This is a genomic window from Pseudomonas silensiensis, from assembly GCF_050434865.1.
GTDB classification, from domain to species: domain Bacteria; phylum Pseudomonadota; class Gammaproteobacteria; order Pseudomonadales; family Pseudomonadaceae; genus Aquipseudomonas; species Aquipseudomonas fluorescens_W.
Genome location: NZ_JBNDJH010000011.1, coordinates 114,807 through 216,604, shown reverse-complemented (window position 1 = coordinate 216,604; position 101,798 = coordinate 114,807). Strand labels below are relative to the sequence as shown.

The 101,798-nt window shown below is 59.9% G+C and carries 90 protein-coding genes and 1 pseudogene (1 of these 91 only partly in view); 48 read left to right on the top strand and 43 right to left on the bottom strand.

Annotated elements, in window-relative coordinates; genetic code table 11:
• Window positions 1–351 precede the first annotated feature (351 nt).
• Window positions 352–1,806, top strand: coding sequence for a TrkH family potassium uptake protein (locus QF010_RS17875; protein WP_429512299.1), 1,455 nt, complete (start codon window positions 352–354; stop codon window positions 1,804–1,806).
• Here QF010_RS17875 and QF010_RS17870 read toward each other — a convergent pair.
• The gene (locus QF010_RS17870; RefSeq protein WP_429533632.1) at window positions 1,763–2,824 is read right to left on the bottom strand and encodes an AraC family transcriptional regulator; all 1,062 of its coding nucleotides are present in this window, start codon (window positions 2,822–2,824) and stop codon (window positions 1,763–1,765) included. The two genes, QF010_RS17875 and QF010_RS17870, sit on opposite strands and share 44 nt — an antisense overlap.
• Before the next feature lie 160 nt (window positions 2,825–2,984).
• Between QF010_RS17870 and QF010_RS17865 the strand changes: the two genes are divergently transcribed.
• Both QF010_RS17865 and QF010_RS17860 read left to right on the top strand, forming a co-directional pair.
• Window positions 2,985–3,296, top strand: a complete 312-nt coding sequence (locus tag QF010_RS17865) for an Mpo1-like protein (protein ID WP_008156143.1) — start codon at window positions 2,985–2,987, stop codon at window positions 3,294–3,296.
• A gap of 99 nt (window positions 3,297–3,395) precedes the next feature.
• Window positions 3,396–3,986 (top strand): HD domain-containing protein, encoded by a 591-nt coding sequence (locus tag QF010_RS17860; protein ID WP_033055921.1) that lies wholly within the window; start codon window positions 3,396–3,398, stop codon window positions 3,984–3,986.
• A gap of 51 nt (window positions 3,987–4,037) precedes the next feature.
• Here the strand turns inward: QF010_RS17860 and QF010_RS17855 are convergent, their stop codons facing one another.
• Window positions 4,038–4,853, bottom strand: a complete 816-nt coding sequence (locus tag QF010_RS17855) for a UDP-2,3-diacylglucosamine diphosphatase (protein WP_033055919.1) — start codon at window positions 4,851–4,853, stop codon at window positions 4,038–4,040.
• A gap of 136 nt (window positions 4,854–4,989) precedes the next feature.
• On the opposite strand from QF010_RS17855, the gene QF010_RS17850 reads away from it, so the two are divergent.
• Window positions 4,990–5,754 carry a helix-turn-helix transcriptional regulator gene (locus tag QF010_RS17850; RefSeq protein ID WP_033055917.1) on the top strand — a complete coding sequence of 255 codons (765 nt, stop codon included), beginning with the start codon at window positions 4,990–4,992 and terminating at the stop codon, window positions 5,752–5,754.
• Between the two features lie 220 nt (window positions 5,755–5,974).
• Window positions 5,975–6,868, top strand: coding sequence for a DMT family transporter (locus QF010_RS17845; protein WP_033055916.1), 894 nt, complete (start codon window positions 5,975–5,977; stop codon window positions 6,866–6,868).
• Here the strand turns inward: QF010_RS17845 and QF010_RS17840 are convergent.
• From QF010_RS17840 to recQ, 4 genes are all read right to left on the bottom strand, one after another.
• Window positions 6,862–7,149 carry an Rdx family protein gene (locus tag QF010_RS17840; RefSeq protein WP_033055915.1) on the bottom strand — a complete coding sequence of 96 codons (288 nt, stop codon included), beginning with the start codon at window positions 7,147–7,149 and terminating at the stop codon, window positions 6,862–6,864. The genes QF010_RS17845 and QF010_RS17840 overlap by 7 nt on opposite strands.
• Before the next feature lie 32 nt (window positions 7,150–7,181).
• On the bottom strand, window positions 7,182–8,972 hold the full coding sequence (locus tag QF010_RS17835; protein ID WP_429533631.1) for a motility hub landmark protein FimV: 1,791 nt from the start codon (window positions 8,970–8,972) through the stop codon (window positions 7,182–7,184).
• Between the two features lie 128 nt (window positions 8,973–9,100).
• Complete coding sequence (locus QF010_RS17830; RefSeq protein ID WP_033055913.1) at window positions 9,101–9,535, bottom strand: MarR family transcriptional regulator; 435 nt, start codon at window positions 9,533–9,535, stop codon at window positions 9,101–9,103.
• Between the two features lie 119 nt (window positions 9,536–9,654).
• The gene (recQ, locus tag QF010_RS17825) at window positions 9,655–11,781 is read right to left on the bottom strand and encodes a DNA helicase RecQ (protein ID WP_046055971.1); all 2,127 of its coding nucleotides are present in this window, start codon (window positions 11,779–11,781) and stop codon (window positions 9,655–9,657) included.
• A gap of 415 nt (window positions 11,782–12,196) precedes the next feature.
• Here recQ and QF010_RS17820 point away from each other — a divergent pair, with 415 nt between their 5' ends.
• From QF010_RS17820 to QF010_RS17800, 5 genes are all read left to right on the top strand, one after another.
• Window positions 12,197–12,784: a UPF0149 family protein gene (locus tag QF010_RS17820; protein ID WP_008156162.1), complete on the top strand. Its 588-nt coding sequence runs from the start codon at window positions 12,197–12,199 to the stop codon at window positions 12,782–12,784.
• Between the two features lie 10 nt (window positions 12,785–12,794).
• Window positions 12,795–13,190 carry a YbaN family protein gene (locus QF010_RS17815; protein WP_282380752.1) on the top strand — a complete coding sequence of 132 codons (396 nt, stop codon included), beginning with the start codon at window positions 12,795–12,797 and terminating at the stop codon, window positions 13,188–13,190.
• A gap of 227 nt (window positions 13,191–13,417) precedes the next feature.
• Window positions 13,418–14,125 (top strand): cysteine protease LapG, encoded by a 708-nt coding sequence (gene lapG / locus QF010_RS17810; RefSeq protein ID WP_429533630.1) that lies wholly within the window; start codon window positions 13,418–13,420, stop codon window positions 14,123–14,125.
• Window positions 14,126–14,147: 22 nt separating this feature from the next.
• Entirely contained in the window at window positions 14,148–16,088 is a 1,941-nt protein-coding gene (gene lapD, locus QF010_RS17805; RefSeq protein ID WP_429533629.1) for a cyclic di-GMP receptor LapD, read from the top strand.
• Between the two features lie 731 nt (window positions 16,089–16,819).
• A complete protein-coding gene (locus QF010_RS17800; RefSeq protein WP_429533628.1) occupies window positions 16,820–17,179 on the top strand; it encodes a DUF6124 family protein in 360 nt (119 codons plus the stop codon).
• Window positions 17,180–17,420: 241 nt separating this feature from the next.
• Here QF010_RS17800 and QF010_RS17795 read toward each other — a convergent pair whose 3' ends face one another.
• On the bottom strand, window positions 17,421–24,050 hold the full coding sequence (locus tag QF010_RS17795) for a retention module-containing protein (RefSeq protein WP_429533627.1): 6,630 nt from the start codon (window positions 24,048–24,050) through the stop codon (window positions 17,421–17,423).
• 592 nt (window positions 24,051–24,642) lie between these two features.
• Between QF010_RS17795 and QF010_RS17790 the strand changes: the two genes are divergently transcribed.
• The 3 genes from QF010_RS17790 to QF010_RS17780 are packed head-to-tail and all read left to right on the top strand — an operon-like array spanning window position 24,643 to window position 29,568.
• The gene (locus tag QF010_RS17790) at window positions 24,643–26,001 is read left to right on the top strand and encodes a TolC family outer membrane protein (RefSeq protein ID WP_429533626.1); all 1,359 of its coding nucleotides are present in this window, start codon (window positions 24,643–24,645) and stop codon (window positions 25,999–26,001) included.
• An 18-nt stretch (window positions 26,002–26,019) separates the two neighbouring features.
• Window positions 26,020–28,179: a type I secretion system permease/ATPase gene (locus tag QF010_RS17785; RefSeq protein WP_033056100.1), complete on the top strand. Its 2,160-nt coding sequence runs from the start codon at window positions 26,020–26,022 to the stop codon at window positions 28,177–28,179.
• A gap of 9 nt (window positions 28,180–28,188) precedes the next feature.
• Entirely contained in the window at window positions 28,189–29,568 is a 1,380-nt protein-coding gene (locus QF010_RS17780) for an HlyD family type I secretion periplasmic adaptor subunit (RefSeq protein WP_033056102.1), read from the top strand.
• A gap of 139 nt (window positions 29,569–29,707) precedes the next feature.
• Here QF010_RS17780 and QF010_RS17775 read toward each other — a convergent pair whose 3' ends face one another.
• Together QF010_RS17775 and QF010_RS17770 are read right to left on the bottom strand one after the other, a co-directional pair.
• Window positions 29,708–30,304 (bottom strand): tRNA-uridine aminocarboxypropyltransferase, encoded by a 597-nt coding sequence (locus QF010_RS17775; protein ID WP_429512283.1) that lies wholly within the window; start codon window positions 30,302–30,304, stop codon window positions 29,708–29,710.
• A 4-nt stretch (window positions 30,305–30,308) separates the two neighbouring features.
• On the bottom strand, window positions 30,309–31,202 hold the full coding sequence (locus tag QF010_RS17770; RefSeq protein WP_007945995.1) for a LysR family transcriptional regulator: 894 nt from the start codon (window positions 31,200–31,202) through the stop codon (window positions 30,309–30,311).
• Window positions 31,203–31,606: 404 nt separating this feature from the next.
• Between QF010_RS17770 and speB the strand changes: the two genes are divergently transcribed.
• The 6 genes from speB to QF010_RS17740 all read left to right on the top strand — a co-directional run bounded on the left by speB (window position 31,607) and on the right by QF010_RS17740 (window position 37,166).
• Window positions 31,607–32,557 carry an agmatinase gene (gene speB, locus QF010_RS17765; protein ID WP_008153224.1) on the top strand — a complete coding sequence of 317 codons (951 nt, stop codon included), beginning with the start codon at window positions 31,607–31,609 and terminating at the stop codon, window positions 32,555–32,557.
• Between the two features lie 9 nt (window positions 32,558–32,566).
• Window positions 32,567–32,974 carry a YybH family protein gene (locus QF010_RS17760; protein ID WP_150655039.1) on the top strand — a complete coding sequence of 136 codons (408 nt, stop codon included), beginning with the start codon at window positions 32,567–32,569 and terminating at the stop codon, window positions 32,972–32,974.
• 54 nt (window positions 32,975–33,028) lie between these two features.
• Window positions 33,029–34,531, top strand: a complete 1,503-nt coding sequence (locus QF010_RS17755; protein ID WP_429512280.1) for a purine-cytosine permease family protein — start codon at window positions 33,029–33,031, stop codon at window positions 34,529–34,531.
• A gap of 138 nt (window positions 34,532–34,669) precedes the next feature.
• A complete protein-coding gene (locus QF010_RS17750; protein WP_429512279.1) occupies window positions 34,670–36,049 on the top strand; it encodes a sodium:solute symporter family protein in 1,380 nt (459 codons plus the stop codon).
• 84 nt (window positions 36,050–36,133) lie between these two features.
• Window positions 36,134–36,859 (top strand): MBL fold metallo-hydrolase, encoded by a 726-nt coding sequence (locus tag QF010_RS17745; RefSeq protein ID WP_429533625.1) that lies wholly within the window; start codon window positions 36,134–36,136, stop codon window positions 36,857–36,859.
• Between the two features lie 55 nt (window positions 36,860–36,914).
• Complete coding sequence (locus tag QF010_RS17740; protein ID WP_429533624.1) at window positions 36,915–37,166, top strand: acyl carrier protein; 252 nt, start codon at window positions 36,915–36,917, stop codon at window positions 37,164–37,166.
• Between the two features lie 104 nt (window positions 37,167–37,270).
• On the opposite strand, the gene QF010_RS17735 is transcribed toward QF010_RS17740, so the two are convergent.
• Together QF010_RS17735 and ptrR are read right to left on the bottom strand one after the other, a co-directional pair.
• Window positions 37,271–37,399 (bottom strand): PA1414 family protein, encoded by a 129-nt coding sequence (locus QF010_RS17735; RefSeq protein WP_007914492.1) that lies wholly within the window; start codon window positions 37,397–37,399, stop codon window positions 37,271–37,273.
• A 139-nt stretch (window positions 37,400–37,538) separates the two neighbouring features.
• Complete coding sequence (gene ptrR / locus QF010_RS17730; RefSeq protein WP_429533623.1) at window positions 37,539–38,432, bottom strand: putrescine utilization regulator PtrR; 894 nt, start codon at window positions 38,430–38,432, stop codon at window positions 37,539–37,541.
• Window positions 38,433–38,535: 103 nt separating this feature from the next.
• Between ptrR and QF010_RS17725 the strand changes: the two genes are divergently transcribed.
• Window positions 38,536–39,717 (top strand): MFS transporter, encoded by a 1,182-nt coding sequence (locus QF010_RS17725; protein ID WP_429512274.1) that lies wholly within the window; start codon window positions 38,536–38,538, stop codon window positions 39,715–39,717.
• Here the strand turns inward: QF010_RS17725 and QF010_RS17720 are convergent.
• Together QF010_RS17720 and QF010_RS17715 are read right to left on the bottom strand one after the other, a co-directional pair.
• Entirely contained in the window at window positions 39,662–40,594 is a 933-nt protein-coding gene (locus tag QF010_RS17720; RefSeq protein ID WP_033056114.1) for a DMT family transporter, read from the bottom strand. The genes QF010_RS17725 and QF010_RS17720 overlap by 56 nt on opposite strands.
• Window positions 40,595–40,723: 129 nt before the next feature.
• Window positions 40,724–41,560: a CvfB family protein gene (locus QF010_RS17715; protein WP_033056115.1), complete on the bottom strand. Its 837-nt coding sequence runs from the start codon at window positions 41,558–41,560 to the stop codon at window positions 40,724–40,726.
• A 351-nt stretch (window positions 41,561–41,911) separates the two neighbouring features.
• Between QF010_RS17715 and QF010_RS17710 the strand changes: the two genes are divergently transcribed.
• From QF010_RS17710 to QF010_RS17700, 3 genes are all read left to right on the top strand, one after another.
• Complete coding sequence (locus tag QF010_RS17710) at window positions 41,912–42,100, top strand: hypothetical protein (RefSeq protein ID WP_017337097.1); 189 nt, start codon at window positions 41,912–41,914, stop codon at window positions 42,098–42,100.
• Between the two features lie 218 nt (window positions 42,101–42,318).
• Complete coding sequence (locus tag QF010_RS17705; RefSeq protein ID WP_429533622.1) at window positions 42,319–43,035, top strand: TorF family putative porin; 717 nt, start codon at window positions 42,319–42,321, stop codon at window positions 43,033–43,035.
• An 80-nt stretch (window positions 43,036–43,115) separates the two neighbouring features.
• Entirely contained in the window at window positions 43,116–43,985 is an 870-nt protein-coding gene (locus QF010_RS17700; protein WP_429512270.1) for a DUF6279 family lipoprotein, read from the top strand.
• Window positions 43,986–44,048: 63 nt separating this feature from the next.
• Here QF010_RS17700 and QF010_RS17695 read toward each other — a convergent pair whose 3' ends face one another.
• Window positions 44,049–44,441 (bottom strand): hypothetical protein, encoded by a 393-nt coding sequence (locus QF010_RS17695; RefSeq protein WP_033056119.1) that lies wholly within the window; start codon window positions 44,439–44,441, stop codon window positions 44,049–44,051.
• 176 nt (window positions 44,442–44,617) lie between these two features.
• Here QF010_RS17695 and QF010_RS17690 point away from each other — a divergent pair, with 176 nt between their 5' ends.
• Window positions 44,618–45,352, top strand: coding sequence for a DUF899 domain-containing protein (locus QF010_RS17690; RefSeq protein ID WP_429533621.1), 735 nt, complete (start codon window positions 44,618–44,620; stop codon window positions 45,350–45,352).
• A gap of 352 nt (window positions 45,353–45,704) precedes the next feature.
• Window positions 45,705–45,980 carry a hypothetical protein gene (locus QF010_RS17685; protein ID WP_033056121.1) on the top strand — a complete coding sequence of 92 codons (276 nt, stop codon included), beginning with the start codon at window positions 45,705–45,707 and terminating at the stop codon, window positions 45,978–45,980.
• A 70-nt stretch (window positions 45,981–46,050) separates the two neighbouring features.
• Here QF010_RS17685 and QF010_RS17680 read toward each other — a convergent pair whose 3' ends face one another.
• Window positions 46,051–47,397, bottom strand: coding sequence for a DEAD/DEAH box helicase (locus QF010_RS17680; RefSeq protein WP_008153197.1), 1,347 nt, complete (start codon window positions 47,395–47,397; stop codon window positions 46,051–46,053).
• Between the two features lie 193 nt (window positions 47,398–47,590).
• Here QF010_RS17680 and QF010_RS17675 point away from each other — a divergent pair, with 193 nt between their 5' ends.
• Window positions 47,591–48,889, top strand: coding sequence for a mechanosensitive ion channel family protein (locus QF010_RS17675; protein ID WP_033056123.1), 1,299 nt, complete (start codon window positions 47,591–47,593; stop codon window positions 48,887–48,889).
• A 108-nt stretch (window positions 48,890–48,997) separates the two neighbouring features.
• Here QF010_RS17675 and QF010_RS17670 read toward each other — a convergent pair whose 3' ends face one another.
• The 3 genes from QF010_RS17670 to QF010_RS17660 all read right to left on the bottom strand — a co-directional run bounded on the left by QF010_RS17670 (window position 48,998) and on the right by QF010_RS17660 (window position 51,140).
• Window positions 48,998–49,864: a carboxylate/amino acid/amine transporter gene (locus tag QF010_RS17670; RefSeq protein ID WP_429533620.1), complete on the bottom strand. Its 867-nt coding sequence runs from the start codon at window positions 49,862–49,864 to the stop codon at window positions 48,998–49,000.
• A 211-nt stretch (window positions 49,865–50,075) separates the two neighbouring features.
• Window positions 50,076–50,675 carry an FMN-dependent NADH-azoreductase gene (locus tag QF010_RS17665; RefSeq protein WP_033056125.1) on the bottom strand — a complete coding sequence of 200 codons (600 nt, stop codon included), beginning with the start codon at window positions 50,673–50,675 and terminating at the stop codon, window positions 50,076–50,078.
• Window positions 50,676–50,825: 150 nt separating this feature from the next.
• Complete coding sequence (locus tag QF010_RS17660; protein WP_033056126.1) at window positions 50,826–51,140, bottom strand: hypothetical protein; 315 nt, start codon at window positions 51,138–51,140, stop codon at window positions 50,826–50,828.
• Between the two features lie 49 nt (window positions 51,141–51,189).
• Here QF010_RS17660 and QF010_RS17655 point away from each other — a divergent pair, with 49 nt between their 5' ends.
• The 5 genes and pseudogenes from QF010_RS17655 to aqpZ all read left to right on the top strand — a co-directional run bounded on the left by QF010_RS17655 (window position 51,190) and on the right by aqpZ (window position 56,392).
• Window positions 51,190–52,113, top strand: a complete 924-nt coding sequence (locus QF010_RS17655) for a PA3225 family LysR-type transcriptional regulator (RefSeq protein ID WP_429533619.1) — start codon at window positions 51,190–51,192, stop codon at window positions 52,111–52,113.
• 14 nt (window positions 52,114–52,127) lie between these two features.
• A pseudogene (locus tag QF010_RS17650) lies at window positions 52,128–52,933 on the top strand (alpha/beta fold hydrolase).
• A gap of 3 nt (window positions 52,934–52,936) precedes the next feature.
• Window positions 52,937–53,494 carry a peptidylprolyl isomerase A gene (locus QF010_RS17645; protein ID WP_008153188.1) on the top strand — a complete coding sequence of 186 codons (558 nt, stop codon included), beginning with the start codon at window positions 52,937–52,939 and terminating at the stop codon, window positions 53,492–53,494.
• 82 nt (window positions 53,495–53,576) lie between these two features.
• Window positions 53,577–55,409 carry an ABC transporter ATP-binding protein gene (locus tag QF010_RS17640; RefSeq protein ID WP_429533618.1) on the top strand — a complete coding sequence of 611 codons (1,833 nt, stop codon included), beginning with the start codon at window positions 53,577–53,579 and terminating at the stop codon, window positions 55,407–55,409.
• 287 nt (window positions 55,410–55,696) lie between these two features.
• Window positions 55,697–56,392 (top strand): aquaporin Z, encoded by a 696-nt coding sequence (gene aqpZ, locus QF010_RS17635; protein ID WP_033056131.1) that lies wholly within the window; start codon window positions 55,697–55,699, stop codon window positions 56,390–56,392.
• Window positions 56,393–56,407: 15 nt separating this feature from the next.
• Here the strand turns inward: aqpZ and QF010_RS17630 are convergent, their stop codons facing one another.
• Window positions 56,408–57,532, bottom strand: coding sequence for a GNAT family N-acetyltransferase (locus QF010_RS17630; protein ID WP_429533617.1), 1,125 nt, complete (start codon window positions 57,530–57,532; stop codon window positions 56,408–56,410).
• A gap of 283 nt (window positions 57,533–57,815) precedes the next feature.
• Between QF010_RS17630 and QF010_RS17625 the strand changes: the two genes are divergently transcribed.
• Window positions 57,816–59,147 (top strand): putative porin, encoded by a 1,332-nt coding sequence (locus QF010_RS17625; RefSeq protein WP_429533616.1) that lies wholly within the window; start codon window positions 57,816–57,818, stop codon window positions 59,145–59,147.
• Between the two features lie 219 nt (window positions 59,148–59,366).
• Here the strand turns inward: QF010_RS17625 and QF010_RS17620 are convergent, their stop codons facing one another.
• The 3 genes from QF010_RS17620 to aceK form a co-directional block, all read right to left on the bottom strand.
• On the bottom strand, window positions 59,367–60,488 hold the full coding sequence (locus QF010_RS17620) for a beta-ketoacyl-ACP synthase III (RefSeq protein WP_033056133.1): 1,122 nt from the start codon (window positions 60,486–60,488) through the stop codon (window positions 59,367–59,369).
• Between the two features lie 208 nt (window positions 60,489–60,696).
• Window positions 60,697–64,608, bottom strand: coding sequence for an ATP-dependent RNA helicase HrpA (gene hrpA, locus QF010_RS17615; RefSeq protein WP_429533615.1), 3,912 nt, complete (start codon window positions 64,606–64,608; stop codon window positions 60,697–60,699).
• Window positions 64,609–64,799: 191 nt separating this feature from the next.
• Complete coding sequence (gene aceK, locus QF010_RS17610) at window positions 64,800–66,518, bottom strand: bifunctional isocitrate dehydrogenase kinase/phosphatase (RefSeq protein WP_033056136.1); 1,719 nt, start codon at window positions 66,516–66,518, stop codon at window positions 64,800–64,802.
• A 129-nt stretch (window positions 66,519–66,647) separates the two neighbouring features.
• Between aceK and QF010_RS17605 the strand changes: the two genes are divergently transcribed.
• Entirely contained in the window at window positions 66,648–67,556 is a 909-nt protein-coding gene (locus QF010_RS17605) for a DMT family transporter (RefSeq protein WP_429512249.1), read from the top strand.
• A 131-nt stretch (window positions 67,557–67,687) separates the two neighbouring features.
• On the opposite strand, the gene QF010_RS17600 is transcribed toward QF010_RS17605, so the two are convergent.
• From QF010_RS17600 to QF010_RS17575, 6 genes are all read right to left on the bottom strand, one after another.
• The gene (locus tag QF010_RS17600) at window positions 67,688–69,274 is read right to left on the bottom strand and encodes an aldehyde dehydrogenase (NADP(+)) (RefSeq protein ID WP_429533614.1); all 1,587 of its coding nucleotides are present in this window, start codon (window positions 69,272–69,274) and stop codon (window positions 67,688–67,690) included.
• A 42-nt stretch (window positions 69,275–69,316) separates the two neighbouring features.
• Window positions 69,317–70,312, bottom strand: coding sequence for an AraD1 family protein (araD1, locus tag QF010_RS17595; protein WP_429533613.1), 996 nt, complete (start codon window positions 70,310–70,312; stop codon window positions 69,317–69,319).
• A gap of 41 nt (window positions 70,313–70,353) precedes the next feature.
• On the bottom strand, window positions 70,354–71,529 hold the full coding sequence (locus QF010_RS17590) for an L-rhamnonate dehydratase (RefSeq protein ID WP_140677315.1): 1,176 nt from the start codon (window positions 71,527–71,529) through the stop codon (window positions 70,354–70,356).
• Between the two features lie 313 nt (window positions 71,530–71,842).
• Window positions 71,843–72,847, bottom strand: coding sequence for a 4-hydroxythreonine-4-phosphate dehydrogenase PdxA (locus QF010_RS17585; protein ID WP_429533612.1), 1,005 nt, complete (start codon window positions 72,845–72,847; stop codon window positions 71,843–71,845).
• Window positions 72,844–73,800, bottom strand: a complete 957-nt coding sequence (locus tag QF010_RS17580) for an amidohydrolase family protein (protein ID WP_429533611.1) — start codon at window positions 73,798–73,800, stop codon at window positions 72,844–72,846. The genes QF010_RS17585 and QF010_RS17580 overlap by 4 nt, the downstream gene beginning before the upstream one ends.
• Window positions 73,793–75,127, bottom strand: coding sequence for an MFS transporter (locus tag QF010_RS17575; RefSeq protein ID WP_429533610.1), 1,335 nt, complete (start codon window positions 75,125–75,127; stop codon window positions 73,793–73,795). Before QF010_RS17575 ends, QF010_RS17580 begins: the two co-directional genes overlap by 8 nt.
• A 371-nt stretch (window positions 75,128–75,498) precedes the next feature.
• On the opposite strand from QF010_RS17575, the gene QF010_RS17570 reads away from it, so the two are divergent.
• The 4 genes from QF010_RS17570 (at window position 75,499) to QF010_RS17555 (ending at window position 79,639) form a co-directional block, all read left to right on the top strand.
• Window positions 75,499–76,515, top strand: a complete 1,017-nt coding sequence (locus tag QF010_RS17570; protein WP_429533609.1) for a Bug family tripartite tricarboxylate transporter substrate binding protein — start codon at window positions 75,499–75,501, stop codon at window positions 76,513–76,515.
• 53 nt (window positions 76,516–76,568) lie between these two features.
• Window positions 76,569–77,102: a tripartite tricarboxylate transporter TctB family protein gene (locus QF010_RS17565; protein ID WP_429533608.1), complete on the top strand. Its 534-nt coding sequence runs from the start codon at window positions 76,569–76,571 to the stop codon at window positions 77,100–77,102.
• Window positions 77,099–78,628, top strand: a complete 1,530-nt coding sequence (locus QF010_RS17560) for a tripartite tricarboxylate transporter permease (protein ID WP_033056148.1) — start codon at window positions 77,099–77,101, stop codon at window positions 78,626–78,628. The genes QF010_RS17565 and QF010_RS17560 overlap by 4 nt, the downstream gene beginning before the upstream one ends.
• A 69-nt stretch (window positions 78,629–78,697) precedes the next feature.
• Window positions 78,698–79,639 (top strand): LysR family transcriptional regulator, encoded by a 942-nt coding sequence (locus QF010_RS17555; RefSeq protein WP_033056149.1) that lies wholly within the window; start codon window positions 78,698–78,700, stop codon window positions 79,637–79,639.
• A 33-nt stretch (window positions 79,640–79,672) separates the two neighbouring features.
• On the opposite strand, the gene QF010_RS17550 is transcribed toward QF010_RS17555, so the two are convergent.
• Window positions 79,673–80,536 (bottom strand): DMT family transporter, encoded by an 864-nt coding sequence (locus tag QF010_RS17550; RefSeq protein WP_429533607.1) that lies wholly within the window; start codon window positions 80,534–80,536, stop codon window positions 79,673–79,675.
• Between the two features lie 112 nt (window positions 80,537–80,648).
• On the bottom strand, window positions 80,649–80,813 hold the full coding sequence (locus QF010_RS17545; protein ID WP_165353262.1) for a hypothetical protein: 165 nt from the start codon (window positions 80,811–80,813) through the stop codon (window positions 80,649–80,651).
• Between the two features lie 448 nt (window positions 80,814–81,261).
• On the opposite strand from QF010_RS17545, the gene QF010_RS17540 reads away from it, so the two are divergent.
• The gene (locus QF010_RS17540; protein ID WP_156363910.1) at window positions 81,262–81,459 is read left to right on the top strand and encodes a hypothetical protein; all 198 of its coding nucleotides are present in this window, start codon (window positions 81,262–81,264) and stop codon (window positions 81,457–81,459) included.
• Between the two features lie 53 nt (window positions 81,460–81,512).
• Here the strand turns inward: QF010_RS17540 and QF010_RS17535 are convergent, their stop codons facing one another.
• Window positions 81,513–82,451 (bottom strand): aspartyl/asparaginyl beta-hydroxylase domain-containing protein, encoded by a 939-nt coding sequence (locus QF010_RS17535; protein WP_429533606.1) that lies wholly within the window; start codon window positions 82,449–82,451, stop codon window positions 81,513–81,515.
• 209 nt (window positions 82,452–82,660) lie between these two features.
• Complete coding sequence (cysK, locus tag QF010_RS17530) at window positions 82,661–83,635, bottom strand: cysteine synthase A (RefSeq protein ID WP_033056153.1); 975 nt, start codon at window positions 83,633–83,635, stop codon at window positions 82,661–82,663.
• Between the two features lie 96 nt (window positions 83,636–83,731).
• On the opposite strand from cysK, the gene QF010_RS17525 reads away from it, so the two are divergent.
• Complete coding sequence (locus QF010_RS17525) at window positions 83,732–84,838, top strand: DUF748 domain-containing protein (RefSeq protein WP_488169046.1); 1,107 nt, start codon at window positions 83,732–83,734, stop codon at window positions 84,836–84,838.
• Here the strand turns inward: QF010_RS17525 and QF010_RS17520 are convergent.
• Window positions 84,835–85,338: a DUF2442 domain-containing protein gene (locus QF010_RS17520; RefSeq protein WP_429533604.1), complete on the bottom strand. Its 504-nt coding sequence runs from the start codon at window positions 85,336–85,338 to the stop codon at window positions 84,835–84,837. The genes QF010_RS17525 and QF010_RS17520 overlap by 4 nt on opposite strands.
• Window positions 85,339–85,568: 230 nt before the next feature.
• On the opposite strand from QF010_RS17520, the gene QF010_RS17515 reads away from it, so the two are divergent.
• Window positions 85,569–86,414, top strand: coding sequence for an AAA family ATPase (locus QF010_RS17515; RefSeq protein ID WP_008153159.1), 846 nt, complete (start codon window positions 85,569–85,571; stop codon window positions 86,412–86,414).
• A gap of 33 nt (window positions 86,415–86,447) precedes the next feature.
• A complete protein-coding gene (locus tag QF010_RS17510; protein WP_429533603.1) occupies window positions 86,448–87,626 on the top strand; it encodes a vWA domain-containing protein in 1,179 nt (392 codons plus the stop codon).
• A 112-nt stretch (window positions 87,627–87,738) separates the two neighbouring features.
• On the opposite strand, the gene QF010_RS17505 is transcribed toward QF010_RS17510, so the two are convergent.
• The 4 genes from QF010_RS17505 to QF010_RS17490 all read right to left on the bottom strand — a co-directional run bounded on the left by QF010_RS17505 (window position 87,739) and on the right by QF010_RS17490 (window position 91,465).
• Window positions 87,739–88,665: a 5-oxoprolinase subunit C family protein gene (locus QF010_RS17505; protein WP_429533602.1), complete on the bottom strand. Its 927-nt coding sequence runs from the start codon at window positions 88,663–88,665 to the stop codon at window positions 87,739–87,741.
• Window positions 88,662–89,366, bottom strand: a complete 705-nt coding sequence (locus tag QF010_RS17500) for a 5-oxoprolinase subunit B family protein (protein WP_429512226.1) — start codon at window positions 89,364–89,366, stop codon at window positions 88,662–88,664. Before QF010_RS17500 ends, QF010_RS17505 begins: the two co-directional genes overlap by 4 nt.
• Window positions 89,363–90,115, bottom strand: a complete 753-nt coding sequence (locus QF010_RS17495; protein ID WP_129442002.1) for a 5-oxoprolinase subunit PxpA — start codon at window positions 90,113–90,115, stop codon at window positions 89,363–89,365. Before QF010_RS17495 ends, QF010_RS17500 begins: the two co-directional genes overlap by 4 nt.
• A gap of 63 nt (window positions 90,116–90,178) precedes the next feature.
• Window positions 90,179–91,465, bottom strand: a complete 1,287-nt coding sequence (locus QF010_RS17490; RefSeq protein WP_033056162.1) for an MFS transporter — start codon at window positions 91,463–91,465, stop codon at window positions 90,179–90,181.
• Between the two features lie 172 nt (window positions 91,466–91,637).
• Between QF010_RS17490 and QF010_RS17485 the strand changes: the two genes are divergently transcribed.
• Entirely contained in the window at window positions 91,638–92,552 is a 915-nt protein-coding gene (locus QF010_RS17485; RefSeq protein WP_429533601.1) for a LysR family transcriptional regulator, read from the top strand.
• A 154-nt stretch (window positions 92,553–92,706) separates the two neighbouring features.
• Here QF010_RS17485 and QF010_RS17480 read toward each other — a convergent pair whose 3' ends face one another.
• Genes QF010_RS17480 through QF010_RS17470 form a run of 3 tightly spaced genes read right to left on the bottom strand, consistent with a single transcriptional unit; the run spans window position 92,707 to window position 94,568 of the window.
• Window positions 92,707–93,249: a DUF2937 family protein gene (locus QF010_RS17480; RefSeq protein ID WP_033054031.1), complete on the bottom strand. Its 543-nt coding sequence runs from the start codon at window positions 93,247–93,249 to the stop codon at window positions 92,707–92,709.
• 12 nt (window positions 93,250–93,261) lie between these two features.
• Window positions 93,262–94,038, bottom strand: a complete 777-nt coding sequence (locus tag QF010_RS17475; protein WP_033054032.1) for a class II glutamine amidotransferase — start codon at window positions 94,036–94,038, stop codon at window positions 93,262–93,264.
• A 32-nt stretch (window positions 94,039–94,070) separates the two neighbouring features.
• Window positions 94,071–94,568 (bottom strand): hypothetical protein, encoded by a 498-nt coding sequence (locus QF010_RS17470; RefSeq protein ID WP_033053470.1) that lies wholly within the window; start codon window positions 94,566–94,568, stop codon window positions 94,071–94,073.
• Window positions 94,569–94,668: 100 nt separating this feature from the next.
• Here QF010_RS17470 and QF010_RS17465 point away from each other — a divergent pair, with 100 nt between their 5' ends.
• Together QF010_RS17465 and QF010_RS17460 are read left to right on the top strand one after the other, a co-directional pair.
• The gene (locus QF010_RS17465) at window positions 94,669–96,723 is read left to right on the top strand and encodes a S9 family peptidase (protein ID WP_429533600.1); all 2,055 of its coding nucleotides are present in this window, start codon (window positions 94,669–94,671) and stop codon (window positions 96,721–96,723) included.
• Window positions 96,724–96,931: 208 nt separating this feature from the next.
• Window positions 96,932–97,405, top strand: coding sequence for a cyclic nucleotide-binding domain-containing protein (locus QF010_RS17460; protein ID WP_123366765.1), 474 nt, complete (start codon window positions 96,932–96,934; stop codon window positions 97,403–97,405).
• Here the strand turns inward: QF010_RS17460 and QF010_RS17455 are convergent.
• Window positions 97,402–97,692, bottom strand: coding sequence for a hypothetical protein (locus QF010_RS17455; protein WP_429512219.1), 291 nt, complete (start codon window positions 97,690–97,692; stop codon window positions 97,402–97,404). The genes QF010_RS17460 and QF010_RS17455 overlap by 4 nt on opposite strands.
• A 98-nt stretch (window positions 97,693–97,790) precedes the next feature.
• Here QF010_RS17455 and QF010_RS17450 point away from each other — a divergent pair, with 98 nt between their 5' ends.
• The 4 genes from QF010_RS17450 to QF010_RS17435 all read left to right on the top strand — a co-directional run bounded on the left by QF010_RS17450 (window position 97,791) and on the right by QF010_RS17435 (window position 100,051).
• Window positions 97,791–98,477 carry a spermidine synthase gene (locus tag QF010_RS17450; protein WP_046046099.1) on the top strand — a complete coding sequence of 229 codons (687 nt, stop codon included), beginning with the start codon at window positions 97,791–97,793 and terminating at the stop codon, window positions 98,475–98,477.
• Between the two features lie 48 nt (window positions 98,478–98,525).
• A complete protein-coding gene (locus QF010_RS17445; RefSeq protein WP_007942195.1) occupies window positions 98,526–98,900 on the top strand; it encodes a YajD family HNH nuclease in 375 nt (124 codons plus the stop codon).
• A gap of 210 nt (window positions 98,901–99,110) precedes the next feature.
• Window positions 99,111–99,581, top strand: coding sequence for an RNA methyltransferase (locus tag QF010_RS17440; RefSeq protein WP_007944014.1), 471 nt, complete (start codon window positions 99,111–99,113; stop codon window positions 99,579–99,581).
• 92 nt (window positions 99,582–99,673) lie between these two features.
• Entirely contained in the window at window positions 99,674–100,051 is a 378-nt protein-coding gene (locus tag QF010_RS17435) for a YgaP family membrane protein (RefSeq protein WP_429512218.1), read from the top strand.
• A gap of 101 nt (window positions 100,052–100,152) precedes the next feature.
• Here the strand turns inward: QF010_RS17435 and QF010_RS17430 are convergent, their stop codons facing one another.
• Window positions 100,153–101,382 (bottom strand): hypothetical protein, encoded by a 1,230-nt coding sequence (locus tag QF010_RS17430; protein ID WP_429533599.1) that lies wholly within the window; start codon window positions 101,380–101,382, stop codon window positions 100,153–100,155.
• 90 nt (window positions 101,383–101,472) lie between these two features.
• Window positions 101,473–101,798, bottom strand: partial view of a YcgN family cysteine cluster protein gene (locus tag QF010_RS17425; protein WP_033054039.1) — the 3' portion only. 124 nt of this gene lie beyond the right edge of the window; 326 of the gene's 450 nt are visible here — the last part of the coding sequence; its start codon lies beyond the right edge, outside the window; it ends in the stop codon at window positions 101,473–101,475.

Here is a 101,798-nt window from a genome sequence, read left to right as displayed (position 1 = left end):
GCTTTGATTTTCTTTTTGGCCGGGGCGGTTGTTGTTGGTTGCGCGGGCGTCCCTCTGTCGCGGGCGGGGGGTTTGTTTTTCCCCCCCCCCCCCCCCCCCCCCCCCCCCCGCCCCCGCCCCCCGCCACAACCCGAAGGGCCGGGCCTGCTGTTGTGCAGGGCTGCGTTGCTCGGAGCTTATTTGGAATGACCAAACTACGCTCCTCGCGCCTTGCCCTGCACAACAGCAGACCCGGCGCGGCACAGGCAATAATTGATGGCAGGCCCGGCAACCACCTCGGGAGTGCCGGTTTACATAGCAGGCCCCACAGGTAGAATGGCGCCCTTCCCTATTTCAGCCCGAGCGGACTTCATGGCGTTGCCGACCTTACGGACTATTGGTTTCATCATCGGCATCTTCCTGATCACACTGGCCATCTCCATGGTCGTGCCCATGGCCACGCTGGTGATTTTCGACCGCACCAGCGACCTGCCGTCGTTCCTCTGGGCGAGCATGATTACCTTTGTCGCCGGCCTCGCGCTGGTTATCCCCGGTCGCCCGGAACATGTACACCTGCGTCCGCGAGACATGTACCTGCTGACCGTCAGCAGCTGGCTGGTGGTGTGCATCTTCGCCGCGCTGCCGTTCCTGCTGACCCAGCACATCAGCTACACCGATTCGTTCTTCGAAAGCATGTCCGGCATCACCGCCACCGGTGCGACGGTGCTCACGGGCCTGGATAACATGTCTCCCGGCATCCTGATGTGGCGCTCATTGCTGCACTGGATCGGTGGCATCGGCTTTATCGGCATGGCGGTAGCGATTCTGCCACTGCTGCGCATCGGTGGCATGCGGCTGTTTCAGACCGAGTCGTCGGACCGTTCCGAAAAAGTCATGCCCCGTTCGCACATGGTGGCGCGTTTGATCGTTGCGGCCTACGTCGGCATCACCATTTTCGGCAGCCTGGCGTTCTGGTGGGCCGGGATGAGCCCGTTCGATGCGATCAACCACGCGATGTCAGCGATTTCCACCGGCGGTTTCTCAACGTCCGACCAGTCTCTGGCCAAGTGGCCGGAGCCTGCTGTGCATTGGGTCGCGGTCGTTATCATGATTCTTGGTGCCCTGCCGTTCACCCTGTATGTAGCGACCTTGCGCGGTAACCGCAAAGCACTGATCAAGGATGAACAGGTTCAGGGGCTGCTCGGCATGTTGCTGGTGACCTGGCTGGTGCTCGGCACCTGGTATTGGTGGACCACCCAGCTGCATTGGCTGGAAGCCCTGCGGCATGTGGCGCTGAACGTGACCTCGGTGGTCACGACCACAGGATTTGCGCTGGGGGACTACAGCCTCTGGGGCAATTTCTCGCTGATGCTGTTCTTCTATCTGGGCTTTATCGGCGGCTGTTCGGGCTCGACCGCTGGCGGGATCAAAATTTTCCGCTTCCAGGTCGCGTACATCCTGCTCAAGGCCAACCTTAACCAGTTGATTCACCCGCGCGCGGTGATCAAGCAGAAGTACAACGGTCACCGTCTCGACGAAGAAATCGTGCGTTCGATTCTGACCTTTTCGTTCTTCTTCGCCATCACCATCTGCGTCATCGCGCTGCTGTTGTCGCTGCTCGGTGTGGACTGGATGACCGCCCTCACCGGCGCGGCCGCCACGGTGTCTGGCGTCGGTCCGGGGCTGGGCGAGACGATTGGCCCGGCGGGCAACTTTGCCACTCTGCCGGACGCCGCCAAGTGGATTCTCTCGTTCGGCATGCTGCTGGGCCGACTCGAGATCATTACGGTGTTTGTTCTATGTATTCCGGCATTCTGGCGTCACTGACAGGCGCAGACACGCCCATCAGCCGCGACCGGTACTCGCCGGGGGTGGCGTCGAACCAGCGGCGGAAAGCGCGGAAGAAGTTGCTCGGATCGGCGAACCCCAGCAGGTAGGCAATTTCCAGCAGGGTCATGGTCGGCTGCGCCAGGTACTGCTCTGCCAATTCACGTCGGGTGTCGTCCAATAACGTCTGAAAACTCGTACCCTCTTCCTGCAAGCGTCGCTGCAAGGTGCGTTGCGACAAGTGCAACGTCTGCGCCACGGTATCGCGCTTGGGTTCGCCCTGGGGCAGCAAACGGCACAGCACCTGCCGCGCCTTGTGGGTCACGCGACTCTCGGAAAACCGCGCCAGGTATTCACCGGCAAACCGGTCATGCAACAGCGCCATCGCCTCATTCGCGGTCGGCAGCGGTGCCTCCATGTCCGCGCGTTCGAAGATCAAGGCGTCATACGGTGCGTTGAACACCAAAGGCGCATGGAAGGCTTGTTTATAGGGTTCGAGATCGACGGGCTGATCGCCCTGCACCAGCACCTTGCGCGGTTGCAGGGTGCGCCCGGTCAACCAGCCGCACAGCGCCAGGGCACAAGCCAGTGACGCTTCGGCGCTCTGCCGGGTTGGTGGCAGGTGGTCGCCGTGGACCGTCAGAATCAGCGCGTAGCCTTCTTCCAACAATCGGAAACTCAGGTCGGCACTTTCCGCAATGATCCGTTGATAGCGCACCAGCCGTTGAAAGCCTTCGGCCAAGGTCTGGCTGGACATCAAGGCGTAGCCCGCCACATGGAAGGAGGCTGGTCGCACCACCTTGCCCATGTTCAAGCCGATCGCCGGGTTGCCGGACAGCTCAACCGCGCGCTGCCACAGACGTGTCATGGAATCTTGCGGGAAGCGCGCGTCCGGATCATCCAGTGCCGCGTAGTCGAGCCCCAGCTGCTTGAACAGAACCCGGCAATCCAGGCCGTCCATCTCCAGTGCTTTGACAATCCCCATCGCCCAGCTTGCAGAAGTCGTTCGTTCGCTCATGTCGTCCACTTACATGATGAGCCGCATGCTACGGCCAATTTCCGAAGGATACTAAAGTGGCGCCTATTGTCACTGGCTGATACCAATGATCACTCTAGACTCAAATAAGCTACCCGCAGAACATCTTGCAGTCAGAACAATAACCACAGAGATCGCAGTCGTGGAAAACATCAAACGTTTCAACAGCTTCGCTGAGTTCTACCCGTATTACCTCAGCGAACACAGCAACAGCACCTGCCGACGACTGCACTTTATCGGCACAACGCTGGTTATTTTTATCCTGGCCCTGACCATCGGCAAAGGCGCCTGGCTGCTGTTATGGGCCCTTCCGCTGGCGGGTTACAGCTTCGCCTGGGCCGGGCATTTCTTCTTCGAGAAGAACCGTCCTGCGACCTTTCAACATCCGTTTTACAGCCTGCTCGGCGATTTCGTGATGTACCGAGACATGATTCTGGGTCGCGTGCCGTTCTAGGCCCGATGGGCCACAAAAGCGTCCTGCGCGGCCAGTGCGGCATTGGATCCAGGTTCTACACTCAAAAAATCCCTTTCGATAAGAACAAGAGGATAGCCGATGAATGCCAGCGCCCGTTTCACCCACATGCAGGACGGCACGCAGGAAGACTGGGCGATCATCGCCGCAGATTTCAGTGCCTATGCGAGGCAACTGCCGACACGGATTGTGGCGCACCTGAAATTACTGGAGGGTGATTTTGGCGGCTTCCCGGTGGATCGCCTGACCCATTCCCTGCAAACCGCCAGTCGTGCCTGGCGCGATGGCCGCGATGAAGAATACGTGGTCTGCGCGCTGCTTCACGACATCGGCGACACCTTGGGTTCCTACAACCATCCGGACATCGCTGCGGCAATCCTCAAGCCGTTCGTCAGCGCCGAGAACCTGTGGATGGTCGAGAAACACGGAATTTTCCAGGGGTATTACTTCTTCCATCATCTAGGGATGGACCGGCATCTGCGCGAGCAATTCAGCGGACATCCGCAGTATCAGGCGACCATTGAGTTTTGCGCCAAATACGATGCGGCGGCGTTTGATCCGGCGTATGACACCCTGCCGTTGAGCTTCTTTGAGCCGATGATGGAGCGGTTGTTTGCGCAGCCCAAGCATTCAATTTACAAGGCGGCGATGGAAGAACATTCGCCAGCCTGAAAACTGCCGGGGACTGCTGCTCGCGAAGAGACCCGCCCAAGCACCTTGTTCTTAAGCCGGTTCTGCGATTTTGACGGCCTTCAACTCGGCCTCCCGCGCCTGGGCATCCGCCAATCGATACAACTCGATCGAGCCATCCCAATGCTCGATCAGCGCAGTGCACGACTCCACCCAATCCCCGCAATTGAGGTAATCCACTCCGCCGACCTTGCGTATCTCGGCATGGTGAATGTGCCCGCACACCACGCCGTGCAACTCGCGTTTGACGCATTCGTGAGCGATGGCTTCTTCGAAATCGCTGATGAAGCTGACCGCGGTTTTGACCTTGTGCTTGAGGTACGCCGACAGCGACCAGTAACCGTAGCCATAGCGTGCGCGCCAATGGTTGAGCCAGCGGTTGAGGGTCAGGGTGAATTCGTAGGCCGAGTCGCCGAGAAAGGCCAGCCAGCGGTGATACCGGGTGATCACATCAAACTGATCGCCGTGGATCACCAACAGATGCCGGCCATCGGCGGTCACGTGCACCGCCTCGTCCACTAATTGGATATTGCCCAGAATCAGCTTCGAGTAGCGGCGCAGGAATTCGTCGTGGTTGCCGGTGACGTAGATCACCTCGGTGCCGCGCTTGCTCATGGTCAGCAAGCGGCGGATCACGTTCGTGTGCGCCTGAGGCCAGTACATGCCGCTGCGCAGCTTCCAGCCATCGATAATGTCGCCGACCAGGTAGACCTTGTCCGCGTGATAACCCTTGAGAAACTGCGACAGGTGTTCGGCCTGGCAATCCCGGGTGCCCAGATGCACGTCGGAAATCCACAAGGTCCGTACACGTTGCTTACGACTGGGTTTGGCGAGCTCGGCGCTGGTCATGGGCAACCCTCTGGATAAGTTTTTGCAAGCTTGCGCCGGTCGGGTTAATTGCCCATGACAGTGGCGAGTCAGTCCTGTGACAGCGCCCCACGATTGCCCACGGTGTAAACTGGCAACCTTGCCCGGGAGACCTGCGATGAGACCGATCCTCACGCTACGCCAATACACGCATGACCTGATCGTCCATAGCCACGACCACGCGCAGCTGGTGTTCGGGCTGTCGGGTGCGCTGGATTTCGAGGTCGACGGGCATGGCAGCCAGGTGGTCCAGCAGAGTTTCGTGGTGGTGCCGTCCGGTTTCCATCACGCCTGCGGTAGCGCCAATGGCAGCCGTTGCCTGGTGCTGGATGTGCCCAGCGACCAATGGGTTGCTCAGTCCCTGGGTGATCACGCCGAGGCCAGCCGTCGTTTGCTCGACAACGCCGGTCGCCTGCCGCTGGATGCCGGTCAAAGCCAATTGGTCAGTTGGTTGGCGGGCAGTCAGGTCAGCGATCCATTGATCGCGCAACAAGGCGCGGTGTTGCTGCTGGCCAGCCTCAACAACGCCAAACCCGAGATCGTCGGCGGTCGGCGCCTGCCTTATGCGGCGCTGAATGCGCACATCGATCAGTACGCAGCCTATCCACTTCAAGTCGCCGATCTGGCGCGCGTCGCTGGTCTGTCCAGCGCTCGGCTGCATGCACGGTTCGTTGCTGAATGCGGGCAGACGCCGATGGATTACATCCGCAGTCGACGGCTCCATATCGCTGTGGGACTGCTGCGGGATTCGCCATTGCCCATTGGCGAGGTAGCCAGTCGAGTGGGTTACAGTTCGCAGAGTGCATTTGCTGCAGCGGTGTTGCGGGAGTTTGGCGCATCGCCTGGCAAGTTGCGGCGCGAGGCTGGCGACAAAGAACGATAGTCTGGCGACAGACGTAGCTGGGCATTGCACGATTAAATGTAGCAGCTGGCGAAGCCTGCGTCCGGCTGCGAAGCAGCCGTAAAACTGCATGCACGGTGCATCAGAAAGACCGCGGTGCCCTGATATTACGACTGCTTCGCAGCCGGACGCAGGCTTCGCCAGCTGCTACAGGGGACGGCGTTGTCTCCGGCCTGGCTCTATACGTTTCTCAAGGATTGCAATGACTCCCCGTACCGCCCTTGGCGCTTTGCATATCGGCGCACTGATGTTCGGCCTGACCGGTGTGTTCGGCAAACTCGCTGCGGCTTCCCCCGCCATTATCGTTTTTGGTCGTGCCGCGTTCGCTGTGCTGGCGTTGGCCGTGTTTGCGCGGTTCGCCAGCACTACTCGCTGGCAGAAACTCGAGGCTGTGGACTGGCGCCGACTGTTGCTCAGCGGCTTGTTGCTGGCCGGACACTGGGTGAGTTTTTTCATTGCAGTGAAGGTCGCGGGCGTGGCAATCGCGACCCTGGGTTTCGCCAGCTTCCCGGCGTTTACCGTGATCCTTGAAGGGTTGATCTTCCGCGAGCGGATTCGCGCCAACGAAATCCTGCTGGTGGTGCTGGTCAGTGTCGGGCTGGTGCTGGTCACCCCTGACTTCGATCTGGCCAGCGGCGCCACCACTGGCCTGCTGTGGGCGGTGGGCTCAGGTTTGCTGTTCTCTCTGCTATCGCTGACCAACCGTGCCAGCTCCGGGCGAATCCCGGCGGTGCAGGCTGCGCTGTGTCAGAACGTGGTGGTCGCGTTGTGCCTGTTGCCGATTGCGGCACCGCAGTTGAGTGAAGTGCGCGCCATCGACTGGTTGTGGATCGGTCTACTCGGGGTGTTCTGCACCGGCGTCGCCCACAGTCTTTTTGTCGCCAGCCTGGCAGTGATCAAGGCGCGGACCGCGGCCGTGGTGTTCGCCCTTGAGCCGGTTTACGGCATCACCATGGCCTGGCTGCTGTTTGATGAAAATCCGACGCTGCGCATGCTGCTCGGTGGCGCGTTGATCATCGTGGCGATCGTGGTCTCCAGCCGACTCTCGGGCGGCTCAAGCAAGAAGACCGTTGCGGCAGAAGCCGCCTCTCACTGAGTGCGGTCGTTGTGCCCCAGGTCGCGGTCCGGATCAATTTGATCGCGGACCCGCTGCTTCAGCACTTTGGCCTCTGGGAAACCGCCATCCGCCTTGCGCTCCCAGATCTGAACGTCGTCACAGAAAATGTGAAACACCCCACCGGTGCCGGGCACCAGCGACACTTTGCCCAAGTCGTCACCGAAGGTGCTGAGCAGTTCCTGGGCCAGCCAGGCAGCACGCAACAGCCACTGGCATTGCGTGCAATACGTGATGATGATTTCCGGTTTGCGTGCAGTCATGATCGGCGAAACTCCTGAGCCAGAGGGCGCCGCTATGATAGCCCGGCGAGCAGGTTCCGGGCGGTCTGCTTCAGCGGCTCGTTACCTTCCTTGAGCAACTCGTTGAGCAGTTCGATGGCGCTGTCCACATCGCCATCATCAATGCAGGTCTGGGCTTGCTCCAGTTTGTCGGCGCTGCTCGGCTCGGCCGGTTCCAGGTTCAGCGGTTCCAGTTCCAGCGACTGGCCGGGATCGCTGAACTCGTTGAGAAAGGTGTCATCCAGAGACGGCGAATCAGGCTCGGCGACCCATTCAAGTTCGGGCTCATCCAGCGTCGAGTCGTCGGGCATCTCAAACACCTCAGGCAAGACGTGCAGGTTCGAGACAAACGGCGGCTCGACCGGCGCGGATTCGCTCGATGGCTTCGCGGCGGACGGCGAGTCCTCAAAAGGGCTGATCAAATCCCAACTCGAATCCATCGACAGGTCATCCAGGTTCAACTGGAATTCATCCTTGGGCGCTGCTTCGGGTATCGCAGCCTTGGGGGGAGTGATTGGCGCTGCGACGGTCAACGCTACCGCACTGCTCAATTTCGGGTGTCGGGCGCGAATATTCTTAAGTTCTTGCAGGTCGTATCCGGCGTCACGCAGGTTGTTTTCCTGTGTTTCATAGGCGGCTACGTCACCCTGTTTACCCAAGACTTCCAACAGCTGAACGGCCAGATCCGTACGCTGTGGCTCTTTGATCAGCGCCTCTCGCAACAAACCGGCCGCTTCGGAAAAACGGCCATAGGCCAGATAGATTCCAACCCCTTCGAGCACATCGCCGGCGGGCGTCTCACCACCCGATTCAGTTGCCGGTTGCAACGCTGACGATCGGGCAACCGGTTCTGCCGTGCGATTGAGCACCGGTTCATGCCGTGACGGCAAAACAGGTAAAGCGTCGGGCAAGGCCTGAACCTGTTGTCGTTGACGCCGAACGAACAACCCCAGCAACACCAGAGCCACCACCGCCAGCAGCCCCAGAATAAGCCCCCAGTGGGTGGCCTCAGGATCTTCAACAACAACCGGCGCGGGAGCCTCAACGGAGGGTGCAACCGGCTCCACCGCAGAGGTCTTGATTTCCGCCAATTGGGTTTGTAGTTCAGTCACCTGCTTTTTCTGACCGGCAACCTGCTCCTCCTGGGCCTGGAGCTTCGCAGTCAAATCATTGATGGTTGCTTGCAGCTGCTGGTTTTGCAGCACGCTGGCGGCCAGTTGCTCGGCAACGGGATCACTCTCAGGCGCGGCGGCAGGTTGATCAACGCGAGGAACAGAGGGCTTTTTGCCCTTCGCCGCAGGTGGCTTTGCAACGGCCGGCTCAACCGTCGGGAATCCGGAGGGCTGAACGTCGGTCACCGGTTCGTCAGTGACGGGAACGATCCCCGGCGAACCCGGCGGATCGATCAGCACCGTGTACTCGCGCAGAACGCGCCCGTTGGGCTGATTGAGCTGCACCAGGAAATTCAGGAAAGGTTCATTGACCGGTTTGCTGGAGCTCACCCGGATCAGGCTGCGGTTGCCGCGCAGGATCGGGGTGAATTTCAGATTATTGAGAAAGAACACCCGATCGACTCCAGCGCGGCTGAACTCGTCCGCTGTCGCCAGGCTGACCGAGAGCTCACCCTCCTCCAGACCTGCGGCATCTTCCAGTGCGATATCGGCGCGCAACGGCTGATTCAGCGCCGAATGCAGGGTGATATCACCCAGGCCCAACGCGGGCGCCAATGCCGAGTAAGTGACGGCACCACCGACCAGAAGCAGCCTGGCGCAACACCGTAAAGCCATGTGCCAACTCTCGAGCATGAGCATCCCTTAGATAACCAGAACCATCTTGTACGCGTTCGCACCTCCGGTACGAACACGATATTGCTAAGTAGTTCTTTATAGTCTGCCCAACGGGGTCTCTCAAAAATCCAGCGTGCGGTTTTACCTCAAGACTTTTCGAGGTTGGCCAGAATGTGCCCGTGGACACGCATGCAGATCTTCAAGTCCGCCTCATCGACGCCTTCGAACAACTCGTGGCGCAGTTGGGTGGCAATGGTTTCAATTTGTTCGATCAAGGGAAGGGCCGGGGCACAGAGGACGATTTTCTTCGCCCGGCGGTCTTCCAGCACCGATTGACGTTGCACCAGTCCCTGGCTTTCGAGGCTGTCGAGCAGTCGCGCCAGGGTCGGCCCTTCAACGCCGACGCTCTGCGCCAGTTCACGTTGGGTCGGGGCATCCTCAAAACGCGCCAGGTGCAGCAGCACCAGCCAGCGCGCCTGGGACAGCCCCAGGCCAGCCAGACGGCGGTCCAGTTCGGCACGCCAGCCGCGCGACATCTGGGCCAGTTGCATGCCAAAGCGGTGTTGGTCGGTTAACGGCATAAAACACTCATGATTAGACTGAAATAAAGAAAAACTAATTATTAGTCAGCTAAGCATGACCCTTCGCCAGAGGCAAGGCTTGCTCTGTACTGAATCGTTACATCTATGTGGCAGGTCACCTAAATCTCGAATTCGGATTGCAGCGCCGCCCGAACACAGTACAAAACCCCTTCCGGAACCTTCCCGGTGAACAGTGCGGCAATCTCCGACACGGGCGGTAATTCGCCCTCGCCGTCGAGGAACGCGTCCTGGATTTCGCCCATCAACTCTTCGGGCAGATCCAGTGCTTGCTCCAGCGACAACTGCTGCTTGCCAATCGCTTCGGCGAGCAGCGTGTAGACGTTCTTTTCCGAGCATTGCAGCTGACCGGCGATCTGCAACGGTGTCATGCCGGCGCGGGCCAGGGTGATCAGTTCGTGACGCAGGTCGGCCACCACTTTCGGCGCCTCGACTTGCCCGCCGAGGACTTCGAGGAAGGCCTCGCCGTAACGCTCCAGCTTGCGCGCGCCAACACCGCTGACCGTGGCCATTTCCGACAGCGAGGTCGGTTGGCTGCGGAGCATTTCCAGCAGTGTCGAGTCGGGGAAGATGACGTACGGCGGCACGCCATGCTCCTCGGCGAGCTTGCGGCGCAGGGCGCGCAGGGCTTCCCACTGTTCGCGTTCTTCGCCGCGAACCAGTTGGCTCGCCTGGCTCTTGCTGCTCTTGGCCGTGGTTTGCGGCTTGAGGTCGCGACGCAGCTCCAGGGTCACTTCGCCCTTGAGCAGTGGTCGACAGGTGTCACTCAGGCGCAGGCCGCCGTAGCCTTCGAGGTCGATGTCCGCCAGACCGCGGGCCACCAGTTGTCGGAACAAGGAGCGCCATTCGCTCTCGCCCATTGCTTTGCCAACGCCATACACCGACAGGTGTTGATGGCCGAAGCTGCGAACCTTTTCGTTGTCCTTGCCCAGCAATACATCGACCAAGTGCCCCACGCCGTAGCGCTGGCCAGTGCGATAGATCGCCGAAAGCGCCTGACGGGCCGGCTCGGTGGCGTCCCAGGTCTGCACGCCATCGACGCAGTTGTCGCAATGGCCGCACGGCTCGGGCATGTCTTCGTCGAAATAGGCCAGCAGCGTCTGGCGACGGCAGCGGGTTTCTTCGCAGAGCGAGAGCATGGCATCGAGCTTGTGCTGCTCCAGACGTTTGTGACGCTCGTCGCCCTCGGAGTTCTGCAGCATCTGCTTGAGCATCACCACGTCTTGCAGGCCGTAAGCCATCCAGGCGTCTGCCGGCAGACCGTCTCGACCGCCGCGACCGGTTTCCTGGTAGTAAGCCTCGAGGGATTTTGGCAAATCGAGGTGAGCGACAAAGCGCACGTTGGGCTTGTCGATGCCCATGCCGAACGCCACGGTGGCGACCATGATCAGGCCTTCCTCATTGAGGAAGCGCTTCTGGTGGTGAGCCCGGGTATCGTTGGGCAGACCGGCGTGGTACGGCAGCGCCGGGAAGCCTTGCTCGCTGAGGAACACCGCCACTTCGTCGACTTTCTTGCGCGACAGGCAATAGACGATGCCGGCATCGCTGCGCCGTTCGGCGAGGAACGCCAGCAGCTGCTTGCGCGGCTGCTCTTTGGGCACGATGCGATAGAAGATGTTGGGGCGGTCGAAACTCGACAGGAAACGCTCGGCATCCTGAAGATGAAGGCGGTCGACGATTTCTTCCCGGGTACGCTTGTCGGCGGTCGCGGTCAGGGCGATGCGCGGGACGTTGGGGAACAATTCCGCCAACTGGCCCAATTGCAGATATTCGCGGCGGAAGTCGTGGCCCCATTGGGACACGCAGTGGGCTTCGTCGATGGCGAACAGGGAAATCTCAAGACTTTGCAGGAACGCCAGCATCCGTGGCTGAACCAGACGCTCGGGCGCGAGATAAAGCATTTTCACTTCACCTCGCTTGATCCGTGCCGCCAGATCGCGCTGCTGCTCGGCGCTAAGCGTGGAGTTCAATGCCGCCGCGGCGACGCCCAGCTCTTCGAGGGTGGCGACCTGGTCGTCCATCAGGGCGATCAGCGGCGACACCACCACCGCCAGGCCTTCGCGCAACAGCGCCGGCACCTGGAAACACAAGGACTTGCCGCCACCGGTAGGCATCAGCACCAGGGCGTCGCCGCCACTGGCCACGCGCTCAATGATTGCACCCTGACGGCCACGGAAACTGTCGTAGCCGAAGATGTCCTTGAGGACGCGTTGAGCCTGTTCGAGCATAGAAACTCCAAAAATCACAAAAACATCCCTGCAAGGCTGGTTCAGAACCACGAAGGCTGCACCGACAAATCGTAAGTGCGCATTGCATGACGCTTCACATTTCAGCCGCGACGCCGGCAGGGCATCACAAAACGCGCGAGTATACCCGACCCCTCCGCTGCAAAGGGTGCCGCTGATAAGACACACGAATGCCAATGCAACAAAGAACCCTGTAGGAGTGAGCCTGCTCGCGATGGCGGCGTTACATTCAAAATCAGTGCTGACTGGCCCGCCGCTATCGCGAGCAGGCTCACTCCTACAGGGATTGCGGTGTTTCCTGTTCTTGCGAGGGCTGCAAAAATGCCGCGCGGCTGGCCCAAGCGCTCAAGAAGGCCTAGAATTCCCGCATCTGTTTAATTCCCAAGGTAGCCCTTTAATGTCCTTCGCTGAGCAACTAACCCGTTTGCAAGTCTTCCTCGACGCCGACGAACTGCATGACGAGGCGCTGGACTACGTGGCCGCCCACGGCTACCTCACTGCGCTGTCGATCTGTTCCGAAACCGTTCCCGACCGTGAATGGATCGACGCCCTCTTCGCCGAAGAACCGCATTACGCCGACGACACCGAGCGTGAAGCGATCGAATCCACCCTGCTGGCCCTCAAGGCTCACATCGCTCGCCAATTGGCATCCGATGAAGAGTTCGAGCTGCCTTGCGACCTGGACCTGGGCGAAGAGCCGGATGACTCCGACCTGCGCGGCTGGTGCATCGGCTTCATGGAAGGCGTGTTCCTGCGCGAAGCGGCCTGGTTCGAAACCGCCGAAGACGAAGTCAGCGAAATGCTGCTGCCGATCATGGTCGGTTCGGGTCTGTTCGACGAACAGCCTGAGTTCGAAGACATCGCCAAAGACGCCAACCTGATGGATGACATGATCGTACAGATCCCGGAAGCCCTGACCGCGCTGTACCTGCTGTGCCAGGCGCCAGACGAAAAACCGGCGATCCTCAAGCCTCGTCACCACTAAGGTTTTGCCTATGGACAACCCCATAGGCAACCGCTCCCTGATGTTGCGTTACGTGCTGCTGGCCATCGGCTGGCTGAGCGTAGCGCTGGGGGTGATCGGGATTTTCCTGCCGGTGTTGCCCACCACGCCCTTCCTGCTGCTGGCGGCCGCCTGCTTCGCCCGCAGTTCGCCGCGTTTCTATCATTGGCTGGTTGAACATCCGCGGCTTGGGCCGTGGGTTCGCGATTACCTGAGCGGCAACGGCATCCCGCTCAAGGGCAAGGTCTACGCCATCGGCCTGATGTGGGCGAGCATCCTGCTTTCCTGTTACCTGGTGCCCTTGCCGTGGGCGCGGGGGTTCATGCTGACCAGCGCCGTTCTGGTGACCGTCTACATCCTCAAACAGAAAACCCTGCAAAAGCCCTGAAAACACCCCCCCTGTAGCAGCTGGCGAAGCCTGCGTTCGGCTGCGAAGCAGTCGTGAAATCAGGCGGCGCGGTCTTCCAGTTAAATCCGGGATCCAGGGTTTACGACTGCTGCGCAGCCGAACGCAGGCTTCGCCAGCTGCTACACGTCAGCGTACCAACCCGACGATCAACCCTCCCTTTCAAAAAACCGCCTAGACTTCAGGCATCTGCACCCGAGCGGCCAGACATGTCCCGCAGTCCGCGTCGTCCAGGATGGTCAACGCTCCGACTTCGGCTCGGCGGATGGCTGTTGCTGATCACTTTTCTGTTGGCCGGGCTGGGCAGTGTCGGGGCCAACTGGAGTTTTACGCAGATTCTGCAAACCGCCGAAGATCGCTACGGCACCCTCGGCCCGGGACGGGGAAGGATCGAGGCCTGGGGGCAGATGCTGCAAAGCGAAGTCAATGCCCCCGAGCGCGAGCAACTGAACGCGGTCAATCGCTTCTTCAATCAGCAACTGAGCTTTCTGGACGACATCCGCATCTGGCACCAGACCGATTACTGGGCCACGCCCGTCGAATCCCTGATCAAGGGGTCCGCTGATTGCGAGGACTACGCACTGGCGAAATATTTCAGCCTGCGCTACCTGGGAATTCCCAGCGAAAAACTACGCATCACCTACGTGAAAGCCCTGACCCAGAACCAGGCGCACATGGTGCTGACGTACTACAACAGTCCCACGGCCGATCCGCTGGTGCTGGACAACTTGATCGGCGAGGTCCGCCCCGCCTCCCAACGCAAAGACTTGCTGCCGGTGTACGCCTTCAACGTAGAAGGTCTGTACTTGCCGGGCGCCAATGGCGGCAAACGCAGCAGCGACTCAAAAAAACTGTCGCGCTGGCAGGACGTACTGAAAAAGATGCAGGCCGAAGGGTTCGCCGTGGGCGACGGCTAGCCACCTGAGCAAGGAGCGATTTATGTCACTGCGTAAACAGTTGTTTCTCGCCATCTGCCTGTTCTTGCTGGTGGCGTTCAGCGGCAGTTTTTTTGTTAGCCTGGAAAGCTCTCGCGACCAGATGCTCGGCCAGTTGCGCTCCCACGCCCAGGACGCCGCCACCGCGTTGGGTTTGTCGTTGACGGCACAAATCGATGACCCGGCCATGATCGAATTGATGGTCAGCTCGATTTTCGACAGCGGTTACTTCAGCAGCATTCGAATCATTAACATCGAGGATGCGCAGGTGCTGGTGGAGCGCAGTGCGCCGGGGCAAATCGAGGGCGTTCCCACCTGGTTTGTGAACCTGGTCAACCTGCACCCGCCCGGTGGCGAAGCGCTGATCATGCGCGGCTGGGTCCAGGCGGCACGGGTCGAAGTGTTGAGCAATCCGCAGTTCGCCCTGGCCAAACTCTGGGACAGCACCCTCGGCAGCCTGATCTGGTTGCTGGTGTGCGGCCTGCTCAGTGCCGTGTTTGGTGGCTGGTTGCTGCGCCGGCAATTTCGTCCACTCGACACCATGGTCAGACAGGCCGAAGCCATCAGCAAACGCGAGTTCCTCAGCCTGCCGAAACTGCCGCGCACACCGGAGTTGAAACGCGTGGTATTGGCCATGAACCAGATGGTCGAGAAGCTCAAGACGCTGTTCGCCGAAGAGGTCGCGCGCAGTGAAAAACTGCGGGCCGAGTCCTATCAGGACAGCCTTACCGGCCTGGCCAATCGACGCTTGCTGGATGAAGAATTGGCCGACGAGTTGCTGGTCTCCGAGCAGAGCAGCGACGGCCATTTGCTGATGCTGCGAATCAACGATCTGGTCGGTCTCAACCAACGCTTGGGTGGCCAGCGCACCGATGCGCTGATCAGCGCCGTCGGTGAATTACTCAAGCGCCTGACCCAGCCACCGGAACGTCGCACCTGGCTAGCCGCGCGCAATCGCGGCGGTGAATTCAGCCTGCTGACGCCAGGCCTGGACAGCGCCGACGCCGCACGCCTGGCCAGCGAAATCAGCGCCACCCTGGAAAACCTGCGCCTGACCGGCGCCAGCGACTCCATGCCGGTGGCGCATTTGGGGATCGCCCCTTACCACCCCGGCGAGCCCGCCAGTGACGTGCTGATGCGACTGGATCAGGCGTTGACCGAAGCCCGGCAACATCCCGAGCGCCCGTGGGTCCACTTGGCCGATGCCATCACCGCGCCGACCCCATCCCAAAACGACTGGCAAACCTGGATCGACGACGCCTTGAACCAAGGCAAGATGCAGTTGTATTTCCAGCCAGTGGTGCAATGCGCCGACACCAGTCAGGTACTGCATCACAAAGTCCTCGCGCGCCTGCTCGACCCGCAGGGCGAGGCCATTGCGGCCGGGCACTTCCTGCCGTGGATCGAGCGACTCGGCTGGTCGGCGAGGTTCGACCTGGCCATGCTCGAAGCCACCCTCGACTACCTCATCATCAATCGTTGGCCGCTGGCGTTAAGCCTGTCCGGCAGCACCCTGCGCGATCCAGCGCAGCTGCAACACATCCTCGACATGCTCGAATCGCTGCCCGAACTCGCGCCGCTGCTGATTCTGGAAATCGACGAACGCCAACTGCCCCCTCAGGAAGAACTGCAACGCCTGAGCCACAGCCTGCTCAACACCGGTTACCGCATCGGCCTGCAGCATTTCGGCGGCAGCTTCGGCCAGATCGGCAACCTGGCTCAACTGGGGCTGGCTTACTTGAAAATCGATGGGGCGTACATCCGTCACATTGATGAGCAGAGTGATAAACGGCTATTTATCGAAGCGATATTTCGGGCGACCAACAGCATTGATTTGCCGTTGATTGCGGAGATGGTGGAGACCAAAGGGGAGCTGGAGGTGATCCGGGAGTTGGGATTGTTTGGGGTGATGGGGCGGTTGATTGGGCCGCCGGAGCCGATGTGAGGGGTTCGACCGTTCGTCGTAAACGTGGGTTTACCTGTCAGATATGACAGTAGGCAAACACTCACGCCGACTATCTAATTCATCCCTATCGGTGCCTCCCATTCGAGAAGCCGGGCGCCTCTATGGAAGGTACGTACTCATGAACAACCCTGTGACAAACGCTGCCACCGCGTCCAGTGGACAAGTCGTTGTATTTCCGCCCGATCGCGGCATCGGCGTTCTGGCAGTCGTCCCTCCCTACCAAAAGAATAAGGACAGGATAAGGGGACGGATCTATTTAATATTGAGCGTTTAAAAAGATCGCAGCCTGCGACAGTTCATACAGCGGATTGCATTTGATCCTGCTGGAGTTGCCGGGGGCTGTGATCTTTTGCTTTTAAACTATGGCGTTTAAAAACACTTCCGGACACGCCTCCCAGGCTACACATCCTTGCGCCATTGCCTACAGCTACGCCAGAATCCGCCGGCTTGTGCGCCTTGGGGGTGGGTTCTATTGTGGTCCGGTCGCTGACGAATCAGCGATCGGGTTTGGTAGCCCGGCTTAGACTTGGCGCATAGCGTCACCCGATACAGGCCCTTCCGGGGCTGTGTATTTATGGTGGTCATGCGCAGGGCGTCTTCGGGCGCGCCGGTTTTCCAAGTCACCGGTCTACCAACCTTCGTATGGCCACCACCCCTTCGTTTGGTAGCGAAAGATGATGGCTCCTTTTCTATGATTTGGAGATTCATCCATGTTCAAACCCACACCCAACCCGCCCGAAACCGCCCCCACCTCCCCCTACGAATCCCTCGATTCGAAAAAACTCCACGAAGCCGCTGACCGCGCGCTCGACCACTACCTCTGCCCGCCCGGCTCCACGCCGCCCCCACGTAAAACCCGCGGGATGTATGCCGTGACCGCGGACACAAAAAACGAGGAACTGTTGACCGATGCCTGCGAAACTCTCGCTTCGGCAAAGACCATCGCCCAGGACTTCGCCGGCCAGTTGCCGGGGCCGCAGCGCCGGACGGTGTTGGGGATTACGCAGTTGATCATGCTCGGGGAACTGGCGGTGAATCGGGTGCTGGATAATCTGGAGTTGCCGGGCTGACCGAGGCCTGAGGAACACTTACTGATTGATTCGGTGTCCATTCTGGCCCTTCGTGAGCAAGCCCGCCCACATTGGATCGTTGTCGAACACAAAATCTGTGATCCCTGAGGATCAACTGTGGGAGCGGGCTTGCTCGCAAAGGCTGACTCACCGACGACACATCTCTTCAGACAGAAAAAACCCGCCGCACCGTTTGATCGGGCGGCGGGTTTTGTCGTTTCAGGCTCGAATCAAAAGCCGATCACACCGTATCAACCTTCAACGAATGATCATTCAACATCCCGTTGATAATCGTCGCCGTATCGTGCCCCCCCGCAATCACCCCACCCGCCCCCGGCGTTACGCCGTAATGGCTGGCCAGGTTCACACCCGCCAGGTCGATGGTTTGGTTCGGCGCGGCGCCAGCCATGGCGGTGACGTCGATGCTGGTGACCAGTGAGTCGCCGCTGCCGGTGACTTTGAAGTGCAGGTAGTCATCCAGCGACGCCGCGGTGCTGTTTTCCCCTTGCAGCAGTTGCGACAGGTCGAGTTTGTCGATGCCCGGTGTGAAGTCGGTGACCACGTCGTGGCCGCTGTTGCCTTTGAGCCACTGGAAGGTGTCGGCACCGCTGCCGCCGGTGAGGCTGTTGTTGCCCAGGCCGCCAATGAGGAAGTCGTCGCCGCCCCCACCGTTGAGCATGTCGTTACCCAGGCCGCCGTTGATGATGTTGCTGTGGTTGTCGCCGGTGAGGCTGTCGTTGAAGTTCGAGCCGGTCAGGTTTTCGATCGCCGTCAGGGTGTCGGTCCCGGCGCCCGCCGTGTTCTGCGCACCGAGTACGCCCAGATTGACCGTGACGCCGGCCGTGGCGTGGGCATAACTCGCGGTGTCGACGCCGGTGCCGCCGTCGAGCAGGTCGTTGCCCGCGCCGCTGTAAAGCAAGTCATTGCCGGCGCCACCGTGCATTTCGTTGTTGCCGGAACCGGCGGTGAGCACGTCGTTGCCGTCGCCGGCATTGATCACGTTGTTACCGTCGCCCGCCACCAGTACATCATCGCCTGCCGTGCCGGTGAGGGTGTGGCCGTCCTGATAGGTGATGGTCACGGCGGCGTTGTCGCTGCCGCCATGGCTGTCGTTGGCGGCGTAGGTGCCGTGGGCGTCGGGCGTGATGTCGTGGGCACCGGCATAGTTGACGGTCATGGTCAGTTGGTAGTTTTCCGCCCCCTTCCCGCTGTTGCCCGGACCACCGTTGTCGATGTTGGTGATGTGGATCTGGTAGGTGCTGTCCGACGTTGCGGTGAGGGTTTGCCCGTCCGCGAGGGCGATCCATGCGCCGCCGTTGATTGAGTACTCCATGGCGACATGACCGGCCGCCAGGTTGTGATCCAGGTTAAGGGTTTCACCCTGTTTGAGGTCGACGGTGATGCGGTCCTCATCGTGGGGGTTGTTGACCGCTCCCAGCGCCCCGCTGACGACCAACACCGCCGTCATGGCTGCCGTGTTGGCGACGAATGCACTGCGGGCGAGAGTCACCGCCTGCACGTTACCGCCGGTAAAGCTGAAGTTCTGATTGGTGCCGGTGAAGTCCGCGCCTTTGGCAATCCAACCGGTGCTGACGGTGGTCGGCGAAGCGGTCAGCGGATCGCCATTCGGATCGGTGTCGTTGGCCAGCAGCAACTCGCCCGGCACCACGATGTTGCCCGACAGCACGTTGGTGATGATGTGGTCATCGACCACCACCGGCGGCGCGTTCGCAATGACTGTCGACACCGAGCTGGCCTGGTCGCCACTGTTGTCGCTGATGCAGCTATTGTTCACGTCGATGGTGATGGTGGTGGTCCTCTCGTCGCCATCGCCATCGCTCAAGGTGTAGGTGAACACGTCGGTCGCACCGGGACCGTTCACGGCGTTCGGGTTGCTGTGATAGACCGCGTTGCCCGCGGCATCCAGCGTCAGGTAACCGTAGGTGCCATTGATCTGGCTGTTGAGGCCGCCGATGGCCGAGGTCGAGGTGTCTGAACCGGCACGCACGCCGACCACCCCAATCCCATCGGCATCGTTGAAGTCGTTCGCCAGCACGTTGCCACTGACGGTGCCGCCCTCCGCTACCGAGGCCGCGTCGGGGTTGGCGGTCGGCAGGTCATCGACGATTTTGACCACGATGGTGCTGGTGGTGGAATGGCCCAGGGCGTCGGTGGCTTGGTAGGTGAAGCTTTCGCTCAGGGTGTTGGCGCCGTCGTTCGCATGCGGCGTGGTGCTTGGCGCCGACGTCAGCGTGTAGGTATAGGAGCCATCAGGATTGAGCAGGATTTGCCCGTAGGTGCCAGTGGCGCTGCCGACCAGCGTGTAGGTGATCGCGCCGACCGCACCGCTGACAGAACCAACCAGCGTGCCACTGGCGGTTTCAAGCGTGTGTTCCGGCTGACTGCCGGTAACGGTGCCGGGCGCCAGGTCCTGGCCGTCCTTGTTCAGGTCGAGGGCTTTTTCGTAGACGGTCACGTCACTGTCGCTGACCGCGCTGATGCAGCTGTTGATCACGTCGATGGTGATGGTGGTGGTGCTTTGGTCGCCGTCGGCATCGCGCACGGTGTAGGTGAACACGTCGGTCGCCCCGGGGTCGCTCACGGCGTTCGGGTTGCTGTGATAGACCGCGTTGCCGTTGGCGTCCAGCGTCAGGTAACCGTAGGTGCCATTGATCTGGGTGTTGAGGCCGCCAACCGCCGAGGTCGAGGTGTCGGAACCGGCCCGCACGCCGACCACCGCGCCGCCTGCGGCGAGGCCATCGGCGCCGCCGAGGTCGTTCCACAGCACGTTGCCACTGACGGTGCCGCCTTCGGCGACCGAGGTCTCGTCGGCATGGGCAATCGGCTGATCATCGACGATTTTGACCACGATGGTGCTGGTGGTGCTGTTGCCCAGAGAGTCGGTGGCTTGGTAGGTGAAGCTTTCACTGAGGGTGTTGGCGCCGTCGTTCGCATGCGGCGTGGTGCTTGGCGCCGAGGTCAGCGTGTAGGTGTAGGAACCATCGGGATTGAGCAGGATTTGCCCATAGGTGCCGGTGGCACTGCCGACCAGGGTGTAGGTGATTGCGCCGACTGCGCCGCTGACCGAACCGACCAGCGTGCCGCTGGCAGTTTCTCCGGTGTTGCCCGGTAGGCTGCCGGTGACGGTGCCGGGCGCCAGGTCCTGGCCATCCTTGTTCAGGTCGAGGGCTTTTTCGTAGACGGTCACGTCGCTGTCGCTGGCCGCGCTGATGCCGCTGTTGATCACGTCGATGGTGATGGTGGTGGTGCTTTGGTCACCGTCGGCATCACGCACGGTGTAGGTGAACACGTCGGTCGCCCCGGGGTCGCTCACGGCGTTCGGGTTGCTGTGATAGACCGCGTTGCCCGCTGCATCCAGCGTCAGGTAACCGTAGGTGCCATTGATCTGGCTGTTCAGGCCGCCAACAGCCGAGGTCGAGGTGTCGGAACCGGCCCGCACGCCGATCACCGCGCCGCCTGCGGCGAGACCATCGGCGCCGCCGACGTCGTTCCACAGCACGTTGCCACTGACGGTGCCGCCTTCGGCGACCGACGTCTCGTCGGCATGAGCAATCGGCTGATCATCGACGATTTTGACCACGATGGTGCTGGTGGTGCTGTTGCCCAGAGAGTCGGTGGCTTGGTAAGTGAAGCTTTCGTTCAGGGTGTTGGCGCCGTCGTTTGCATGCGGCGTGGTACTTGGCGCCGACGTCAGCGTGTAGGTGTAGGAACCATCGGGATTGAGCAGGATTTGCCCATAGGTGCCGGTGGCACTGCCGACCAGGGTGTAGGTGATTGCGCCGACTGCGCCGCTGACCGAACCGACCAGCGTGCCGCTGGCAGTTTCTCCGGTGTTGCCCGGTAGGCTGCCGGTGACGGTGCCGGGCGCCAGGTCCTGTCCATCCTTGTTCAGGTCGAGGGCTTTTTCGTAGACGGTCACGTCGCTGTCGCTGGCCGCGCTGATGCCGCTGTTGATCACGTCGATGGTGATGGTGGTGGTGCTTTGGTCACCGTCGGCATCACGCACGGTGTAGGTGAACACGTCGGTCGCCCCGGGGTCGCTCACGGCGTTCGGGTTGCTGTGGTACACGGCGTTGCCGTTGGCATCCAGCGTCAGGTAACCGTAGGTGCCATTGATCTGGGTGTTGAGACCGCCAACCGCCGAGGTCGAGGTGTCGGAACCGGCCCGCACGCCGATCACCGCGCCGCCTGCGGCGAGACCATCGGCGCCGCCGACGTCGTTCCACAGCACGTTGCCACTGACGGTGCCGCCTTCGGCGACCGAGGTCTCGTCGGCATGGGCAATCGGCTGATCATCGACGATTTTGACCACGATGGTGCTGGTGGTGCTGTTGCCCAGAGAGTCGGTGGCTTGGTAGGTGAAGCTTTCGTTCAGGGTGTTCGCGCCGTCGTTCGCATGCGGCGTGGTGCTTGGCGCTGACGTCAGCGTGTAGGTGTAGGAGCCATCAGGATTGAGCAGGATCTGCCCGTAGGTGCCAGTGGCGCTGCCGACCAGGGTGTAGGTGATCGCGCCGACCGCGCCGCTGACCGAGCCGACCAACGTACCGCTGGCGGTTTCGCCCGTGTTGCCGGGCAGGCTGCCGGTGACGGTGCCGGGCGCCAGGTCCTGGCCGTCCTTGTTCAGGTCGAGGGCTTTTTCGTAGACGGTCACGTCGCTGTCGCTGGCCGCGCTGATGCCGCTGTTGTGCACGTCGATGGTGATGGTGGTGGTGCTTTGGTCGCCGTCGCGATCGCGCACGGTGTAGGTGAACACGTCGGTCGCCCCCGGGCCGCTGACGGCGTTCGGGTTGCTGTGGTAGACCGCGTTGCCGTTGGCATCCAGCGTAAGGTAACCGTAGGTGCCATTGATCTGACTGTTCAGGCCGCCGATAACTGGGGTCGAGGTGTCTGAACCGGCGCGCACGCCAACCACCGCGCCCCCTGCGGCGGGGCCATCGGCGCCGGTGACATCGTTCCCCAACACGCTGCCGCTGACGATGCCGCCCTCTGCGACCGAGGTCGAGTCAGGGTTGGCGGTCGGCAGATCATCGACGATGTTGACGTTGATTTGCCCGGTCGCCGTGCTGCCGTCGGCATCGGTGGCAACGACGTCGAAGTTCTCGTAGATGCTGTTGGCGCCATCCGCATTGGGGTGGTCGCTGTCGTAATTCAGGGTGTAGCTGTAGCTCACCACGCCCGTGGCCGGGTCGTAACCGGTGATGGTGAAGGTGGCGCCCGTCCAGGTAGTGGCCGATAGCGGGAAACCTGCCGCCACCCCACCGCTGACCACTGCGACGCCGCTCACGGTCAGGGTTTGCAGGCCATCCGGCGCGTTGACGGTGAAGGTGCCGCTCTGGGTCAGGGCCGGGGCATCAGGGTCGCTGCCGTAGCTGAGGTTTTTTTCGTAGACGGTGATTTCGCCGCCTTCGACGTTCAGGCCGCCAATCGTGACCGGGTCATCGTTGTTATGGATGTTCAGCACAAGCTTGGCAGTGCTGGTGTCGCCGTCGGCATCGGTCAGGGTGTAGGTGAAGGATTCGGTCCCGGTGCCACCCGCGTGCAAGGTTTTGAAGTCGGCGTCGCTGGTGTTCAGGGTGTAGGTGTATGTGCCGTTGGCGTTGAGCACCAGGGTGCCGTATTTACCGGTGAAAGTGCCGCCAACCACCGGCCCGCTCTCGGGTCCGGCAGGAATGCGATCAGCGCCCTGAACGTCGTTGGGCAGCACACTGCCGGTCAGGCTTACCAGAGTTTCCGACGCGGTGCTGGCGTTGTTGTCATCGAACGCCTTGGGCACATCGTCGGTGATGTTGACGTCCAGAGAACCCGTGGCGGTATCGCCATTGCTGTCGCCGGCCACCACGGTGAAGTGTTCGCTGAGGTTGTTGGTGCCGTCACCGGCCGGATGGGTTTCATTGTCGTTGAGGGTGTAGCTGTAACTCACAACCCCCGTGGCCGGGTTGTAGCCGGTGACGGTCAGGGTATTGCCCAACGGGGTGGTGATTGTTTGCGGGAAGCCTGCGGCAACGCCACCGCTGATCACGTTGACCCCACCGATGCTCAGGCTGGTCAGCCCGTCAGGAGCAGACACGCTGAACGTGCCGGTCTTGGTCAGTGCCCCGGGGTTGGGGGCCGAACCGTCGGCCAGGCTGGCCTCATTGAGGGTCAGTTCGCCCCCTGCCACCGACAGGCCGGAAAGGGTCACCGGATTGTTCGGCACCTCAGGAACAACCGGTGTCACAGGAACAATCGGTGCTACAGGATCAACCGGTGTTACAGGAACAACGCCTGCCCCTCCTGATCCACCTGAACCACCTGAACCGCCTGAACCGCCTGCACCATTGTCGCCGTTGCCACCGTTGTCCGGGTTTCCAGCCAGCCGCCCCAAGGGAAATTCGGGAATGCCGTTGAAGCCTGCGGTAGGAAAACCAATAGTCGGATCGACACTCCCGCCCACCTCTTCAAGCATGACAAACGAGTGGCCGCCGCCCAGTGCACCCGGTGCTCCGGTCGAATCCGGTCCGGCCGCCGTGGGGTCAGCGGTCTGGGTCGGGTCGTCGCCGGCAGCGATTGCTTTTTGCAGTTGCTCGACATCGGTCAGTTGCGCCTGAGTCGGCGTTACTGCTTCAGCGGTCTCTACATGGGGTGCCTGATGCGCGAGTAACTGGGGCGTCATCTCCAGACTGCTGCCACGCCCAAGTGTCAGTTCCTGGCCATTTTGCAGATGAACCGCCACCGCGCCTTCGGCCCCGGTGACCAGTTGATCGCCGGTGAATAACCGGTCCCCCTCGACCAGCGCGCGTCGGGTGCCATCGCTCGCAACCGCGAACACCTGACCAATGACCTTACTGACAATACCGATGAGCGTAGCCATGTGCACTTCCTCCGCTGCCAACCGCTGTCGGCATCCTGTTTTTGCGAAGAACGTGCTCCTGGCTCCAACGGGTTGCCTGGCGGAATCGCCTGCTGGCAGCGGTTACCTGAAGTAAGCCGCTGCCCTGGCGCCGTTCTCGCCAAGCGTGCCGCTCGCGGGCGACGTGTCTGCTGCGGGATAAAAACCCTCTGCAATCAATGGCATCGGGATCCACTTGCGCAACAAGTCGCCTTTTGAGCGATGCGTAACGGTTTTGATCCACCAAGGTGACAAAAAACCGTCACCTGAAAACCGTCCGCGTCCCTCCCCTCCAGCACTTCCCCGCCCTAAGTCGATATGTGGATTGGAACTTTCCTCAAGCCCCGCTGAGCGCCCTAAGGCTCATAAATCAAGGGCTTTCGCAGTGAACAATGTGCTGGATTTTACGGAGCGCATAAGTTTTTTTTGGCATAGCAATTATGAAAATTTCTTCTATGGTTCTCTCTAGAATGTTCTTAGCTCTGTTGTTACAAGCATGAAACGGTTTTCACTATAAATGCCGTCAAATATTTGGCGACTAATAAGCACCATTAGGAATCAGGGAGAGGCACCCATGCGCGTATTAACCCCCCTCTGCAGCGCAATTCTGCTGGCCATGGCCTGCACTTCTCAGGCTCAAGCCATGTCATTGACGGAGGCGATCCAGAGCACCATCGCGACCCACCCGGAGCTGGCGTCGCGTGTAGACAGCCGCCTCTCGGCCGATGAGCAGGTGAAAGTCGCCAAGGGGGGCTTTTATCCATCAGTTGATCTGAATGCCGCCTACGGGCGCGGGTACAGCGATAACACCAACACCCGGGCACTCGGTAATCACCACACCGAAATCCTGACGTACACCCAATCGGAATTGCGTCTGCGGCAGATGCTCTTCGATGGTTTCAACACCGCCAACGAAGTCCAGCGCACCAAAGGCGTGGTCAATTCCCGGGCCTATTACGCTCAGGGCACCGCACAGGATCTGGCCCTGCGCACCATCGAGGTCTACCTCGAAGTGCTCAAACGCCGCGAACTGGTGACCCTGGCCACGAACAATCTGCAAGCTCACATGCGGGTCAACGATCAGATCGGTCTGCGCACCCAGCGTGGTATTGGCAGCACCGCCGACTCCGACCAGTCCGTCGCTCGCCGGGCATTGGCGCAAAACAACCTCGATACCGCTGAAGTCGATCTGGCGGATGCCGAGTCGAACTTCTATGCCGTAACCGGACGCCTGCCCGATGAGCTCGAAGCACCGCCGTCGATCCGCGGCGAGTTGCCCGCCACCCTGCCGGAAGCCCAGCAAAGCATGGTGGAAAACAACCCGTACCTGAAATCCGCCCAGGCCGACGTGCAATCATCCGAGAGCCAGTACGAAGTTGCCAAGTCGCCGTTCTACCCTCGCTTCGACGCCGAAGCGGCCGTGGGTGCGAACAACAACGTGCAGGGCGATGAAGGCCACGACAACGAATGGCGAGTCGGCGTGGTGATGAACTACAACCTGTTCCGCGGTGGCAGCGACAAGGCTCGCCTGGCCTCCGATGCGCACCAGATCAACCAGGCGATGGACATCCGCAACAATGCCCTGCGCCAACTCAACGAGAACATTCACCTGGCCTGGAACGCCATGGTCAATGCCAAGAAACAAACCCCGACTGCCCGCGAATACGCGGATACCAGCCGACGCGTGCGCGTGGCGTATCAGGACCAGTTCGGCCTTGGCCAACGCACCCTGCTCGACTTGCTGGACAGTGAAAACGAGCTCTACAACGCCAACCGTCGCTACACCGAAGTGCGCTACACCGAGGAGTACTCGATGTACCGCGTGCTGGCGAACATGGGTCAGTTGCTGAGCAAACAACGGGTGGTATTGCCCGCCGATGCGATCGCCTCCTCGGAAGTAAAAAATGAAGCCCGTTTGCCTGAACTGAAGTAGGCCTGTGGAGAGATCAATGTGACCAGCATGGAACCCGGCAACATCGGTGTCGATCCGCGCCTGAGCTTCGATGACCCACTTCTGGACGGTCTGTTGATCCTCTGCAAACTCCATGGCGCGACGGTCAGTCGCGCCAGCCTGAGTGCCGGGCTTCCCCTGAACAAACAACGCTTGAGCCTGGACCTGCTGCCTCGCGCAGCGGCCCGGGCCAGTTTGCAGGCGAGATTGCTGCGCCGTGAACTGGCGGACATTTCCGCCCTCAACCTGCCTGTAATGCTGATCCTCAACAACGGTCGTACTGCCGTTCTGCGACGCTTCGGCGATGACGGGCAGTTGCTGATTTTGCCGAGCGAATCCGACGGCGGTGAACAATGGGTCAGCCGCGATGAACTGGCCGAAAACTACAGCGGCCAGGCCTTGTTCGCGCGCCCAAGGCATGAACTCGAAGACTTGCGTTCGCCGCTGGTGCCACGGGTAGAAGCGTGGTTTCGCGACACGTTGAAGCTGTCGAAGTGGCTGTACAGCGATGCGATTCTGGCGAGTTTCTTGATCAACCTGCTGGGGATGATGGTGCCGCTGTTCGTGATGCAGACCTACGACCGGGTGGTGCCGAACCAGGCCACCTCGACGCTGTGGGTGCTGTCCATCGGCTTACTGATCGGCACCGGTTTCGAATTGGTGTTGCGGGTGGTCCGCGCGCACCTGCTGGACACCGCCGGGAAGAAAACCGACGTGATCCTTTCGGCCACGTTGTTCGAACGCATCACCGGCATGGCGATGAAAGCGCGGCCGGCGACCATTGGGGGTTTCGCCCAAAGCATCCATGACTTCCAGGGCCTGCGGGAATTCCTCACCGCCGTAACGCTGACGAGCCTGATCGACCTGCCCTTTGCCGTGCTGATGCTGGTGGTGATCGGCCTGCTCGGCGGCTGGCTGGTGGTGATTCCGTTACTGGCGTTTCCGATCACGATCATCTTCGCGATGGTGATCCAGGTGCGCCTGCGCGACACCGTACAGAAAAGCCTGACCCTGGGCGCCGAACGCCAGGCGCTGCTGATCGAAACCCTCGGCGGTCTGGAAACCCTCAAGGCCTGCAGCGCCGAAAGCGAACGCCAGCACAAATGGGAAAGCACCCACGGCGCCCTCACCCGCCTCGACAGCCATGCGCGCAACCTCTCGGCACTGGCCACCAACGGCACGCTGTTCATCCAGCAATTCTCCGGCATGGCGACCATCGTTGCCGGGGTCTACAGCATCATCGCCGGCAACCTCAGCGTCGGCGCGCTGGTGGCGACCTACATGCTCGGCAGCCGGGTCCTCGCGCCGCTGGGGCAGATTGCCGGTTTGATCACCCGCTATCAGCAAGCGCAACTGACCATGAAAAGCACCGATGCGCTGATGTCCTTGCCGCAGGAACGCGACGCCACACAACGGCCGCTGGAACGCACACAACTGCAAGGTGCGCTGGACGTCAGCAGCGTGACGTTCCACTACAACGGCCAGAACGCGCCGGCCCTGGCCAACATCAGCTTCAGCGTGAAACCCGGCGAGCGGATCGGCATCATCGGTCGCAGCGGCTCGGGGAAAAGTACGTTGGCGCGACTGGTGATGGGTTTCTACGCACCGGAAGAAGGCCAACTGCTGCTCGATGGCCTGGACCTGCGGCAACTGGACGTCGCCGACCTGCGCCAGCAAATCGGTTACGTCGCCCATGACCTGCCACTGTTGGCCGGCAGCCTGCGCGACAACCTGACCCTCGGCGCCCGCTACATCAGCGATGCACGGATGCTCGAAGTCGCCGAACTGACCGGTGTCACCGAGCTGGCCCGTCAGCATCCGCAAGGCTTCGACCGGCCGGTGGGCGAACGCGGACAACTGCTGTCCGGCGGGCAACGTCAGGCGGTGTTGCTGGCCCGCGCGTTGTTGCTGGATCCGCCGATCATGTTGCTCGACGAACCCACCAGTGCCATGGACAACAGCAGCGAAGACGTCCTGCGGCAAAAACTCCACCGCTGGGTCCAGGGCAAAACCCTGCTGCTGGTGACCCACCGCACCTCGATGCTCAGTCTGGTGGATCGGCTGGTGGTGCTGGACAACGGGCGGATCGTCGCCGACGGTCCGAAAGAAGTGGTCATCGATGCACTGCGCAAGGGCCGTGTCGGCTCTGCGGCTGTCTAGGAGCTAGCCATGGCCCGTTCATCATCCGACGCGTCGCGCTCTAATTCGAAGCCACGCGGCTACTTTGGCAGTTTCAGCAAAAGCGCCGAAAGCGAATTCATGCCGGAAACCGCCGGCGCCTCGTTGCAGGACTCACCACGCTGGTCGCGGATCACCGTGTGGCTGGCGGCTGCGTTGATTATCACCGCGGTGGTCTGGGCCAAGTTTGCGGTGTTGCAGGAAGTGACCATGGGCGAAGGCAAGGCGATTCCGTCGAGCAAAGTCCAAGTGATCCAGAATCTGGAGGGCGGCATCGTCACTGAGATCTTCGTGCGCGAAGGGCAAATGGTGAACAAGGGCGATACGTTGCTGCGCCTGGATGACACTCGATTCCTGTCGAACAAGGGCGAAAGCGAGGCGGATCGTTATGCGCTGACCGCGCAGGTCGAACGGCTGTCGGCCGAAGCGGAAGGCCGGCCATTCAAGCTCTCCCCGGAAGTGATCGCCAAGGCGCCGCAAGTGGCCGAAGACGAGCGCTCGCTGTACGAACAACGACAACGGCGACTGGCCAGCGAACAGCGCACCCTGAGTGAACAACTTCGGCAAAAAACCCAGGAACTGGCGGAGTTCCGCTCCAAACAGGGCCAATTCAGTTCAAGCCTGGCGCTGCTGCAACAAGAAATGAACATGTCCGCGCCACTGGTGGGCACCGGGGCGGTTTCGCCGGTGGAAATCCTGCGACTCAAACGCAGTGCGGTGGAGATTCGCGGCTCGCTGAACGCCACGACGCTGGCAATTCCCCGCGCGGAATCGGCGATCAATGAGATCAGAAGCAAGATTGATGAGTCCGAACAATCCTTCCGCTCCGACGCGGCGAAAGAGCTCAATGAAAAACGCACCGACCTGTCGAAAATCACCGCATCGAGCATTGCTATCGATGACCGCGTAACCCGCACCACGGTGGTGTCGCCGGTTCACGGGATTATCAAAGTGCTGAAGGTCAACACCATCGGCGGCGTGGTCCAGCCGGGCAGCGACATGGTGGAAATCGTGCCCATTGAAGACAACTTGCTGATCGAAGCCAAAGTGCGGCCGCAGGACGTGGCGTTTCTGCATCCGGGGCAGAAAGCCATGGTCAAGTTCAGTGCTTACGACTACACGATTTATGGCGGGTTGAGTGCGAAGCTGGAGTTGATTGGGGCGGACACGATTACGGATGACAAGGGCAACAGCTTCTACCTGATTCAGGTGCGCACGGACAAGAATCACTTGGGCGGGGATGTGAAACCGTTGCTGATCATTCCGGGGATGGTGGCGACGGTGGACATCATCACCGGGGAGAAAAGCGTGCTGGATTACTTGCTCAAACCGGTACTTAAAGCCCGGACTGAGGCGATGCGCGAAAGGTAGTCTCTGGCTGAAATTTGCGGTGGCTGTTTTACCGCCATCGCGAGCAGGCTCACTCCTACAGTGGACCGCATTTCCTCTGGAGAAACTCGGTCCACTGTAGGAGTGAGCCTGCTCGCGATGAGGGCCTTATATTCAGCGATCATTTCGGTCCATGATTACGCTGGAAAGTCTCCTCCCCCATCGCCGCAATCTGCCCCTCGATCAACGCCTCGAACGGTTTCAACAACGGCTCAAACGTGCTCGGCGCTTCCAGCGTCTGCAACGCCTGAACAATCGCCTCCACCGTCGACAACGCGCCCGGCCCCGGTGCCTTGCGCAATCGATACCTCGACACCCCGCCCTGCGCCAACGTCACCCTCGGCAGCGCCGCCAGCAGCGGGTTGAGGTGCAGCATCTTGCGCGCCTTGCGCCAGGTGCCGTCCGGGACGACCAGCAAGAGTGGTTGATCAGTTGCCGTGTAAGCCTGCAACGGCTGCGCATCATCGGCAGGAAACAGCAGCCGCGCCTGATAGCCCGGTTGATACAACAGCGCCGGCAAATCCTCGAACACCTCGCCCACTATCAACTCGGCATTCTTCAACCCCAACGCCGCCAACCGTGCGGTGTTCAGCGCATGGTTCACTTCGCTGGGATGCTGCAACAACAGCACTCGGGTGCGGCTGTCCAGGCTCGGAATCAGTGGGCACAAACAGTGAGTTTGCGGGCGCAGGCAGCGCGGGCATTGAATTCTGGACATTTTTTCAAGCCTGATTCAGTTGCGCTTTGAGCAAATCGCGGAAGGTCTGGATCAGCGGCTCGCGGCTGCGGCCACGACGCACGATCATCGAGAACGGCGCTTGATAACCAAAGGTCGCCGGCAGCAGCACCCGCAAATCGCCCTTGTCGGCCCAGGCCTGAGCATAGTGCTCCGGCAGGTAACCGATGTAGGCGCCGGACAGCACCAGAATCAGCTGCGCCTCCATACTCTCTACCGTCGCCGCGCTGTGTTTGAAACCGTGGCGTGCCAGTTCCGCCTGGCTCCAGTAGCCGCGGCCAACCATGCGTTGCTGAGTGATGACTTGCTCGGGAATGCGCCGCTCGGTGAACAGCGGATGACGACTGCTGCAATACAACCAGTGTTGTTCGCGGTACAGCGGCATGTAGACCAGACCGCTCATGCGCGTGGAGAACGCGCCGATGGCCAGGTCGAGACGGTTATCCTGCACGCCGAGTTGCAGCTCGTAAGGGCTCATCACCGAGAGGTGCAAATGCACGGCCGGGTGTTCCTGGCTGTAAGCGCCAATGGCTTCGGCGAAGGGCAAGGCCTTGTCGCTGACGGTGGAGTCGATGACGCCGAGGTTCAAGGTGCCGCGCAATTCGCCCTTGAGCGCCGCGGCGTATTGTTCGAAGCCTTCGAGTTCGCCGAGCAGGCGCAGGGTTTCCTGATGGAACAGCTCGCCTTTGCTGGTCAGGCTGAAACCACCTCGGCCGCGATGGCAGAGGACCAGGCCGAGGGCAGCTTCGAGCTGGCTCATGTAAGTGCTGATGGCCGACGTCGAGAGGTTGAGCTCTTGCTGCGCGTTGGCAAACCCCTGATGGCGAACCACGCTGACGAAGATGCGCAAGAGTTTCAGGTCGGGTAATGCGTTGGCCATGGGGGCTCCGGGCTTTAGAAATGTGTTGTCTGTTAAATCCACCCCTCACCCCAACCCTCTCCCCACGGGGTAGAGGGGGAAAGGGAGCCGATCTCCATGGCTTTCAAAGCCTGAGTTTGACTCGATATTTCAGGTCGATGTATTTCCCGAGAACACCTCGGTCAGTCCCCTCTCCCCCTGGGAGAGGGTTAGGGTGAGGGGCCGTTCTTGAGCCGATCACAAATCTCAATGCCGCAAAGTCTAATCCCCCTCCAGCCATTAGTTTAGAAAAATCTGAACTAAGTATTTGCCCGTAGCGATTCTTCCCGGCCACTACATTTCGCAGAATCGCCCCACAGCGGTTCCTGCGTCTCCCCGACCAGTGCAACCGACATAAATAAAACAACGACGATGAGGCCCTACCCGTGGACAAGATTCTTCACCAACCACTGGGCGGCAATGAAATGCCGCGCTTCGGCGGCATCGCCACCATGATGCGACTCCCCCATGTGCCAACCGCTGCCGGTCTGGATGCTGCCTTCGTTGGCGTCCCGCTGGACATCGGCACGTCCCTGCGCCCCGGCACCCGTTTCGGACCACGCGAAATCCGCGCTGAATCGGTGATGATCCGCCCATACAACATGGCCACCGGCGCTGCACCGTTCGACTCGCTGTCGGTTGCCGACATCGGTGACGTGGCGATCAACACGTTCAATCTGCTGGACGCGGTACGGATCATCGAAGAGTCCTACCACAAAATCCTCGAACACAATGTGATCCCCCTGACCCTCGGCGGCGACCACACCATCACCCTGCCAATCCTGCGTGCGATTCATAAGAAGCACGGCAAGGTCGGCCTGGTGCACATCGACGCTCACGCTGATGTGAACGACCACATGTTCGGCGAGAAAATCGCCCACGGCACCACCTTCCGTCGCGCTGTCGAAGAAGGCCTTCTGGATCCGGACCGCGTAGTGCAAATCGGTCTGCGCGCTCAGGGCTACACCGCTGACGACTTCAACTGGAGCCGCAACCAGGGCTTCCGTGTGGTTCAGGCCGAAGAGTGCTGGCACAAATCCCTGGCACCGCTGATGGCCGAAGTTCGCGAGAAAGTCGGCGGCGGTCCGGTGTACCTGAGTTTCGACATCGACGGCATCGATCCTGCCTGGGCGCCAGGTACCGGCACCCCGGAAATCGGTGGTCTGACAACCATTCAGGCGATTGAAATCGTTCGCGGCTGCCAAGGCCTCGACCTGGTCGGTTGCGATCTGGTAGAAGTCTCGCCCGCTTACGACACCACCGGCAATACCTCGCTGTTGGCCGCCAACCTGCTGTACGAAATGCTCTGCGTACTGCCTGGCGTGGTCCACCGCTGAGGATTGCTCGTGAACGAACGTGATCAGGTACTCAAGGCCGCTGCCGATCTGGTAACCGCCTTCGCCCGTAACGATCGCGAAGCCTACTTCGGTGCGTTCAGCACCGATGCCAGCTTCGTGTTCTACACCCTCGAACAACCCCTGCTGTCGCGCGATGCCTATCAGGCGTTGTGGGACACCTGGCGCTCGGAGGATGGCTTCGAGGTGCTTTCGTGCACCTCGAGCAACGCCTTCGTCAGCCTGCAGGGTGACGTGGCGATTTTCATCCATGACGTGGCCACCGAGTTGCGCATGCAAGGGGAGCAACACTTCAGCCAGGAGCGCGAGACGATTGTGTTTCGCCGACAACAACAAGGCCTATGGCTGGCCTGCCACGAACATTTGTCCGCGATGCCGGAAGGGCTGCCAACCCCTTAGCCAAACAGGTGACGCTCACACACGATGACCGCGCCTTTATGATCGGAGCTGATCATGAATAACAACAACAAAGACCAAAGCCTTACGCACATTGAAACCTACGGGGTCGAACAGATCCCGGACAGCGAACGCACCGCAGGTCCGACGGATTTGTTCCGGATGATCTTTGGGGGTTCCAACACGTTTGCCACCGCCGTGCTCGGCAGTTTCCCGGTCCTGTTCGGCCTGTCTTTTCAGGCGGGCGTCTGGGCGATTGTGCTGGGTGTGTTGCTGGGCTCGCTGATCCTTGCGCCCATGGGCCTGTTCGGCCCGATCAATGGCACCAACAACGCCGTGTCTTCCGGTGCGCACTTCGGCGTGCACGGGCGGATCGTGGGTTCGTTTCTGTCGTTGTTGACCGCCATCGCCTTCTTCTCGCTCTCGGTGTGGAGTTCGGGTGATGCGCTGATCGGTGGCGCCAAACGCCTGATCGGCCTGCCGGAAACCGACCTGACCCTGGGCCTGGCCTACGGTCTGTTCGCGATCCTGGTACTGACAGTCTGCATCTACGGCTTCCGCTTCCTGCTGTGGGTCAACAAGATCGCAGTGTGGAGTGCCAGCCTGCTGTTCCTGCTGGGCATCTTCGCCTTCATCGGTCCGTTCGATGTGAACTACGCTGGCACCGTCAGCATGGGCCAACCCGGTTTCTGGGCGGCCTTCATCGGCGCGGCGCTGGTGGCGATGAGCAACCCGATTTCCTTCGGCGCGTTCCTCGGTGACTGGTCGCGTTACATCCCGCGTGACACCTCCAAGCGCCGCATCATGGCCGCCGTGGTGATCTCGCAGATCGCGACCTTCATCCCGTTCCTGTTCGGCCTCGCCACCGCCACCATCGTAGCGATCAAGGCACCGGACTACATCGCCGCCAACAACTACGTCGGTGGTCTGTTGGCCGTTTCGCCGAGCTGGTTCTTCCTGCCGGTGTGCCTGATTGCGGTGATCGGCGGCATGTCCACCGGCACCACCTCGCTCTATGGCACCGGGCTGGACATGTCCAGCGTGTTTCCACGGGTACTGTCGCGGGTCAAGGCCACGCTGCTGATCGGTGTGATGTCGATTGCTTTCATCTTCATCGGCCGCTTTGCAGCGAACCTGGTGCAGAGCGTGTCGACCTTCGCCGTGCTGATCATCACCTGCACCACTCCGTGGATGGTGATCATGATCATCGGCCTGCTGGTGCGCCGCGGCTTCTACTGCCCGGATGACCTGCAAGTGTTCACCCGCGGCGAGAAAGGTGGCCGCTACTGGTTCACCCATGGCTGGAACTGGCGTGGGCTGGGTGCCTGGATCCCGAGCGCTGCAGTGGGCTTGTGCTTTGTGAACCTGCCTGGGCAGTTCGTCGGTCCGCTCGGCGAACTGGCCGGCGGCATCGACATCAGCCTGCCGGTCACCCTTGGCCTGGCGTCGTTGGTGTACCTGGCACTGTTGAGCCTGTTCCCGGAATCGGCCGCGGTATTCGGTCCAAACGATCCACGCAGCAAGGGCACCGATTCGCTCGCTAAACCAGCGATGGTGTAGGAGCGTGGCTTGCCCGCGAAGAACGATAACGCGGTCGGCCTGACTGGCCGCGGCGCCCCCTTCGCGAGCAAGCATCGCTCCTACACAAAAGTTTGATTTCAGCCTCACCATAAAAAAGACAATCGGAGACACGCCATAATGGCTTTGGATTTAATCGTCGTACTCATCTACGCCGCCGCGATGCTGCTACTCGGCTACTACGGCATGCGCAAGGCCAAGACCAACGAAGACTTTTTGGTCGCCGGTCGTAACCTCGGCCCGAGCCTGTACATGGGTACCATGGCCGCCACCGTTCTGGGCGGCGCGTCCACCGTCGGCACCGTGCGCCTGGGGTACGTCCATGGCATTTCCGGTTTCTGGCTCTGTGCGGCCCTCGGTTGCGGGATCGTCGCGCTGAACCTGTTCCTCGCCAAACCGCTGCTGAAACTGAAGATCTACACCGTTACCCAGGTATTGGAAAAACGCTACAACCCGATGGCCCGCTCCGCGAGCGCAGTGATCATGCTGGCGTATGCACTGATGATCGGTGTGGTCTCGATCCTGGCTATCGGCACCGTGCTGCAAGTGCTGTTCGACCTGCCGTTCTGGCTGTCGGTATTGGTCGGCGGTGGCGTGGTGGTGATTTATTCGGCGATCGGCGGCATGTGGTCCCTGACCCTGACCGACATCGTCCAGTTCGTGATCAAGACCGTGGGCCTGATGTTCATCCTGTTGCCAATCTGCATGTACCGCGTCGGTGGCTGGGATGAATTGGTGTTGAAACTGCCGGCCACCGCCTTCAGCTTCACCACGATTGGCTGGGACACCATCATCACCTACTTCATGATCTACTTCTTCGGGATCCTGATCGGCCAGGACATCTGGCAGCGTGTGTTCACCGTCAAGAGCGCCAAAGTGGCCCAGGTCGCCGGCACATTCGCAGGCTTCTACTGCATCCTTTACGGACTGGCCTGCGCCCTGATCGGCATGGCCGCTCATGTGCTGATCCCGGACCTGGACAACGTCAACAACGCCTTCGCCGCCATCGTCAAACTGTCCCTGCCGGACGGTATCCGTGGCCTGGTGATCGCCGCAGCCCTGGCCGCCATGATGTCCACCGCCAGCGCCGGCCTGCTCGCCGCTGCCACCACCCTGACCGAAGACCTGCTGCCGAAACTGCGTGGCGGTAAACAGTCGACTCTGGGCATCAACCGCCTGTTCACCCTGCTGACCGGCATCGTGGTACTCGGCATCGCTCTGGTCGTGAATGACGTGATCAGCGCCCTGACCCTGGCGTACAACCTGCTGGTGGGCGGCATGCTGATCCCGCTGATCGGTGCGATTTTCTGGAAACGCGCCAACACCGCCGGCGCTATCGCCAGCATGGGCATGGGCTTCGCCACAGCGTTGCTGTTCATGTTCAAAGACGGTCTGGATGCCAACACCCCGATCTACTACAGCCTCGGCGTAGGTCTGGTGAGTTTCGTGGTGGTCAGCTTGCTGTCCCCTCGCCCTGCAGCGGTGCCCAGCGCCGCCTAAGCTGAACATAACGACTTGATGCTTTCTTCGACGGGTGTGGCGTCGGTTGCCACACCCGTTTTTTTTCGTCTGGAGAAAACCTTGATGAAGATTGTTTCTCGCGATCAGTGGTTTGAAGTCAAACAACTCAGCGACGGCATCCGCCTGATTCACGAGCCTTACATCCGCCCCTTCTATCGCTGCAACCTCTGGCACATCCAGGGCCGCGACAAAGACTTGCTGCTCGACAGCGGTTCCGGGCTCGTCAGCCTGCGCGAGCAACTGCCGTGGATTACCGAACGGCCGCTGGTCGCCGTGGCCAGTCATTGCCATTTCGACCACATCGCCGGTCATCACGAATTCCCCGAACGGCTGGTGCATCCGGCTGAGGCGGACATCCTCGCCGCACCAGACGGCGACAACGATTTGAGTAAAGCTTTTGTCGGCGACGAGATGTTCGAGGCGCACCCGGATTGCCCGTTGTGCTACGCCGAGTATCGGGTCAAAGCCGCACCAGCCACCGGTTTGATCGAAGAAGGTGACGTGCTGGATCTGGGCAATCGCACGCTGCAAGTGCTGCACACACCGGGGCATTCACCGGGCGGTATCAGCCTGTACGAAGCGGCGACCGAGACGCTGTTCAGCGGCGACATCATCTACGACGGGCCACTGATCGAAGACGCCTACCACTCCAACCTCGAGGACTACGCCCGCAGCCTGCAGCGTTTGCGCGAGTTGCCGATCCGTACGGTGCATGGCGGGCATTTCGGGAGTTTTTCCGGGGAGCATTTGCGCACGATGATTGACGAGTGGCAGCGCTCGCACGCCTGAAGCCTGCTGTACTCAGCCCCAGGGACAACAACAATAACGCCCTCGAATAACCGCCATGAAAAGAGCTGCCGTTCGTGCTGTCGTGCATCGTTTCATCCGCCGCCTGCTGGAGGGTCAGGATGACTTCGACGACAACGCCAGCCTGACGCAATTGGGATTGGATAAAGAAGATATCGAAGAGCTGATCTTCCATCTGGAAGATGAGCTGGGTTTGACGGCGTTTACGGCAGAGGAAGATCAGATGCTCAAGACCGCCAGGACGGCGAATGACTTGAGCCGGTTTTTAATGGAGATCGGAAGGCACTAAGCCCCGCCCGCTCTCTTGAGTTCGACTGGGGTCCTGTAGCAGCTGCCGAGCACCGCGAGGCTGCGTTGGGCTCGGCAACTGCTACAACAACGGCTGCGCTACGCTTACCGGCGGCGCTGCTGGCGTCGGCGTTGTTCGTCGTCAGTGCGAATAGGCACAGGTTGCAGAGGCGGTTCAATCAAACCGAGTGCAACACCCAGGTCGTGCAGCCAGTTTTGGATTTTCTCTTTCATGGTGCCCCCTTCAGGGTAGTGCCGAGTGGCCAAAATTCTGTAGCCACTTCGCACTGATAATAGTCCGAAGTCCTACGCAATGCTCGCCCAAAGTCGCAATGATCTGTTACTGAATTGATCAAAATACCTGACCGATAGTTCAAGCTATCTCCCGAGCCTGACTCGGCGTCGACGGATAGACCAATTGTTGCTGCTCAAGCCAGGCGTTCAAGTTCGCCCCAACCATGCCTTTGCGCCACATCAGCCACGTGGTGGCACTGGCAAATGGCTCGGCCAACGGATGCACCGCCACGCTTTCGCGGCCCGGCAGGCTGGCGAGCATCGACGCCGACATCAGCGCCACGCCTGAGCCGGCGATCACGCAGGCCAGCATCCCCGGATAAGACTCGATTTCAATCGCCCGGCCCATGGCCGCGTGGTAATGGGAGAACCAGGCTTCCAGGCGCATCCGGTAGGAACAACCCTGGCGAAACGTGAACACCGAGCGCCCTTGCACATCCAGCGCGCTGAGGATCGGCGGGTGATCGGCCTCGCTGATCAGCACCAGCCGTTCGTCGCACAACGGCACGCCGTCGAGCCCGGCCAGTTCCAGCGGACCGTCCACCAGCGCCGCATCGAGACGACCGGTGAGCAAACCTTCAAGCAATTCGCCGCTTGGCCCGGCCTGCACTTGCAGGTTCACCGCCGGATAAGTGCGGTGATAACGCGCCAACAACCCCGGCAGATGAATCGCCGCCGTGCTGTACATCGTGCCGAGTACGAAGTCCCCGGCCGGTTGCCCGCCCTGCACCGCCGCTTGAGCTTCGTCGCGCAGATTGAACAACTTGGCGGTGTAGTCCAGCAGGACTTTTCCTGCAGGTGACAACTGCAAACGCTGACGTTCACGCACGAACAGTTCTACGCCGAGTTGCTCTTCCAGCTGTTTAAGCCGGGTCGACAGGTTCGATGGCACCCGGTGCAGACGTTCGGCAGCGCGGGTGATGGAACCCTCCTGCGCTACTGCCTGGAAAATCCGCAATTGGCTGAATTCCACACCTTTCTCCAAATCAGAACAAGTTACTCACTATTATTCATTTTAAAAGAAAGTCAATCAGTCCTAGCCTGACGGTCATTGATCCTCTGCCGGAATTCAGACCATGTCCCCTCTGATTCGCTTACTCGCCAGTTTCATCGCCCTGATGATGGCCATGGGCATCGGGCGTTTCGCCCTCACGCCTCAGTTGCCGCACCTGCTCAGCGAAGGTCAGATCGACCTGACCGCCGCCGGTCTGATTGCCGCAGCCAACTACCTTGGCTACTTCGTTGGCGCAGTGGACGCGATGTTCTCTCGCCGCCCCGAGCAAGTCCGCCGGCGTTTGCTGGGCGGTTTATGGCTCTGTGTATTGCTGACGTTAGCCTCGTTCTGGGCCAACGGGTTTTGGTCCCATCTGGTGCTGCGGTTCGGCACCGGCGTGGCCAGCGCCTGGGTGCTGGTGATGATCACCGCGTTGAGCCAGCCGCTGGCCGCGGCGGCCGGTCGCCCACGGCTTGGCGCCCTGGTATTTGCCGGACCGGGTTTGGGGATTTTTCTGACGGGCTTGTTGGCCTTGGGATCGAACCTGCTGGGGCAGACTTCTGCAGCCTTGTGGCTGGTATATGCCGGCGTCGGGCTGGCGATGCTGCTGGGGATTCTGCCGTTCCTGCCGCAACCGGCCACGACCGTGGCCACCGCCCCCAGCGTCGCTGGCTCGGGAAATCATGGCATCGGCCGTTTAGGCGTGGTCTATGGGTTGTACGGTTTGGGCTACATCATTCCGGCCACTTTCCTCTCGCAAATGGCCAACGCGCAGTTCCATGGCCAATGGCAGGCCGATCTGTTCTGGCCTTGCTTCGGTCTTGCTTCGGCCATCGGGGTGGTGCTGGTAAGTCTGCGTCGACAACACCCGCAGGGCACTCGTTACTGGCTGATGGCTACGTTGTGGCTGCAAGCCGCCGGGGTCTTCGCCTGCTTGTTGGGCAGCGGCCCGGGCCTGGCCTTGGGCGTGATCCTCTGTGGCACGCCGTTCCTGGCCTGCATGCAATTGGTGATGCAACGCTCCCGGGAACTGGCGCCCCACACCGCCCAGCGCAACGCCGGGCTGCTGACGGCATGCTTCGCCGTGGGCCAGCTCAGCGGGCCGTTGCTGGCCGCATTGAGCAGCCACTTCAGCGGAGGTTTGCATCCCGCGCTGGTGTTCGCCGGCAGCGGTTTGATTGTCGCCGGCGGTCTGTTACTGCGTCCGGTCAGCTCTGCCCAAGGGCTTTGCGCAAGCGACGGCGCACCCACTGCTCAGCGCTGACAAACGTGATGCCCAGCAATACCAGCACCGCGCCGACAACGAAATTGAAGCTCAGCTCTTCGCCCAGCAGCACCACGCCGAACGTGACGCCGAACAGCGGCGTCATGAACGAAAACACCGCCAGGTTCGCCGCCAGATAACGGCGCAACAGCCAGAACCAGGTCAGGTAACTGAAGAACGACACCACCAATCCCTGAAACAACACACTGGCCACCGCGACGGTGGTCAGGCTGACGTGGGTGACCTGGCCGCTGAGGATCGCGATCAGCAACAGGCCAACAAAACCGACAATCAGTTGATAGAACAGCGTCAGCGTCACCGGCGCTTCCGACAGGCGCGAAGCGCGCACCACCACCGTGGTTGCACCCCATGACGCGCCAGCCAGCACGCCCAGCGCATCGCCCATCAACATGCGGTGATCGAGGTTGTCCCAGGACACCCCACCGGCAAAGGCGATGGCGATCCCGACGAAGGCGAGAAAAATCCCCAGCCACTGGAGCGGTCTTAAACGCTCACTCGGCAACAGCCAATGAACGCCCAATGCGGTGAAGATCGGCGCGGTGTAAAGGAACACCGACATGTGCGCGGCAGTGGTGAGTTGCAGGCCTTCGGAAATGAAGAAGAACTCCAGGCCAAACAGCGCGCCAGCCAGTAGTCCACCGCGCCAGGTGTTGCCCACTTGATCCCAACCGCCCTTCCAGCAGATCAACAGTCCTACGAGCAACGCGGAAATACCCGAGCGCCCGGCGGCCTGCATGACCGGCGCGATGTCTGGCGCCGCCCACTTGATCATCACCTGCTGAACACCCCAGATCAGGCACAACCCAATCATCACTTGCAGGGCAAACCCATCGGCGCTGCGCCGGGTGGCGCTCACCGGAACACCTCGAAAACACAAAACATGGCAGTCACTCGGCAGTAAAAAGCAAAGCCCCGACACAGAGCCGGGACTTTTTCATCACAGTTCAACCCTATGCAATCGCGTTACATGAGGGCGGGCGCGAGGTCAGCTTAGTTCAATGCGATCAGCGTGAATGACGATCTGGCCGTTCTTGTACAACGCACCAATGGCCTTTTTGAAGTTGCCCTTGCTGACGCCAAACATACTGCTGATCACCGTCGGGTCGCTCTTGTCGCTGACCGGCAGGCTGCCATTGTTGTCGCGCAACTTGGCGAGAATCTTCGAGTTCAGGCTGGTGGCGGCTTCTTCGCCAACCGGTTGCAGGCTCAGGCTGATCTTGCCGTCGGCACGGACTTCTTTGATAAAGCCCTTCTCTTCTTTACCGGCGCGCATGAACTTGAAGATTTCGTTCTTGTGGATCAGCCCCCAGTGCTTGTTGTTGATGATCGCCTTGAAGCCCATATCGGTGGCTTCGGCAACCAGCAAATCAACTTCCTGGCCAGGGGTGTAGTTGGCCGGGGTCTTGTCGAGGTAGCGGTCCAGACGCGCCGTCGCGGTGATGCGGCGGGTGTGCTTGTCGAGGTAGACGTGCACCACGACATATTCGCCGGCGGTCATCTGGCGCTTTTCTTCGGAGTACGGCAGCAACAGATCCTTCGGCAAGCCCCAATCCAGGAAAACACCGATGCTGTTGACTTCAACGACTTTTAAACTGGCGAATTCACCGACTTGAACTTTCGGCTTTTCGGTAGTTGCGATGAGTTTGTCATCGCTGTCCAGATAAATAAAAACGTTGAGCCAGTCTTCATCTTCGCTGGGAATATCTTTGGGAATATAACGATTAGGCAGGAGGATTTCGCCATCCGCGCCACCGTCCAGATATAAACCGAAGTTAGTGTGTTTAACCACTTGCAAACTGTTGTAGCGCCCGACTAAAGCCATTTCCAATACCCTCATTGCGTGGGCGGCATTCTACCCGGTTTTGCGGGTCGCGTTCGCTGGCCAGCCCGGTGGCGCAAGAAAATCCTCTGAAGGGCTTAATTTTCCTGGGTTTTGCCGCACGCGCCTGGCCGCTCGTCAGGCCGTTCTGGTGATTTTCGCACCTGTCCGCCAGGCTGAAAACTGTATTTTTTCACGCTCGTTCTTAGTTAAAACAGCAGCTTAGAGGCCTATTCAGAATAATAACTTGTGATTAATTCTTCATTTGCCCTGTGTATTTCGGGGGGATATTTACCAAGCAATTGTCAAGTATTTCCTGTACGATGCCTGGCCAAGTTAATTTTCTATAGGTTAATGGCCGCCATGCGTGTAAAAGCATCCAACAGCAAAGCAAAGCCAGCTCCAGCCGTTGAAACCAGCGAATCGATCAACAACCAGATTGCTGCGTTCCTCAAGTCCGGCGGAGAGATCCAGCAAATTGCCAAAGGCGTCAGCGGCCAGACGTTCGGCCCGTCCAAGCAGATCACCCTGGGCAAGAAGTAACTTCCCCAAGATCCGCCGCGTCACCTGGTCCCTAAGCGCTTTGAGCTTCGAAGCGCTTGGACTGGAACCCTCCTCGCAACACCCCGCCAAACACATCAATATTTCAAAAATCGACGAACGGCCCTCGATGCCGAGCATTCGCCGGTATGCTTGCACACGTCTAAATCAAGCGTTTCAGTAGGTTTTAGTTCCTGCTCCTCGCTGTCATGGAGTGACGCATGCTCAAACCCTCCTATTTATTGCTCGGCACCCTGCTGTCGTGTTCGGTCGCCAATGCGCAAATCTTTCAGCGTGAACTGGGCGACTTCAATCTCAAACTCGGCACCACCGCCAGCCGCAGCATGGCCCAGGGGCTGGTCAAACCTTCCAGCACCGGCTCGTTCCACGGTGGTCTCGACCTGAGCCACGACAGCGGCTTTTACGTGGGCCAATGGGCGCCAAGCATGGGTTTAACGCCTGGGGCCAAACTTGAAGTCGACTCCTACATGGGCTTTAAACAGCCTTTCGATAGCACCCTCGGGTACGAAGTGGGAATGATCCGTTACAGCTATCCGAAAGTGGACACCCTCGACAGCCAGGAGCTTTTCGGTGGCCTGACCTTTCTCGGTAGCCGTTTCGGCGCAGCGTTCAGCAATGACCCGGACAAACAGAACAGCACCGTGTTCGCCGACCTGGGCGGCAATCAGCCGTTTGGCATCGGGATCAGCATGAAATACACCACCCACCAGCTCAACACACCGGTGTCCGTCGACGGTGGGTATGTAGGCAGTTTCACCGACTGGTCAGTGCAACTTTCCCGCCCGTTCATGGGCGTCGATCTGGACCTGATCTACAGTGACTCTAACTTGAGTGGCAGCAGCTGCTCCGCCTATTCCGGGCACAACAGTCAATGCGATGGGCTGGTCACCCTAAAGGCCGAACGCGCCTTTTACTGATCAGCTGAACTGCGAGGCTCATCCTGCGTTCACATAGAAAAGCCCATTAAAAAAGCCAGGCCTTCGCAAAGGATTCGCCCATGTCGCGCTGGTTGAAGTGTCTCGCCGTCGTTATCACCCTCTGTCTCGCCCTCGGTGCGTGCAGCCGCGTGGGCCTGGCCTATCGCAACCTCGACGTGATCATTCCGTGGACGCTCAGCGACTACCTGGACATGAACGGCGAGCAGAAAGGCTGGTTCAACGAGCGCCTCAAGGAACACCTGAGCTGGCACTGCACCACGCAACTGCCGGGCTACCTCGACTGGCTGGATCGCTTGCAGGTCATGGTCGAGACCAACCAGGTCACCGACGCTGCACTGCAATCCCGCGTCCAGGAAGCCAAACAGGCCATCGCCCAGACCGCCCGGGAAATCACCCCGTCGGCCATTGAGCTGTTGCAAGGGCTGAATGACCAGCAAGTAGCGGAAATGAACGAGGCCTTCGCCAAGGACCAACATAAACGCCAGGCGCAGTACCTCAAACCGTCTCTCGATCAACAGATCAAGGCACGCAGCCAGCGTATGGAAAAACGCCTGAATGATTGGCTCGGCCCGCTCAGTGCAACCCAGCAGCTGCGGGTTGCCGCGTGGTCAAACGCCTTGGGTGACCAGAATACGCAATGGATCGCCAACCGCGTCCATTGGCAGAAGCAGTTCAGTGCAGCGGTTGCGCAGCGCCACAGTCCAGAATTCCCACAGCGAATCGAGACGCTTCTGGTGAATCGCGAGAGCTTGTGGACGCCCGCTTATCGCCAGGCCTACGCCAGCACCGAAGCCCAGGCACGGGCACTATTTGTGGATTTGATGGCCGAAAGCACGCCAGAACAGCGCCAGCGGTTGTTGAAGAAGATCGAAGGGGTACGCAAGGACTTCAGTGATTTGACGTGTCTGAAGGCTGCAAAACAGAGCTAAGCACTACGCAAATCCCTGTGGGAGCGAGCCTGCTCGCTCCCACAATGGGTTAGGGGGTGATCGTCAGGCAATCTGCGCCTTCGACGCCACCCCATCAAACGTCACCTCGTCCAGTGCATCTTCCTGCTCATCAAGCACCTGCCGCGGGTGGTCATTGCCCGGAATACTGCTGTCGATCAGGCTCAATAAACTCGAGCCCCGTGGCGTCAAAATGTAGTTCGACCCGTTGCCACCTTGATCCTCAGGCCGAGGCTCAATGTAGCCGCGCAATAACAGTAACTTTTCATACTCACCAGCCACTGCTTTCAGATGATCCAGGTTCTCAATCTCCTCGCCCTTCGCCGCTTTTTCCGCCGCGTACTGCTCGGCGTAGGGCCGTGGCGTAAAGCTGTGGCCAGCGCTGTTCTGCGCCTCGTGCAACAAGCGTTCAATCAAATCCCAGTTATAAGTCGTCATCCTGATTCAACCTCCAAAGCCAGAGAGTGAGATGGCCTTATAGGTTGTGACCGGCGCGGCTCGTAGCCGTTCAGCTGAGGTTTTGAACAGCACCGACCGGCGGTATGTCGAATTGGGCGTAGGTCAAACGACTAGCTTGTGTAAGTCACCTCCCAGCCTCCTGCAGGAGAATCCCAATGGACATTCAGAATCATCCCGTCGTCTCCCGAGAAGTATGGCTCGCCGCCCGCAAGCAACACCTGGCCCACGAAAAAGCCTTCACCAAAGAACGAGACAAACTCAGCGCCGAACGCCGCGCCCTGCCTTGGGTGAAAATCGACAAGGACTACCGCTTTCAGGGCCCGAACGGCGAACTGAAACTGGCTGACCTGTTCGGCGGCCGTAGCCAATTGGTCATCTACCACTTCATGTTTGGCAAAGGTTGGGACGAAGGCTGCTCCGGCTGCTCGTTCCTGTCCGACCACATCGATGGCGCCAACCAACACCTGGCCCATCATGACGTCGCCGTGGTGGCGGTTTCCCACGCACCGTTCGCCGAATTCCAGGCCTTCAAACGGCGCATGGGCTGGAAATTCGATTGGGTGTCGTCAGAAGGCTGCGACTTCAACTACGACTTCGGCGTCTCGGCCCGAGCAGAAGACGTCACCGCGGGCAAAGCCACCTATAACTACGAAAAATCTGACGGTGCCGAAGAAGAATTGCCTGGCCTCAGCGTGTTTTATCGCAATGAAGTTGGAGAGATTTTCCACACCTATTCCACTTATGCCCGAGGTTTGGACTTGTTGGTCGGGGCTTACAACTACCTCGACCTGACGCCCAAGGGGCGTAATGAAGAGGAAATCATGGAGTGGGTGAGGTATCACGACCGGTATGAGGACAAGGCAGCGGCCAGTTGCTGCCATGGGGGATAGACCACTTGTGCAGAACACCTATCCCCAAACACCGCAAATCCACTGTGGGAGCGAGCTTGTTCCGGGCTGCGATCCGACGATGACTGACAAACATTCAACACTGATATCGACTGATACACCGCTATCGTCGGATCGCTGCCCGGAGCCGCTCCCACAGTCATCAGCTCTGTCCGACCGCACCAGGACATTTCCCCTACATCAACTTCAGAACCGGGGATCTGTACCGCTGGGCGGCTGATCCTTATAGTCAAACCGTCGCCCAAAAGGCGACCGTGTTTGGCGTTTCTGAACTTTTTACACCCTTCGCCCCTCAACCGGATAACCCGCCTTAACCGGAAATGAGGCCCAGCCTATGAAAGCCCTGCTGAAACTCACCCTCGCCGCCACCCTCGCCTGCGCCCTCCCCGCCTGGGCCTGCACGCCCGAGGAAGCTACGGCCAAACGCGAACAACTGGCCAAGGAAGTCACCAAGCTCACCCAGCAGAATCCGGCCAAAGCCAAGGAGATCAACGATGAGCTGCAGAAGATGGATCTGGGGACAGCAAGCGCCGATCTGCCGGACAAGTGCCAGTTGATCGATCAGCGATTGAAGGAGCTGGGATCAGCGGAGAAGAAAGCCGAGGGATGATCCATCCAAGGAATCCCAGGCATAAAAAAACCGGACATCAGTCCGGTTTTTTGTGGGTCGCTAAAACTGCTTACTCAGCAGCCGGCGCTTCCGGCTTGCGGCGCTTGAGCGGCGCCATGCCGTCCTTGCTGACCAGCGACAGAGCGTCGGTCTTCGGGCGGTTGGCGATTTTGCGTTTGGTCGGTGCCTTGGCGCCGGTTTTCTTCTTGTCGCCCTTGGCGTCGACTTTTTTCTTCTTCACGCCAACGGCTTTGCCCGAGGCCTTGACCTTTTTCGGTCCGCCGTAGGTGCCTTTGACTTCCTTGATGGTGCGGCGCTCAAAGCTCTGCTTGAGGTAGCGCTCGACGCTCGACATCAGGTTCCAGTCGCCGTGGCAGATCAGCGAGATGGCCAGGCCATCGTTGCCGGCACGGCCGGTGCGACCGATGCGGTGAACGTATTCGTCGCCGCTGCGCGGCATATCGAAGTTGATCACCAGGTCCAGGCCTTCCACGTCGAGGCCGCGAGCGGCGACGTCGGTGGCGACGAGGATTTTCACACCGCCCTGCTTCAGACGGTCGATGGCCAGCTTGCGATCCTTCTGGTCTTTGTCACCGTGCAGGACGAACGCTTTGTATTCCTGCGCCACCAGGCGGCCGTAGATACGGTCGGCCATGGCCCGGGTGTTAGTGAACACGATGGCCTTCTGGTAGGTCTCGTTGGCCAGCAACCAGTTCACGATCTGTTCTTTGTGCTGGTTGTGGTCAGCGGTGATGATCTGCTGACGGGTGGTCGCATTCAGGTCGCTGACGTTGTTCAGCTGCAAGTGCTCAGGATTGTTCAGTACCTTGGCGACCATCTCGCGCAGGCCCGAACCACCGGTGGTGGCGGAGAACAGCATGGTCTGCTGGCGGTTGGTGCACTCTTCCACCAGCCGCTGGACGTCTTCGGCAAAGCCCATGTCGAGCATGCGGTCGGCTTCGTCGAGGACCAGTACTTCGACTTCTTTCAGGTCGAGGTTGCCGGCGTTCAGTTGCTCGATCATCCGGCCCGGCGTACCGATCAGGATGTCCGGCACCTTGCGCAGCATTGCAGCCTGGACCTTGAAGTCTTCACCGCCGGTGATCAGGCCGGACTTGATGAAAGTGAACTGAGCGAAACGCTCAACTTCCTTGATGGTCTGCTGGGCCAGCTCGCGGGTCGGCAGCAGGATCAGGGTCTTGATGCTGACGCGGACTTTAGCCGGGCCGATCAGACGGTTGAGGATCGGCAAAACGAAAGCAGCGGTTTTGCCGCTACCGGTTTGCGCTGTCACCCGCAGGTCACGCCCTTGGAGCGCCAGCGGAATAGCCGCTGCTTGCACAGGCGTTGGCTCTACAAATTTAAGCTCGGCCACGGCTTTGAGCAGGCGTTCGTGCAGGGCGAATTGGGAAAACACGGGTGCTACCTCGAAGAAATACAAAAAAACAGCTGCATAGGGTAACGGTTTCGAGCGCTGAGGCCGAGTTTCTTTATACAAACGGCGCTAAACAGTGGTTTTTTTGTTGCGTCTTTTGTCCTCAAACGTCATCCAAAGCGTCTTAAATGCTCTAATCGCCCCGTCGCGTCCTACAGAAGAACCGTTTTCGCCCATGGATATCAAACAGCTCTGGCTCAACGTCCAAGACCTTTGGGGTGCCCTTGATCAGCACCCGCTCCTGCATTCCAGCCTGGCTTTGGTGGTATTGCTGGTGGTTGCGCTGGTCCTCGGACGAGTGGCGCGCTACCTCATTCTGCATGCAACCAGAATGCTCGGTCGCCAGCCGGCATTGCACTGGATCAATGACTTTCGGCATAACAAGGTCTTTCATCGCCTGGCGCAGATCACCCCCTCGCTGGTGATCCAGTTCGGCTTGCACCTGGTGCCGGAGTTAGGCAAGACCAGCCTGATCTTCCTGGGTAACGTCGCGCTGGCATTTACCATTCTGTTTTTGCTGTTGGCGGTCAGTGCCCTGCTCAGCGCCCTGCTCGACATCTACGCGCGCACCGAACATGCCCGTACCCGCTCGATCAAAGGCTACGTACAACTGACGAAAATGGTCTTGTACGTGTTTGGCGCGATCATCATCGTTGCCACCCTCATCGACCGTTCGCCGCTATTGCTGCTGTCGGGTCTGGGCGCCATGTCGGCGGTGATTCTGTTGGTCTACAAGGACACCCTGCTGTCGTTCGTCGCCAGCGTGCAGCTGACCAGCAATGACATGCTGCGGGTCGGCGACTGGATCGAGATGCCGCAAGTCGGCGCCGACGGTGACGTGGTCGACATCACGCTGCATACGGTCAAGGTGCAGAATTTCGATAAAACGATTGTTTCGATTCCAACCTGGCGCCTGATGTCCGAGTCGTTCAAGAACTGGCGCGGCATGCAGCAATCCGGCGGACGACGGATCAAGCGCAGCCTGTTCATCGACGCCAGTGGTGTGCGGTTCATCCGCGATGACGAAGAGCAGAAGCTGTCCCAGGTGCATCTGCTGACCGACTACATCAGCCGCAAGCAGGCTGAACTCAAGGCCTGGAACGAAGCCCAGGGCAACGTTGCAGCGATGTCGGCCAACCGGCGGCGGATGACTAATATCGGGACCTTCCGCGCGTATGCATTGGCGTATTTGAAGAGTCACCCGGAAATCCAGCCGAACATGACCTGCATGGTTCGGCAGATGCAGACCACCGCGCAGGGGATTCCGCTGGAAATCTACTGTTTCACCCGCACCACCGTGTGGGCGGATTACGAGCGGATTCAGGGGGATATTTTCGATTACCTGCTGGCGGTATTGCCGGAGTTTGGCTTGAGCCTTTATCAGCAGCCCAGCGGCGGAGATCTAAGGGCCGGGTTGCTTCCGGCCATGTTAGGCGCGAGCCATATCCCCGAACCCGAAAAACACGTTATGTAACGCCACTTTCCCCTTGTGGGAGCGGGCTTGCTCGCGAAGAGGGAGTGTCAGTCGAGATTAATGTTGAATGACACACCGCATTCGCGAGCAAGCCCGCTCCCACAAGGTTTAGTGAACGGCCAGAGGTTTACGTATACCCAACCGGCTAATCCAGACTGCCGCCAGAATGACCGACCCACCCAGGAACAACCGCCCCAGCGCTTCATGCTGATTCCAGATCAGCAGATTGATCAGCAACCCCACCGGCACATGCAGGTTGTTCATCACCGCGAGCGTCCCGCCATTCACCAGGCACGCGCCCTTGTTCCAGCAGTACAACCCGAGCGCAGTCGAGACCAGGCCGAGGAACACCAGCACGCCCCATTGCAGCGGTGCTTCGGGCAGGAAGTTCTGTTTGCCAAACAACAGAAACGCCGGCAACGCCACCGCCAATGCGCCCAAATAGAAGTAACCAAAGCGCCGGTAATGCGGCAAATCGCTCGGATGGCGCGCCACCAGATGCTTATAGAGCACTTGCCCGGCGGCGTAGGTGAAGTTGGCCAGTTGCAGAAGCAGGAAGCCCATGAAGAAATCGGGGTTGATCCGGTCGTAGCGAATCACCGCTGCGCCCATCACCGCCACCAGTGCCGCGACCAATGCCCACGGATTGAAACGCCGGTTCAGCGCGTCTTCGATCAAGGTCACGTGCAGCGGCGTGAGGATGGTGAACAGCAACACCTCCGGCACGGTCAGCACCCGAAAGCTCAGGTACAGGCAGACGTAGGTCACACCGAACTGCAACGCGCCGATCAGCAGCATGCCGCGCATGAACGTCGGTTCAACCGAACGCCAGCGGGTCAACGGAATGAACACCAGCCCCGCCAGCACCACTCGCACCAGCACCGCAAAGTAACTGTCGACATGACCGGCCAGGTATTCGCCGATCAAGCTGAAGGAAAACGCCTGAATCAGCGTGACAAAAAGTAGATAGCCCATGCTCGCCTCGTTTCGAATGGCGGCGACGATAGCGGTTTTTGCCGACCATCGCTAAATCCCGGGCAAAAAAAAGCCCGATCTCGCTAAAGCGTTCAATCGGGCTACAGCACTCAGGAGCAACAAGTGCAAAGGGAGGTTCGATGCGCGTAAAGCCATGAAGGGGTTGCGCCAGGTCACTTGAACATCAAGGGATTATCTGGCGATTAAAGCCTCAGGCGACGAGGGCAAGCTTGGCGTTGGCCTGGCTCAGGCCTTTCTCCTGGAAGTCACCGCCCAGGTTCATGCCTTCGGCGTGAATGAACGTCACGTCGTGAATCCCGATGAAGCCCATGACCTGACGCAGGTACGGTTCCTGGTGATCCGCGGTGCTGCCGGCGTAGATCCCGCCGCGCGCAGTCAGCACGTAGGCACGCTTGCCGCTGAGCAAGCCTTGCGGGCCAGTGTCGGTGTACTTGAAGGTCACGCCGGCACGCAGCACATGGTCGAGCCAGGCTTTGAGGGTGCTCGGGATGGCGAAGTTGTACATCGGCGCGGCCATGACCAGTACATCAGCGGCCAGCAATTCGTCGGTCAACTGGTTGGAGCGTTCCAGGGAAGCCTGTTCGATGTCGTTGCGCTGTTCGGCAGGTTTCATCCAGCCGCCCAGCAGGTTGATGTCCAGATGCGGCACCGGGTTGACGGCCAGGTCACGAACGGTGATCTGGTCGTTCGGGTGCGCGGTTTGCCACTGGCTGATGAAGGTCTGGGTCAGTTGACGCGAAACCGAGTCTTGCTGACGGGCGCTGCTTTCGATGATCAGAACGCGGGACATGGGATGTAGCCTCCATCTGAGAATGCTGTAGGTCGATGGAGCGAAGGTTAAACGGAGTTAAATCGATGAAAAAGCGCAAAAATCTGCTATAACCCATCAATAAATTCGTTTATAAGCGGAGCATGCCTGGCGGGCGTGCTCCGCTTGAGGTCATTTGGGGGTGCAGGTCAGTTTGATACGCATCTTGATGATGCTCCGGTTGAACTTGGCGGTGGCATTTTTGTGTTTACCAGCGGCCACTTCGATATTGCGGGTGCGTGGCGCTTCCGGGCCATTGTTGAAAACTACCTTACAGGCCGCATCGGTGGTGCCGTAGTTGTTCACCTGAATGGTGGCAATGTCGCTATCCGTGTCATACGTGTTGTAGTCGATGCTCAAGCCATTCAGCTGTTTTTCAACGTCGATCGGATAAGCAAACGCAGTCAGCGGCAGCATCGCCAACACCACACAACAAAGCTTTTTCATTCAGCAGTCTCCAATAGGGACTGCCAGCTTAGGACAAGAGGAGCTATTCATGAAAGCGCCCCGCGTGACCCTTGATCAATGGCGAACGTTACAGGCCGTGGTCGACCACGGCGGTTTCGCCCAGGCCGCCGAAGCGCTGCACCGCTCGCAATCATCGGTGAGCTACACCGTGGCGCGCATGCAGGACCAGCTCGGCGTGCCGCTGTTGCGCATCGACGGTCGCAAAGCGGTGCTGACCGAAGCCGGCGGCGTGCTGCTGCGCCGCTCGCGGCAACTGGTCAAACAGGCCAGTCAGCTGGAAGACTTGGCCCATCACATGGAGCAAGGCTGGGAAGCGGAAGTGCGGCTGGTGGTCGACGCCGCCTACCCGAGCGCCCGCCTCGTCCGCGCCTTGACCGCGTTCATGCCGCAAAGCCGTGGCTGCCGGGTGCGTCTGCGTGAGGAGGTGCTGTCGGGCGTTGAAGAAGTACTGCTCGAAGGCGTGGCCGATCTGGCCATCAGCGGTTTCAGCATCCCGGGTTACCTGGGCGCGGAATTGAGCGACGTCGAGTTCGTCGCGGTCGCCCACCCCGAGCATCCTTTGCATCGCTTCAATCGCGAACTGAATTTCCAGGACCTGGAAAGCCAGCTGCAAGTGGTCATCCGCGACTCCGGTCGCCAGCAACCACGGGACGTCGGCTGGCTCGGCGCGGAACAGCGCTGGACCGTCGGCAGCCTGGCCACCGCGGCAACTTTTGTCAGCAGCGGCCTGGGTTTCGCCTGGTTGCCTCGGCACATGATCGAACGAGAACTCAAGGAAGGTCTGCTCAAGCTGCTACCGTTGGACCAGGGCGGCAGCCGCAACCCGAGCTTCTACCTGTACTCGAACAAGGACAAACCCTTGGGTCCGGCCACGCAGATTCTCATCGAACTGCTGCGCACTTTTGACACTGCGCCGCTGGATGCACCTTTCGCCGCCCCTGAACAAGCCTGACACGGAGTGTACGCATGGCCTATTTCGAACACGAAGGTTGCAACCTGCACTACGAGGAATATGGCCACGGCACGCCGTTGCTGCTGGTCCACGGGCTGGGTTCCAGCACCCTGGATTGGGAAAAGCAGATCCCGGCGCTGTCGGCCCGCTACCGGGTGATCGTCCCGGACGTGCGTGGCCACGGTCGCTCCGACAAACCCCGCGAGCGCTACAGCATCGCCGGGTTCAGCGCCGACCTGATCGCCCTCATTGAACACCTGAACCTCGGCCCCACTCATTACGTGGGCCTGTCCATGGGCGGCATGATCGGTTTTCAGCTGGCCGTGGACCAGCCGCAATTGCTCAAAAGCCTGTGCATCGTCAACAGCGCGCCCGAGGTCAAACTGCGCAGCCGCGACGATTACTGGCAGTGGTTCAAGCGCTGGAGCCTGATGCGCGTCCTCAGTCTGGGCGCCATCGGCACGGCCCTGGGCGGCAAGCTGTTCCCCAAACCCGAACAGGGTGACCTGCGACAAAAAATGGCCGAGCGCTGGGCAAAAAACGACAAACATGCTTATCTCGCCAGCTTCGACGCAATCGTTGGCTGGGGGGTTCAGGAACGACTTTCGAGGGTCTCCTGTCCAACCCTCATCGTCAGCGCCGACCGTGACTACACACCGGTCTCGCTGAAAGAAACCTATGTAAAACTGCTACCCGATGCGCGGCTGGTGGTGATCGCCGATTCGCGCCACGCCACCCCGTTGGATCAACCCGAAATATTCAACCAAACGCTGCTCGAGTTTCTCACCGCAGTCGACACCACCTCACTCAGGATCACTGACCCATGCTGAAAAAAATCGCCCTCGTCGCTGGCTCCGTTCTGTTTGCCGCCAACCTGATGGCCGCAACGCCCGCCAAGGCGCCGCACGTACTGCTGGAAACCACTAACGGCCAGATCGAGATCGAACTGGACCCGGTCAAAGCGCCGATCAGTACCAAGAACTTCCTTGATTACGTCAACAGCGGCTTCTACAACAACACGATTTTTCACCGTGTCATTCCAGGATTCATGATCCAGGGCGGCGGTTTCACTCAACAAATGCAGCAGAAAGAAACCAAGGCACCAATCAAGAACGAATCCAAAAACGGTCTGCATAACGTCCGTGGCACGCTGTCGATGGCCCGCACCTCCAATCCTGATTCGGCCACTAGCCAGTTCTTCGTTAACGTCAAGGACAACGACTTCCTCGACAGCGGTGACGGCTATGCGGTCTTCGGTAAAGTCGTGAAAGGCATGGACGTGGTAGACGTCATCGTCAACTCGCAAACCACCACCCGTGGTGGCATGAAAGATGTGCCGGCCGACCCTGTGTTCATCAAGTCGGCCAAAGTCATCGACTAAGCTACACAGGTAGTCTTGAGCGGCTGCCGGAGTGCGCCGCTCACACTGTTCAAAGGAGAGCCCGTGCGCGGGCGGAGAACTGATGCTTTATCGCCGTTTCGAGAAACTGATCGACATTTTCCGCGAGGCCCCGACGGCCGCTCCGCCGGATCGGGTTCTCCCTTTTTATACCTATTACTTGAAGCAGGTCTGGCCGAGTTTCGCCGTCCTGCTGTTCGTCGGTCTGATCGGTGCGCTGATCGAAGTGGCGCTGTTCAGTTACCTGAGTCGCATCATCGACCTGACCCAAGGCACGCCTAACGTCGATTTCTTCAAGGAACACGGCATCGAGCTGGCCTGGATGGCGGTGGTAGCCCTGGTTTTTCGGCCGATTTTTGTTGGCCTGCACGACCTGCTGGTGCACCAGACCCTGAGCCCCAGCATGACCAGCCTGATCCGCTGGCAGAACCACAGTTATGTGCTCAAACAGAGCCTGAATTTTTTCCAGAACGACTTCGCCGGGCGCATCGCCCAACGCATCATGCAGACCGGCAACTCGCTGCGCGATTCGGCTGTGCAAGCGGTGGACGCGCTGTGGCACGTGCTGATCTATGCGATCAGTTCGCTGGTGCTGTTCGCCGAAGCCGACTGGCGCCTGATGATCCCGCTGCTGACCTGGATCGTCGCCTTCATCAGTGCCCTTTACTACTTCGTGCCGCGGGTGAAGGAACGTTCGGTGGTGTCCTCCGATGCGCGCTCCAAACTCATGGGGCGGATCGTCGACGGTTACACCAACATCACCACCCTGAAGCTGTTCGCCCACACCAATTTCGAGCAGCAATACGCGCGCGAAGCAATCAAGGAACAAACCGAAAAAGCCCAACTGGCCGGCCGGGTGGTCACCAGCATGGACGTGGTTATCACCAGCATGAACGGCTTGCTGATCGTCGGCACCACCGGCCTGGCCTTGTGGCTGTGGACGCAGTCGCTGATCACCGTCGGCGCGATTGCCCTGGCCACCGGCCTGGTGATCCGCATCGTCAACATGTCCGGCTGGATCATGTGGGTGGTCACCGGCATTTTCGAAAACATCGGCATGGTTCAGGACGGTTTGCAGACCATTTCCCAACCGGTCAGCGTCACCGATCGCGAGCAGGCCAAACCGCTGACGGTCACCCGTGGCGAAGTGCGTTTCGAGCACGTGGATTTCCACTACGGCAAGAAGAGCGGGATCATCGGCGACCTCAACCTGAGCATCAAACCCGGTGAAAAAATCGGCCTGATCGGTCCGTCCGGTGCTGGCAAGTCAACCCTGGTCAACCTGCTGCTGCGCCTCTATGACGTGGAGGGCGGGCGCATCCTCATCGACGGCCAGAACATCGCCGAAGTCGGCCAGGAAAGCCTGCGCGAGCGCATCGGCATGATCACCCAGGACACGTCTCTGCTGCATCGCTCGATCCGCGACAATTTGCTGTACGGCAAACCCGACGCCACCGACGCCGAACTCTGGGAGGCGGTGCACAAGGCCCGTGCCGACGAGTTCATCCCATTGCTGTCGGACTCCGAAGGTCGCACCGGTTTCGATGCCCACGTCGGTGAGCGCGGGGTGAAACTCTCCGGCGGCCAGCGTCAGCGGATTGCGATTGCTCGCGTGCTGCTCAAGGACGCGCCGATCCTGATCATGGACGAGGCCACCTCGGCGCTGGATTCGGAAGTCGAAGCGGCGATCCAGGAAAGCCTGGAAACCCTGATGCAGGGCAAAACCGTGATCGCCATCGCCCACCGGCTCTCGACCATCGCCCGCATGGACCGGTTGGTGGTGCTGGAAAAAGGCAAGATCGCCGAAACCGGCAGCCACGCCGAACTGCTGGCCCATGGCGGGTTGTATGCGCGGTTGTGGCAGCACCAGACCGGTGGGTTTGTCGGCATCGATTGATTGAATTCACCACCGACACTGTAGGAGCGAGCCTGCTCGCGATGGCGGTGTAACAGCCTACATGTGTGCCGACTGACACGCCGCCATCGCGAGCAGGCTCACTCACACAGGGATCTGCGACAATCCGAAAAACCGCCATAGTCCGCCAATCACGGGCTCTGGCGGTTTTTTTGGGCCGCTGGAAAACTGCATAAATCCTGCTGTACTCAGCCAAGGTTCTGGAAACGAGCCTGTCGTAACTGCAGGACGCATCACTCGATGATAGGTCGCCTATCAAGGACGCTCTCATGTCTCTGTTCAAACGTTCAGTCACTGAGTTGTTCGGTACGTTCTGGCTGGTGTTGGGGGGTTGCGGCAGTGCGGTCCTGGCCGCGTCTTCTCCGCTGGGGATCGGGGTACTGGGTGTGGCCCTGGCCTTTGGTCTGACGGTACTGACGATGGCATTCGCCATTGGCCATATTTCCGGCTGCCATCTCAACCCCGCCGTCTCGGTCGGTTTGTTCGTCGGCGGTCGATTCCCCGCCAAAGAGCTGCCCGCCTACATCATCGCTCAGGTGATTGGCGCGATTATCGCGGCGGCCTTGATCTACTACATCGCCAACGGCAAGGAAGGCTTCGATCTCGCCAGCGGTCTGGCGTCCAACGGCTACGGCGAGCATTCTCCCGGCAAATACTCGATGGCCGCAGGCTTTGTCTGTGAGCTGGTGATGACGGCGATGTTCGTGCTGATCATCCTCGGTGCCACCGACAAGCGCGCCCCCGCCGGGCTGGCGCCGATCGCCATCGGCCTGGCCCTGACGCTGATTCACCTGATCTCGATCCCGGTCACCAACACCTCGGTCAACCCGGCCCGCAGCACTGGCCCGGCACTGATCGTCGGAGGCTGGGCCATCGCGCAATTGTGGATGTTCTGGGTGGCGCCGCTGCTCGGCGCGGTGGTTGGCGGCGTGACGTATCGATGGTTAGGCAAGGAAGGCAGCTGAAGCCCTGGGCGGGGATCAATCTTGCCGGTAAGGCAAGGCCGTCCTCGCTTCCTCGGCATACGCCAACATACCCACGCGCTCTTGCTGCAGGAAGTCTTTGACGGCAGCTTTCAGGCCGGGATGACGCAAGTAGTGCCATGAATGAGTGATCACGGGTTCAAACCCGCGAATCAACTTGTGCTCGCCCTGGGCACCGGCATCGAATCGCTGGAAGCCATTGGCAATCGCATAGTCCATGCCCTGGTAGAAACAGGTCTCGAAGTGCAAACGATCGAACTCCGCCAGACAGCCCCAGTAACGACCGTAAAAGCTGTCGCCCCCCACCAGACTGAAGGCCATGGCCACCGGCCGTGAGCCTTGCTTGGCCAGCACCACACGAATCGACTCTGGCATGCGCTCGGCCAGCAAACTGAAAAACTCCCGCGTCAGATAGGGCGCTTGCCGACGCACTGCGTAGGTGTTGGCGTAGCAGGCATAGACAAAATCCCACTGCGCCTGATCGAGTTGCCTACCTTCAAGCCATTCGAAATCAATGCCCTGCCCGGCCACTTGTTCGCGCTCCTTGCGCATCTGCTTGCGCTTGCGCGAACTGAGGGCGTCGAGGAAGTCCTGAAAATCCCGATAGCCGCGATTCTGCCAGTGGTACTGACAGCCGATTCGCTGCAACCAACCCGGCTGCTCGGCCAGGGCCGCGTCAGTAAACGGATCGGTGAAGTTGATGTGGGCACTGGAGAGTTGTTCGATTTCAAGGTAACCCGGCAGGCTTTTCAACAGTTCGAAACCGTCCTCGAGCGTGGCCGCCAGTAAACGCGGGCCACTGACCGGACTGAACGGTACGGCGGTCAGCAATTTTGGATAGTAATCGATGCCGGCACGTTCACAGGCATCGGCCCAGGCGTGGTCGAACACGTACTCGCCGTAGGAATGCCATTTACGGTAACTGGGCAGCGCGGCAATCAGGCGATCGCCTTCAATGTGCAGCAAATGCTCGGGTTGCCAGCCGGAATGAGGACCGACGCTGCCGCTGTCTTCCAGCGTGCTGAGGAAGGCGTGGCGCAGAAAGGGCTGATTCTCGGGCACCAGGGCATCCCACGTCTGCGACGCGATTTCCGACAGACTTTGCAGACGTTGCAACGGCATCACCATCCTCACTCTTCATGGCGTGAAAGCATCGCGAGTATCGCTTATCGCTCTGCATTGCACACGAGCAATTCGACGACAGCGCTCTGGCTCAATAGTTCTCGACGACTTTGTATCGTCATCGAGATGCCACCACATTGCCACCGCCCTGTCATAAACCATCGCGATACTGGCGCCTGTTTTTAGAGCGCCGGGTTCTATACCTGGTCACTGTTTTCCGTCCGTCAACGGTCGGTTGTGTCCTGGATGGCTCAGTCATCCCATTACATCTTCGGAGATTGATATGCGTCTTGCTTCCACGAAAACTGCGGCGGCCTTGTGTGGTGGGTTGCTGCTGGCCATGAGTGTTCCGGCCAGCGCCGCAGTCGACGCCAAACTGCTCGACATGCTCAAGGCAAACGGATCGATTTCGCCTGCGCAGTACACCGAACTGCAAGCCGAGCTGGCCAGGGATCAGAAAGACCAGCAAATCGCCCGCCAGGCTCAACAAGAGACCAACGAGCAGATCGCAGCAACTGCGAAGAAAACCAATGAACTGAGTACCTTCGACCAGAAACTGGCGTGGGCTGCCAAGACCCAATTCAAGGGTGACGTGCGTTTCCGTGAGGAAACAGTCCACAACGATGGCGTTCCAAACAACAAAGACCAGGATCGTCAGCGCATTCGTGCCCGCCTGGGTGCCTACAGCGAAATCAACCCACAGGTCGACACCGGTATTCGTATCGCCACCGGCAGCAACGACGACGCCCGGTCCACCAACCAGGACCTGAACAACTACTTCGACAAGAAGTCGATCTGGCTGGACCAGGGCTACGTCGACTACCACCCCGACGCGATCAAGAACCTGCACCTCGTCGGCGGCAAGATGCCGCAACAATGGGTGAGCATGGGCGACATCATCTGGGATAGCGACATCAACCCGGAAGGCCTGGCAGCGACTTACAAATACCCGCTGGGCGGCAGCACCGAGCTGTTCGGTAGCGCCGGTCACTACACCCTCAAGGACAACGTCGACGGCGAGGGTGTGCAGTTCAAACACGACCTGCGTCTGTACGCTGGCCAGTTGGGCGCGCGTTTCGCCATCACTGACAGCATGAAAATGACCCTGGGCGGCAGTATCTACGCCTACGACAACGATGACAGCAGTGCTTGCCCTACCACCGGCACCGTTACCGCACCGTGCGCACTGGCCGTCAATGGCAATAGCCCGAGGGAAGAGTTCAATCTGTACGAAGGTTTTGGTCAACTTGACTTCAGCAACCTGCCAGTACCGCTCTCGTTGTACGGTCAGTACGTCAACAACAAAGACGCGAGCAACAATCAGGACACGGGTTGGTTGGCCGGTGTGAAGTCCAAGATCTACGGCTTCGCAGTGGACTACAACTACCGCGATGTACAGCGTAACGCAGTTGTCGGCGCCTTCACCGACTCCGACTTTGCCAACGGTTACACCGGTTCGCGCGGCAGCAAGTTGAAAGTGAGCTACGAGTTGGACAAGAACTTCAACCTCGGCGCGACGTACTTCATGGCTACCTCTGACCAAACCAACGCCAGCATCAACAAGAAAGACTCCGACATCAACACCCTGCAACTGGATGCCGAAGCCAAGTTCTGATTCCCCGCTACACGACTCGGGCAAGGAAGCCCGAGCCGCTTTTACAAACTCGCGTTGTGGTATCGGTCCCCATCATCCGTCCGATACTGCAGCGCGAGTTTTTTTGTTGGCGCAAAAAAAGATCGCAGCCTGCGTCAGCTCCTACAGGGGGATTACCTAACCCTGTAGGAGCTGACGCAGGCTGCGATCTTTTCAGCTACTGCGACTATCCAGGCGAACTCAGCGCTTGCGCAGAATCACACTACCAATCGAGTAACCGGCGCCGAACGAGCTGAGCACTGCCAGCGAACCGGCGGCCAGATCGTCCTGGTTCTTGTGAAACGCGATCACGGAACCGGCGGAGCTGGTGTTGGCGTAGGTGTCGAGAATCACCGGGGCTTCTTCTTCGGTGGCTTCGCGGCCCAGCAACTTCTTGACGATCAGGTGGTTCATGCTGAGGTTGGCCTGGTGCAGCCAGAAGCGTTTCACGTCGCCGATGTTGAGCGTGTTCTCTTCCAGGTGCGTAGCGATCAGCTCGGCGACCATCGGGCAGACATCGCGGAACACCTTGCGGCCTTCCTGCACGAACAGTTTGTCCTTGTTCCCGATGCCCTCTTCCGCCGCGCGGTTGAGGAAGCCGAAGTTGTTGCGGATGTTATTGGAGAACTTGGTCAGCAGCTTGGTGCTGACGATATCGAACTGGTACTTGGACGTTGCCAGGTCAGCACGCTCAATGATCACCGCGGTAGCGGCGTCGCCGAAAATGAAGTGGCTGTCACGGTCGCGGAAGTTCAGGTGACCGGTGCAGACTTCCGGGTTGACCATCAGAATCGCCCGGGCCTGGCCCAGTTGCACGCTGTTGGTGGCGGCCTGGATGCCAAAGGTCGCCGAGGAACAGGCGACGTTCATGTCGTAACCGAAACCCTGGATGCCCAAGGCTTCCTGGACTTCGATGGCGATGGCCGGGTAGGCACGTTGCAGGTTGGAACAGGCGACGATTACGCCGTCGATGTCCGCGGCGGTCTTGCCGGCACGCTGCAAGGCTTGCTCGGCGGCGCCGATGGCCATTTGGCAAAGCACCGACCACTCGTCATTCGAGCGCTCCGGCAGGCGTGGCGCCATGCGTTGCGGGTCGAGGATGCCGTCCTTGTCCATAACAAAACGGCTTTTGATGCCAGACGCCTTTTCGATAAACGCCGCGCTGGACTCGGTCAACGCTTCGATTTCGCCGCGCGCGATGGCGTCGGCATTGTCGGCGTTGAATAGCGCGACGTAAGCGTTGAAAGACTGCACCAGCTCTTCGTTGGAGATGCTGTTGGCCGGGGTGTACAGGCCGGTGCCGCTGATGACGACGTTATGCATGGTCGTTTCTCTAATCTGTTCAGGCAGAAAGTGTTGGCACCGACGTACCAACACACAAAGGATCTGCTCCCGTCAGGGGGAGCAAACCTGGCATCGCTTTATTCCGATCCGCCCAGACCTGTGAAGGCTCAAAACCGCGGGGCCGGCGTTTATAGGCGCGAAGTTTGCCATAAACATTGGGTTTTGGCGCCTTTTGCGAGATTGAATACTACGGTTCGACTTGGGTCCATTGCTTGTTCAAGCGCTTGTCGGAGATCGGCACCTTGGTCCCCAATTGTTGGGCGAACAGGGAAACCCGGTATTCCTCCAGCCACCAGCGATAAAGTTCCAGCTGCGGATCGCGTTTGCCTTCCTGGGCATGTTTGCTCGCGCGGGTTTGATATTGCGTCCACAGACCAGACAACTCGCCGCTCCAGACCCGGTCCCTCTGCACCTGAGCGCCGATTTTCTCGAAGCGCTGCTCGACTGCTTTCAGATAACGCGGCAGCTCCTTGAGCCACTGCATCGGGGTTTCACGAACGAAGCCCGGATACACCAGATGACTGAGCTGCTGCTTGATGTCGTTCAGGGCCACGGCTTGCGCCAGGTCGATCTTGCCCTTGAAGCGTTTTTGCAGGCCGTGCCAGAGCTTGAGGATTTCCAGCGTCAGCTTGGCCAGGCGCTCGGCGTGCTCGGTCCAGCCACCGCGCTTGCGTTCGGCCAGCGATGCCAACCCGGCGCCATCCCGTGGCAGCGGGTCTTCGCCGTCGAGAATGCAGCTGTCGAGGCTCGCCAGCAGGATGTCTTCGACCAGACTGTCGATGCGCCCCATGTCGCGGTACATCAGGCCCAATTCGGTCAGCCCCGGCAACTTGCTGCGCAGGAACTTCGCTGGTTCAGCCAGTTGTTGCATCAGCAAACGCTGCAAGGCGCGGCGATGTTGAAACTCGGCCTCGGCCGGCGTCGAAAAACGTCCTTCCTTGACCGTGCCGCTCTCTTCCACCAGCGCCGGATACACCGTCATCGATAGCCCGGCAATCTTCTGCTGGGTTTTCTCGGCGACGGCGGCAAACACTTTCGGCTCTACCGGCTGCTGGTTTTTCGCGGTTTGCGGTACGGCCAACGCGGCCTGACTGGCTTCGGCAAAACGTGCGGTCAGCTCCGCCAGATCACGCCCTTCGCCCAGGAACTTGCCCTGGCCGTCGACGATTTCCAGGTTCATCCGCAAATGACTGTCGACCTGCTGCGACGCTTCGGCCCAGGCTTCATCGCTGACACGCGCACCGGTCATCCGCAACAGTTCACGGCCCAACGCCTGCGGTAACGAGCCCTCGGCGAAAGTCATGCGTTGCAATGCGGCTTTGACGAAGTCCGGCACCGGCACGAAATTCTTGCGCAGGGCTTTGGGCAGGTTGCGCACCAGCGCGATGCACTTGGCCTCGATCACGCCCGGCACCAGCCATTCCAGGCGTTCTGGCGGCAGCATCGGCAACAACGGCGCCGGCACACGCAGGGTCACGCCGTCACGCGGGTGGTTCGGCTCGAAGTGGTAGCTCAGCGCCAACTCCAGATCACCGATGTGCAAGGTGTCCGGGTAATGCAGCGCGGTGACTTCACTCGCCTCGCGAGCCAGTACGTCTTCTTCGCGCATGATCAGCAGCTGCGGGTCCTTCTGGCTGTTGACCCGATACCAGCTATCGAAGGTAGCGGTCTGGTGGATCTCCGCCGGCAGTCGCGCATCGTAGAAGGCGAACAGGGTTTCTTCGTCCGCCAGAATGTCGCGACGACGAGCCTTGGCTTCCAGTTCGTCGAGCTGTTCCAGCAGTTGCGCATTGGCCGTCAGGCACTTGGCTTTGGACTGAATCTCGCCGCGCACCAGGCCTTCACGAATGAAAAACTCACGAGACACCACCGGATCAATCGGCCCGTAATGCACCGGTCGGCGACCGACCACGATCAGCCCGAACAAAGTGATCTGCTCGAACGCCACGACCTGACCGCGCTTCTTCTCCCAATGGGGTTCGAAGTGGTTCTTCTTGATCAGGTGCCCGGCCAGCGGCTCGATCCAGTCGGCGTCGATCTTGGCGACCATGCGCGCGTAGAGCTTGGTGGTTTCCACCAGTTCGGCGGCCATCAGCCATTGCGGACGCTTCTTGCCGAGTCCCGATGACGGGTGAATCCAGAAACGCCGCTGACGGGCGCCGAGGTAGTCGCCTTCTTCGGTTTTCTGACCGATCTGGCTGAGCAGTCCCGATAGCACGGCTTTGTGCAGTTTCGGGTAATCCGCCGGCTCTTTATTGAGGCTCAACTGCATGTCGCGGCAGATCAGGCTCAGCTGACGGTGAGAGTCACGCCATTCGCGCAGACGCAGGTAATTCAGGAAGTTCTTGCGGCACCAATTGCGCAGCGGGCTGGCGGTCAGCGCCTGGCGCTGTTCTTCAAAACCACGCCACAGATTGACCAGCCCGGCGAAGTCCGAGTCCACGTCTTTCCACTGCGCATGCGCTTGATCCGCCGCTTGCTGACGCTCCGGCGGACGTTCGCGCGGGTCTTGAATCGACATGGCGCTGGCGACGATCAGCACTTCCTGCAAACTGCCGAGTTTCGCCGCTTCCAGCAGCATGCGGCCCATGCGTGGGTCCACCGGCAACCGCGCCAATTGGCGACCGAGCGGGGTAAGTTGGCTGTTGCGGTCGACCGCCGAGAGTTCTTGCAGCAGGTTGAAACCGTCGCTGATGGCTTTGCCATCCGGTGGCTCGATAAACGGAAAATCTGTGATCTCGCCGAGGCGCAGATGCAGCATCTGCAAAATCACCGCCGCGAGGTTGGTGCGCAGGATTTCCGGATCGGTAAATTCCGGGCGACCGATGAAATCTTCTTCGGCGTACAAGCGAATACAAATGCCCGGCTCGACCCGTCCGCAGCGACCTTTACGCTGGTTGGCGCTGGCCTGGGAAATGGCTTCGATGGGCAGGCGCTGGACCTTGGCGCGGTAGCTGTAACGGCTGATGCGCGCGGTGCCGCTGTCGATCACGTAACGAATGCCCGGCACCGTCAGCGAGGTTTCCGCGACGTTGGTCGCCAGGACCACGCGACGGCCAGGGTGCGACTGGAAAATCCGCTGCTGCTCGGCCGGCGACAATCGCGCGTACAACGGCAGAATCTCGGTGTGCTTGAGCTGGGCCTTGCGCAGCATGTCCGCCGCGTCGCGAATCTCGCGCTCGCCGGGCAGGAACACCAGCACATCGCCGGGGCTCTTGCGTTCGCTGCGTTCGAACGCGGCGATTTCGTCGAGGGTGGCGAGGATCGCCTGATCCACCGTCAAGTCATCCTCGACGCGGTTGCCCTCTTCGTCCTGCTCCAGAGTCAGCGGGCGGTACCAGGTTTCTACCGGGAAGGTGCGGCCCGAGACTTCGACAATCGGCGCGTCATCGAAATGCTTGGAGAAACGCTCCAGGTCGATGGTCGCCGAGGTGATGATGACTTTCAGGTCCGGACGGCGCGGCAACAGGGTTTTCAGGTAACCGAGCAGGAAGTCGATGTTGAGGCTGCGTTCATGGGCTTCGTCGACGATGATCGTGTCGTAGCGTTCGAGGTAGCGGTCGTTCTGGGTTTCCGCCAGCAGGATGCCGTCGGTCATCAGTTTGATCAGGGTGTTGGAATCGCTCTGGTCCTCGAACCGCACCTGATAGCCAACCAGCGCGCCCAACGGCGTCGCCAGTTCTTCGGCGACCCGGCTGGCCACGCTGCGAGCGGCGATTCGACGGGGCTGGGTGTGGCCGATCAGGCCATGCTGACCGCGACCGATTTCCAGGCAGATTTTCGGCAACTGGGTGGTTTTACCCGAACCGGTTTCACCGGCAATGATCAGCACCTGATGCTTGAGCAGCGCTGCTTTGATTTCGTCGCGCTTGGCGGCGATCGGCAGGCTGTCGTCGTAACGAATCACCGGCAGGCTGGCCCGCCGCGCCAACACCTGATCACAGGACGCCTGCGTGCGCGTCACCCACTGGGCCAGCTTGGCTTCGTCAGGTTTCTTGCGCAGCTCAAGCAACTGCCGCCGCAGCCGGTGGCGGTCGGCGAGCATGGCGTGATCGAGGTTTTTCAGCAGTTTGTCGATGGAAGGCGATTCGTCAGTCATCAGGTACGCAATAAGTCGTCTAGTGGCGCAGGGGGGCGATTGTCGCAGATTTGGGTGCATGGCGACGAATGCAACCTGCCTTTGTGGCGAGGGAGCTTGCTCCCGCTGGGCTGCGAAGCGGCCCCAAAAGGGGACTGCTGCGCAGTCCAGCGGGAGCAAGCTCCCTCGCCACAGGGTGTGTACTGAGTGGGTTATTCGTTATCAAGGCCCTTGCGCCGATACGGAAACACATCAATCACCTTCCCGGCGCGAATGGCTTCCTGAAGGCCTTTCCAGTAATCGGCGTTGTAAAGCTCACCATGCAACTGATCAAACAACCTGCGCTGCCCAGCATCCGCAAACAAAAACGGCGGAAACTCTTCAGGAAACACATCCAGCGGTCCGATCGAATACCACGGCTCCGACGCCATCTCGTCTTCCGGCGTGCGCGGTTGCGGGATATGCCGGAAGTTGGCCTCGGTCAGGAAGCAGATCTCGTCATAGTCATAAAACACCACCCGTCCGTGACGAGTGACGCCAAAATTCTTCAGCAGCATGTCGCCGGGAAAGATGTTCGCCGCCGCCAGTTGCTTGATCGCCAGCCCGTAATCTTCCAGCGCCTCGCGGACCTGAGCGTCGTTGGCGTTTTCCAGATACAGGTTCAACGGCGTCATCCGCCGTTCGGTCCAGCAGTGGCGGATCAGCACGGTGTCGCCCTCTACCGACACGGTGGACGCCGCCACATCGAGCAGCTCTTCCAGACAGGCCGGGTCGAACTTGCTCAACGGGAAACGGAAGTCGGCAAATTCCTGGGTGTCGGCCAGGCGCCCGACCCGGTCGACGCTCTTCACCAGACGGTACTTCTCGATCACCGTGGCGCGGTCGACGTTCTTTGACGGCGAGAAACGGTCCTTGATGATTTTGAATACGGTGTTGAAACCCGGCAGGGTAAATACGCTCATCACCATGCCACGCACGCCCGGGGCCATGATGAACTGGTCGTCGGTGTTGGCCAGGTGATTGATCAGCGCCCGGTAGAACTCGGATTTACCGTGTTTGTAAAAGCCGATCGAGGTGTACAGCTCGGCGATGTGCTTGCCCGGCAGGATGCGCTTGAGGAAACCGATGAACTCCGCCGGTACCGGCACGTCGACCATGAAATACGAGCGGGTGAACGAGAAGATGATCGACACGTCCGCTTCATCGGTGATCAGCGCATCGATCTGAATCCCGCGACCTTCACGGTGCAGCAGCGGAATCACCAGCGGCCATTGTTCGTCCTGGGTGTAGATGCGCCCGACCAGGTACGCGCCTTTGTTGCGGTAAAGCACCGAGGAAAACAGTTCGACACTCAGCTCCGGGTCCTTGCAGACCCAGTCCGGCAGGTTCTCGCGTAATTGCCCTTCGAGTCGACTCAGGTCGCCCGCCAGGTTGGCGTAATCCTCGCTGAAGCGGTAGTCGGCAAAAATGCTCGCCAGCATCCCGGACAACTGGCCTTGGGGCTTGTACGTGCGGGTTTGTGCGGCGCGGGCACGGCGCAGGCTCGGCCGGGTGGTGTGGATAAACATGCAGCCGTCGCTGATCAGGTCGTGGCTGAACAGCCCGCAGAAGATCGAGTTGTACCAGGTTTCCGACAGTTCATCGTCGAAGCGCAGGTCGATCAGCGTGATGTATGCGCTTTTGACCAGCGGCCAGCAGCTGACATCCAGCGTGTCGGCGTCGAAAGCGATGTGCAGCCGTCCGACCGTTTCGCTGACTTTTTCTTCGTAGAGGTTGATTCGCGCGGCCGACGCCGATTGCGTCTCCTGCCACTTGGCCTGCTCGAAGCGGGCCCGGGCGCCGTCGGTGATCTGGCGGAAATGCTCGCGATAATCGTCAAAGCCATCGAGGATCATTCGGGCGATGTCGGCGGCTGGCCATTGCTGCGGCATAGGTAAAACCTCGGCGGCTGATTCTTATCGTGGGGCCTGAGCTTAGTGGCCCTTTGTTACGCAACGCAACCATTGCCTTGCGTCCTGACTGGCGCGACACTTGCGCGCCTATCAAGGAAGGAAAGCGCTGTGAACCCCGTCGATACTCTGCGTTTGTTGTCGCTTGCCGCCATTTGGGGCGCGAGCTTTCTGTTCATGCGCATCATTGCCCCGGTGATTGGCACAATCCCCACTGCTTTTTTCCGCGTGTCGATTGCCGCGGTCGGCCTGTTGGTGATTCTCGGGCTGATGCGCATCAGCTGGGATTTCAAAGGCAAACTCAAAACCGTGATGCTGCTCGGCGTGATCAACTCCGGGATTCCGGCAACCCTGTACTCGGTAGCCGCCCAAGTGCTGCCGGCCGGTTACTCGGCGATTTTCAACGCCACCACGCCACTGATGGGCGTGCTGATCGGCGGTCTGTTCTTCCATGAAAAACTCACCGCCGCCAAACTTGGCGGCGTGTTCCTCGGGCTGTTGGGCGTGGGCATCCTGACCCGAGCCGGTCCGGTGGCGTTCGACATGGAACTGCTGATGGGCGCCCTCGCCTGCCTGCTCGCCACGACCTGCTACGGTTTCGCCGGGTTCCTCGCGCGCCGCTGGCTTGATCAGGCCGGTGGTCTCGACAGTCGTCTATCGGCGGTGGGCAGCATGCTCGGCGCAACCTTGTTTCTGTTGCCGCTGTTCGGCTACAGCGTGATCAGCCAGCCACCGGAAAGCTGGGGCGGCTGGAGTGTATGGCTGTCGCTGCTGGGGTTGGGGCTGGTATGTACCGCGTTGGCGTACATTATTTACTTCCGCCTGCTCAGCTCGGTCGGGCCGGTGAAGTCGATGACCACGACCTTCTTGATCCCGCCGTTCGGGGTGTTGTGGGGGGCGTTGTTGCTGGATGAGCCGTTGTCGATGGCGCATATCTATGGCGGGGTGTTGATTGCGGCGGCGTTGTGGCTGGTGTTGAAGCGTACGGTGGTGAAGGCTGCTGCGGTGGCTGCCAAGTAATTTGTGGTGAGGCTACTGGCGCCATCGCGGGCAAGCCCGCTCCCACAATGATTGGTGTCGCACACAGATTCTGTGATCAACACCCAATCCTGTGGGAGCGGGCTTGCCCGCGATAGCGTCGGTTCAGACGACTACAAAGCTAATTTGCTCACCTCGCCATCCACCAACCGCCGGATCCCCAGCGGATTAGCGTTCTGCAACGCCTCGGGCAACAACGCATCCGGGTAATTCTGGAAGCACACCGGCCGCAGGAAGCGATCGATCGCCAGCGTACCCACCGACGTACCCCGCGAATCTGAAGTGGCCGGGTAAGGCCCGCCATGCACCATCGCCTCGCAGACCTCGACCCCCGTCGGATAACCATTGAGCAAAATCCGCCCGACCTTTTCCTGCAGCGCCTCCGCAAGCCAACGGTACTCCAGCAATTCCTCGGCCTCGCCAATCAACGTCGCCGTCAGTTGCCCGCGCAAACCGTGCAGCGCAGCCGCGAGCTGAGCCCGGTCTTCGACTTCGATGACGATGGTGGTCGGCCCGAACACCTCTTCCTGAAGCAGTTCTTCGCCCGTGAGCAGCAGGCTGACATCAGCCTTGAACACTTGCGGATGCGCCTGATTCCCCTGTTGCGGCTTGCCCGCCAGATGCGTCAGCCCCGGATGTTCGTGCAGCTCACCCAGGCCTTTGCTGTAGCTGAAGCTGACGAGCGCACCGGCATTGAGCATGGTTTGCGCCGGTTGCTGGTTCATGCTCGCGCAAAAGCTTTCCAGAAACAGGCTGAACTGCGGTGAACGCAAACCAATGACCAAACCTGGATTGGTGCAAAACTGCCCGCAACCCAGTGTCACCGAACCGGCCAGTTGCACAGCGATCTGCTCGCCGCGCACCTTGAGCGCTTCGGGCAGCAGGAACACCGGGTTGATACTCGACATCTCGGCAAACACCGGGATCGGCTGCGACCGGGTCGCCGCCATGTGACTCAAGGCATTGCCGCCCTTGAGCGAACCGGTGAAACCCACGGCCTGAATCGCCGGGTGCTTGACCAGCCATTCGCCGACGCCCCCACCATAAATCATGTTGAACACGCCGGCCGGCATCTCGGTGAGCTCGGCGGCGCGGATGATCGCGTCCGCGACCCACTCGGCCGTTGCCATGTGCCCGCTGTGAGCTTTGAACACCACCGGGCAACCGGCGGCCAGCGCCGAGGCGGTATCGCCACCGGCCGTTGAGAACGCTAACGGAAAGTTGCTGGCGCCGAACACCGCAACCGGCCCGAGGGCGATGAGGTACTGACGCAGATCCGGACGCGGCAACGGCTGGCGATCCGGCAGCGCCCGATCAATCCGCGCACCGTAGAAATCACCGCGACGCAGAACCTTGGCGAACAAGCGCATTTGCCCGCTGGTGCGGGCGCGTTCACCCTGGATACGCCCGGCCGGCAACGCGGTTTCGCGACAGACTGTGGCGACGAAGTCATCGCCCAAGGCATCGATTTCATCGGCGATGGCATCGAGGAATGCCGCGCGTTTTTCCGCGCTCAGATTGCGGTAGATCGGGTAGGCAGCGGCTGCGGCTTTCGCGGCGGTACCCACTTCGGCTTCAGTGGCCTGGAAGAAGGTACCGGGCAGCGGCTCACCGGTAGTCGCGTCGAGGCTTTGCAGCTGCACCGTACCGTTGGCGCTGCGACGACCGCCGATGTAGTTGTGTCCAAGTGGCAATGTCATGAGGGATTCCTTGACCGGCCAACAGCGCCGGAGGTTAAAGACTTAAAGCGCGCGTACCTGACCGATGGCCAACGGCTGGGCGCTTTCGCCGATGCCGTTTTCCAGCGGCGCGCCGAACTCATCGAGGCTGATCTGGAAGCGATCGCCCGGCTGGGTTTTCACCCCGTCGGCAAACGACAGCGTGGCGGTGCCGAAGTAATGCACGTGAACATCGCCGGGACGCAAAAACTGCGCGTATTTGAAGTGATGGAATTCGAGGTTGGCGAGGCTGTGGCACATGTTGTCTTCGCCGCTGAGAAATTCCTTTTCCCAAAGCGTTTCGCCGTTGCGAATGATGCGGCTGGTGCCAGCCAGATGCCGGGGCAATTCACCGACGCGCAGCTCCGGCCCGTAGGCGCAGAAGCGCAGTTTCGAATGGGCGAGGTAGAGGTAATTGCGCCGCTCCATCACATGGTCGGAGAACTCGTTGCCCAAGGCATAACCGACCCGGTAAGGCTGGCCGTCGTCGCCGATCACGTAGAGGCCGGTCAGCTCCGGCTCTTCACCGGCGTCTTCGGCAAATGGCGGTACAGGGAAGTCTGCGCCGGGACGCACGACGATGCTGCCATCGCCCTTATAGAACCATTCCGGTTGCGCACCGACCTGCCCGGCCGCTGGTTTTCCGCCCTCCAGGCCCCATTTGAAAATGCGCATGGTTTCGGTCATGCCGGCTTCGACCGCGCCGTCCTGCTGGTGCATTTTGTCCCGCGCCGAAGCGCTGCCCAAGTGGGTCAGGCCGGTGCCGCTGATCAGGCAATGCGCCGGGTCTTCGTGATCCAGTGGCGGCAGGATTTTGCCTTGTTGCAACAGGTGTGCGTAATCCGGGCCTGGCTCAGTGCCGCGTTGTGCGACTTCTTCTTGCAGGCTGCGCTGGGCGCGGATCGCCGCGAGTGCCAGTTCACGGGTGCTGCGGGTGCCTTTGAGCACCTGGACCTGTGTGCCCTCTACGAGGCCCACCTGGCGTTCACCGGCAGTGTTTTCAAATTGAATCAGGCGCATGACGGCCCTCCAGAGATTCGTGAATTTGTGGCACCACAGGGTCACTCGATGATGTTGAAATCGCTCAGGTACTCATCGGAGATTTCCAGGCCCAGGCCCGGTTTGTTGTCGTCGAGCTGGATGTAGCCGTTGACCGGTTGCGGCTCGCCCTTGAACACGTAGTAGAAGAGTTCGTTGCCGACTTCGACGTCGAACACCGGGAAGAACTCGGCCATCGGCGAGGCGGTGGTGGACATGGTCAGGTGGTAGTTATGCATCTGCCCGGCATGAGGAATGACCGGCACCGACCAGGCTTCGGCCATGGCGTTGATCTTGCGCGCAGCGGTGATGCCGCCGACGCGGTTGGTGTCGTACTGGATTACGTCGACAGCGCGCCGTTCCAGCAGGTCTTTGAAGCCGTAGGAGGTGAACTCATGCTCGCCGCCGGAGATCGGCATGATCCCCATTTTTTTCAGTTCGATGTAGCCTTCGATGTCGTCGGCGATCACCGGTTCTTCGAGCCAGCGCGGTTCGAACTCGGCGAGTTTGGGCAACATGCGACGGGCGTATTCCAGGGTCCAGCCCATGTAGCACTCGAGCATGATGTCGATGTCGGGGCCAGCCAGGTTACGCAGCGCCCGCACTTGTTCGATGTTCTTGCGCATGCCTGCCGGGCCGTCTTTCGGGCCGTAGCCGAAACGCATTTTCAGCGCGGTGAAACCCTGGTTCAGATAGCCCTGGGCTTCTTCGAGGAACAGGTCGAGGTTGTCATTGGCGTAGAGCTTGGAGGCGTAGGTCCAGATCTTTTCCTTGGTCCGGCCGCCGAGCAGTTTGAACACCGGTTTGTTCACGGCTTTGCCCATGATGTCCCAGATGGCAATGTCGATCGCCGAGATCGCTGCCATGCCGATGCCTTTACGGCCCCAGGCGTGGCTCTGGCGGTACATCTTCTGCCAGATGTATTCGTTGTCGAACGGGTCTTCGCCAATCGCGATCGGCGCCAGGTAGGTGTCGATGATCTCCTTGGCCACACGCGGCGCCAGGGCGCAGTTACCGATGCCGACAAGACCGGTGTCGGTCTCGACTTCCACCACCAGCCAGCCGTGAAAACGGAACGAGCCCATGGCATCGCCGCGCTCGAACAGGATGTCGCTGGCGTTGGTGCAGAAGTGCGCTTGAGGCGGGACGACTTTGCCTTTCCACTCGAAAACGCGGGTACGGATGGCTTTGATTTTCATGAATACAGTTCCTTGCGCTGCCGGTTTTTTGTAGTTGTCGGGTCGCTGCGCGGGGCCGCTTGAGTGGCCGGCCCGGGCATTCGATGGAGCGACTTTAGCCAGCGCTCGGGGGCTGCGGATAATCACTTATGCGTATCCGGCGATAACCTGGGGTGATCGCATAAACCGATTTGTAGGTAGATAGGGTTATCAGGCATCACACAAAAAAATGTGGGAGCGAGCTTGCTCGCGATAGCGGTCCGACAGTCACCGCACGGTGTCTGGACTGGCGCCATCGCGAGCAAGCCCGCTCCCACAGAGGTATTGCGTTGTATCAGTAGTTGTTGACGCCCATCCGGCACGCAATCTCGAACGCTTGCCGAATCGCCCCGACATTCGCCTTGCCCTGCCCCGCGATATCAAACGCGGTGCCATGCGCCGGCGTGGTAATCGGAATCGGCAAGCCACCCTGCACCGTCACCCCGCGAGAGAAGCCCATCAACTTGATCGCGATCTGCCCCTGGTCGTGATACATCGTGACCACCGCGTCAAAGGCACTGGCGTCGCCCTGAACCTTGAGGAAGATCGTGTCAGCCGGATATGGGCCTTCGGCCGCAATGCCCAACGCCTGAGCCGAGCGCACGGCCGGGCCGATGATGTCCAGTTCTTCGCGACCGAACGAGCCGTTGTCGCCGTTATGCGGGTTCAGTCCACACACACCAATGCGCGGGTTTTCCAGGCCATTGCGTTTGAGCGCGGTGTCGATCAGCTGGATCGCTTCAATCACCCGCGTCTGACTGAGCATGCCCGGCACCTCGGCCAGCGCCACATGGGACGTCACGCGCGAAGTCCAAAGGTTGTCGAGCACGTTGAATTCGCAGAACGGCCCGTGGAAATCCAGCAGTTCGGCAAACCAGTGCAGCTCATCGCTGTGGGCCATGCCGGCCATGTGCAGCGAAGTCTTGTTCAGCGGCCCGAACAGCACCGCGTCGGTGGTGCCGACCTCGGTCAGGCGAAGGGCTTTTTCCAGGGTATCGAGGCTGTAGCGCCCGCCGATGACGCTGGCTTCACTGCGGGGAAATTCACCAATCGTGTCGCCGCGGAAGTCAAAGAACAGCGGCGTGTCATCACGAAAATCCAGCTGATCCAGAGAATCGACGCGCCGGTAAGGAAACTCCACCCCGGCGATGCGCATGCCGCGGCGCATTTCCGCTTCATCGGCGATCAGTATCACATTGGCCTGGCTGCGCACTTCGGGTTCACCGAGCAGGCGTGCAATCAGCTCCGGGCCGATACCTGCCGGGTCACCCAGAACCATCGCGATGGTTGTCTTGTTCATGCTTCACTCCTCAAGGGTTCAGGCCATGTCCGGTCAATGGCGCAAGGCTCGCAGCGATAAACCCGCTGCGCGTTGCTGTAGAAAAGACGCTCCTGATCGGCGCTGGGCAGATCAGCAACGATGGATTTGAAACCGCTGTAGATGTCGTCGAATGAGCCGCACAGGCTGTCCACGGGGAAGTTGCTGGCGAACATCGCCCGATCAGTGCCGAACATGGCAATCACTTCACGCACGATCCAGGCGTTGTCTTTGGCGCGCCACGCCTGGCCGGCCTGGCCCAGGCCGGAAATTTTCACCTGCACGTTCGGCCACTCGGCCAGCCGCGCCATCGCCAAACGCCAACCTGCCAGGCCTTCGGCACTGCGGTCATTGGGCAACCCGGCGTGGTTGAGGATGATCGTCGTGCCCGGAAAGTCCCGGGCCAGCCGTTCGGCTTCGTGCAGGTTCCACCACGGTGCCTGCAAATCGAAATGCAGCCCCAACCCTTCGAGCGCGGCGAAACTGCGACGCCAATATTCATCGCTCATCAAACTGCGAACGTGGCCAACCTGCGCAGGCGAAGTCGGTCCGCCAGGTTTGTGCCGCACGCTGCGCACACACTTGAAACTGGCTTGCTCGGCCAGTATCGCGATGGCGTCCGGACGGTCGAGCCAAGCTTGCGCGACGACGGCATTCGGCACGCCATATCGGGCGGCCAGCCCCTCGATAAAAAGGGTTTCGCCAATCGGGTCCTGCGGGTCCCATTCGGTCTCGACGTACACCGTTTGCACCACGCGATGCGGGCCGACGTCAGCGAAATAGTCGTCAGGAAAATAGCGGCGCTTGATCACGCTGTAATCACCGTAACGAAACGGGATGTTGGCTTCGGGCGCCAGCCACGGATGGTCATTGATCGACGGGTCCCAGAAGTGATGATGGGCGTCAATGATCGGGCCGTTCCACAACTCACCCATGGCGCACCTCGTCGAGGCTGATGAACAACGTCGCTAGAACAAACACCGCCGAGCACACCGCAAAGAACCCCAGCACCGTCGCAAAACCACCGATCATTTGCAGAATGATCCCCACCAGAATCGGTACCGCGATGCCGCCGGTGCTGCCGGCCATGTTCATCACGCCGCCGATCAAGCCGACCCGCGCCGGTGCCGCCAGCAATGCCGGGAAGCTCCAGTAGAGACTGCCCCACATCAGAAAAAATGCGGTCATGGCCAACAACGCCACGGCCGCAAAAGGATTGCTCAGGGTTGGCAGCAACAGGAACGCGCCGAGGGCTACCAGCCCGGAAAACGCCAGCAGGCTCTTGACTGCCACGCCACGGCTGACGCCTTTGCGGATCAGTCCGTCGCAAAGGAAACCACCCGTCAACGAACCCAGCGCGCCGCACACGAAGATCACAAACGTCGCAGCACCAATGCCCTTGATATCGAAGCCACGAGCCTGCGCTAGATAACTCGGCCCCCAGGTCAGCAGCCCGAAATACACCATCGCCCAACTGGCGCGACCGATCAGCAAACCGCTCAAGGATCGTGCCGCGATGCCCAAGCCTTTGACCGGCACACGCGCGGCTTCGGCAGCGGGCGTCGCGCGCCCGGCATTAATCTTTTCCAGTTCTTCAGCATTCACTTGCGGGTGACTGGCCGGGTCATCACGCAGATAACGCCGCGCCAGCCAGGCCAGCACCAGCGTCGCGACACCGGCGATCACGAACGCCAGACGCCATGAATCCAGCGAGGCAATCAGGTAGGCAATGATCAACCCGCCCAACGCCACGCCCAACGGGCTGCCGCTGTCCATCAGCACCGCGCCACGGCTGCGCTCGCTCGGTGCCAGCCACAGGGAAATCAACTTGCCGCCAGACGGAAACAACGGTGCCTCTGCCGCCCCGAGTGCGACCCGGGCGAACAACAATGACAACCCTCCGGTCGCAAACGCCGCCAGCACCTGAAACGTACCCCACAACCCGGTGGACCAACTGATGACCCGGTGCGGCCCGAAGCGATCGATCATCCAGCCGCCGGGAATTTGCAACAGCGCATAGGCCCAGAAGAAGCTGCTGAGGATCAGCCCTTGCAGGCTCGGCGACAGGGAAAATTCATGGGCGATGGTCGGCATCGCGATGGACAGCGAGACCCGGTCGATCAGGTTGACCATGGTCAACGCAAAGATGATCGCGAAGATCCGCCAGCGCACGCTGCTGGCTTTGGTCGTGCCGGTCAGCGGTGTTGCCGCTGGCTGGGCAACTGCGCCAGGCAGATGCAGGGAAGCACTGGAACGAGCCATGGTGCGTACCTCGTTTTATTATTGTTGTGGATGGCAACTTTGCCGCTTCAGGGCGGCGCTGGTGAGCACTATCGAAGGCTACGTGATAACCGTCTAATCAAAACTTGAAATAAGGCGATAGCCTCGAGTTATGGCATGCCCTGCTTTCACGGCGCTTTCAACGTAGGAGGCAAGCCCCGGTTTTTCTCGCAAATGGCTCTGGCGCAAAGCGTTGAGCGATAACGGCGATTTTGGCTGCCATGACCTATAACCGCAGGCTATCGGTGTATGTATTGTTTTGACTAGACGCGGGCTCCGAGGCTTCACACACTCACTCCAGGCTTGCAGCTTTGACAAGTCACTCATAACAACTACAAAAACGAGGCCCTTCCATGCGAAATGCATTCGTCCGTCGCACATCCCGTCTGTTTCTTGGCTGCACACTGGTCGCCGCCGGCGCCCTCCCCGCACTGGCCAGCGCCGCCTGGCAACCGGACAAGAACGTCGAAATCGTCGTCGCTGGCGGCCCCGGTGGCGGCACTGACCAGCTCGGTCGGCTGATCCAGTCGATCATCACCACCCATAAATTCCTCGACGTGAATACCATCGTCCTCAACAAGGGCGGCGGCAACGGCGCCGAAGCCTTTCTCGACCTGAAGATGAACAAGGGCGATCCGGAAAAGCTGGTGATCGGCACCAACAACATCTACCTGTTGCCGCTGGTGTCCAAGCTCGGCTATCAATGGCAGGAACTCACCCCCATAGCCGCCGTGGCCGAGGATGATTTTATTCTCTGGAGCTATAAGGGCGCGCCGTGGAAGGACGCCAAAAGCTTCTACGAAGCGGTCAAGGCTGACCCGTCGAACCTGCGCATGGGCGGCAGTCAGTCCAAGGATGTCGACCAGACGTCAACCCTGCTGCTGAACCAGACCACCAACAGCAAACTGGTGTACATCCCGTTCAAGAGCGGCAGTGAAGCCGCGACCCAACTGGCCGGCAAACACATCGCCGCCAACGTCAACAACCCCAGCGAAAGCATCAGCCAATGGCGCGGTGATCAGGTCGAACCGCTCTGTGTGTTCAGTAAAGAGCGCATGAGCTACACCGAGAAAGTCGCCGGCGAAAAATCCTGGGCCGACGTTCCAACCTGCCACGAACAGGGGCTGGGCATCGATCAATACCGCTTCCCGCGCACCGTGTTCATGCCCGGCGAAGTCACCGCTGAACAGCGGGCGTTCTATGTCGAGCTGATGCGCAAAGTCACCGAGACTCCGGAGTTCAAGGCCTACGTCAAACAGAACGCGCTGGTGCCGACCTTCCTCGAAGGCGAGCCGCTGACCGCCTACATCGAGAAAGACACCGCCCGGGTCACGCCGGTGTTCAAAGAAGCCGGCTGGCTGAAAAACTGAGTTGTCCACGGCCGTCCGCCCTGCGCACGGCCGTCACCTCTGGAGGTGCTTTGATGTCCCATTCTTCGGATTCACCAGCGCTGGTCGGTACCCGCTGGGTCGAACTCGGCCTGGCACTCTTCACCACGCTGATAGGCGCGGTGGTGATGTTCGGCAGTCTCGAACAAGGTATCGGCTGGGGCGATTCCGGCCCCGAGCCGGGTTACTTCCCCTTCTACATCGGCCTGATGTTGAGCGCCGCCAGCGTGGCCAATGGCGTGTTGACCGTGGTGCGCTGGCACGCCCTGAGCATTTCATTCGTCAGCCGCAGTGCGTTCAAGAAAGTGTTGTCGGTGTTCATCCCGATTGCGCTGTTCGTCGGTGCGATGCCGTTTACCGGCATCTACGTGGCCTCGGCCTGTTTCATCGCGTGGTTCATGTGGCGTGACAAGGTCCGCGCCAAGCCTTACGGCAAATGGATGATCGGCAGCGTGTCCTTTGGCGCGGTACTCGCCAGCTATCTGATTTTCGCGTTGTGGTTCAAGGTCCCGCTGGATGCCGGCCCGATGGGCGACTGGATTGCCCTGGCCGGGAGATCTTTCAAATGAGCGAATTCGATTCCCTGCTGCAAGGCATGAACCTGATCCTGACCCCGGGCCACATCGGCCTGATGGTGATCGGCGTGCTGCTGGGCATTCTGGTCGGCGTGTTGCCCGGCCTCGGCGCCCCTAATGGCGTGGCGTTGCTGCTGCCGCTGACGTTCACCATGTCGCCGGTGTCGGCGATCATTCTGCTGTCGTGCATGTATTGGGGCGCACTGTTCGGCGGTTCGATCACCTCGATTCTGTTCAACATCCCCGGCGAACCCTCATCGGTGGCGACCACCTTCGACGGTTACCCGATGGCCCGCGAAGGTCGCGCCGCCGAAGCCCTGACCGCCGCGTTCAGCTCGGCGCTGATCGGCGCGTTGGCCGGGGTGTTGTTGCTGACGTTCCTGTCGACAAAGATCGCCGCGTTCGCCATGTCGTTCAGCTCGCCGGAGTTCTTCGCGGTGTACCTGTTGGCGTTCTGCACCTTCATCGGCATGAGCAAGAACCCGCCGCTGAAAACCGTGGTCGCCATGATGATCGGCTTCGCCATGGCCGCTGTCGGCATGGACACGGTTTCGGGCAACCTGCGCCTGACCTTCGACCAGCCAATCCTGATGACCGGCATCAGTTTCGAAGTGGCAGTGATCGGCCTGTTCGGTATCGGCGAAATCCTCTGCACCGTCGAGGAAGGCCTGGTGTTTCGCGGCGAGCATGCGCGCATCACGCCGATGGTCATCCTGCGTACCTGGGCCAAGTTGCCGCGCTACTGGTGGACGATTGTGCGCAGCACGTTGGTCGGTTGCTGGATGGGCATCACGCCCGGCGGGCCAACGGCGGCGTCGTTCATGAGCTACAGCCTGGCGCGGCGTTTCTCGAAGAACCGCGAGAACTTCGGCAAGGGTGAACTCGAAGGCGTGATCGCCCCCGAAACCGCTGACCACGCTGCCGGCACCAGTGCCCTGCTGCCGATGTTGACGCTGGGCATTCCAGGGTCGGCGACGGCAGCGGTGATGCTCGGCGGTTTGATGATCTGGGGTCTGCACCCTGGCCCGACGCTGTTCGTCGAGCAGCATGATTTCGTCTGGGGCCTGATCGCCAGCATGTACTTGGGCAACGTCGTCAGTCTGATCGTGGTGTTGGCCACCGTGCCGCTGTTCGCTTCGATCCTGCGGATCCCGTTCTCGATCATTGCACCGATCATCATCATGGTCTGCGCCATCGGCGCCTACTCGGTGCACAACTCGTTCTTCGACGTGGTGCTGATGCTGGGCTTCGGCGCGCTGGGTTATCTGTTCAAGAAACTCGGTTACCCGATCGCCCCGCTGGTGCTGGCGGCAGTGTTGGGTGACAAGGCTGAAGATGCATTCCGTCAGTCGATGCTGTTCTCCGACGGGCACCTGGGGATCTTCTGGTCCAACCCATTGGTGGGAAGCCTGACCACGGCGGCGCTGCTGATGCTGTTCTGGCCGTTGATTTCCAAGGCGCTGCAAACCCTGATGGGCCTGCGCAAACCCCACATCGCCAAGCCAAAATCGGTGCTGTGACACAGCAATGCTGGCAACGCCTGACATTTGTTGTCAGGCTTGCCGCAGTCCTTTTTGCGAGCATGGCCCATGACCCGAATTCCTGAAGCCAACGTGATCCACAGCCGACTGCGTCTTCGCCAACTGCGGCTGATGCTGGCGTTGCAGGAATTCGGCTCATTGCGCCGCGCCGCCGACCACATCGGCATGACCCAACCGGCGGCGACCAAGATGCTGCACGAGGCCGAGGACCTGCTCGGCGTAGAGCTCTTCGAACGCCTGCCTCGGGGCATGCGCTCTACCCCCTTCGGGGAAACCGTCATCTACTACGCGCGCATGGTGTTTGCCGAACTCAGCGGCATGCGGGAAGAACTGGTCGCGCTGGAATCCGGCAACCTTGGCCGGGTCGCGGTCGGTGCGATTCCGGCGCTGGCTTCGGGGCTGTTGACCCGCACCATCGCGACCTTGAAACAGAGCCATCCACGCTTGTCGATGAGCATCCAGGTCGATACCAGCGACGTGCTGGTGCAAGCACTTCTGCAGGATCAACTGGATATCGTATTGGGTCGGATTCCGGCAGGTGCCCGGGCCGAAGAATTGCTCTTCGACAGCCTCGGCGAAGAAGCTTTGTGCGTGATTGCCGGCGCGCAAAACCCACTGGCGCAGGAGACGCAGCTGAGCTGGGCGGAATTGCAGAACATGACCTGGGTACTGCAACAACATCCAAGCCCGATGCGCGCGATCATCAATCAGGTGTTTCACAACGCGCGGGTCGACATTCCCAGCAGCATCGTTGAAACCACCTCGATCATGACCCTGCTCTCGTTGGTGCAGCAGACCGACATGCTCGGTGTTACACCGGTGTCGGTGGTCGAGGATTATCCTGGCCGTGATTTGCTGGCGGTTTTGCCGATCAAGTTCGAAGCGCGGTTGCCGCCGTTCGGGCTGATCACTCGGCGTCATCGTATTCAATCGTCGGCGATGCAGGCGTTCATGAATTCGGTGCGGGCCGAGCATGCGCTGGCCAAATAAAAACGGCCCGGAGCAATGCTCCAGGCCATTTTTTTATGCTGCCTTACGGAATACGAATACCAATCCAATGATGATCAGCAACATGCCCAGCATGCTCAACGCCGCCAGCCGGTTGCCGAAAATCAGGTAGTCCATGACCGCCGTCACCGCCGGCACCAGGTAAAACAGACTGGTGACATTGACCAGGTTGCCCCGTGCAATCAGCCGATACAGCAGCAACGTCGCCAGCACCGACACCACCAATCCCATCCACAACACCGGCACGATGAAACCGGTGCTGTGTTCGAAATGAAAGGGTTGGAACGGCACGAAGACTCCGCAGAGCAACAGCCCCGCCAGGTACTGCACTGGCAGCGTGCCGAGTGGATTGTCGGTGATGCGCTTTTGCATGATCGAACCGAACGTCATGCTCGCCAGCGCCAGCAAACCGAAGAGCATACCGGCCAATGACATACCGGCCAGACCGATGCCTTGGTAAACCACCATGATCAACCCGGCCAAGCCCAGTGCCAAACCAAACATTCTGCTGGCTGATCGCTGACGCTCCATGATCACCACGGTAAGAATGGGCTGCACGCCCATGATCGTGGCCATGACGCCGGGTGTGATTTTCAGGTCCAGGGCCAGCAGATAGAAAATCTGATAAGCCCCCAGCAACACCACGCCCGTGGCCATCGCATACAGCATCGGCTTGCCACTCTTGGGCAGCTTCAACTTGAGCAACGGCACCAGCAGCACCAATCCGCAGATTGCGATAGCGAAGCGAATCAACAGAAAAGCAAAGGGGGACGCATGGGCCAGGCCCCATTTGGAGAAGATCGCCCCGCTGCTCCACAGTAAAACGAACAGGCTCGTGGACGCCGCCGCGAGCGCGGTTTTTTTCAAAAGGACAAACATGAATACCACCTGTAGTCAGGCAAAAAAAGCCAACTCAGCCGAAGCTGAAATTCAGTAGTTTTTCAGGCGTGAGCTTTTTCAGACGGGCATGAGAACAGCAAAAAGAAGCTGATCAGCCCGAGAAGCCAACGCCTGGCGGTGATACGACTGCGCACACCGGCGTGCTACTGACAGGTGGAGGGTAATGACTGATCTGCGCAGGCTGCTGATTCCCGCACGGCACGACGCCAGCGTTGACCGCTGAATCGACTACCGCGTTGATGAGGGAAGCTGGCATGGGCTGATCTTTTTTGAGGGCCGTGCTGGGGAAAGCAGGCGAGCGCCGACTATAACCAGCCCGCGACATAGATTGCAATGACTTGGTCAAAGGGCCAGTAACGACAGCTGCCACGCCGCAATCTACCTTGGAAAGAAATGCAAACGCCCGCTATGAGGGACATGGAATGCACGAGATCACATGCCAAGGGAACGGACGCATCTTCGGTATCAGTTATATCGGTCGAGGGCTAGAACGCTTGCTGCTACCAGCGCTGCTCAGTTGCAACATGAACTGGAACTGGCAGGCCCAACGGACATTGATCTATCGCGAGTGCGGTTTGACGCCATCAATGCGCAGGCGCTGGATGCTTGCGAGCGCTGGAAGGTGCGATTTCTGTTTATAAACGACTCGACTTCAACGAAGACGCTGAAGGTCGACTTGTCAAAACTGTGGAGAGCCTAGTAACGTGAAAACTGTTCAATTAATGACCGATGACGGAGAAAATATGCACGGAGTCATCAGAAATCCCCGCATAAAAAAACGTTCCTCTGCCCAGGAAAACAAGACTGTTAAAGTAGAACTGACGGCCAGTCAGCGGCGCATTTTGCAGGTCCTTGCGACGGGCATCGAAGGCGAACCTGACGTACTCGCCGGGCGACCATAACTTCGGCGAAAAAAAACCGCTCCAATGAGCGGTTTTTCATTTCTTGTCCGGAATCACCCAAACAACCAATACCCCAACAACGTCAATATCACCACCGCCAGCACCGGTCGCAACACCCGGTAGGCCTTGGGATTACGACGCTTCCACCGCTTGACCACACCGCTGAACTTGTCGCTGGAGTTCTTGCTCCAGGCGTAAGCCCGGTTAATCCCGCCAACACGTTCATCATCAAGATTCTGCGGTGCAGTGGCGCGCCCCAAAAAGCTGCTGATCCCGCGGTTGATGCGGGTCATCAGGCGGTTGCTCAGCGGTCGTTCGATGTCGCAGAACAGGATGACCCGAGTCTTGTCGGTTTCATTCTTGACCCAATGCACATAGGTTTCGTCGAACATCACGTCTTCGCCATCGCGCCAGGAGTAAACCTGACCGTCGACGAAGATCCGGCAATCGTCGGAGTTCGGCGTTGACAGCCCCAAGTGATAACGCAGGGAACCGCCGAACGGATCACGGTGCGGGTTGAGATGGCTGCCGCCTGGCAGCAACGCGAACATGGCGCCTTTGACGTTGGGAATGCTGCTGAGCAGTGCCACTGTTTTCGGGCACAGGGCTTCGGCCGATGGCAGTGGTTTGTCGTACCACTTGAGGTAAAAACGCTTCCAGCCTTTCTTGAAGAACGAACCGAAGCCGGCGTCGTTGTTCTTTTCGGCGGCGCGGATGTAACCCTCGTCGAACAAATGCATCGCTTCGTCGCGGATGACTTCCCAGTTGTCCTTGAGCACATCCAGTTCCGGGAACTTGCTGCGGTCAAGATAGGGTTTGGATGGCACGCTGGAGAACAGGTACATCAAGGCGTTATAGGGTGCGAACAAAGCCGAGTGGTTGACGAACTGACGCAAGACCGGCAAACGTGCCTTGCCGCGCAAATGCACATAGAGAGTGCTGCAGAAGAACAGCAACAAAAGCGACGCCTTCGCGGCAAGGGAAACGGTCATCAACGACTCCTTGATAGTAGACAACGTTGCACAACGCCATTTACCCGACGTGGCAGTCAGCCATGATAAACACTACCGGCCTCGGGAAGAACCCGTGTATCTCAACATTCAGTGTTAAGGATTGCGCAATAAAGCACTTCTTAACATAAAGTTCCTGAACGGGGGCTGACCTGAGTCACCCCCTCCCACTGGATGAAAAATCGCAACACCTACTGCAGATTCTCCTGCTCGGTAAACAGATCACTGAACAGCATGCTCGACAGGTAGCGTTCACCGGAGTCCGGCAGGATCACCACGATGGTCTTGCCCTGCATTTCCGGGGTTTCCGCCAGGCGGACGGCCACCGCCATGGCGGCGCCGCAGGAAATGCCGCTCAAAATCCCTTCTTCCTGCATCAGGCGCAGGGCCATGGCCTTGGATTCTTCATCGCTGACCAACTCAACCCGATCGACCATCGACAGATCAAGATTCTTCGGCACAAAACCGGCACCAATACCCTGAATCTTGTGAGGGCTCGGCTTGATTTCTTCACCGGCCATTGCCTGGGTGATGACGGGCGACACCACTGGCTCCACCGCCACCGAAATAATCGGTTTGCCCTGGGTATTCTTGATATACCGCGAAACTCCGGTAATGGTTCCACCCGTTCCGACGCCTGCCACCAGTACATCGACTGCACCGTCGGTGTCGTTCCAGATTTCCGGACCGGTCGTTTTTTCGTGGATGGCGGGGTTGGCAGGGTTCTCGAACTGCGACGGCATGAAGTAGGCAGCCGGGTCGCTAGCGACAATTTCAGCTGCCTTTTCGATCGCTCCTTTCATGCCCTTGGCCGGTTCGGTCAGTACCAGTTCGGCCCCCAGTGCCTTGAGCACTTTGCGTCGCTCGATACTCATGGACGCCGGCATGGTCAGCATCAGCTTGTAACCGCGAGCCGCCGCAACGAACGCCAGGCCGATGCCGGTATTGCCTGAGGTCGGTTCGACGATGGTCATGCCAGACTTGAGTTTGCCGGTGCTTTCGGCGTCCCAGATCATGTTTGCACCGATCCGGCACTTGACCGAGTAACCGGGGTTACGCCCTTCGATCTTGGCCAGGATGGTTACGCCGCGAGGGGCGATACGGTTGATCTGCACCAGCGGCGTATTGCCGATGGAATGGGCGTTGTCAGCGTAGATACGGCTCATGGCTGGGTCCTTATACAGCGTTAAATTAGCTCTCCAAGGTATGCCTGTTGCCCTTGATCGTCCAGTCAGTCGAACGTCCTGCAACCACAGCAGTCAATGGCTTTACAACGCCAGAGATTTGCCATCATGAAACGCAGATACAGTTGGCCCCTGTGGACCCTCGCCGGCCTCGTCGTGTTGCTGATTGCCCTGCACATCGCCCTGCCCTACATCGTGCGCGACTACCTGAATGACAAGCTGGCGAACATGGGCGATTACCGTGGCCAGATCACTGATGTGGACCTGGCCCTGTGGCGCGGTGCGTACAAAATCAACGGGCTGAAAATCGTCAAGGTCGAAGGCAAGGTCCCGGTGCCTTTCGTCAACGCGCCACTGATCGACCTTTCCGTCAGTTGGCACTCGCTCTGGTACGACCACGCCGTCGTGGCCGAGGTGAAGTTCTTCAAACCCGAGGTGAACTTCGTCGACGGCGGTGCCAACAAGCAAAACTCCCAGACCGGTCAGGGCACCGACTGGCGTGCGCAGTTGAGCAAACTGGCCCCCATTACCTTGAACGAAGTTCAGATCAGCGATGGCAAGATCAGTTTCCGCAACTTCAACTCCAAGCCCCCCGTGAACATGAACGCCACTCAGGTCAACGCCAGCATTTACAACCTGACCAACGTGGTCGACACCAAAGGCAAACGCGACGCTCGCTTCGACGGCAAGGCGCTGCTGCTAGGGCACGCGCCACTGGAAACCACCGCCACCTTCGACCCTTTAAGCAACTTTGAAGAATTCGAGTTCCGCCTGCGGGCCAAAGACATCGAACTCAAACGCATGAACGACTTCGCCTCCGCCTATGGCAAGTTCGACTTCAATGCCGGTCACGGTGATGTGGTCATTGAAGCGCAGGCTAAAAAAGCTCAATTAACGGGTTACATCAAACCGCTGCTGAAGGACGTCGACGTGTTCAATTGGCAGCAGGACGTCGAGAACAAGGACAAAGGAATTTTCCGTTCCATTTGGGAGGCCATCGTCGGCGGCTCCGAAACAGTGCTGAAAAACCAGGGCAAGAACCAGTTTGCGACTCGCGTGCAACTGAGCGGCAATGTGCATCGCCGAGATATCAACGCATTCGAGGCTTTTTTGCAGATTTTACGCAACGGCTTCATCCAGGCCTTCAATGCCCAATACGAACGGCCCAAGCCGGACGCCGGTTAAGGCTTGCGTGTGACGGTATAGCGACCGCTTTCTTCGGCCGCCCGCGCCGGGTTTGATTGCTGCTGCAAGAAGTCCCAGCCCAGGCAGGCCAGTGCCAGCGATCGTGGAACGGCTTCACGACCACTGCAGTAACGCGTGATGCTGCGGGCACTGACCCCTAACGCTTCGGCCGCCTGATTGAGCGGCAGCCCGGAACGAGCGCGCCAGTCGATGAAGATCCGGGTGTTTTCGTCCGATGCGTTTTGTGCGAGCGCATCCAGATATAGAGTGTCTGCGCCGATCTGGATGTCCAGTTCGGGCCACTCAACGCTCCAGCCATCATCACCCACGGTTGCACCGTCGAAAGCACCAGCCTCCAGCAACGGCTGCAATCCTGGATAGGCGCGCAGGTCCCGACTCAAATCGAGGTTCAGTTGCTGACCGTCGACAAAGGTCAGCATAAGGCGGTGATCCGGCAACGCCTGCACGGCCGACAGCCGTGGTCGTTTCATGGGTAACATCGTTTCCAATCCTCCAGCAATTGCACCTGACGGGCAAGCTATCGCCAAAATGGCGATAGCTCAATACTGGCCAGCGGCCGAGACTGAGTCAAGATGTGACGCCCCATTCAGAGACTGAATAAGCCGTCTGCGTTCACAGTCGACCGGGCACCGCGTTATAGTCGGGTACTACAATTATTACGCCCCGCCCTGCTTCGTTCAGGTCGGCGTTACCGTTCGAGGATTAGCAGATGAAGTTCGAAGGCACCCAGGCCTACGTCGCCACCGATGACCTGAAGCTGGCGGTCAACGCCGCCATCACCCTGGAGCGTCCGCTGCTGGTCAAGGGCGAGCCGGGCACTGGCAAAACCATGCTCGCCGAGCAACTGGCCGAGTCCTTCGGCGCCAAATTGATCACCTGGCACATCAAGTCCACCACCAAGGCGCATCAAGGCCTGTACGAGTACGACGCGGTCAGCCGCCTGCGCGACTCGCAGCTGGGCACGGAAAAGGTCCACGACGTTCGCAACTACCTGAAGAAAGGCAAGCTCTGGGAAGCCTTCGAGTCCGAAGAGCGGGTGATCCTGCTGATCGACGAAATCGACAAGGCTGACATCGAGTTCCCGAACGACTTGCTGCAAGAACTCGACAAGATGGAGTTCTACGTTTACGAGATCGACGAGACCATCAAGGCCAAGAAACGCCCGATCATCATCATTACCTCCAACAACGAAAAAGAGCTGCCGGACGCCTTCCTGCGTCGCTGCTTCTTCCACTACATCGCCTTCCCGGATCGCACCACGATGCAACGGATCGTCGACGTGCACTACCCGAACATCAAGAAGGACCTGGTCAGCGAAGCGCTGGACGTTTTCTTCGACGTGCGCAAGGTACCGGGTCTGAAGAAGAAGCCATCGACCTCCGAACTGGTGGACTGGCTGAAGCTGCTGATGGCCGACAACATCGGCGAAGCGGTACTGCGCGAGCGTGATCCGACCAAGGCTATTCCGCCGCTGGCAGGCGCTTTGGTGAAGAACGAACAGGACGTGCAATTGCTTGAACGTCTGGCGTTCATGAGCCGTCGCGGCACTCGCTGATCCCTCTGTTTAACAAGATAGAGGGCGATAGCCATGCTGCTTAACCTGTTCAATGAAATGCGCGCCGCCAAAGTGCCGGTCTCGGTACGGGAGCTGCTGGACCTGATCAACGCGCTGAAGCAGCGCGTGACCTTCGCCGACATGGACGAGTTTTATTACCTGTCCCGGGCGATTCTGGTGAAGGACGAAAAGCATTTCGACAAGTTCGACCGGGCGTTCGGTGCCTATTTCAACGGCCTGGAAAAACTCGACGACCACCTTCAGGCATTGATCCCGGAAGACTGGTTGCGCAAGGAGTTCGAGCGTTCGCTGACCGACGAAGAGCGGGCGGCGATCCAGTCCCTCGGCGGCCTGGACAAGCTGATCGAGGAGTTCAAGAAACGCCTCGAAGAACAGAAAGAACGTCATGCCGGCGGCAACAAGTGGATCGGCACCGGCGGCACCAGTCCGTTTGGCTCTGGCGGTTTCAACCCGGAAGGCATTCGGGTCGGCGATGCCGGCAAGCGTCAGGGCAAAGCGGTCAAGGTCTGGGATCAGCGCGAGTACAAGAACCTCGACGATTCGGTGGAGCTGGGCACGCGCAACATCAAGGTCGCCCTGCGCCGGTTGCGCAAATTCGCGCGCCAGGGGGCGGCGGAAGAACTGGACATCGATGGCACCATCGACCACACCGCACGCGATGCCGGGCTGCTGAATATTCAGATGCGTCCGGAGCGGCGCAACACCATCAAGCTGTTGCTGCTGTTTGACATCGGCGGCTCGATGGACGCCCACGTGAAGATCTGCGAAGAGCTGTTCTCGGCCTGCAAGACCGAGTTCAAGCACTTGGAGTATTTCTACTTCCACAACTTCATTTATGAATCGGTGTGGAAGAACAACATGCGCCGCACGTCCGAGCGCACTTCGACCCAGGACCTACTGCACAAATACGGCGCCGACTACAAAGTGATCTTCATCGGTGACGCCGCCATGGCACCGTACGAAATCACCCAGGCCGGCGGCAGCGTCGAGCACTGGAACGAAGAAGCGGGTTATGTGTGGATGCAGCGGTTCATGGAGAAGTACAAGAAGATCATTTGGATCAACCCGTATCCGAAAGATACGTGGGGCTATACGTCTTCGACCAACATCGTGCGGGACTTGATCAACGACCAGATGTACCCGCTGACGTTGCGGGGGCTCGAAGAAGGGATGCGGTTTCTTTCCAAATAAAAATCGTTGTTGTCTGTGATGCCGCCTTCGCGGGCAAGCCTCGCTCCTACAGGTTTCGGTGTTCGTGCGTTGTGCATTGACCCTGTAGGAGCGAGGCTTGCCCGCGATGCTTTTAGCGGCTGACGAATCGGCGCAGATACTCGACTTGCTCTCGATGCGCCACATCCTGCACCACCGGTTTCAACCGCACCTGCGTCCCCGGCAGACACTGCGCCAGCCGTGCCAATGCCAACGGCGTCAACGCCCCCAATCGCGGATAACCACCAATGGTCTGCCGATCATTGAGCAACACAATCGGCTGCCCGTCCGGCGGCACCTGAACCGCACCCAGCGGGATGCCTTCGGAAATCATCGGCTTACCCTGATACTGCAACGCCGTTCCCAGCAAGCGGATGCCCATCCGGTCGGCACGGCTGTCGAGGGTCCAGACGCTGTTGAACGCGTCGAACGAACTCTGTCCACTGAACTCGCCGATCTGCGCACCGAGTACAAGGTCCAGCGGCGCGTTGAGTTTGAAATCCGGCACCTGTTCGCGCGCCAATTCCCGCAGCAGGAGCAGCGAGCTGCCCGAGTAGCTCAACTGCGCATCTTTGGCCAATGCCCGGCCCATGCCATCCAGCCCGCCGAGTTCCTCACGGACCACCGTTGCGCTGCTGCCCAACACCTTTGGCGCATCAAATCCGCCCGGGGCCGCCAAATAGGCCCGAGCCCCAAGCAGCGGCTGAGTGAATTGCAATTGCTGACCTTTGTTCAACCTGAAACTGCGCCACGGTGCCAACGCCTCGCCATCCACCTGCGCCCCCAGATCCGCCCCGGCCAACGCCAGCACGCAATCCTCTTCGGCAACGACAGTAAACCCGCCGAGGGTGATTTCAATCACCGGTGCATTCAGGCTATTGCCCAGCAACCAATTGGCCCATGACATCGATCGCCAGTCCGCCGCCCCGCCCTGGGTCACACCCAGGTGCCGCACGCCGAAACGGCCAGCGTCCTGTAACAGGCACAGCGGTGTACTCGCTTCTATTGATAGACGGCTCATGCCTGCGCCTCCAATGGCGTGTCATCACCGCCCAGATTGATGAATTCAGCATGGCTGACGGCTTCGAAGCGCACTGTGTCGCCTGGTTGCATCAGGCTGTAGCCGTCGCGTTCGCGGTCGAACAATTTGGTCGGGGTGCGGCCGATCAGATTCCAGCCACCGGGAGACACCACCGGGTAAGCGGCCGTTTGGCGTTCGGCGATACCGACGCTGCCCGCGGCTACCTTTTTACGCGGAGTGTTCAAACGCGGCGCCGCCAGCGCTTCTTCCACCAGCCCCATGAAGGCGAAACCCGGCGCAAAACCCAAGGCGAACACCTGATACTCGCGCTCGCTGTGGCGGCGGATCACTTCATCCACGGCCAATCCGCTGCGCTGGGACAACAGGCTCAACTCCGGGCCAACGCTCAAGTCATACCAGACCGGCAACACATGACATTTGCCGCGGGTGCAGGCGTTGGGCGACAAATCGATCAAGGCCTCAGCGATCAACTCCCGAGCCTGGGCCGGACTCAACGCGGTCAGATCGTAATGCACCATCAATGTCGTATAAGACGGCACCAGATCGATCAGATGCCCGGCGAACGCAGCACGCAGACTTTCACTGGCGGCGAGCATCCACGGCATGTTCGCTTCGGCTATCTCATCGAACAGGCGCACCATCAAGCAATCCAGCGCCACCACTTCTACCCGGATTTTCATGGCGCGCTCTGCTGATCAAGTGCTTCGCGAATACGCCGCACGGCGGCTACCGAACTGGCGTTGTCGCCGTGTACGCAGAGGGTGTTGGCCTGCAAGTGCAAGGCACTGCCATCGCTGGCCGTGAGGTTGCCGCCGCGGGCAATGGTCAGTGCCTGCTCGATGATTGTTTCGGGATCGTGATGCACCGCGCCCGGCAGTTGCCGCGAAACCAGCATGCCCGCGCTGTCGTAAGCGCGATCGGCAAAGGCTTCGAACCACAAGGTCACGCCGTATTCATCGCCCAATTGCTGAGCCGCGCTGTTGTCGCGAGTGGCCATCAACATCAGCGGTAACTCACGATCATAGGACGCCACAGCCTGAAGCACCGCGCGCAATTGCGCCGGGTTAGCCATCATGTCGTTGTACATCGCACCGTGCGGCTTGACGTAACTCACCCGCCCGCCCTGAGCCCGGCAAATGCCGTCGAGGGCACCGATCTGGTAATGCACAATGTCCTGAAGTTCCTGGGCGGTGTAGGCCATGGAACGGCGGCCGAAGCCGACCAGATCCTGATACGCCGGATGAGCACCGATCTGAACCCCGTTGCTCAGGGCCAGGCTGACAGTCTTGCGCATGATGCTCGGGTCGCCGGCATGGAAGCCGCAGGCGATGTTGGCGCAATCGATGAAGGGCATGACCTCGGCGTCCAGACCCATGGTCCAGTTGCCGAAACTCTCGCCGATGTCGCAGTTCAATAGCAGGCGGCTCACGGTGAACACTCCTGTAAGTTTTATTCTTTTCTATCTGTACGGCATTTGCCCGCAGATTATCAATTACTCGGCTTCAAGTTGCTTGCCACGGGTTTCCGGCAGGCTCAGGGCCGCAAGGATCACCACCCCGTAGGACACCGCCGCAAAAGCACCGATTCCCACGCTCAATGGCACCTTCTGACTCATCAAGCCGATCAACAGCGGGAACAACGCCGCCAGCGCCCGGCCGATGTTGTAGCAAAAGCCCTGACCCGAACCGCGAATCCGCGTTGGAAACAGCTCGGTCAAAAACGCGCCCATGCCGCTGAAGATCCCCGAGGCGAAGAAGCCCAGAGGAAAGCCAAGCCAGAGCATCACGCCATTGCTGACCGGCAATTGGGTGTAGAGCAGAACAATGGTGAACGAGCCGACCGCGAACAGAATGAAGTTCTTTTTACGCCCGAGGATGTCAGTCAAATACGCGCTGATGACGTAACCGACGTAGGAACCGACGATCACCATCGCCAGATAACCGCCCGTACCGAGTACGCTCAAACCGCGTTCGTTCTTCAGAAAGGTCGGCAACCAGGAGGTGATCGCGTAGTAACCGCCCAGAGCACCGGTGGTCAGCACCGAGGCGCGAATCGTGGTGAAAAGGATGCCGGGAGCGAAGATCTCGTAGAATTTTGCCGGATTACTGGGTTCTTGCTTAGCCTTGGCTTCGCGATAGATTTCCGGGTCCTTGACCAGTCGACGGACGAAGATCACAAAAATTGCCGGCACGATGCCAAGGATGAACAGTGCGCGCCAGGCGTCTTCCGGCGGCAGTACCGAGAACAGCAGCGCATACAAAATCGCCGTCAGTCCCCAACCCAATGCCCAGCCGGATTGCACCATGCCAACAGCCTTGCCACGGTCCTTGGCGCGAATCACTTCGCCCATCAGCACCGCGCCGGCGGTCCATTCGCCGCCGAAACCGAAGCCCATCAGCGTGCGGCTGATCAGCAGTTGTTCGTAGTTCTGGGCGAAGCCGCAGAGGAAGGTGAAGAAGGCGAACCACAGAACGGTCAGTTGCAGCGTGCGTACGCGACCGATGCGGTCGGACAAAATCCCTGCCACCCAACCGCCGATGGCCGAGGCGATCAGGGTGCTGGTGTGAATCAACCCGGCCTCGCCGGTGGTGATGCCCCACATCGCAATCAGGGTCGGCACCACGAAGCTGAGCATCTGGGTGTCCATGCCGTCCAGGCCATAGCCGATCTTGCAGCTCCAGAAGGTACGGCGCTCCTGCTTGTTGATGTTGCGGTACCAGTCGAAAGGTCCCGGGCGAACCGTGGCTTTGGGGATGTCGAGCGTGTCGGGCGCACTCATGGCAAATCTCCGCGCTAATTTTTATTGGTATTGTTCTGAGCCCCGACGACGCCTATCGTGGGAACCGGATGGCCTGATTTTTGGGCTCCTGCCCTGTTGTGTCCAACTAATAAAAACCCGCCCTAGACATAAGAAAACCTTATCCCAAAGGCGGGTCGCAAGAGCTGACCCCATGAACCTGAAGTTTCTCGAGACCTTTGTCTGGGTCGCCCGACTCAAGAGTTTTCGCCTGACGGCAGACAAGCTCTTCACCACCCAGGCGTCGATTTCCAGCCGCATTGCCGTGCTCGAAGGCGAGCTCGGGGTGAAGCTGTTCCTGCGCGATTCACGTGGCGTGAGCCTGACGCCCGAAGGCTTGAAAGTGCTCGAGTACGCCGAGCAAATGATGGACACCATGCAATCCCTCAAGCAGTCGATCGAAACCCGTTCGAGCAAGGTCGGACGGGTTCGCATCGGCGTGATGGACACGGTCATCCATACCTGGTTGAGCCCGTTGGTGGCGCAAATGATGGATCACTATCCGCTGGTGGAAATCGAGTTAGTGGCCGATACCGCGCTCAACCTCTGCGATCAGCTGCAAAAAGGCTTTCTCGATCTGATCCTGCAAACTGACCTGTTGCGTCAGGAAAGCGTGCGCAGCCTTGAGCTGGCCAGTCACCCGATGGGCTGGATCGTTGCCAGCAATTCGATCTACAACCGCGAGTATTCCGGCATCGCCGATCTGGCGCGCGAGCGCATCATTACTTACTCGAAAAACTCACACCCGCATCAGGACATTTTGAGTTTGATGCAGGCCAATGGCGTCATGGCACCACGGCTCAACTGCGTGAACTCGGTATCGGCGATCACCCGGTTGCTGCGCGACGGTTTCGGTATTGGCGCGCTGCCGCCGGTGCTGGTGGCCGAAGAGCTGGCGCGGGGGGAATTGACCTTGCTGGCCATCGATCAACGGCCACCGAATTTGCAGGTGGTGGTGTCGTGGCGGGTTGGCGTGGAGTGGGTCGAAGAGATTGTTTCGTTATGTCAGCAGGTGCTGGACGGGTATGCGAAGAAGGTGGGTGAGAACTACATCGTCCTCGCGCGATAACCTTAATGTAGCAGCTGGCAAAGCCTGCGTTCGGCTGCGAAGCAGTCGTCAATCCAGCCAGCTCGGTTTACCTGAAACACCGCGGTGCCTGATTTCGCGACTGCTTCGCAGCCGAACGCAGGCTTCGCCAGCTGCTACAGGTCGGTGGCGCTCATTACAGTCCGCGCACATCCCGATCTTCGATCGGCCGGCTCTGGCGCAGGCGTTTGCCGCCCAGCACCACCCAGTCGATCAGACGGAACAGGCATTCAATGCCGAACGACAGCAGCAACGCCCCGCTCATGCCCCAGATCATCGCTTCCGGCGTCAGCAGGATCTGGTAGCTGTAGCCGTTCCAGGTTTCCTTGCGAATGTCCGGATCAGCCGCCAGCGCAACCTGCAGGAGGCGGATGTACCACGGGCCCTGCATGGCCTGGAACTGTTTATCGAGCGCCAGCTGACGGGTCAGCAAGGTGCTCAGGCTGTCGGCATCGCTGCGAAAAATCGGATCGTCGCTGGCACGGTAATGGGCCACCAACGCCTGCACGTCCCCCTTGAAGAACTGATTCGCCGTGCCCTGAAAACCGCTCAGACTGGTCTGCGCCTCAATCAGATGCGCTTCGACCCGTTTGGCATAATCGCTGATGAACCCTGGCACCTGGACACCGATCAACAGGCCCGCCGCGAACAACACCAGCCGTAGATAACTGAGCAACATGAGGGGGAATCCTTATTCGGTCTTGCCCTGGCTGACGCATTCACCGCGTCGCCAGAGGCTCCATTGGCCCGGTTCGTAGCGGGTCCAGGTTTCGTTTTCGGTCAAGGGTTCGGTGGCGATCACCGTGACCACGTCGTTGGGCGTGGTTTCGGCCTGGAAATCAACGATCACATCGACGTCCTTCAAACGCGCCGGGCCGAATGGCGCACGACGGGTGATTTGCGCCAATTTGGTCGAGCAATAGCAGAACAACCAATCGCCATCGCTGAGCAGGCAGTTGAACACGCCTTTGCTACGGTATTCGGCGCAGGCGGCCACCAGGTCCGGCAGCAGCTCTTCGATTTCTACCGGTTCCGGGAACGCTGCGCGCACGCGGTTGAGCAAATCGCAGAACGCCGCTTCGCTGTCGGTATCGCCGACCGGGCGATAAAAACTCTTGATCGGTTGAAACTCGGCGAGCTGGCCGTTGTGGGCAAAACACCAGTTACGGCCCCACAGCTCACGCACGAATGGATGGGTATTGGACAGGCAGACCTTGCCGACATTGGCCTGGCGGATGTGCCCGATCACCACTTCGCTCTTGATCGGATAGCGCTGCACCAGGTTCGCGACTTCGGATTCGCAGCTCGCCGCCGGGTCCTGAAAAAGGCGCAGGCCACGGCCCTCGTAAAAAGCGATGCCCCAGCCGTCACGGTGCGGACCGGTGCGGCCGCCGCGCTGCATCAGCCCGGTGAAGCTGAACACGATATCGGTCGGCACATTGGCGCTCATGCCCAATAACTCACACATGCTCGGATTCTCGCTGAAAGGCGGGGGCAAGGTTACAGACGCGGTTCGACCCGCATTCGCTGAGGGTTGCTCGGCACCGGTGGGCGACCGTAACGATCATCGCCCGCACCACCGAAAGGATGATCCTCTTCAGGGTCATCGGCCCGGGCCGCAGCCTTGGCAGCGGCAGCCTGTTCCTTGCGAGCGTTGGACGCACGTTCGATAGGGAAACGGATCGCCACGAATACCAGGTAAATGCCGAAGGCGATCATGCCGTACATGAACAGGTCGGAAATCGCCCGCCACGCGTTGTTGCCGACCTTGAACAATAGATCAAGGGCAGTAATGGCGATGGCCGGGGCAACCTTTTCCTTCACCGGATCAATGATGGTCGGGCTGAACAGCAACACGGCAACCAATAGCCGTAACGGCTCACGCAGCCAGCGCCACATCCAGCGGGTGATACGCATCCACACCAACAGGCAGCCCAAAGCGGCAAAGGCGTAGAGGCCCCAAGCGATCAGATAGTCGTTCTCGGTCATGGTGTCCATGGCAAGGCAGGCAAAGAGGCGCTTATAGTAACGACTTTTCGCACGTCAGGCTTGCCCGCCGTCCGCGAACCCTATTTCGTAAACCGCTCGAGAGTCCTTCATGCCCCTATCCGTCAACGTTTCCGACGCTCCCATTGCCCACAAGGCCGAAGGCGACGACCCGTATACCTGGCTGCAGGAGCGCGACACCGACGCGGTGCTCGACTACCTGAAAGCGGAAAACCGCTACCAAGAGGCGCAAACCGCCGATCAGGCCGGGTTGCGTGAAACCCTGTTCGAAGAAATCAAGGGCCGGATTCTCGAAACCGACCTGTCCTTGCCCTCCCCTTGGGGTCCGTACCTGTATTACACGCGCACCACGGCCGGTGATGAATATGCCCGTCACTACCGCTGCCCGCGCCCGGCCGATGACAGCCTGCAGCTCGACGAAAGCCAGGAACAGCTGCTGCTGGACCCGAATGAACTGGCCAACGGCGGCTTCTTCTCCATGGGCGCCTTCAGTATCAGCCCGGACCACCAGCGTCTGGCCTACAGCATCGACGCCACGGGCGATGAGATTTTCACGCTGTTCGTGAAGGAATTGTCCAACGGCCGTGTCAGTGAACTGGAGTTCCAGGATTGCGACGGCAGCATGACCTGGGCCAATGACAGCCTGACGCTGTTCTTCGGCGAGCTGGACGACACCCATCGTCCGCACAAACTGTTCCGCTATCGGCTGGACGGTACAGCGGCCGAAGAAGTGTTCCATGAGCCGGACGGTCGATTCTTCATGCATTGCTACCGCTCCAGTTCCGAGCAGCAATTGCTGCTGTCCCTCGGTAGCAAGACCACCAGCGAAGTCTGGGTACTCGACGCGTTCCAGCCGAAGCAGGCGTTTACCTGCATCGCCCCGAGGGTTGAAGACCATGAGTACGACGTCGACCACGGCGCGCTCGACGGCCAATGGACCTGGTTCATTCGCACCAATCGCGACGGTATCAACTTTGCCCTTTACCACGCCGTAGACACCGGCGTGGCGCCGACCGAGGCCGACTGGCAGAACCTGATCCCCCACAGCGACACGGTGATGATCGAAGGCATGAGCCTGAATGCCGAAGCCATGACCCTGAGCCTGCGTGAAGGTGGCTTGCCGATCATCGAAGTGCATCCGCAAGATCTGCCGAGCTACCGTGTGCAATTACCGGATGCGGCCTACAGCCTGCACGTGCAGAACAGCCTGGAATTCGTCAGCGACAAGATCCGTCTGCGCTACGAAGCGCTGAACCGTCCGGCGCAAATCCGCCAACTGATATTGGACAGCAGCGAGCAGAAAGTCCTCAAGGAAACCCCGGTGCTCGGTCCGTTCGACGCCGATGCCTACGTCAGTCAGCGTCTGTGGGCGACCGCACCTGACGGTACGAAAGTGCCGATCAGCCTCGTCGTCAAACGCGAAACACTCGGCAAGCCGACGCCGCTTTATCTGTACGGCTATGGCGCTTACGGCGAAAGCCTCGACCCGTGGTTCTCCCACGCCCGCTTGAGTCTGCTGGATCGTGGCGTGGCGTTCGCCATCGCTCACGTGCGTGGCGGCGGTGAACTGGGCGAAGCCTGGTATCGCGCGGGCAAGCAGGAACACAAACACAACACCTTCAGCGACTTCATCGCCTGCGCCGAGCACCTGATCGCCAGTGGTTTTACTACTTCACAGCAACTGGCGATCAGCGGCGGCAGCGCCGGCGGTCTGCTGATCGGCGCGGTGCTCAATCAGCGGCCGGAGTTGTTCGGCGCAGCGATTGCCGAAGTGCCGTTCGTCGACGTGCTGAACACCATGCTCGACCCCGATCTACCGTTGACCGTCACCGAATACGACGAGTGGGGCAATCCTGAAGAACCGGACGTCTATGATCGGATCAAGGCCTACGCCCCGTACGAAAACGTCACCGCGCAAGCCTATCCGGCGACCCTGGTGATCGCCGGCTACAACGACAGCCGCGTGCAGTACTGGGAAGCGGCCAAGTGGGTGGCGAAATTACGCGCGACCAAAACCGACACCAATCCCCTGCTGCTCAAGACCGAATTGGGTGCCGGGCATGGCGGGATGAGCGGTCGTTATCAGGGATTACGTGACGTAGCACTCGAATACGCATTTGTTTTCAAGGTTTTGGGCATCGCCTGAGGAACTCCGTTCGGCGTACCGGTCTTAACACCAGACGCCGGGGCGGAGGCTTCACGACTCCCCTGTAGGAGCGAGCCTGCTCGCGATTGCGGACTTTCAGTCAATTAATGTGTGACTGACACACCGCAATCGCGAGCAGGCTCGCTCCTACAGGGATTGGGGACATCCAGAAGACCGGAACCAGACACAAGAAAAAGACCGTGACGACATGTCAGAACCGACCTTACTGAACAACGAAATTCGCGACTGGCTGATGGACTGTGGCCTGTTCGATCAACTGCTGCCGGCGGACTTCGCCACGGCCTCGGGCTACTTCAGCATCAGCACCATTGCTCAGGGCGAAGAGATTTTCCATGAGGGCGATGCCGGCAGCTTCATGTGCATCATCCACACCGGCCAGGTGGCGGTGCAGAAAACCAACAGCGAAGGTCACCTGGTGACCATGGCAACGTTGCGCAGCGGTCGGGCGTTCGGCGAAATGGCCGTACTCGACGGCGAACGCCGCTCGGCCAGTTGTGTGGCCGCGAGCAATTGCCAGTTGCTCAACCTGGGCAAGGACTCGTTGGAAAAGATGCTCAACGATGCGCCGAAAATCGCCGCCAAAATCATCCGCGCCCTCGCCGTCTCCCTCTCCAAGCGCCTGCGCATGGCTGATGGTCAGCTGCTCTCGCAGCAGGTTTAACCGCCCGGTGATTTGGCTTTCGACGGGGTTTGCTCCAGCCCCGGCAGTGGCTGGTCCTTGGTAGGCGGGCTAGGCATTTCAATGGGCACCAACGGCGGACCGCCACTGCCGGGCCCGACTTTGGGCACGCTGGTCGGGGTGATTTGCGGGTACGGTGTCGGGGTCGCGGTGCCGGGCGAACCGGGCAGCGGCGAAGGGCTGGTCGGAATGGTTTGCAACTGCTGGGCCTGCACTGCAGTTATCGAGAGCGCGGCCAAGGTAATGACCGTTAGAATGGTGCGCTTCATCAATGGCTCCGTTGGCCTTGTTGTCTGTTTGCAGGCTACTCCCAACTGCGCGTGTTTGCCTTCCCCCTCTTATGCCAATTTCTCCTCAAGTGAGTCCCATGAAACGTTTCGTTCTGCTCGACACCACTCCAATTCCTGAAAATGGCGGTGCCTTGTGCCTGTTCGAATACGGTGAGGATTTCGTCATCAAGATCCAGGGCGGCGACGGCGGGCAACTGATGAACACCCGCATGCACGGCTCGGAAGACGCTCTGGCGGAGATCCCTTGCCGTAAAGTGGCTGGCCGGCCGAATTCGCGCGTGCTGATCGGCGGCCTGGGCATGGGCTTCACCCTCGCCTCAGCCCTCAAGCATCTGGGCAAGACCGCTGAAGTGGTGGTCGCCGAACTGGTGCCGGGCGTGGTGGAGTGGAACCGTGGACCGCTGGGCGAGAAAGCCGGGAGCCCGCTGCTCGACCCGCGTACGGTCATTCGCATGGAAGACGTGGCCAAAGTCCTGCAGGCCGAGCCGCAAGGTTTCGACGCGATCATGCTCGACGTCGACAACGGCCCCGAAGGCCTGACCCAGAAGGCCAACAGCTGGCTCTACTCCGCTGGCGGCCTGAGTGCCTGTGCCAAGGCCTTGCGGCCCAAAGGCGTGCTGGCCGTCTGGTCCGCGAGCGCTGACCGACAGTTTTCCGACAAACTGAAGAAGGCCGGCTTCAAGGCCGAGGAAGTCCAGGTCTTCGCCCACGGCAACAAAGGCACCCGCCACACCATCTGGATTGCCGAGAAGCTCAAGGGCTGAGCTAAACTTGGCTCATAACCGTCATTAGTCTTTTACAAAGGTGAACCCATGAGTTCGTCAACACCCCCGACCAACACGTCGAAACTGGACCGCATCCTTGCCGACAACCAGCGCGACAAGGAAATGGGTTACCGCGACAAGGCCCTGAAAATGTACCCGCACGTGTGCGGCCGCTGCGCCCGTGAGTTTTCCGGCAAGCGCCTGAGCGAACTGACCGTGCACCACCGCGACCACAACCACGACAACAACCCTCAGGACGGCTCGAACTGGGAATTGTTGTGCCTGTATTGCCACGACAACGAACACTCGCGGTACACCGACCAGCAGTATTTCGACGAAGGCTCTCTGAGTACGCCGAAGATTGCCAAGGCGACGCATAACCCGTTTGCGGCGTTGGCTGGCCTGATGAAGAAAGAAGACTGAAGATCTTCAGTGCTTCGACCGGCTCCTTCGCGAGCAAGCCCGCTCCCACATTTGATTTGCGGCGTACGCCAGTAGTGTGTTCACCAGAGATCGAACGTGGGAGCGGGCTTGCTCGCGAAGGCGGCCGACCAGACACCACCAATCTCCAAACCGAACACCCCTCCCCCAATCCCCGTATAATCGCCGTTTTTTCCCCGAAGGCACCCGCTCGTGGCAGACAAACGGTACAGCTGCATTGGTTTGTATAACCCCAAATCACCGGAGAACGTCGGTTCGGTGATGCGCGCCGCTGGCTGCTATGGCGTAGCGTCCGTGTTCTACACCGGCAAACGTTATGAACGCGCCGCCGACTTCGTCACCGACACCAAGCGCGTCCACTACGACATTCCGCTGATCGGCATCGACGATCTGAAGAAAATCCTGCCGCTGGGCTGCGTTCCGGTCGCTGTGGAACTGGTGGACGGCGCCCGTTCACTGCCGGAATACACACACCCTGACCGCGCGCTGTATATCTTCGGCCCGGAAGACGGCTCGCTGGATAAAGAGATTCGCGACTGGTGCGAAGACGTGGTCTACATCCCGACCACCGGTTGCATGAACCTGGCGGCCACCGTCAACGTCGTGCTCTATGACCGTATGTCCAAGGGTCTCAACACCCGCTCCGGGGCGAAATTTCGCTGATTCACCACACATCCGATGGAACAAGCCGCCCGCCTTGGCAGTCAGCTTAAATATCTATTCTTGAAGCAGTCATTCCAGCCCGGAGACAGATCATGAACGAACTCAAACGCGTAGAACGCATCGAATCTACCCCGTTCCAGACTCACACAGAGCAGAACGTGCAGGGTTGGGAACGCATCGGTTCCCTGGCCGGCGGCGTGGTGATGGTCGGCAAGGGCCTGCGTCGCGGTGGTGTGTTCGGCTTGATTCAAGTGGCGATCGGCGGCGTGGCCCTGGCGCGTGGTATTACCGGGCACAGTTCGGCGAAAAGCCTGCTGGAGAAAAGCCGTCAGGACATGAACAACGTGCGGGCAAAGATTCAGCGGGCGGGCGAAGAGTTGAACCGGTTGAAGGCGAATGCTGAAGCGGCGACCAAGACGGCTACCGTGACCGGTAATGATTCTTTGAAGTCGCCGAAAACCGGGGTTTGATCCAAGCGTTGCGGTGGGGCTTAAGGCCTCATCGCGAGCAGGCTCGCTCCCACAGGTGACCGCATTCCAATGTAGGAGCGAGCCTGCTCGCGAAGGCGGTGTTACTGAAGTAACTCGGTGTCGAGAACCTTGGAAGATTCACCGATAACACTTTCGGCCAGCTGAACAAATTCCTTGGTATCCACGCTCTCCAGATGCATCGCCCCGCGCAACACATCATCCAGCGAACGCTTGTTGCGGGTTTTCAGGCGAATCTCGCGATCCAGTTCCTGCAATAACACGACCGCTTTCGACACCTGTGCCGGGCTGACCTGTTCAGCGCGCAAGGTCGTGACCTTCTGGCTGTCCTTGGCCAACTTCTTCTGCAAACTCTCGTACCGCTCATCACTCATGCCGCCGGCGCGGCGCACCAGTTCGATGGCGTAATACTCGGCAAATCCTTCGCTGATCCAGTCACTGCGCTGCTGGTCGTTGATCCGCCCGAACACCTGCGCCAATTCCCGCACCAGCGCACTGCTACCGCTTTCGCTGACCATCGGCAAACGCGTGTTCAGATAGATCGATTCGTGCGCGCCCAGACTGCCGCGCCACATCGGGTCGTTGGCGCCGACAATCAGCAGTTTCGTGGGATGACGGGGATACACCGCCTGCACTTGCGGCCAGACAAAGGTCAGCAGTGTCAGCACATCCATGCGGCGCATGCCCTGGCCCTGAGGCGAGGCGACGGTGACTTCGGTTTCCCCAAGCCGTGTGCGACGGCTGCCGAGGTGACCGGCGAGCATCCAGCCCGTGGGCCGGTCGAACAAGCGAGAAACGTTATCGACCCGGAATTTGTTCTTGCCGATTCGCGGCCAGGCGGTTTCAACGCTTTTCCAGCCGGTGGGCAATTCGAATTCAAGGCGAGAGACCAGCTCAATACCGTCCTGCTGATCGAGTTTGGCTGCCGGCACCAGATCGTCGCCGCGCATCAGCGCCCAGGTCGGGGTCATGCGCGTATCGAAGCTGCCGCTCTTGCGCCCATGGCTGATGCGTACGCGGTAGGTCAGGCTGGCCTTGTCGGCGGCCGGACGCCAGACACCACGGGCCTGCTTGCCCGGCGTGAGCTGCCATTGGCCGTCGGCCTTGAAATCGCTGTAGTGGCTGCCATCGCCCAAGTCGAAATCCAGACTGCGCACCGCCGAACCCTGAGCCAGAGTCAGCCGCACTTCGGCCTGATCGCTTTGCGGCAACAGGCGCACGTGGTAATCCAGATCAACCTTCTTCGCCGCCCACGCGGGCGAACCCAGGACTAATAGTCCAAGGGTCAACGCCAGCCGCAATCCCACAGCCATACACACTCCTTGTGGCGAGCGAGCTTGCTCGCGCCGGGCTGCTTGGCAGCCCTGAATTCTAGTCATCAATGCCGATTTTGTGAGCGGGAATTAACCCGCCCGGAAAATCAGATGGTCTTCCCAATCGTCTTCGGCCACGCTGCCTTCGGCCAGCATGCGCCCGGATTGTGAAATTCGTTCGTGGTGCACTGCATCGCGATCACCGCACACCAAGTGATGCCAGAGCGGCAGATCCTTGCCTTCGCTGACCAGGCGATAACCGCAGGTCGGTGGCAACCATTTGAATTCGTCAGCCTTGCCCGGCGTGAGCTGGATGCAATCGGGGACGAAGTCGCGGCGGTTCGGGTAATCGGTGCACTGACAGGTTTTCAGGTCCAGCAGTTTGCAGGCGATACGCGTGTAATAGACGCTGTTGT

Excerpts from the sequence above, each read along its gene's own strand:
- lapG (WP_429533630.1), top strand. The coding sequence starts at position 13,418 with ATGTCCCGCAGTCCGCGTCGTCCAGGATGGTCAACGCTCCGACTTCGG.
- QF010_RS17695 (WP_033056119.1), bottom strand. The coding sequence starts at position 44,441 with ATGACGACTTATAACTGGGATTTGATTGAACGCTTGTTGCACGAGGCG.
- QF010_RS17670 (WP_429533620.1), bottom strand. The coding sequence starts at position 49,864 with ATGGGCTATCTACTTTTTGTCACGCTGATTCAGGCGTTTTCCTTCAGC.
- QF010_RS17645 (WP_008153188.1), top strand. The coding sequence starts at position 52,937 with ATGCTGAAAAAAATCGCCCTCGTCGCTGGCTCCGTTCTGTTTGCCGCC.
- recQ (WP_046055971.1), bottom strand. The coding sequence starts at position 11,781 with ATGCTCGAACAGGCTCAACGCGTCCTCAAGGACATCTTCGGCTACGAC.
- QF010_RS17580 (WP_429533611.1), bottom strand. The coding sequence starts at position 73,800 with ATGGGTGAGTTGTGGAACGGCCCGATCATTGACGCCCATCATCACTTC.
- QF010_RS17790 (WP_429533626.1), top strand. The coding sequence starts at position 24,643 with ATGCGCGTATTAACCCCCCTCTGCAGCGCAATTCTGCTGGCCATGGCC.
- QF010_RS17710 (WP_017337097.1), top strand. The coding sequence starts at position 41,912 with ATGGCCGCCATGCGTGTAAAAGCATCCAACAGCAAAGCAAAGCCAGCT.
- QF010_RS17525 (WP_488169046.1), top strand. The coding sequence starts at position 83,732 with ATGGCTTTACAACGCCAGAGATTTGCCATCATGAAACGCAGATACAGT.
- QF010_RS17740 (WP_429533624.1), top strand. The coding sequence starts at position 36,915 with ATGAAAAGAGCTGCCGTTCGTGCTGTCGTGCATCGTTTCATCCGCCGC.
- QF010_RS17585 (WP_429533612.1), bottom strand. The coding sequence starts at position 72,847 with ATGAACAAGACAACCATCGCGATGGTTCTGGGTGACCCGGCAGGTATC.
- QF010_RS17550 (WP_429533607.1), bottom strand. The coding sequence starts at position 80,536 with ATGTTTGTCCTTTTGAAAAAAACCGCGCTCGCGGCGGCGTCCACGAGC.
- QF010_RS17480 (WP_033054031.1), bottom strand. The coding sequence starts at position 93,249 with ATGTTGCTCAGTTATCTACGGCTGGTGTTGTTCGCGGCGGGCCTGTTG.
- QF010_RS17845 (WP_033055916.1), top strand. The coding sequence starts at position 5,975 with ATGACTCCCCGTACCGCCCTTGGCGCTTTGCATATCGGCGCACTGATG.
- QF010_RS17485 (WP_429533601.1), top strand. The coding sequence starts at position 91,638 with ATGAACCTGAAGTTTCTCGAGACCTTTGTCTGGGTCGCCCGACTCAAG.
- QF010_RS17875 (WP_429512299.1), top strand. The coding sequence starts at position 352 with ATGGCGTTGCCGACCTTACGGACTATTGGTTTCATCATCGGCATCTTC.
- QF010_RS17465 (WP_429533600.1), top strand. The coding sequence starts at position 94,669 with ATGCCCCTATCCGTCAACGTTTCCGACGCTCCCATTGCCCACAAGGCC.
- QF010_RS17500 (WP_429512226.1), bottom strand. The coding sequence starts at position 89,366 with ATGAAAATCCGGGTAGAAGTGGTGGCGCTGGATTGCTTGATGGTGCGC.
- QF010_RS17565 (WP_429533608.1), top strand. The coding sequence starts at position 76,569 with ATGTCCCATTCTTCGGATTCACCAGCGCTGGTCGGTACCCGCTGGGTC.
- QF010_RS17560 (WP_033056148.1), top strand. The coding sequence starts at position 77,099 with ATGAGCGAATTCGATTCCCTGCTGCAAGGCATGAACCTGATCCTGACC.
- QF010_RS17675 (WP_033056123.1), top strand. The coding sequence starts at position 47,591 with ATGGATATCAAACAGCTCTGGCTCAACGTCCAAGACCTTTGGGGTGCC.
- QF010_RS17830 (WP_033055913.1), bottom strand. The coding sequence starts at position 9,535 with ATGCCGTTAACCGACCAACACCGCTTTGGCATGCAACTGGCCCAGATG.
- QF010_RS17600 (WP_429533614.1), bottom strand. The coding sequence starts at position 69,274 with ATGACATTGCCACTTGGACACAACTACATCGGCGGTCGTCGCAGCGCC.
- aceK (WP_033056136.1), bottom strand. The coding sequence starts at position 66,518 with ATGCCGCAGCAATGGCCAGCCGCCGACATCGCCCGAATGATCCTCGAT.
- QF010_RS17450 (WP_046046099.1), top strand. The coding sequence starts at position 97,791 with ATGAAACGTTTCGTTCTGCTCGACACCACTCCAATTCCTGAAAATGGC.
- hrpA (WP_429533615.1), bottom strand. The coding sequence starts at position 64,608 with ATGACTGACGAATCGCCTTCCATCGACAAACTGCTGAAAAACCTCGAT.
- QF010_RS17490 (WP_033056162.1), bottom strand. The coding sequence starts at position 91,465 with ATGAGTGCGCCCGACACGCTCGACATCCCCAAAGCCACGGTTCGCCCG.
- QF010_RS17840 (WP_033055915.1), bottom strand. The coding sequence starts at position 7,149 with ATGACTGCACGCAAACCGGAAATCATCATCACGTATTGCACGCAATGC.
- QF010_RS17775 (WP_429512283.1), bottom strand. The coding sequence starts at position 30,304 with ATGTCCAGAATTCAATGCCCGCGCTGCCTGCGCCCGCAAACTCACTGT.
- araD1 (WP_429533613.1), bottom strand. The coding sequence starts at position 70,312 with ATGCGCCTGATTCAATTTGAAAACACTGCCGGTGAACGCCAGGTGGGC.
- QF010_RS17685 (WP_033056121.1), top strand. The coding sequence starts at position 45,705 with ATGAAAGCCCTGCTGAAACTCACCCTCGCCGCCACCCTCGCCTGCGCC.
- QF010_RS17535 (WP_429533606.1), bottom strand. The coding sequence starts at position 82,451 with ATGACCGTTTCCCTTGCCGCGAAGGCGTCGCTTTTGTTGCTGTTCTTC.
- aqpZ (WP_033056131.1), top strand. The coding sequence starts at position 55,697 with ATGTCTCTGTTCAAACGTTCAGTCACTGAGTTGTTCGGTACGTTCTGG.
- cysK (WP_033056153.1), bottom strand. The coding sequence starts at position 83,635 with ATGAGCCGTATCTACGCTGACAACGCCCATTCCATCGGCAATACGCCG.
- QF010_RS17475 (WP_033054032.1), bottom strand. The coding sequence starts at position 94,038 with ATGTGTGAGTTATTGGGCATGAGCGCCAATGTGCCGACCGATATCGTG.
- QF010_RS17690 (WP_429533621.1), top strand. The coding sequence starts at position 44,618 with ATGGACATTCAGAATCATCCCGTCGTCTCCCGAGAAGTATGGCTCGCC.
- QF010_RS17515 (WP_008153159.1), top strand. The coding sequence starts at position 85,569 with ATGAAGTTCGAAGGCACCCAGGCCTACGTCGCCACCGATGACCTGAAG.
- QF010_RS17590 (WP_140677315.1), bottom strand. The coding sequence starts at position 71,529 with ATGAAAATCAAAGCCATCCGTACCCGCGTTTTCGAGTGGAAAGGCAAA.
- QF010_RS17700 (WP_429512270.1), top strand. The coding sequence starts at position 43,116 with ATGTCGCGCTGGTTGAAGTGTCTCGCCGTCGTTATCACCCTCTGTCTC.
- QF010_RS17860 (WP_033055921.1), top strand. The coding sequence starts at position 3,396 with ATGAATGCCAGCGCCCGTTTCACCCACATGCAGGACGGCACGCAGGAA.
- QF010_RS17665 (WP_033056125.1), bottom strand. The coding sequence starts at position 50,675 with ATGTCCCGCGTTCTGATCATCGAAAGCAGCGCCCGTCAGCAAGACTCG.
- QF010_RS17545 (WP_165353262.1), bottom strand. The coding sequence starts at position 80,813 with ATGCCAGCTTCCCTCATCAACGCGGTAGTCGATTCAGCGGTCAACGCT.
- QF010_RS17745 (WP_429533625.1), top strand. The coding sequence starts at position 36,134 with ATGAAGATTGTTTCTCGCGATCAGTGGTTTGAAGTCAAACAACTCAGC.
- QF010_RS17835 (WP_429533631.1), bottom strand. The coding sequence starts at position 8,972 with ATGCTCGAGAGTTGGCACATGGCTTTACGGTGTTGCGCCAGGCTGCTT.
- QF010_RS17630 (WP_429533617.1), bottom strand. The coding sequence starts at position 57,532 with ATGCCGTTGCAACGTCTGCAAAGTCTGTCGGAAATCGCGTCGCAGACG.
- QF010_RS17510 (WP_429533603.1), top strand. The coding sequence starts at position 86,448 with ATGCTGCTTAACCTGTTCAATGAAATGCGCGCCGCCAAAGTGCCGGTC.
- QF010_RS17750 (WP_429512279.1), top strand. The coding sequence starts at position 34,670 with ATGGCTTTGGATTTAATCGTCGTACTCATCTACGCCGCCGCGATGCTG.
- QF010_RS17705 (WP_429533622.1), top strand. The coding sequence starts at position 42,319 with ATGCTCAAACCCTCCTATTTATTGCTCGGCACCCTGCTGTCGTGTTCG.
- QF010_RS17715 (WP_033056115.1), bottom strand. The coding sequence starts at position 41,560 with ATGGCTTTAGTCGGGCGCTACAACAGTTTGCAAGTGGTTAAACACACT.
- QF010_RS17470 (WP_033053470.1), bottom strand. The coding sequence starts at position 94,568 with ATGGACACCATGACCGAGAACGACTATCTGATCGCTTGGGGCCTCTAC.
- QF010_RS17660 (WP_033056126.1), bottom strand. The coding sequence starts at position 51,140 with ATGAAAAAGCTTTGTTGTGTGGTGTTGGCGATGCTGCCGCTGACTGCG.
- QF010_RS17735 (WP_007914492.1), bottom strand. The coding sequence starts at position 37,399 with ATGAAAGAGAAAATCCAAAACTGGCTGCACGACCTGGGTGTTGCACTC.
- QF010_RS17755 (WP_429512280.1), top strand. The coding sequence starts at position 33,029 with ATGAATAACAACAACAAAGACCAAAGCCTTACGCACATTGAAACCTAC.
- QF010_RS17800 (WP_429533628.1), top strand. The coding sequence starts at position 16,820 with ATGTTCAAACCCACACCCAACCCGCCCGAAACCGCCCCCACCTCCCCC.
- lapD (WP_429533629.1), top strand. The coding sequence starts at position 14,148 with ATGTCACTGCGTAAACAGTTGTTTCTCGCCATCTGCCTGTTCTTGCTG.
- QF010_RS17625 (WP_429533616.1), top strand. The coding sequence starts at position 57,816 with ATGCGTCTTGCTTCCACGAAAACTGCGGCGGCCTTGTGTGGTGGGTTG.
- QF010_RS17435 (WP_429512218.1), top strand. The coding sequence starts at position 99,674 with ATGAACGAACTCAAACGCGTAGAACGCATCGAATCTACCCCGTTCCAG.
- QF010_RS17455 (WP_429512219.1), bottom strand. The coding sequence starts at position 97,692 with ATGAAGCGCACCATTCTAACGGTCATTACCTTGGCCGCGCTCTCGATA.
- QF010_RS17870 (WP_429533632.1), bottom strand. The coding sequence starts at position 2,824 with ATGAGCGAACGAACGACTTCTGCAAGCTGGGCGATGGGGATTGTCAAA.
- QF010_RS17555 (WP_033056149.1), top strand. The coding sequence starts at position 78,698 with ATGACCCGAATTCCTGAAGCCAACGTGATCCACAGCCGACTGCGTCTT.
- QF010_RS17460 (WP_123366765.1), top strand. The coding sequence starts at position 96,932 with ATGTCAGAACCGACCTTACTGAACAACGAAATTCGCGACTGGCTGATG.
- QF010_RS17655 (WP_429533619.1), top strand. The coding sequence starts at position 51,190 with ATGAAAGCGCCCCGCGTGACCCTTGATCAATGGCGAACGTTACAGGCC.
- QF010_RS17795 (WP_429533627.1), bottom strand. The coding sequence starts at position 24,050 with ATGGCTACGCTCATCGGTATTGTCAGTAAGGTCATTGGTCAGGTGTTC.
- QF010_RS17520 (WP_429533604.1), bottom strand. The coding sequence starts at position 85,338 with ATGTTACCCATGAAACGACCACGGCTGTCGGCCGTGCAGGCGTTGCCG.
- QF010_RS17780 (WP_033056102.1), top strand. The coding sequence starts at position 28,189 with ATGGCCCGTTCATCATCCGACGCGTCGCGCTCTAATTCGAAGCCACGC.
- QF010_RS17815 (WP_282380752.1), top strand. The coding sequence starts at position 12,795 with ATGGACAACCCCATAGGCAACCGCTCCCTGATGTTGCGTTACGTGCTG.
- QF010_RS17620 (WP_033056133.1), bottom strand. The coding sequence starts at position 60,488 with ATGCATAACGTCGTCATCAGCGGCACCGGCCTGTACACCCCGGCCAAC.
- QF010_RS17850 (WP_033055917.1), top strand. The coding sequence starts at position 4,990 with ATGAGACCGATCCTCACGCTACGCCAATACACGCATGACCTGATCGTC.
- QF010_RS17725 (WP_429512274.1), top strand. The coding sequence starts at position 38,536 with ATGTCCCCTCTGATTCGCTTACTCGCCAGTTTCATCGCCCTGATGATG.
- QF010_RS17575 (WP_429533610.1), bottom strand. The coding sequence starts at position 75,127 with ATGGCTCGTTCCAGTGCTTCCCTGCATCTGCCTGGCGCAGTTGCCCAG.
- QF010_RS17505 (WP_429533602.1), bottom strand. The coding sequence starts at position 88,665 with ATGAGCCGTCTATCAATAGAAGCGAGTACACCGCTGTGCCTGTTACAG.
- QF010_RS17770 (WP_007945995.1), bottom strand. The coding sequence starts at position 31,202 with ATGGCCAACGCATTACCCGACCTGAAACTCTTGCGCATCTTCGTCAGC.
- QF010_RS17640 (WP_429533618.1), top strand. The coding sequence starts at position 53,577 with ATGCTTTATCGCCGTTTCGAGAAACTGATCGACATTTTCCGCGAGGCC.
- QF010_RS17820 (WP_008156162.1), top strand. The coding sequence starts at position 12,197 with ATGTCCTTCGCTGAGCAACTAACCCGTTTGCAAGTCTTCCTCGACGCC.
- QF010_RS17445 (WP_007942195.1), top strand. The coding sequence starts at position 98,526 with ATGAGTTCGTCAACACCCCCGACCAACACGTCGAAACTGGACCGCATC.
- QF010_RS17570 (WP_429533609.1), top strand. The coding sequence starts at position 75,499 with ATGCGAAATGCATTCGTCCGTCGCACATCCCGTCTGTTTCTTGGCTGC.
- QF010_RS17430 (WP_429533599.1), bottom strand. The coding sequence starts at position 101,382 with ATGGCTGTGGGATTGCGGCTGGCGTTGACCCTTGGACTATTAGTCCTG.
- QF010_RS17855 (WP_033055919.1), bottom strand. The coding sequence starts at position 4,853 with ATGACCAGCGCCGAGCTCGCCAAACCCAGTCGTAAGCAACGTGTACGG.